Genomic DNA, 115,343 nt, shown 5'->3' on the forward strand with positions numbered 1-115,343 from the left:
ATAACAATTGTCCGAAAGAAGCGGACGTACATGGAAATTATAGCTGATCTGGTCTCCGGGAGCCATGTTTTCTCCACCGGTAGGTTTTTGACAGCCGGAAATACAAAGTAGTAAAATAAAACCGTTGATTATTCTCATTGATTGCTAATATAGTACTTGTATGTAGTAAGAGAGTGAAAATGCCTAAATCTCATCTTGCAAAGGGAAAATCTTGGGGAAAATCAAAACGAATCGGATTCCATAGCTGTACAAATCGACTAATCGCCTGTGTGATCCTTGTAGAAATCCCATACTTCCCTGGCCACATTGCGTCCAAGTTCAAGTCCTTCCAGATTATCGGCCTGGATATGGTACCCTCCTAAAACTCTGGAAAAACCTGCCATTTCTGCAGTTTCAGTAAAAGTTGGGAACTCTAGAACTACGGTATCACCCAAGAAATCCGGTTCGGTCATGGCCCCTGCCACCAGGGTTACTTTTTGACCAAATGTATCGCTGCCTGTCCACAATCGGAGTGCCTCTGCGCAGGCACCACTCACTGCGCTGTGGCCTGAAACATAACTCGGAAATGGGGGACATAAAAAAACCTCCGGGGAATAGGGACGCCATTGGTCGCCGGGTAGACGAGTCATTCCTACTTTTTCGCCACCCCAGCCATCAATCATCCGACCGTCAAAAAGATCATGAACCAATGCAAATGGTCTGGCGTAATCGTAGTGCATTTTAGAATCCCAGGCAGCAATAAAGGCATCCATGGCAACTACCTGGTTGTAAAAATACATTTTCACGTCCTGGTCCAACGTATGGTTGTCCCGCCTGGAAACATCCTGGGCAAATCGAAACCAATGCCCTGCCTGCTGTACAGATTGGGGACCATCCCGCATATATTCCACCAATGCTTTCTGGTAATCCGTCAGATTTGCTTGAACATCTACCACCTCCTGAATTTGTTTTTCCAATTCCTTGGTCCCTAATCCTGGAGGTGGGCCCGGACGAAACTGGTCGGCAGCTTTTAAGCCAATGGGGTGAACCCTATCCCAGAAGGGCGTCAGACATTCGGGGGCAAACCGCCCTCCTTTTCCATCCGAGAAATATTTTGGTTGCCATCTGCCCGGATCCAGGTTTTCATCTGCCGAGTTGGCTGGTTTGTAGCCTGTGTAATTAAAATAAGGTGATTGATCAGAACCAGGCTCTTCCCCATATTGGTTCGATCCGTCCCCTGTTCTGGATCTGATCACATCCTGAGCGGCCAGATTGCCGATACCCTCCGGGGATTGGGGATCCATAGACACATTCATCGGGTCCAGGCTCAAATCCAACATGAACCCGGTAAACAGCAGGCTGTCTGCGGGGAAATATTCCAAAAGTGAACGGTAGGCAGCATAGCTGATGGCAATTTCCTTATTTTCCAAAGTCCTTTCCTTTTCAGGACGCCTGCTAACTCCCTTCATATAAACCGGCTCTGCTTTACCATCGTAAACCGACCAGGCATCAAAAATGGAAACAAAAACCAGGGCTAGATACCGGGAGGTTATGGTAGGCCGCGGCGAAAATCGCTCTGTATCATTCGCAGTAGCTTCCAGCGCAAGATGACCCCATTTGTATGCCAGGTTATCTTTTCCCAGATGCTCATATTCTGCTTTTGCAGCTGGCTTTTCCCCGCAGCTGTAAAGTAAGCCCACCGAAAAAACCAGGATAAAGGATAGTAACTTATTTTTCTTCATAGGAAGTGTAAATGATGTCAATGGCTTGCTCCGGTAATGCTACCGGAAGTTTACAAGTATTGTTTTTACAAACATAGACCAAGGTCTTTCCTGACACGAGTCTATTGTTAAATAACGGAAGTTCGCTTTCCTGTGCGGTGCCCACGATCAGCGTGTTAGGCAGGTGGGTCTGATTCAGTCGTTTAATTAGGTTTTTTGAATTCGAACCAACTACTGCCACCTCCATGTATGGATGAGTCAGGTGCATCAAAAGTTCGTTCCACTTGGCATAGGCCCGCCCGTCTGAACGTATATTGGGAATCATCGAAGCAAGCATCTTTTTTGACCTTTCCAAAAAATCCTTGTTTCCCGTCAAATGGCCTAACTGAAACAAACTCAAGGCCATGGAAGCGTTTGGAGATGGTATAACGCCATCATGGGTAAGGATAAGTTTGGAAATCAACTCTTCGGTCTGGTTAAATCGGAACATTCCGGTCTCTTCATCCGAAAATTCCTCCAAAATAAAGGAATTGAGGAAAATGGCCAGATCCAAATGTTCCGGATTCATGGTAAAACCGTATAACTTTAAAACAGCTTCCAGGAGAAATGCGTAATCTTCCAGAAATCCCGGAACATGGTTTCCGCCTTCCTTAAAGGAGTGAATGAGTTTGCCGTCCCGGAGGCTGTTATTTTGAAGGAAATCAAGAATTTCAAGGGATTTATCCAGGTATTCTTCATTCCCCAGGGCTGCATAGGCATCCAGAAAACCCAACATGAGTAGGGCATTCCAGGAAGTAATAATCTTATCGTCCTTCCCGGGCGGGATTCGTTTTTCCCGGGCCTTTAGCAGCGTGGAATGCCATTTAGCCTTGAGTGACTGGAAATCAGCCATTGAAATCCCCCGGTCTGCTGCAAACAACCTATCCGGTTTATCCCTAAAAAGAATGAAAGCACGCGCTCCCGTCAATTCCTGAGCGGGTAGGGAGTAATACAGGGAAAAAAGCTCGTATTCTTCGGCAAGGATGGCTCTCAAATCACCCTCTTCCCATAGATAATATTTCCCCTCTATTCCCTCCGAATCTGCATCCAATGCCGCATAGTAACCACCTCCCGGATGCTTCATTTCACGTTCTAAAAAATCGGTGATCCCCAGGACCACTTCCCGGTATTGGTTTTCTTTAAAAGCCTTAAATGCAGTGGAATAGACACTCAACATCAGGGCATTGTCGTAAAGCATTTTTTCGAAATGGGGCACCTTCCAATAGGTGTCGGTACTGTACCGGTAAAAACCTCCCCCTATTTGGTCATGAATGCCCCCTTGCAATATTTTTTGAAGGCTGTTTTTAACGTGAACCTCGAGATCCCGATTGTTTGCCAAAACAGAATAGTTCAATAAAAAGTTTAGATTGGTAGGCATCATGAATTTCTCGTCCCCCTTGTCTCCTCCCCAGTCAAGATCCCAGGAGGATTTCCATTTGCTGACACTTTCTTCCAAACTGCCCGCATTGATGGGATCCTCATCGGTTGGCGGAACGATAATATTGGTCTCTTGAATTCCCATTGCCAACATTTCTCCATAATTCCTGGCCTTTTCGGGATCCTCGGTATAAAACGAATTCACATCCTGTAAAACCTGCATCCACTGCTCCCTGGTATGATAGGTGCCTCCATATAACGGATTTCCGTTTGGCAACGTAATCACATTAAGCGGCCAGCCTCCACTTCCCTTGATCAATTGAAGAGCTGTCATGTAAACTTTGTCAATATCGGGACGCTCCTCCCTATCCACTTTAATGGAGATAAAATGCTCATTCATAAAATCAGCTACTTCCTGATCTTCAAAGGTTTCTGCTTCCATTACGTGACACCAATGACAGGACGAGTACCCGATACTGACCAACAGCAGCTTACCCTCTGATCTCGCTTCTTCCAGGATCTTATTACTCCAGGGTTGCCAATTGACCGGATTATTGGCATGCTGCAGCAAATAGGGGCTTGTCTCCTGCATCAAGGCATTGGTTCTTCCGGCAGATACATTCGATTGTTTTACATTGCCACAGCTCGCCAGGCCAACTACTGTTACAAAAAACAGGGAACACTTCACGAGGGATACCTTCATAAACTGGAATTTAATTACAGTCAAAACATACATGAATTTTCATCCGGAGGCTAGGGATTAGCGGGAAAAATAGTCGATAAACCAAAATTTTCCTGGCTTTCGATACGAAGCAACTGGAGAAAATCATTGTTTTTTGCAAACAAAACCCCTGCCTGTCCACCTGCCAATTTCAACTTTTTGGCTGATTTAACCTCCCCGCGAATCATCAGCCCACTTTCATAGGGCATTTGACTTTCAAATCCACCTTCACCATCTCCAAGAAGAATACCGCCATAACTGGCATCATTTCTCGGCGTTTCCACTTCAGACCCGTATAGATTTCCGGCATAAAGCATGTCCAGGTTTCCGTCCTGATTTATATCCATCGACACCAAGGCGTTGATGGAGGATATTTGAGAAAAAGTATCCAGTGGCTTGATCGTAAATGTTCCGTCTCCCTGGTTTTCCAAGTAAAGATGAGCAAAGCTCTTTACTTCAAAATGGGTTGATTTCTCCAAATCTTCTGTGGTATAGATTTCCTCTAAACTGGCCGAAGCATAGGATTTGTAATCTTTGAATTTTGCTTTGATGGCAGGTATCTGCTGGGAAGAGCATTCTCTTCCACGAACCGGCACCCTTACTCCTTTATCCAGATAACTCAACACCAGATCGTCCTTGCTATCGTTGTCATAATCGTACACATACAAGCTGAACGGAGAGGATTGGCTAGCCTGGTATTTGTAATTTTCCCCCAGGTTACCAACAATAAAATCGATATCCCCATCCGAATCAAAATCCTCTCCATGCAGTCCAAACCACCAGCCGTTGGTATCCCCCAAACCTGCAGCTACTGACTTGTTGACGAAGGTTCCATTTTCATTCTTCAGGTAGGTAATTCCCATCCATTCCCCAACAAGGATCAGATCTTCCATGGTATCCCCGTCTACGTCTACCCAACTGGCTTGCGTCACCATGCCCAAATCCAGCAAGTCCGGTGCGACTTCCTCGGTGACATCCTCAAATTTCACTTCATCCCGGGAACTGTTATTTCTCAAAATATAGCTTTTGGGCGCATGCGGGTAATTTCTGGGGGTTACCCTGCCTCCCACAAATAAATCCAAATCCCCATCCTTATCTATATCCGAGGCGACCACTATCGAGCCGCTCTCCCTCATTAACGGCAGTGCCGTATCCGATTTTTCAAACAGCCCGTTCCCTCTATTGATATAAAATTTATCCTGATAGTACACGTCGCCCTTACGAAGTTCATTCCCACCACATACCACGTATAGATCTGCCAACCCGTCACCATTTGCATCAAAAAACAGGGCACTTACATCTTCCTGAAACCTGTCTTTTTCCCACAAATCTTGCTGCATTTCGGTAAAAGTCCCATCGCTGTTTTGCAGGAACATTTTACCGGCGTACCCACTGGAACCTCCCAGATAAAAGTCATCCAATCCATCGTTATTGATGTCACCGACAGCAATTGCCGGTCCGTATTCTGAAATTTTATGCGGAAGTAAAACCTGGTATTGAAAATCATCGAAGGTGTTTTCGGTATGACGGTGATTCAGCGATACGGTGGAAGTAATGTCTGTAAAATAACCAGGGGACACCGCTGGCTCCGGGGTCCCAACCTCCACTGCATCGGCTTCTTTAACCGTGATTCGCTGGTTTACGGCTACGTTGTCCAACAGGTTTTGCTGACCGCCTGGCCAAAGCACCCTTATCTGGTGTATGACCGATCCTTTTCCCAGCCCAAAATGGATGGTAGGATCCACGGAGGATTGGAAACCCCTGGTCAGGGTGAGCTCCTGAAACTGAGTAACCGAATCCGTCTCCAACCAAACCTTTACGCCTAGTCCTAATGGATTTGATGCATTGCCTTTTAACTCTATTTGCAAAAAATTAGCGTCCGCCATCTTGTTGGCGTTGTTTTCGTAGATAGTAGCCCGATCATCCAGGTTATTGATTACTAAATCCAAATCTCCGTCGTTGTCCAGGTCTGCATAAGCTACTCCATTCGAAAAACCGTTAAAATTGATTCCCCAACTTTCCGATACATCTGTGAAGGTTAAATCTCCCTTGTTTTGAAAAGCAAAGTTTTTGATTTTTTCGGAAGGAATCTTCTTGGTCAAATCAAGGGAATTGCCATCCTCGAAATCTTGTACCTCGTCGCTCCTGAAATAATCGCTGTTGTTGATATCCCTTCTAACTCCATTGGTTACATAAATATCCTTAAGTCCGTCGTTATCAAAATCGGCAAACAAGGCCGCCCAACTCCAATCAGTGGAAGATACGCCGGCCATTTTTCCAATGTCTCCATAATGCGGCAAACCAAGGGTATCCATTCCCATATGAAGTTGAAGGGTGTTGATGGAATATTGATGATGCATGTCGTTTTTGACCATGGAATAAAACCGCTCCGGGTCCATGCTATCCATATTTTCCTTTGCCCTGCGGTAGCTTTTTGGCATCATATCCACTTGATAGATATCCAGGTAACCGTCATTATTGAAATCCGCTGCATCCGTTCCCATTCCAAAATAGGAGGTATGATTGGTTAGGTCCAGATTAAAATCCGTGAATGTACCATCCTGATTATTGATATAGAAAAAATCAGGTGTACTAAAATCATTGGAAACATACAAGTCGGGCCAGCCATCCTGGTTGAAATCCCCTACTGAAACTCCCAATGACAATCCGTATTTATTCAAACCAGCCTCTTGGGTCATATCGGTAAACTTTCCATTTCCTTCATTTTTGTATAGCCGGTCACTTCGATGATAGGGTGCCGCATACCTGTACGTCAGGTACTCTACCATGCTGGTACGTGAGGGTACGATGGGATAATTGATCAGGTACAAATCCTGCAGGCCATCCCCGTCATAATCAAAAAAAACTGCTTGTGTACTATTCCCTTCATCTGCAAGGCCGTAAGCTTCTCCCATCTCCGTGAATGTGGGGATTTCACCTTCTCTCGCATCGTTGATATAAAGTAGATTTTTTGTGGTTCCCCATTTGCCGGACACACTGATGTATATATCCAGCCAGCCATCCTGATTGGCATCGCCTACGGTAACTCCCGTCATCCAGCGCTCGTCTCCTGCCACCCCTGCGGACACGGATACATCTTCAAATTGTAGGTTTCCTTTATTGATATAAAGCTTATTGGGAACCATGTTGCCGGTAAAATAAAGATCCTGCAAGCCATCATTATTGAAATCGCCCACAGCCACTCCCCCGCCCATGTAGATATACATGTAGTTAAAATAGTTGATCGAATCATTTTCAGTGAGGTCATTGGAAAAATCGATTCCAGTGGATTCAAGACTGAGCTCGGAAAATAATGAGGACTGATCTGTTTTATCCTGGCATGCTGCCAAAAAAAAGATCAGGCCAACGAAAAGAATGTAATTCGCAAATTTATCCTTGATGCAACGGGTATTTACGCCTGTTTTCATGTTAGAAGGTATTTTTTGTGTCAATCCTTACCTACCTGAATAAGAAGAAATATCCACAGCGGTACCGAATCTTTCCAGTTTCTTTACCCCTGTGGATTAAATTAGCTTTCAACTAAACCCGACTGTCAATCTTCATATCCTGGGTTTTGTTGAATATTATTGTTGCTACGTTGAATTTCTTCCCTTGGAATAGGAAATCTATAGTAGTAGTCGCCCGGCCAGGGGAATCGTGGGTCTGTCTCCTCTACTTCTCCGTAGGTGTAGTGCAAGGTCCCCATTAAATCACCTTCCTCAGCTGTGGACCAATCCATTGTAACACTGCTTAAGCCTCGGATTGGATCCATATCGATATTGCCAGGAGCTGCTTTCCAGCGCAACAGATCCCAAAAACGCATGTCCTCTAAATGTAACTCGATGGCACGTTCGTTTCTGTAGTCGCGTAGTAATGCTTCGCCCGAACTGGTAATGTCCGGCATGTCGACAGAAGGTCTTTTCCGAACCATATTGATGTATTCCCTTGCCAGTTCCTCATTGCCCAGCGCAATTTGAATCTCTGCGTAGTTCAGGTAAAATTCCGCCAACCGCATGAATACTGTCGTTTGGCTATAATCAAAATCGAAGCTTGCTCTGGGCCCTTGAAAGTCCAACAGTTTTCTAAACGTATACCCGGTCTGAACCCTCCAATGAAAGGGAGTCAGTCCTTTCACCCAATAGGTTTTGGAGTCCCTGCCAAAATCAAAAAGGGTCTGATTATTCATGGGATCTACTTTATTGGGATTCTCGTAGGGGGGCTGGTTATCGGGATTTGGATTGGCATCCTCCCAGTATTCATACAACCGTTGGGTGCTTTTGGACCCATCGATGATGTTTACCGGACCCGCCCCAGGGTATAAAATATAGCTGTAATACCTTGGATCCCTGTTTACATTCGGATTTTGCTCATCGTAACCGGAAGAAGGGTTGACAGTCATTCCGTCGGGCAAATAAGGATATTCTCCATTTTCCATTTGAAACATATTAATAAAATGCTGGGTGGGCATGAGGCGCTGACGGGCATCAAATCCACTTGGCCAATAATCATAATTGTAGCCCCAATCTGGAATCCTTGATCCGGCGGTATAGGTTCTGCCGAAAACGATTTCATTCGTTTCCAGCGGTTGGAGAAATAATTCCTCGTGGTTGGAATGCAAGGTAAAACCAGCATCTATCACCGCTTTTGTGGCCACTTCAGCCGCCTGCCATCTGCCCATGTCATTGGTTGGGTTATTAAGTGGACTGGCCATGTAAAGCAACATACGGGCTTTTAAGCCCATTGCGGCTTCTTTACTTACTTTTCCGGCAGCGGGGGTTGTTCCATCCAATAAATTGATTGCCAATTCCGCCTCATTGAGGACAAATTGTGCGCATTCTTCGTAACTGTTTCGCGAAACGTCAAACGACTCATCACTGAGGCTGAAACTTTCAGTAATTAGCGGGACTCCACCGAAGGTTCGGATCAATTCAAAATACATCCAGGCCCGAAGGAAGTGAACCTCACCCTTCATGCCATCCAATACTTCTGCATCAATTGTCGATCCTTCAATTTTTTCAAAGAAAATGTTAGCCCTCCGGATGAAATCATATTCCTCCGCCCAGATATTGGTCAGTTGTGTGATATTATCCGGGGTAATGTTTCCTTCCAGATACTGACGTATTCCCGCAGCGCGGTTGTGGGTATCCGGAGCCGAAACAGCAATATCAGTCATGCCGATGTAGGCACCGGTTCCGGGGCTCCAATGTGGTTTAATACCGTTATACATGTTGTACACATAATTCTGAAGAAAGGTGGGGTCTGTAAATACATTTTCTTCAGATATGGCATCCAGTGGCGTAACCTCAAGTAGGTCGTCGTTGCAGGAGGAAAAAACAACACCAAATAGCAGTAGTGCGATCAGGTTTTTCATCCGGTTATATTTTTTAGTTCTATTTTCCATGACTTTTTTTTTAAAAAGAAAGATTAAGACCAAAACCCAAGGTTCTCATATTTGGATAGGTGCCCCCTTTTCCACTAAGAAACTCAGGGTCACCTGCCCCAAACTCTGCCAGATTATTATAAATCATAAATAGATTCTCTCCTGATAAATACACCCTAAGCCCAGATATTCCAATCCGTTCCATCAGTTCACTGGGTAAATTATATCCTAACTCAGCCGATTTAAAACGAACCCATCTGGCATTGTGGTACCAAAAATCACTGTTTTCAGCAGCAAAACCTACCGGGCGGATTCGAGGTAAGACCGCATCGGTATTTTCCAAATCATAGGTATTGTTGGCCACATAGGCAAGCCCATTCCCGTTGGCTCCCGTATTAAACCCGTTGTCCAGCCTGAATTTGCCTCCATCCTGTCCCTGGAGTAGCATGGTCAAGTCGAAGTTTTTGTAGTCAAGACCTATGGTCATCCCAAATTGCGACCTGGGAAACGCGTTGACATTGTAACGGTACCGGTCATTTCCGTCTATGACCCCGTCACCGTTTAAATCATTAAAAATAAGGCTACCTAATGTGGCATTAGGGTAACTAACATGAGAATCCAAATCATCCTGCGTACGATAAATGCCAATGGCATTATACACTAATTCAGAACCTATTGGCATTCCTTCCAGGTTTTGATAGGGCTCGGCCTGAGGTACCTCATCAAAAAATATAATCTCATTGTCGTTAAAGGAGTAATTGGCACTTACTCTGTAATTAAGCAGCCCGATATGCTCCCTGAATCCCAGCTGAAACTCGATTCCGTGACTTTTCATCTCCCCGATATTCTCATCCGGTAAGATAAGTCCTGTATATCCAGGGATTGATGCCTGCCTTCTCCCCAAAATATTGGTGGTATAGGTCCGGTAGATGTCCGTCTCTAAGGTCAACCTGTCCTGCAAAAATCCAAGTTCCAATCCTATATCCGTTGATTCCGAAACTTCCCAGGTAATGTTTGGATTTGGCGTTGTCAATGCCGCTATACCCCGGACATCGTTTCCATTTACTACCCAACCGGCTCCATATCCAAAACGACCAATATACTGAAAAGGGTCCACCCGGTCATTTCCCAATTTACCCCAGGACGCCCGGATTTTAAAGTTGCTGAATACATTATCCGACATAAATGCCTCTTCGCTCACGACCCATCCTGCGGATAGTCCAGGGAAAAATCCCCAGCGGGTTTCTTTCGGGAAAATTGGAGAGCCATCGTATCGAAAATTAAATCCAAAAAGGTATTTATTACTAAATTCGTAATTTAATCTGCCAAAATAATTTTGCCGGGCATTTTCGCTGGCACCGCCGCTATTGTTCCATTGGCTTCTGTTTTCACTTCCCGCAAAAAGCTGGTCAATTTGTGGGGAATCAAAACCCAGGCGTTGGGCCCAGAAAAAGTTATCGTCATAGGTCATTTGCTCGTAGGCCACAAATCCACTTATGCGGTGGTCTGTGTTGATGACCCTATCGTAGGCAATCTTTGAATTAAGGGTAATCATCGTGCTTTGGGAAAAATCTTCCCGTAATCCGATATCCTCCACTGTTCTGGATGTCCTTTTTACGATGTCTCCCGAAGCATTTCGCTCATAATAATCCCAAACGTAGTCAAAGGATTTGTTGTAATTGAAGGTCTTCACGATCGATGCGAAACCATCCACAGACAGTCCCTCTACAAAGGGGATTTTATAATTATACCTGAAAGTGCCGTTCGCCACATCCATGGTATTCCTTCTGTAACCAGGGCTCAATAGACGAGCGGCGGGATTTAAATGCGACCAACCTTCACCCGGATACCTGTAATCCCCTCCAATGTAGGCCTCCTGTAAGGGGCTGGTAGAAGCAAATGCCCCGATAGCACCAGACCCGCCCTGAGGAGATTGGGTGAATTTTTGACGAATCGATAAATCGATGCCCACTTCCAAATCATCCGTCACCGTTACATCCAGATTTGCACGAACGTTGTATTGTTTGAGCTTTGTGACATCATCCGCCCTCAAAATACCTCCTTGATTTACCATACCCACTGATGTAAAATACCGGACACGTTCCGACCCTCCCCGCATGGTCAGCGATTGCCTGGAAATCGTAGCTGGGGGATCCACCAGAGCATCCCACCAATCTTCTGCCCGTCTGTTGCCATTTCGGAAAGATTCTACCAAATCATCTGGAAATTCAGGTCCCGCTCCTTCAAGCACCCGGTTACGATTGAGAACATCCATGTAATCAAATACATTGGCAGACTTAACCTTCATGGTAGGAGATTGGAATAACTGCGAACTGGAAAAGTTGAACGAAGGTTTTCCTGTTTGTCCCCTTTTGGTAGTAACCAAAATGACTCCTCCTGCAGACTGTGCACCATAAATCGCCGCAGAGGCATCCTTTAAGACAGAAATGGATTCGATGTCGTTGGGATCCAGTCGATTCAAACCATCGGGGTCTGCATTGGCCACTCCATCTATGACAATTAGTGCCGAATTGTTTCTAGTAGTATTGAATCCTCTAACAAGAATCTGTGCATCGTCAAAACCGGGAACCGCACTTCGCTGGTTAACATAAAGTCCTGCAAGCCTCCCGGATAGCGCATTGGATAAGGAAACAGCTGATGATTTCTTCACTTCCTCACCGGAAGTTTGAACCACCGCATTGGTAAGCTCCGATTTCTTTTGTGTGCCATAACCCATAACGATAACCTCATCTAATGCCTGGGCACTTTGCTCAAGGGTAATGTCAATTGTAGTTTGATTTCCCACCTCTACGGTTTTTGATTCAAAACCGATAAAGGAAAAAACCAACGACGAGCCCTCAGGAACCACAATGGAATACTTTCCATCCATATCCGTGGCTGTCCCTGAATTGGAACCGGGCACAAGGACAGTGACGCCTGGTATGGGATCCCCATTTGCATCTACCACCGTACCGGAGACCGTCACCTCCACAAGCACCGTATTTACCGTATTTCTATTTTTGGAAAGTCTGACGCTGATTTTGTCGTCTACCTGCTTGAAAGACAGCCGGTGGGAAGACGAAATTGCTAATAAAACAGTCTCCAGGGTTTGCTCCTTAACATGAATGTTCACCAACTCCGCATCTTCGAGCAGGTGTTTGTCGTAGATAAATGAAAACTCCGTTAACTTATTTATTTCCGAAAATGTCTCTGATAGAGGTGCATTTTCTAAATCTAAACTCAAGACTACTTTCTTAATATCCAGTGACCCCTGAGCATTTGAAGGTGCCGCATAAATTAATGGTAAGAAAAGCATCTGGAATAGGAATCCATAGAGGTAGTATTTTCCTATCATACATAGGGCATGTAATATTTTTTTCATAAATTTGCATGTTTTATTGTGACTAATCCGCAGTAAAGCAAGAGGCTGATAGGAAGCGCCTGATAAACCTTCCTTATCGCCGGGCAAGGTCAATGATTCTTCATTGGCTTTGCTTATTTTAATTGATTGGTTTTCCTCATCCAGTTTATTTAGGGTGTAAAAACTAGCTTAACTTTTTTCTGGTCAATTTTATAATCGAATCCATAGGCATATCCGATAGATTCCAGTACATCACTCAAATAGGTGTCTTTAAATTTTCCTGAAATTTCCAACCCATATTGGGGGCTGTTTTCCAGAGCTATCTCTACTCCATACCAGCGTTCTAGGGTACGAACAAACTCCTCAACCGAAAGATTGTCAAAAAGCAGGATCCCCGATTTCCATGAAAAAGCCTTTTCCGGGTCAAACCGGCCTTTGGTAATTTTTTCTGCTCCCAGGGAAGTTACTTCCTGCCCGGGCTGCAAATAAATGGGCTGATTTTCTTGGGATTCGTTTACAACCTCCACTTTCCCGGTGGCCAGCTGCACCCTGATTTGATTGGGATTGTACGAATTGATATTGAATGATGTACCAAGAGCAGTAGTAGTTATGTTTCCTGAAAACACCTTAAAAGGCAACAAACTATCCGGTGCTACCTCAAAAAATGACTCCCCAACCAAACGAATTTCGCGGTTCGTGTCTCCAAAGTCACTTCTGTATTTTATTTCACTTTCTGCATTGATAATTACCGAACTGCCGTCCGGCAAATGAATCTTTGATTTTTGTCCTTTAGGATTCGACTTGCTAATCCAATAAATAGGGTTTTCAATAATTTCCGGGTCTGCCAGCCGATTTTTCTGCACTACATCTACTGCGAGGAAGGTAAGCCCCAGAACAAAAAGCATAAAGAAAACCTTCTGTACCACCTTCCAATGGTCAAGAGTTACCCGCTTATCGGTAGGCCTGGATACAAGCTGCTTGCTTTGTTCAATGTGTTGGTGAATCTTCGAGAGTACCAGTAATTCGTCCTCCTTTTCCCATTCTTCTCCTATCTCATTCAACTCCTCTAAAATCAATCTGGCCTGATTTATAAGCTGCCCCTTGACTTTATCAGTTGCCATCTCGGTCCAGAAAGCACCATCTTTGAACGAACCCTGACCCAACACCCAATCTACGAAAGACTTGTCTTCCAAAAAATCTTTTATGGTGGTGTAGGTCTTCATGAATTGGGTTTGTTATGTTAATAAGAGGAAATAATTATTGAAATCTCATCACCAAATCGCATAAAATTTTACATGTTTTTAGCAATCAAAAAATTCCGTAGTAATCCATCAGATTAAAATACCGCTAAAATAAAAAATAAAACCAAACCTTTGGTCGAAAAATCGCTGGGAGACAGAACCGCCTTCAAAGATTTAATCCCTTTGAATATCAAATTGTAAATAGAAGGGATCTGCACCCCCATTAATTCCGAGATTTCATCGTATGTTAGTTCCTGAAGGTAGCGCAGGTAAATTGCCTCCTTTTGCCTTAGCGGCAGGGCATCTATCGCTCGACTTAATTTATGGCCCGAATCCAGGCTGATTTGGTTTTCCTCCAGTATTTCCTGAAATGACTGCTCCCAGCTAATCTTTGAGTGGTAGTCGTCAATCGTCTCAAATTTACAGGCGGAATTTACCCGCTTGATTAGCTCCCTTCGAAAAGCTGAAAACAAATAAAATTTTATAGATTTATGAATAGAAAGAATCTTCCTTGACTCCCATATGTGGATATATACATCCTGTAACACGTCCTTGATCATTTCTTTATCCAAGGTAAACCGAAACCCGTATTTGTAAAGGTCTTTGGCAGTGGAGAGGTACACGTAATCAAAGGCTTTTTGGTCACCATTTGCTACCAATTGCCATAGTTCGGCTTCTTTAAGTGTGTGAAATTCCATAGAACATCAGGTTATTGGGTAATCTAAGGGAATTAAGGATGGTTTCTATATACCAAACATACGATATTATGAAAAATAAACCACTTACAAACGAAAAAAATTTTAAACTATCCATTTACCATACCATAATCTATTAAAAATAAAAATACAGTTTTTTTTATATAAACACTTTCTTTATTCTGGAAATAGCTTTCAGGATTTGCCTTTCAACAAATTTATTTTCAATCCCATTTTATTGTATCTAAAACTTCCCAATGCACCGCTTGTCATTCATCCTGAAAAAAAGTCCGAGAAAACCAGTCAGCGGAAACAGCCTTTCTGAAAAAGAAATGGTATAGAGCAAGGCTTTAGCATTTTAAAAATCTAATTCTGCTCGAGGAACCAAAAAAAGGAACCTGTAGTTTTTAACACCTATGCCGACAAACACACCATTCTCCATACTTGATTTAGCCATTATCAAAAAAGACCATGACGCATCCGATGCCTACCGCAGAAGCCTGGACCTTGCCCAGCATGCTGAAAATTGGGGGTATACCCGGTTTTGGCTGGCAGAACACCATAACATGCCCCATGTAGGAAGTGCTGCTCCTACGGTGCTGATGGGATACATTGCCCAAGGAACCCAGCGTATCCGTGTGGGCTCGGGAGGGATCATGCTACCCAACCACAGCCCGCTGATCGTTGCCGAGCAAATTGGCACCCTGGAAACCCTCTATCCCGGTAGAATTGACCTGGGATTGGGCAGGGCACCGGGAACCGACCAACGCACCGCCTCTGTTTTACGCCGGGGAAGGATGGAATCTGTGCAGGAATTTCCACAGGACCTGGAAGAATTGCAGGCCTATTTTTCGGAGGATAACCTGGATGCTCCTGTCCGAGCTTTTCCGGCGGAAGGCCTAAACGTTCCCTTTTATTTGCTGGGATCCAGTATGGACAGTGCCTACCTGGCAGCAGCTCGGGGCTTGCCATACGTATTTGCCAGTCATTTTGCTCCCACTTATTTTCAACAAGCCAGCAGGTACTATCAAAACCATTTTCAAGCGTCAGCAACTTCCCGAAAACCCTACCTGATTGCCTGCATCAATGTGGTGGTGTCCGAAACTGATGAAGAAGCGCAGTTCCTTGCCACTTCTTTCTACCAGATGGCTCTGGGGATAATTCGAGGCCGCTCCTACCCCTTACCAGCTCCTGTTTCGGATATGAATGCCATCTGGGCACCGCATGAGGCTGCTGCCCTTCAAAACATGATGGCCTATACCTTCGTGGGGAGTTATGAATCCGTACGGCAGGGATTAGAAAATTTCCTGGACCAAAATAAGCTGGACGAACTGATGGTCACCACCAATATTTACGATCATGAAAAAAGGCTGGCCTCTTTTGAGCTCACCGCAAAGGCCATTCGATCCATTTCTCTAAAAAAACCTGTCGGCTGAGATTATTCTCAAAAAATCAATTCAACCCTTCATTCTTTGACCACTTTGCCGGCATGGTCGTTCGGGAAGCAAATAAAAGTACTTGTATTATCAGGCCAATGACAATCAGGATTACAAGTTCAAATTGGGAAATAATGCTGCCCAGGTGAAAAATTCGATCTGTTTTTGATTTTAATTTATCCGCTTCTATTAACTGGATTTGGGAAAGGGAATGCAAGTCCATCAACGCAGATTTAATCATCACTTCCTCGCTTTCCAGATCACCCTGTTTGAGCTTTAGATCAATCTCCTCGGTCAGTCCGGTAAAATGCAAAAAATACCTGGCCTCCTCTTCCGTCAGGCGGGTTGCCTGATAAAGCTGATTCAGCGTATCTATTTCTGCCAAAAGCTGCGTGGCAATCCGTTGCTTTTGGGATAAGGAACTAACCGGGTCGTTGATCGCTACTTGCAGGTTATGGAGTTTCTCCGAAAAATCCAGAATGTAGCTCTCCGCTACCAACCGATCTTTATAAATCGCTTCAAATGCCGATTCCAATTCATCAATCTGATGACGGTGATTGATGTTGGTAATCATTACCAGAACAATTACCCCTAATAGCAGCGAAGCGGCTGTAATTTTATGTTTAACACTGTAAGTCCATTTCATTGCATCGTTACCTTTTCCGGATACCAACTACGGTAGTTGACAAAATTTTAGCGTCAAAGCTAATGGGAAAACGATAAAAATGATAGAAAAATAACAAAAAGTTAACCGCATTTTTCACAACCACAGCCGTTTCGGTTTTTAGTGGATTTTTTACTCCAAATGCGAATCCCCCAATAAACCAAAACCCCTGCAAATAAAATTGCAACAATGACTTCCTGTAACATGATTAAATAAATATTTGATAGGTAACCAATGCCCCCAAATAGGCCACAATGGTCATTCCAATCGTTTGAATCAGGGGCCATTTCCAGCTTTTGGTTTCCCGGTAAACCACCGCTACCGTGCTCATGCACTGCATGGCCAAGGCATAAAAAACCATCAACGAAAATCCGGTAGCCCGGTTAAAAACCTTCTCTCCCGTATCCGCATGCACCTGTTTATCCAGTTTCTCCCTTATCGTAAGTTCGTCTTCCACATCCTCCCCTACACTATAAATGGTGGCCACGGTGGCCACGAAGACCTCCCTTGCTGCGAAAGAGGTCAATAAAGCGATCCCTATTTTCCAATCATAGCCTAAGGGCCGAATGGCCGGTTCGATCGCCTTTCCCAGGATTCCAATATAAGAAGCTTCCAACTGTTTGGACGCAAATTCAGAAGCCAGTTCGTGTTTCTGATCCTCGGTGGCTGCTGCAACTGCGCGTTCCTTTTCCACTTCCAATGCTTCCATCTGGCCTGAGGGACCATAACTAGCCAGTACCCATAAAACGATCGAGATGGCCAGAATTACCTTTCCTGCCTCCAGAACGAAAATTTTGGATTTGTTATACATGGTAAGCAACACGGTCTGCCAACGTGGCAGGCGGTAGATGGGCAGATCCGTCATGAGAAAACTCTTCTCCTTTGTCCGCAAAACGTATTTCAATGCCAGGGCACCCAATAGCGTAAATACCGTACCTAGTAAGTACATAAAAAGCAAGGCCAATGCCTGCAGGTTGATCCCCGCCCATGATTGGTCCGGAACGGTCAACCCAATCAAGATAATATATACCGGAAGTCGGGCCGAACAACTCATCCAGGGGGTCACCAAAATGGTAATCAACCGTTCTTTCGTGTTGCTGATGTTTCGGGTAGCCATAATTCCCGGAATGGCACAGGCCATGCCCGAGATCAGGGGAACCACACTCTTTCCATGCAAGCCAAATGGCCGCATCATGCGGTCCATCAAATACACCACACGGGAAAAATAACCCGTGTCCTCTAAAAAAGCTAAAAAACCAAAAAGCAAGGCTATTTGAGGAATGAATATGACCACGCCACCAATACCCGTAATAATGCCTTCGGAAAGCAGGTCTGTCAGCACCCCCGGAGGGAATACCTCCGAAACCCATCCACTTGCTGCGGCAAAGGCTCCATCTATCAGGTCCATGGGCGTTTCTGCCCAGGCAAAAATAGCCTGAAATATAACCAACATGATGGCCAAAAACGTAAGGTAGCCCCAAAGGGGATGCATAAAAACCACATCCAGGGCAGCGTGAAATTTTTTAGGAGTTCCCTTTCCCGAAGACTCTGTACTGGAAAGCAATGCTTTAATCTGGCTCAATCGCTGTTCGGTCTCCCGGGCTTGTTGTTCCATCCCATCAAAACCATGGGTTTTGGCCTTGTCTTTTAACCATTTTTGCTGATCTGATGGCAGCAAGGGATCAAAATCAGCAAAAATCAATTGTTGGAAGGCCTGATAGTCGGTTTCTAATTTGAATTCCCTTTTTACTTCATCCAGTAAGTCGGGGAATCCCATCTTATGAAAAGGTTTACCCACTTCAAAATTCTCCTTTTGAAAGAGATCCCGTACCGCTTCCATGCCCTGATTGTTTCTGGCATCTGTCATTACCAGCGGCACGCCGAGCTGCTGATACAAGGCAAAAGTGTGTATGTTTACCCCTCGCTTTTCAGCCAGGTCTTTCATATTGATTACAAAAGCCAGGGGAATACCCAAATCAATTACCTGCGTACCCAGAAGTAAGCTTCTTTCCAGATTACAGGCATCCAATACCACCAGTGCCGCATCCGGCTTTTCTACTCCCAGCCCATTCAACACTTTGTGTGCAATGATCTCGTCCTCAGACTTGGGATACAAACTGTAGGTGCCCGGCAAATCGATCAGCTCAAAATGCTTTTCGCCCACATGAACCTGCCCCACCATTTTATCCACCGTCATGCCCGGGTAATTACCGATTTTCTGGTTTAACCCGGTTAATTGATTAAAAATACTGGATTTTCCGACATTGGGATTTCCGATGATGGCGATGCTTTTCAGGGCCTTCTTTTCGGCGACTTCCATGCGTTAGGCTTCTTTTATTTGTATCAGGTCTGCTTCTTCTATCCTCAGCGCAATGATGTTGCCATCTATCAAAAAAGCCATGGGACCGTTAAATGGTGCTTTTTTGAATAAGCTGATTTTTTTCCCGGGTAGAATGCCCATTTCCATCATTCTAACCAACAGGGGCGTGACAGAAAGGCTGACAATTTCGTACGTTTGTCTGGGTTTTAGTTTGGCTGCAGTCATGAGGACATGTCTAATTTCCCAATCCTTCCATAGGATTTACAAGCGCAATTTTACTACATTTTTCCCAAAATAGTAAAGAATTAAGCCTTTATTTAGATTGAATAAATAAAATTACCGTCCTTTCCGCGTTCCTGGACCAATTACCGGAAAATAAACCATTTTAAGCTTAGGTAATAATTATCACATGCCAAGACATAAAGTATCCGTAACATTGTGGTAGAATTGGGTGATACAAAATGTTTTATCCAAATTGTGAAACAACGTAAAAATAAAAATAAAAAAACATGTTTTTCGAACTCGTATATGATAAGAGTCTGGCTCAGGCCAGTTATGTAGTAGGATGTCAGGCAGCCGGAGTGGCGGCGGTTATTGATCCGAAAAGAGATGTAGACACCTACCTGGAAATTGCCAAAGCCAATAATTTGAAAATCACGCATATTTTGGAAACGCACATTCACGCAGACTTTCTGTGTGGTTCCAGGGAGCTTGCCGAATTGACAGGTGCCGAAATGTACCTCTCCGATATGGGTGATAAAGATTGGAAATACGAATTCCCCCACAACAAGCTAAAACACGGAGACCATGTCAAATTGGGCAACCTGAATTTTGAAGTGCTGCATACCCCGGGTCATACCCCTGAAAGTATCAGTTTCCTCCTCACAGATAAACCTGCTACCCAGGAACCCGTGATGCTGTTTACCGGTGATTTCGTTTTTGTCGGGGATGTCGGCAGGCCTGATTTATTGGAACAAGCGGCTGGACTGAAAGGAACCCAGGAAATCGGAGCGGCACAGATGTTTGACTCCCTGCAGGAATTCAATAAACTTCAGGATTTCATTCAGGTATGGCCGGGGCACGGCGCCGGTTCGGCTTGCGGTAAATCCCTGGGTGCAGTGCCCTTATCCACCATCGGCTACGAAAAAATTCGCAACTGGGCATTGCAGATGTTGGATGACAAGGCGGCCTTTGGCAAGGAACTGCTGGCGGACCAGCCCGAACCACCGCGGTATTTTGCCATGATGAAAAAGCTCAACAAGGTAGACCGGAAACTGCTGACCGAGGTGCCAGAGGTAAAAAATCTTTCCCAAAAAGCCTTCGAACAGGCTAAAAAAGAGGAACTGAAGATCATCGATACCCGAACGCCGGAGGCATTTTCCAAAGGCTTTCTAAAAGGAGCACTGAATATCCCAAATACCAACACCTTCTCCACCTGGATGGGCTGGTACATGGACTACGAGGAATCCTTTGTTCTGATCGCCAGCGAAAACGAAGTGGAAGACCTGACACGAAAACTGATGCGCATCGGTTTGGATAATATCCTGGGATACATTACCCCCGGTCAACTGTCCGATTTTGAGGGCAAGGCACTTGAAAGGTACCGGGCCATCGATAAAAAAGAGGTCAAAGAACAATTGGACAAAGGAACCGCACAGGTAATTGATGTGCGGGGAGCATCTGAATACAAAAAAGGTCATATTGAAGGGGCAGACAACCTCTTTGTGGGAAAACTGGATAAAAACCTGGATAAGGTCTCCAAAGACAAGCCGGTGATCGTCCATTGCCAGAGTGGCGGCAGGGCGGCCATTGCCTACTCCCTGCTGAGGGCCAATGGCTTCGAAAACGTATCTAACTATGCCGGTGGCTGGGAAGATTGGAGCAAAAAATAACGAAAGCATGCCAATAAAAACGGGACAGCCTGAGACTGTCTCGTTTTTTTATTATTGTGCCTAAACAAAGGTCGATAATGGTAGCAGCATTTGATCTTTCAGTGTCTTCCCGGAGCGCGAAGTACTAATTCAGCCATCAATTACTTTGGCAAAACAGAGAGCTGCAACCAAAACTCTTCCACTTTGAGAATAACTTCCATGAAATCATCCATATCCAAAGGCTTTTGAATATAACTATTACAGTGGTTTTTGTATGCTCTTTCGATGTCATTCTCGTTTGAAGAGGTCGTAAGCATGATGACAGGAATTTTTCTGAGTCCCCTATCCTGTTTAATCTCTTCCAACACCTCATGCCCATTATAAATCGGAATATTGATGTCCAATAAAATTAAATCGGGCCTTTGCGCATCTGTAAACGCTCCTTTTCTATTCAAAAAATCCAGTGCTTCCCGACCATTTCTCGCTACACTAACCTGAGTACCTAATTTGCATTCCTCAAAGGCATCAAGTGTAAGGAGAATATCACCTTCGTTGTCTTCTATGAGTAAAATATGTGCTAACTTCAATTTATTATTGTTCATATCATGCTTATAAATTTTCCGCAATTGTAAAGTAAAAAGTAGAACCGTTGGCTTCTTCCGATTCAACCCAAATCGTCCCCTCATGTAATTCGACAATTTTTTTACAGACAGACAATCCAATACCGTTACTTTCTTTATCCGGATTCAAGGATTTAAACATCTTAAAAATAGTTTCGAATTCTGCAGGGGGGATCCCTACTCCATTATCCGAAATTTCGAATAAGATCCCTTTTGCATCGCTTTTGTTTTTGAGATGAATTATCAGATCTTGATCCCCTCTGTATTTAATGGCATTGCTGATCAAATTACTGATTAACCGTTTAAAGAGTATGGGGTAAACCCGCACATCAGCTACAGAAAAATCGTATATGACTTTTCCATTTATTTTATCCAAATCGGATTGAAAAAGCTGAACCACTTCTTGAAATATCGCTGGTACATGTACGACCTGCCATTTCTCATTGGATACACCAGTCCGTGAATACTCAAGTAAATTATTGATCATCTGATCCATTTCATTTGATGAAGAAACGATCACGTCAAAATATTTCTTCCTTTTCTCCTCTCCTAATGCATCCCCCTTTTTTCTGATGATGCCCAAAAGCCCTTTGATATTCCGTATGGGTGCCTTCAAATCATGTGAGGCAATGTAGGCAAAATCTTCCAAGGATTTGTTTACCTCCTTTAACTTGCGAAACTGTTCTTTAACGATGGCATTCAATTTATGTATCTGATTGATTTGGTCTTGTTGGTCGGTAATATCATTCTGTATGGAGAAAAAGCCAATTAAATCTCCTTCTTTGTCTTTGAGCGGTTCTGCTTTTATATTGACGATGTATTTATATCCTGACTTGCCATAATTGGTAATGTCTACAGTAAAGGGTTTTCTTTCTTTAATAGATTTAGACATCAATTGAATCAACTCAGGGTCAGATTCGGAGCCCTGCAAAAAGCTTCCTGGCTTCTTACCTAAAATTTCATCTTCATGATATCCGCTCATTTTTTCAAAAGCTTCATTGGCAAAACTTATCGCTCCGGAAATATCCGTAATAAGCACTGCACTACTGGTTTGTTCAGCAATCAATGCGTTTTTCGTGAATTCAAACTCATTTAATTTTCTTTGATGAATATCCCTGATGATCAACAAGAATTTTTGTTCCTCTGATTTCTTTTGCAAAATGGGTTTGATACTGGCCTCCAACCACCGGCTGTTGTTTTCAGGTCTTTTAAACTCAAATTCTATCAATCCGGGATCTTGATTCTTGCTTGCACTTGAAAACGCCTTCTGAAAGATGTTCCTATGGTTTTCATCAACTATTTGATCCAATAAATTAATGTGGTAGAGCTTTTCAAGCGAATATCCGGTGATTTTTACTCCTGATGGGCTGCAGTATTGAATGGTTCCTTCCGGAGAAACGATACACACCATGTCACGTAGATTGTTGGAAATCAACTTGAAAATTTCGTCTTGGTTTTCATGTTTAAGTTCCAAGTCTGACAAGGCTTTTTCCGATACATCAATGGCCTTCTTAAGAATATTGGCTTGGGTCAGGTCTACAAATACCAATGTAATTCCCCTCACTTCCTTATTATGGGACTTGAAAGGTGCAATTTTTAGTAGGTATTCTTTACCCTTGATGTCCTCTATGGTAAATTCATAAGAAACCGATTCTGCCACCACCGATTCGACGTGTTCCAGGAAGTTATCTAATTGTATTTTTGCCCTGAACTGACTGATATTTCTACCGATATCATGGGGTACCAAGTCCAAAATCTTTTTAATCGCCGGGGTGAATTTGCGGATGTTCAGATTAGCATCTAAAAATAAAATGGCTAATTCGGTACTGCGAATTAAGTTGTTTAAATCATCATTGGACTGAGAAAGTTCCTGGTTTTTTTGTTCGTATTCCGCATTTACGGTATATAGCTCTTCATTGACCGATTCCAGCTCTTCATTAGAGCTTTGCAGTTCTTCATTGGTGGCTTGCAGTTCCTCATTGCTTGATTCCAGTTCTTCAATGGTAGTTTGCAGTGTCTCCCGATTGATTCTAAGCTCCCTTTCAAGAATGTGAATTTTTTCCTGGGAGACCGTATTGATCGTTACATTCTCTGAATCGGATTGTTCTGTAAGTCTTTTTGCGGAAGACTCAAAGGTGATAAACAGGTAATCCATACCATCAAACAGTTCTTTTTTTCGAACCTTGATGTTCAAAAAAAGATTGGAACCAAAGATAGCTTTCAATTCTTCGGGTATTTTAATATCCGCCAAGGTTACCAATTTACCGGTTTGCAACACTTTATTGGCAACCACCTCCAACGGAACGGAAAGGGACTCGGGTAGCATCCGGAAGATATTGGAACTTATCTCACCCGAAGGAAGGTTCAAAAGCCTGTGGGCATTGCCGGAGCTGTGAAGCAAGTTAAAATGCCCGTCTATGACCAGGGAATCCGGAACATACTCCTGAATAAGCGAATGCTGTATTTCGTTCAAAAGACCTTTTTTATTTGCCTGTAAAATAGGTGGTTTGCTGTCAGCGTCGTTAGCTGGTAAGTGGGCGCTGCTGGCAGGATACCTTTTTTTTATTGAATGCAGTCGTTGGACAAACTTCTTGTTTTCCTTATTAAGGAAAATATTGGACTGTTTATTCAACTCGGAAAATTCATCACGGGCAGTTCCCAAGGTCTCACTTGAACCTAAGAATAACACGCCATTTGATTTAAGCGAGTACTGGAATATGGTAAAAAGCTGCTGTTGAACCGAATCGGTAAGATAGATCAAAAGATTTCTGCAACTAACCAAGTCTATTTTATTGAACGGAGGATCCTGAATCACATTATGTACTGAAAACACGATCATTTCACGAATCTCCTTGGCGATGGCATACCCGTTTTTTTGAGTTACAAAATAGGTGTTTAGGTACTCTGCAGGGATTTCAGCACTGATATTTTTAGAAAAAACCCGATTTGCAGCCATCTTAATAGCTTCTTTATCTAAATCGGTCGCAAAAATATTGACCTCATACTGTAACTTATTTATCCGCAGATGGTCTTTGATCAATAGGGCAATGGAGTACGCTTCTTCCCCGGATGAACAACCCGGAACCCATACCCGTATGGATTTCGAATCGCCATTTTCTTCAATCAATTTGGGAATCACCTGGGTTTTAAGTGCGTTGAAAGCATCCTCGTCTCTAAAAAAGCGCGTGACACCAATTAGCAGTTCTTTGGCCAAGAGTTGCGCCTCATTCTGATTATCTTGCAAGTAGTTGAAATACGCATCCATTTCGGTGCAATCCAGAATACTCATTCTCCTGCTGATTCTTCGGGATACGGTGGTGTACTTATACCCTGTAAAATCAACGTTAATCTGTTCTTCGATGCTTTTTAATATATCAGTAATGACGGAGTTTGCTTTGGACGAATTGCCATGATTTTGAGAAATAGTATCCCGATTTTCAAAAAACCGATCAATCTCCTCATGCATCATCTCTACCCGGCAGACCTTATCCACCACTCCGGTGTAAATGGCATTATTGGGCATTCCGTTAAATTTAGCCTGGTCTGGATCTTGTACCAATACCAACCCTCCTTTTTCTTTGACAAACTTAATTCCTTTGGAACCATCACTTCCCGTACCCGATAGAACAATGGCGCAGGCTTTTTCCTGCATGTTTTCTGCCTGGGAACTAAAGAAATCGCTTATGGGAAAGCTTAACGTCCGATCCTCCTTCTCGCTCAGAAAAAACTTCCCGGCCTTTATCTCAACAAATTTTTTGGGAGGGTTGAGGTAGATGTTCCCTCTTTCTATCGGCATTCCGTGTTGGATTTTTTTTATCGGAAGCTTGGTATGGCGGGAGAGCAACTCATCCATCAAACTTTTATGGTTGGGTGCAAGGTGTTGAATAATCACATAAGCATATTTCGATTTGTTATTCGCGTTTTCAAAGAAAAGCTCTAGTGGTTCAAGTCCCCCGGCAGATGCTCCAAGGGCAATAACCGGAAAGTTAATATTCATATTCCTTTTTATTTTTTGCAATGGTAAAATAGAAGGTTGTGCCTTCTCTGACGGTAGATTTCAGCCAAACCTTTCCTCCCAGAAAGGTCACCGTCTTCTTTACTATCGATAACCCAATACCCGTTCCCTCGTATTGTTCTCTATTATGCAGCCTTTGGAAAATGACAAAAATCTTCTCGAAGAATTTTTCCTCAATTCCTATTCCATTGTCTTTTATGGCAAACTCCCATTCCTTTTCGTTTTCGGAGACCTGTATTTCTATTTGAGGAGGCACATTGTCTTTTGAATATTTCAGGGCATTATCGAGCAACGAGTGAAAAATTTGGGCCAGTGGAGCCTTGTATGTTCTAACGCTGGGCAAATCATAGGATTTGAACGATGCGCTTTTCTCGGCAATAAGTTTCCTTCTCAAATGCCTGTAATCCGAAAGTACTCTATTCAGATTTACTTCTTCCATCTCGTCAATAAGCTTATTCGCTCTGGAATAAAGCAATAAATCGAGAATAATCTGCTTCATCCGTTTGGCACCATCCGTTGCATAATGAATATATTGAAGTGCCTTATCATCCAATTGATCGGCATATTTTCGTCTCAACTGGTCCATAAAACTGGAAATCATCCGCAAAGGTTCTTGCAGATCGTGAGAGGTGATAAAGGCGAATTGCTCCAACTCCTCATTGGAACGCTCCAGTTCTTTCGCATAATTTTTTAAAGATTCATTGATCTGGTTGAGCTCCGTTTGCAGCTTTTTTTGTCGGGTCAGATCCGTCATTGCCCCCACCATTCGTCTCGGCTTTCCATTCTCATCCCGAAGGATCACTCCTCTATCTTTTACATAGATAATATCTTGTTGCTCATTTAGGATTCGGTACTCCATCTCCCAACGTACCACATCCGGGCTATCAAGCGAACGCTGAATACTAGCCTTCAACTCGGGCAGGTCATCTTGATGAAAATGGTCCTGCCAGAACTGGCTACTGTTCATTTCCGTAGCCGTCCTATTTCCAAAAAATTTAGAGATATTCGTTGACCTGACAAACGTATCATTGTCTATATCCCAATCCCAAATAGCATCGTTGGTGGCTTGTGTCGCCAATTCAAACCGCTGATTGGCATTTACTAATCGGATATCCGCTGCTTTCCTCAGGGTGATGTCTTTGAAGTATATGGACAAGCCGTTTTCGGAAGGATATACCGTCACTTCTATCCAAATGTCAAGTGTCGGATAATATTCCTCAAACCTGACGGTTTCGCCGCTATCCATCGCCTGGTGGTATTGCCTATAAAAATCGCTGTCAATGGCATCCGGATATTCTTCCCATAAGTTTTTGCCTACCATGTCTTTTTTCACCCTTCCTAAAATCGATTCCGCCTGCTTGTTCCAGTAGGTTACGGTCCAGGACTCATCTACGGCAAAAAACGCATCACTAATACTTTCCAGGATTTCATTTCTCTCCCTATAGGCTTTTTCAAGCTCTTGGGCGGCCTTCTTGCGTTCATCAATGTTTTTAAAATAGGAGGAGATGCCTCCACTTGAGGGATAGGTCGTGATTTCATACCATGCCCCATTTCCAGGATATTGGTACTCAAAGTTTTCAGATTGGCCGGTTGAAGCTACATGCCTGTACACCTCTTCCAGAAAAGTGCCATTGGCTGGATAGAAAATTTCCCACAAGTTTCTGCCCAACACCTCATCTGCACTTTTCTTTAATAGATTTTCGGCTTCCTTATTAAAATAGGTAAAATTCCAATGAGCATCCACGGCATAAAAGGCATCTGAAATACTATCGAGTATTTCCTTTACCCGTAGTTCATTGGATTTGGCTGCATGGATGTCCTGAAAACTGCCGTATATTTTTGTGCATTTACCATTTATTCGTTCACTTTTGCCAATAGCCCTTATCCATTTTTCTTTGCCTGATTGTGTGGTTATAAGCAATTCAAGGTCAAACTCCTGCCCCGCTTCTATCAATAAATACATGGCCCGTTGAATGCTCTCTTTATCCTCCCCAGCGTAAAATTCAAAACCACCCGTAAGGGATGGATTGTAGCTGTCATCCACTTCCAAAACCTCCCGAGTCATGGGGGACCAATACATACTGTCATCATCCTGATCAACCAGGTTCAATTCCCAACTGCCGATTTTTGCCATGGAACTGGCTTGATTGAGCAAGTCCTCCGTTCTCTTTTCTTCCGTGATGTCCAAAATCATTGAGTTGAAAACAACTGTTCCATCAGCCAGAAATTCTGGAGATCCATGTCCTATATGCGTTCTGATTTCTCCTGTTGGCAAAGGATATTTCCATGTGGCATTCCATCGACTTTTATCCCGAATCGAATCAGCGATACTTCCTTTGACCAAATCCAAATCCCCGCCTGCCTCAATACGGTCCCAAATTATCCGATTATTCGCCATTGCCTCTTCTGGCTCAAATCCCCAGATCGATTTTGACCCCTTGCTGACGTAATTGAGAGCATCCCCTTCATCGGGATAAATCACGTATTGAAAAACAACGCCAGGCACATTGTCAGAGAGGTTTTTTAGTCGGTATTCTATTTCCTTTCGCTCTGTGATATTTTCACAGATTGCAACTGTTTTCACGGGGTTTCCGCCCTCATCTCTGATAAATGCCAGATGAATACGAACCCATACAATGGAGCCGTCCTTTCTGATATAGCGTTTTTCATTTCGGTAATCAATTTCTCCCCGAGCTGCCTTGCTAAACAAATCCCAGTCTCGTTTCCGATCACCAGGGTGGGTGAGCTCTGGAAATTTCATTTGCAGCAATTCCTCATAGCTATACCCTGTAATTTCCTCATAATAAGAATTGATGAATAGAATTTGGCCGTCTGCAGGCGATACTTGGGCAATCCCCAGAGATGCAATTTCAAATATCGTCCTGAATTTGGTTTCACTCTCACGAAGAACCTCTTCAAATGTCTTTCGATCATGGATATCCTGAAAACTTCCATAAACCCGAATACATTTTCCATTTAAAAATTCGGGGTTTCCTAAACACCGCACCCATCGTTCATTGTTTTTTGCTGTGACCAATACAGCTTCAAAATTGAAGGGCGTTCCGTGAGCCATACAATTTGCGGTCCGCTGTTTAACCATGTCCCGAAAATCTTCCCGGTAAAACGTAATGCCTGTCTTCAGGTCAGGAATGAAGCTAAGGGGATCAGTCTCATGCAAAACATGCACCATATCTGTCCAAAAAAGCTTATTATTAACTACATCAATCTCCCAACTACCGATCTTTGCAAGTGAGGATGCCTGTTTATTGAGTTCCCTTAACCGAACTTCCTCAGTAATATTTTTTGCTGAAGCGAAAATCACCCCTTCATGAACGGCAGAATTACAACTCCAGCTTAGCCAAATAATTTGGCCCGCTTTGGTAAGGTATCTGTTTTCGAATTTAAATGTGGTTGCCCCTTCTTCAAGCTGCTTCACTTCATTGGTAGAAATATCCTTATCTTCAGGATGGACAAATTCATCAAAGGAATGAAATAGAATCTCGTCCTCGTTATAACCCAGCAAATCACAACCGGCAGGATTCATTTTCAAGAATCGACCATTAAAATCTGCCATACAGAGAATGTCCGGAATGGCTTGATACAGGTGTTTGAGGTCATCCTCCATTCGCTTCCGGTTGATTTCTGAACCAATAAATTTTTCCAGTCGGCCTAAAACCGGGCGGTACTGCTGCAAATAATCTGGCTCCCGCCGGGTTCCAATAAGCAGTACACCTACCAATTCATCATTAAAGGTTAAGGGTATCCCAAGTATGGCTTGCAAGCCCAGGTGGGAAGCTCCTTTTTTCCTGATGAAATCTATCTGGATCTGTTTTTCATCCCAAAAGAGCTGTTTACCAGTCTCCCAAACTTTTCCCGGCAATCCCTCATTCTTCTGAAATGAAGCTTCGGATGGCTCCAACTCATAAAATTCCCGCTTGTGAGTGCTGTGTCCCAATCGTTTTAATTGGGTTCGCTCCATATTTGGGCACCAGAGTTCTATCAAATCAAACTTACCGAAGACGTATAGATTCTCGCAAAGACGGTTGGCGGCCGGAATCAGTTCTTCCTCCGTATTGAAGCTAAGGCTAATCTGACTGTGCAACTCCTTTTCTGCTTCTTCTTCAATTTTTTCCTTCGCATCTCTGGCTACACAATACATCCGTTTGGATTCATGATCCCAGCGAGCTGACCATAAATTATAAGCGATTCCCCCATGTTTCATCCGAAATCGATTGGAGAAAGTTCTGAATTCCCTCCCTGCCATGATTTCAGCGGCCACCAGATCTGTTTTTTCCAGATCTTCCTCTAAAATCAGCTCTCTGTAGGGCTTACCTATCAGCTCTTCAGGAGGATAGCCCCAATGCTTAGCGGAAGCAGCACTTACAAATACAAAATTTCCCGCCTCATCTATGGTACAGAAAACGTCCAGTGAAGCGTCCATCAACCGGCTTGCGTGATCTTTTTGCCTAATGACCGAGGTGATATCGGTATTACGACAGGCCACCGTCAAAATTTCACCTTCTTCATCACGAATCGGGGAGAAAGAAATTTGGCCGTATTGGATCTCTTTGGTTTCCGGGTTATAAAAGTGCTCTTCGATTTCAAAGTAGGTTCCTGAAAGTGCACGCTGGTAATAGGCCTTCCATTTTTCAATATAGCCCTCCCCAAAACCTTCCACCCAAATGGGCGTGTTTAATGCTTTCTCCACCCCTGTCACTTCCTTCATCAGCTTTTGATAAGCGCTATTGGCGTAGACCAGGTAAAAATCTTTATTTACGGCCCAAATAAGATCTTTGGTTTGGTCAAGTAAAAGGTCGCTATATTGATTTTGTTCCATAGGGTGAATATATCGCTTTTTAAATAGTTAAATTTAGCATCATTTTACTGGAATTGGCTACCCAACTCCAAACATGTCTTAGCTCCATCTATATTTGGGTTCAAAAATCACTAAAAAAGGTATGTACTGCTTATTTTATTAAATAAACGTATTAAGTATATACTCCTGCAGTCTTTGGCACATGAAAAAGTTATACAACATCCACCAAGTAAAACCCAAAAAATCATAACAATATTACCTGGTAAAAAGGAAATCGCATGTCTAATTTAATTCCCATCTAACAGACTATTCGCTTGGGAATCCGTCGGCTAAGAATAAAGGTGACGACTGCCGATACCAACACCTGATGATCGTATCTCCCTTATAGACAGTAGTCTTACGACCCATAGGTAATTAAAATTAGTGGGCTCATCCATTTCAATTTGCCAAAAAAACCATTAAATTAAGTTGAATTTTCTAATTTGAATATGGAAGGAGCGCAGTATTTATTGGTAATCTATGTAATGATTGGTTTGGTCGTTGCCTACCTTATCGTTGAAATTTTCTTGAATCTCAACGACATTGACAATGACACCTCCAATATACTATTACTCGAATGGTCACAGGGCCGTGCCTTCTTTATTCCCTTTGCACTGGGCGCAATTGCCGGCCACTTGTTTCTGGGCACCACCAATGAGGCCTTTAAAATGTCAAATGGGATGTTTCCGGTTTTAATTCTATTTGGCCTCGCGATAGTCATGGCACTGATTGGTTTCAAGGTCTCATTTGAGAAGTCCAGAACCTTCCTGCTGGGGCTTTTACTAGCAGGTGTATTGTATGGTCACTTTTTTTGGTCTATGAATTATTTGGAGACACCATGAAAAAACTAAACCGTTTTCTAAAAAGGCATTTGTCGGAAATCCGAACGGTCAAAATCGTTGTGGCAGCAATGCTGGGATTGATGGTGCTTATTGACCTTGTGCTCGTTACCCTGGAAGGAAAGGATTTTCCCACCTTCAGCTACGTGGTCAAAAATCTCAGGCACCGGTTGATTTGGTTTACCTTCCTCTATGGCGGACTAGTAGCAAAGATTTTTTACAACCGAAAAGTCGGCGAGCAAGAAAAGGAAGTGACCGGTTTGCTTGCTTTTTTTTCCATGGTTTTTCTGCTCTTTGTCATTGGAAGAAATCTGGAAACAGCCCCCAGTTTGTTTTTACAGGTACTGTTGCTGGTATCAGGCGGCATCCTGGCCTACCGGGCCTGGCCCCAGTATGAATAGCAGCTATGCCAAAACTGCAGGCAGGTTTAGGCAAATTTAGCCGGAAAACACGATCATCCACTTATCAAGCACTGCGAAATCCCTTAGACCCATTGCTTCTTTATATGCCTACAGCCACTCGCTGCGATAAAAACAGTATCTCCGATCTAACTGCCAGCTTTTACCAAATAGAATCCCCAAAATATCTCTTATATTTACTCCTGATGGAAGACGAATTGGATCAACTAAATCAGGAACTGGGTGCGCTGGAGCAGGGGCTGTTGGAAGCCAACCAGGATCACCAGCACCAACTGGAACAACTACCGGAAAGGTACTTGCCCGCTGCGCGGAACCTTGTCCAATACCTGTACTTTCGAAGTGAGGACAGGAAATCGCTGCAAGAAAAGTTGCATTTATACGGACTTTCCGCCCTGTCCAATTCCGAAAACCATATCCACCGGCAAATACAGACCATCCGGCAACGCCTGGGGCATCACTATTTGGCAGAAGAACTCAACTCCTGCACTTTCACGGATAGTCAAAACCAATTGACTACCAACAGTCAGGAACTGTTCGGCCCGACTGAAATCCCGGGAATGCCTTCGGTGATGGTCACTTTTGACAGTGCTTTTGCCGAGGACAGGGGTATGATAGAAGACCTTTTGCTTCAGGGCATGAACGTAGCGCGGATAAATTGTGCCCACGATGATGAGTCCGTTTGGAAATCCATGGTGGATCAAATCAGGGAAGCCGAAAAAAAGACGGGAAAAAGCTGCAAAATCCACCTGGACCTGGCGGGGCCGAAAATCCGAACCGTACTACTCGGTAAAGGAAAAAAGAAAGGGAAGGTAAAGGTAGCTGTTGGGGAAACGATCTGGCTTTCCGAATCCATGGACAATTTAAAGGAAGAATTCGTAGTGTTGGATCCCAATGAAAAAGGAATTATTGCCTCGCTGGCACCAGGACATCGGGTTTTCATTGACGATGGGGAAATCAGCGGCAGGGTCACCCAGACCGGAAAAGGAATGGCAGCAGTTACCCTGGATAGGGTTTCTTCCAAAAAGGGGCGCATCAAATCGGGCAAAGGAATAAATTTTCCGGACACCCACCTCAGCATTCCCTCACTAACGGATTTTGACAAACGCTGTCTTCCCTTTATTTGTCGCCACGCCGATATTCTGGGATATTCCTTCGTAAAAACACCTCAGGATATTCAGAATTTGCGCAACGAATTACAGCAAATCAAAGGCCCAATGCCGGACATTGTTTACAAGATCGAAACACCTGATTCGGTAGCAAATTTGCCCGCATTGATTCTGGAAGGCATGAAGTCCCCGCCGTTTGGGGTCATGATCGCCAGGGGTGATTTGGCCGTTGAAATTGGCTTCGAACGCATGGGGGAAATACAGGAAGAAATACTCTGGATTTGCGAATCTGCTCAAGTGCCCGTGGTATGGGCTACCCAGGTACTCGAAAACCTCCACAAGCTGGGAATGCCCACCCGATCCGAAATAACCGATGCAGGTCAGGCTTCACTGGCAGAATGTATCATGATCAATAAGGGAAAGCACACCCTATCCGTCATGAAAACCCTGAAGGAAATCATTCAGCGAACCAGTGTCCGTAGGCATAAAAAAAGGTTTACGCTGGGACATTTGTCTATTGCAAAGAATTTTATCGAATCAGGTTAAAAGGAAGCCGATATCACCGACTGCCTCCAATTATTGACCTTAGGGCTGGAACAGGCCTGCTTACTGCTGCATGTACCTTTCCATCAGCCGAAAGTAGGCTTGCTGCTGTTCCTGTTTCTCTACGCTGTCGGATGGGTCCAAGCCCAATACCTTCGCCCGCACATTTGCCCTCAAACACTTAAAATAGTTAAAAATGGGACCATCCCGCTCGTAATCCAGTACGGGAATCCGATGAAGGTACGTTTTTAAAAACAAGGCGGACCAATCGGATTTGCCGTACCGCTCCAAATCCATGCAAAGAAAAGCCACTTCGTATAACAAGTCAATGGTACGAATCGATTTACTGAATTCGATACAATCAAAAATTACCGGAGGATCCGTCAGAAAAATATTACCGGAGTGCAAGTCTCCATGCAGGTCCCGCACCCAACCCAGGCGAGCTCTTTCCGAAAACCGCTCGCTGTTCGCTTCCAGAAACGCATTGCTCCACCGAACGGCCTTCTCAAGGAATTTCCGTTGGCTGATTGTATACCTAATCGAAGGATCCAAAATATCGCTAAAAAGCTCTTTGGCTTGATTTAGATCAAATGGGCTCTCCTCTGCTGGCTGCTTCCGGTGAAAAACGGCTACCTTCTTTGCCAGCTTTTCAATAAGCACCTCCGATCCTTCTCCGTCCTGCAACATTTTATCCATCCGGTAGGCTTCCGGTACTCGTCTCATGAGTACCGCATAGTCATGAACTGTGCCTCTTTTACCATCCATAACCCAGTTTCCTTCGACCCAGGTAATCGGACAACACCGGACATAGATGGATGAAAAACGGCTATTTAACAAAATTTCTTCTTTGCAAAAATGGCCTCTTGATGCAAGGGCAGAATAGTCCAGAAAAGAAAGCGTGACGGGTTTCTTGATTTTGAAGGCCCATTTATCGGTTAAAATGATCCAGGAAATATGGGTTTCCAGCACGGTACCGTCCATTCGGTGACCCAAATAAAGCCCTTCATTGGCTAATTTGTGAACCTCTTCAGTTTTCATATGCCAGTTTCAGGTAATCTAATGCTTGCTGTATCATTCGGTCAATCTTCCCATCCTCAGACCGGATATCCAGGTATTCGCCTTCCAGTGGGTCAAAGTCCAACTTTAGTTTTTGGTAAACCGAAAAATCCGCATCGCTTTCCTCCCGCTCAATCGCCAGCCGTTTTTCTACCAGGCCTTCTTCGGCCCAAACCCGAATGAAGGCTATCGGACAATTCAGTTTTTTAGCAAGCCCCTGAAATTCCCTTCGGTTCTTTTTACGTTGAAAGGTAGCATCCACTAAAACCGATTTTTTATCATTTAACAACCCTTTTGTTTGGCCTACCAGGGCTGCATATACCTTTTGCCGATCATCACTGCTGTACCGTCCTCTCAACCCCAATTCAATCCGTACCTGATCGCTATTAAGATAGACCATTTCCGACATTTCAGCCAGTCGTTTGGCAAAAAAACTTTTCCCAGATCCCGGCAATCCCATTACCAATACCAACATGTTTTAAATTCAATTAAAGTTGCTTCAACAAGAACCATCATCAGCCTTTCCTGAGCCTTATTCCCGCATCTGTAGCACGGTATTCCAGATTTCAGCATCTACAGGAATCCCTGAGGCAAGGTTTTCCTTCCTCCGTTCATAGGATTTTTCCCCCGGATAGCTTACCTCCATTCCTTTAAAAACGGCCGAAGCCTTTAAATCCTCCAGCACTCCAGCTACTTTGCGCTCCATCTCCAAAGGATCTATTCCCAACTTTTCCAGATGAAAACAGAAAAAGAGTTGAGAGATACCGTATTCCTCCCCTTGCAGGCCTATTTCCCAGGTGGATTTACCTTTGGAAAGTCCGGCAGCCATTAAATCCAACATCATCGAGAGTCCTGCTCCTTTCCATAGGCCTATCGGTAAGGCCAATTGCTCCGCCAACACATGTACCGGATCTTTGGTCAAGTCCCCCTGTTGATCAAACCCCGCATGATGGGGCATGGTCCTATTTTCTTTCTCGAAAATACTCATTTTGCCATAAGAATATTGTGTCATGGCCATGTCCAGCACCACTGCTTCCTTTCCAAAGGGTATGGAAATTACCAACGGATTATTGCCCAACTTGGGTTCACTGCCTCCCCAGGCAGGCATATTCGGTATGGTATTGGTAAAACAAATACCAATACAACCGGCCGCTGCCGCTTGCCAGCCATAATTTCCAGCCCTCATCCAATGGTTGGTACGGTTCATGGCCACACAGCCTATTCCATTTTCGGAAGCCATGTCAATAGCTCTATTCATGGCAAAATGGGCATTGTACATCCCAGGGCCGAGGTTTCCATTCCAGCGCTCCATCACCGGCAAGGAATACTCTTTTTCCGGCATGGCACCCGCCTGCACCTGCCCGTTGCTGACCTGCTCCAAAAAGGAAGGAAATCGGTTTAAGCCATGAGAAGCTACCCCATCCAAACTTGCCCTGGCAAAAAGTGAGGCACAGACAGCGGCTTTTTCAGCATCAAATCCTGATTTTATGAGAATTCCCTCCAGGGTAGATTCCAATTGTTTATAAGGTATGCGAATATTGTTATTCATTTATTTAGTTATTCTGATAAAACGGATTCGAATAAATTTTTATGCTAAATAAGCCAATCGTTATTTCATTTTATTCCAAAAAACAGTATCTTAAATTGTTTTCGATTTTTCCTATGTCAGGTCTGTTTACATACTGTCTTTTCGAAATGAATTTGCTCTTCCCTCCAGAAAGGCATCCTAGAGCCACCATTCTGTATAATATTTTTTATGAAACTCAAATTAATCAAAAAACGGTAATTCATGACCCGAAAGGAATAAATCATAGCGGTTTTTATTACACGATGGATACGTTTACCTCCATTGATGATTTCCAGTTTCGAATAATTACCGGCGACAGCGGGTCATTTTCAAGAAATTTAATAACAAAGACTTAAACAAAATGAGTTTAAAATGAGACCAATTTTCATTCTTCTTAGCTTAATAACATTCTTTCTGCAGGGATTTGAGAATTTTTCACAGGATCTTAATTATGGGAAGTACGAACCATTTGAAGTCAGTTTGAGTACCGTTTCGTTTGAACCTGAAGCTGAAGCTGTGGTTATACAGGAAAAGTGTGTAAACCTTTTTTTTGGAGCGGCATTACACAGTACTGTCCATCGAAGGATAAAAATTTTAAAAGAAAGTGGAAAGAAAAACGGAGACATAACCATCCGGTATTTTAAGGGTGAGGATGAAATTCAAAAAATCAGTAAACTGAAAGCACAAACTGTAAATTTTGGAAATGGAAAAGAAAGCATTTCAAAACTATCAAAAAATGATTTTTTTGAGGTGGATGAGGGAAACGGATGGATGGAGGTGCGTTTCACTTTTTCGAATATTAAAATTGGGTCCATCATAGAATATGAGTATCAATTGATCGACAAAGGAATCCTTTTTTTGGAAGGTTGGGTCTTTCAAAATCAAATCCCTACCATGAAATCAATTTATTCAATTGATATTCCCGAATACCTGGACTACAAATTATTGAGCCAGGGAGTAAATACCGTCTCTTATGATTTCAAAACCAATAGAAAAGGGGTTTACAGGTGGGAAATAAACGAACTCAGATCTATAAAAGAAGAACCCAATATGAATTACGTTGCTGATTATCTGGAAAAAGTAGCTTTTCAACTAGATGGGTACTCGTACAGAAATAACCCTGTATTTGGGGAGAGTTTCAGTGACTACAAGAAAATGTTTGAAACCTGGCAGGATCTGGCCGATTTTTTTATTGATCATAAACCAACCGACACCTTTTTTGATGAAAATTATGAGGATGTACTCGCGATACACTTAGATCCTGAAAACAATGATCCCGTACTGAAAGCCAGGGCTATTTATGACTTTATTTGTAAAAATTTTAGTTTTAATGGAAAATCTGGAATTCTTCCGACGCAACCTTTTTCAGAAACAGCCTTTCAAAAGAAGGGAAATAGAGCTGAAATAAACCTCGCCCTCATCAGGCATTTAAAAGCAAACGGTATCAAAGCACATCCGTTAATGATCAGTAGTAAGGGAAATGGCAGGTCCAGGCTGGTTGCTTTTCCGTTTGCGGACCAATTTAACCAACTGATTGCTGTGGCTGAAATTGGCGAGGAATTTATCTTTATGGATGCTACCAATCCAGACATTCCGATGGGATATTTACCATTGGATTTTCATGTTGGCCAGGGATTTATTCTAATGAAAGAAGACAGCGGTTTAATGGATGTTCACCTTCCCCATAAATCAGGAATGCATCAATTTACAAACATCAGTTTTAAGGACAATAAAAATTTGCTTCGCAAAACATCCCTAAAACTAATCAACTACGATTACTTTGTAAAACCTCCTATCAGCAGGATTGAACCCTCAGATTTAGAAAAAAAACAACCGGATTTTCTATTAGATGATCAGGAAAAAATACTATTCATCAATCATTCTTTAGATCAGAATAGTATTGACAAAGTGACGATTACCCTTCATACCATCAAAGAGATTAAGAATGGCGGAGATGTATATATTATCCCGTTTTTGCTCAACAGATGGAAATCCAATCCCTTTACGGCTACCGCTAGGACTTTTCCAGTAGACTTTAATTACAGCTTCACAGACAGATTATCAGCTAAAATAGAAATGCCTCAAGGGTATATTCTAGACGATTTTCCAGAAGAAATATCGGTTTCCCTTCCTGATGGGTCAATAACCTTTTCTTATATGGTTTCTTTGATTGAGAATATAGTAGCTGTAAACGCCGTTTTATCTGTCAAAAATCATGTCATTGCTGCAAGTGATTATGCGGCTCTAAAATACCTCATTGAAATCATATCCAGTAAATTAACTTCCCCGATAATCATTCAAAAAAACGAAAATTTTTCTCCAAATATGCCCGATACTTCTAGTGCACCGTAACTCCCTGATTGGTTTAATTTAGAAGTTACATGGCTATTAGGTATGCTTTTTCTATTTTTACGGGTACCATGGAACTAAGACAACCAAAACAAATGAAGGCCATCAGTTGTGAGCAACCTGGCTCATTCGTAAATCGAATCATCAACGTGCCTCCTTTAAGAACGGGTGAAGTACAACTAAAAATCAAACAGATTGGAATTTGCGGTACAGATTTACACGCTTATGCTGGTAATCAAGCTTTTTTCTCTTATCCCCGAATTCTGGGTCACGAAATCGCTGCCGCTGTCAGCCAGGCAAATGGAAGTGCCATTTCAGAGGGAGAAAAAGTGGTCGTCATTCCGTACATCCATTGTGGCACCTGCATCGCCTGCCAATCGGGCAAAACCAATTGTTGTGAAACCCTTCAGGTATTGGGAGTACATACGGACGGGGCCATGCAGGAATTCCTGGCCGTGCCGGAAGGGCTTCTTATTCCCACCCCGCAATTGACCTGGACCGAAATGGCCATGGTGGAACCGCTGTCCGTTGCCGCCCATGCCGTCAAAAGGGCTGATGTCAAACAAGGAGATCAGGTGTTGGTAATGGGCTGCGGCCCCATTGGATTGGCTACGATGGTTTTTTCAAAAATTGCCGGCGCTACCGTAACGGCTATGGACCTGAACTTAGAGCGGTTGAATGTTGCCAACTCTAGCTTTTCAGCCGACCATATCTTATCTCCCGTCCAGGAAGGGGACACCCGGTCCCAAAATCCTGTCCATAAAAGCAAGTACCAGGTGGTATTTGATGCCACCGGAAACAAACAAGCCATGGAATCAGGACCTTTTTATACCTGCCATGGAGGCAAATACGTATTGGTAGGACTCTACAAAGATAATTTGTGCTTTCACCATCCGTCCATTCATGCCAAAGAACTGAGTCTCCTATGTAGTCGAAACGCTACCAAAGAGGACTTTCTCAGGGTTATCCAAACCCTGGAGAATAAACAATTCCCAACCGAAGCATACCATACCCACACACTAAATTTTGAAGAAATCCCCAATAAATTCAATGAATTGATGATGCCCTCCAATCAGGTCATCAAAGCGATGGTACAATTATCGTGACAATTACCATTGATAAATGCTTATCGCCAATTGTGGATTGGTCTTTGTGTTTTTCTAAAATTATTCACAAGATTGAAGCAGCAATTAAATCCAGTTTATGCATTCCTTATTGCTTACATTTATTATTTTGGCCTTATCTTGCTTACCTGAAACCGTAAAGAGCCAATCCAGAAGCGATTATAAGGTATTAAAAACCAATAACGCTTATGTCGTCAAAACCGAGGCAAAAGACTACACCCGAATCAATACAGAGGTGTTAAGCCTTGACTGTTCTTCTGCCCTACTAAGTCAGGAATTGAATTTTGAAAAGATTTCCTCTTATTTTGATGAAGATTCAAGAACCATTTTCAGGAATATCAAAGCGCAGGCACGAATATACGTAGATATTCAAGGACAAGTGAAAGATTTGTATTTCATCTGTGAAAGTGATCCTGAAAAGCACGGGGTGGATTTTAGTCAATTGGAAAAAGCGATTCGCAGAAAAATTAGAATTGTGGAGAATGAAAGCTGCCTGCCCAAGTTCGAAGATCAATATATCTCCTGGTACATTCCACTTTATCAATATTAGCAGGTTTCAAAAAGGTAGAGAAATAGGGACGCAAAGGCGGTTTTTTAGCGTTTTTCTTACTCCAGTGAACCTTCATTTGTTTGGAATGGATACCGCTGCCATTTGACCTGCCCCATAGCCGTTTTTTCGTAGGAAGCCACACAGTAGGGTTGCCATTTTTGGTCAAAATAAGGTGATTCCGGAGATAAACGCAGCTTTTCCAGCGGCCGGTCAAAAAAGAATACACGGGTGTTTCCGTATTTGGTATGCGGCATGTAGTCTCCATAGGATTGCATGTCATCCCAATGCTGCTCATCCGAATACACCGCAAAAACCCGGATCACCGGACCGGTATTATTTTCGTTTCGATACCGGGCCAATTCCTGATAGTTACCCTTCAAATCCTGTACACCAGGCTGAGTGAAACTGTCGACCAGCATCAGCAGCACCAAAATCCCTACAAAGCCTGCAATCAGGTAATACCAATAATTTGTTTTCATTTTATAAATAACCAATAGGAAACCCTTAATTTAGCACAAATTAATAACAATGGCATTCGAATACCTAAAAGCCCTTCATATCATTTTCGTAGTTACCTGGTTTGCCGGATTGTTTTATGTGGTCCGGCTTTTTATTTACCAAACAGAAGCGCTGCAACGGCCGCAGGCAGAACGCAGTGTCCTTAAGCCTCAATTGGACCTGATGACCCGGAGGCTTTGGACCATCATCGCCTGGCCGTCAGCTGTACTGACACTGATGCTGGGAGTTGCCGTTTTGCTTTACCGTCCTGGCTACCTTCAACAGCCCTTTATGCATGCCAAACTGGGATTTGTTGTTTTGCTTTATGCTTACCACCTGGGCTGCCACCGTATTTACCTGTCCCTTCAAAAAGACCGGGTGGTTTGGAGCAGTACCCGGCTCCGCTTATGGAACGAACTCGCTACCCTCCTGCTTTTTGCGATTGTATTCCTGATCGTCCTCAAAAACCTGATCAACATGGTTTGGGGTATGGTCGGCTTAATTGTGCTCGGAGTCTTACTGATGCTGGCGACCAAATGGTACAAAAAAGTCCGGGAACGGAACTAATTCCACTTTCCCGCTGTCTTATAGAAAATATGAAAACCATTCTTTTTTCTAAAATCCATCAAGTTGTACTATTGGCCTTCCTGGCCGCCTGCCAGAGCCCTTCCGGCTCGGAGAGACTCCCAATCCTTGGAAACCGCCATGCGGAGGAGCTAACGGTAAACGGCCGAACCCAGACAGATACCGTTTACCATACCATTGCTGATTTTGCTTTTCTGAATCAGGAAGGGGATACGGTTTCAAATGCCGATGTGGCAGGAAAAGTATACGTGGCCGATTTCTTTTTTACGAGTTGCCCTACGATTTGCCCCATTATGAAAAAAGAAATGCTTCGGGTTTACGAGGCATTTAAAGCGGATTCTGACTTCAAAATCCTCAGTCATACCATAGATCCGGAGTACGATACGGTGGCCTTACTTAAAGATTATGCCGCCAGACTGGGAGTAGAAAATGCCGATACCTGGAATTTTCTCACCGGAGATCAGGAAAAGATTTTTGAAATAGGTCAAACTTCCTATTTAACCACGGCCATGTCCGACAAAAACGAACCTGGTGGCTATCTGCACAGCGGTGCCTTCGTCCTCATTGATCAGCAGGGAAGGATCCGCGGGGTGTATGATGGCACCAAAGCCACACAAGTAGATCGTCTGATAAAAGACATCCCCAAGCTTCTTGCCCTACCGGATGAAAGCAGTTGAGCTATTAACCATGCCTATCCTCCTGGCTTTCCTGGCTTGTAGTGCTTCTACGGAGGAAAAAGTTCCTGGAATCCAGGAAATTCAGGATCTGAAAACCAAACAATATGCCATTCAGGGGCAGCAACTTTACTTAACTTATTGCAGTAATTGCCACCAGGAAGATGGAAGCGGACTGAAACGCCTCATTCCTCCCCTCCGCGAATCCGATTATATGCTGGCCGATGTAGCCCGCACCATTCGTATTATCCATCATGGGGCGCAAGGTGAAATGACGGTAAACGGACTGGTGTACAACCAGCCCATGCCCGGAAATCCCCAATTGACCCCCTTGGAAATCGCTCAAATCAGCACTTATATTTATAATGTCTGGGGCCATCAGAAAGGAATCATTTCTTCCAATCAGGTGAAAGAGGCATTATCGGCCGAATCAGATTTGGACGTTCAATAAAGAATCGGAAACCGAAAGTGCCGATTTGATATCGTCTCTTACCTTTTCTACCTTTTTTAATTGCTCTTCCAGATAGGACTTCGTCTCTTCTTCCGTCATCTCCTCGTAGTCACTCTCAAACTGACGCATCCAGACGAACATGCCGTCATATGCTGTCTCGCAGGATTGGGCGGCAGCCTCCAGGGATTGCACATGGCTTTCAGCAGCAGCAGACACCTGCTCCAGGGAATCACCTTGTTCCCTGAGTTTGTTTTGAAGACTTTTTAGCCTACCTATTTCAGGCATTACCTCGTCATGAACTGAAATCACGCGGTCTTTTAACGCCTGATTTTCATTTTTTCCGCCACTACAAGAAAATAGTAGTATAAAAAACACCGCCATTAAAAAAAAAGGTTTTAATTTCATGTCCTATTGTTTCTGGAATTTTAGGGAGTTTATTATCTTTCAGGTAAACTTTATAAAAAACCTTTATAAAGAAATGAAAATTACCCATTTTTTACTAGTAATAAAAAATTCTATTCCAAAAAGATAATAAAAATGAATATGAAGCCATTTTGTTTTGCCAGGGATAAAATCATCGAAAGTAATCAGGCCAGCCTGCATCCGCTGGATATAGGATTGATTCGGGGTTATGCCATATTTGATTTCTTCCGTACAGTGGGCAGGCATCCCCTTTTTCTGGAGGAATACCTCAAACGTTTCACCGATTCGGCCGCTAAGGCAGGGCTTCCCCTGGATTACAACATGCAGGAATTAAAGGAAATCATTTATGCACTGATAGCGAAAAACGAGCATGAGGACGGAGGAGTCCGTATGATTCTTACCGGAGGCCTCTCGGATAATCACTTTTTGCCGGCGCGGGGTCAGGTATTTATTTTTTGTGAAGCACTGCAATTGCCCGGCGAAGAAAAATACCAAAAAGGGGTTAAACTGCTTAGCACTAGTTATGTGCGCCCGCTGCCTGCTATCAAAACAACTAATTACACCCTCCCTTGCTACCTTAGCCTGGACTGGAAAGCACAAGGAGCGGAGGATGTGGTTTATCATTACGAAGGAAGGGTTTCGGAAAGCTCCCGCAGTAATATTTTCATGGTCAAACATGGACTCCTTTACACTCCCCAACGCGATATACTATGGGGAATCACACGGGATAAGGTGGTTCGATTGGCAAAAGATGTCAGCTTTACCGATTTCAGTTTGGAGGATCTCATGGCGGCAGATGAGGTTTTTATCAGTTCTACTACCAAAAGAATTTTACCGGTAACTCAAATCGATCAGGTGCGAATAGGTGACGGCATGCCCGGACCACTCACTAGAAATCTGATGCAATCGTTTTTAGCCCTGGAAACCGAAACTGCAACATCGGCAGCTTCAGGATAATAACACCTTATCAGGGAGAAATTAACTGAGCATCGGTCAGAATGTACATTAATTTTTCCGGATCCTTGGCGTTTAGAACCAGGGTTCCCTTCACTTGAACCTTTTTGGAAGTATACTTAATAGGGTCTTCGAGCATTACTTCCATCACCGTTTCTGGCCCTCCCGAGCCACAAAAAAAGCACTCTGCCAACGGAAGAGAGGAAAGAATGATGTGCTCCGGTTTGAACATCCCTTCAAAAGGAATGATGTATCCATCTGCAGTGACTTCTTTTCCTTCCAGTCCCCTGACTTTTTCATCGAAAACGGGCAGGTAAAGTTCGCCAAATTCATCCTCTCCAATTTCATAAGTAACCTTGGACAGGTCTTTCCATACGCTGTTTTGTTGTGCCAGCGCGGAAAAAGAAAAAAACGTCAATAAAAGAATAAGGTATTTCATAGGTAGTTCAATGTTTACTTGGTTAACTGCGTGGCAATATCGGTTCGATAGGCATTCCATGCTGGTATCAAGGAGGCCATCACTCCTACCACTAAGGCGTACAGGAGTATCCACCATTCCCTGCTAAGAAACACGGAAGCGGTAAGTCCGGACATTACCCCTTGTTCATTAAGCATAACCAAAACGAACAGAAAAAAGTGTCCGATCAGTATGCCAAATAAGGCCCCCAAAAAAGTAAGCATCAAACCCTCCAGAATTATCAGGAAAAACAGTTGCCCTTTAGATGCCCCAATGGCCCGCATAACGGCCAGGTCATATTTCCTTTCTTTCAAGGAATTGTACAAGGCGATAAATATTCCCAGCGCGGCTATGGAGACGATGACCAAAGCCAATCCTCTGATCAGGGAAATGCCCACTCCCAGCAGTTCAAATAGCCGGGAAATTTCAAATGAGGGAGATGCCGCCTGCAAAGACGTTCGGCTGTTGACCATCCTGGGTAACTGAACGGCAGCGATAGGGTTTCTATATTGCACCAATAGAGTGGTGATTTCGCGGGTTTCCTCCTCAGAGGTTTCAGGAAGGCCGGTTGTAGCCACCTCCTGCTCCATTTTATCATGATCGTGTTCTTCATCGTGGGAATACCATACTGATTCAATGCTGGTCAGAATCAACTGATCCACCACGTTACCCCCGGATGCCAAGACTCCCACCACTTTATAGGGATGTTCGTCGTGTTCGTGGCTGGCTGCGGCTATCCCATGAGATCCCACAAAGGTGTCTCCAACCTCCAATTCCAATTTTTCCGCTACCACACTGCCCAACACCACGTCAAAAGGCCGCAGCCAGGCATCGCCACTGGCAAATTCGGTTTCGTACAATTTCAAGTAATCGTGGTTGGTTCCCACAATCCGGTATCCCTGGTAGTTGTCTCCCAATCCCATCGGAATGGTGTTTTTAATTAACCGGTTTGCAGAAAGCTGGTCGGCTTCATCAAGGGGAATATTTCCGGTGGGAAAATCGATGTGATATACCGATGAAAGTACTAATTGCAGGGGACTGCCTTTGGCTCCAACCACCAGGTCAATACCGGCAGCATCCCGGTTCATTTTATTTTCAAACTGATCCTGAATCAGGATCAGGACCGTAATGATAGAAAGTCCCAGGGCCAGTAGAAGGATGTTCAATCCCGTATTCCAGGGCTTTACCATCAGATATTTCCAGCCAAGCTTAAACATGTTCATAAGTCCTTCCGCGTAATGGTTATGCGTTGTTCTATTTGATCTTTAATCCGCTGGTCGTGGGTGACGATAAGCAGGGCGGCATTGAGTTTAGCAGCCTGTTCTTTCAGAAGATTGACTACTATGTTGGCATTCTCATCGTCCAGACTAGCCGTGGGCTCGTCTGCAAGAATAATTTTCGGTTCATTTACCAGGGCCCTGGCGATGGAGACCCGCTGGGCCTCTCCTTCACTTAGCGTGTCAACAGTAGCGCGTTTCTTATCCAAAATATCCAGCTCCTCCAGAAAATGATCTACCCGCGAGGGGGAGGACTTGTTCACAAAAAACCGGGGCAGGGAAATGTTTTCTTCTACGGTAAGGGGAGCTAGAATATGGGGTTTTTGGAAAATAATGCCAATATGTTTGCCTCGAAACGTATCCCGTTCATTTCCCTTCAGCGAATAAAGCGACACCCCGTCAATAAAGACCTGCCCCTGTTGTGGAGCCAGCAAGCCGCCCATGATGTTTAGCAGGGTAGTTTTTCCACTGCCGGATTTTCCAAGCACCAATAAGGCTTCACCGCCTTTAATGGTAAAATCCGGAATTAAGAATGTCTGGTCTTTATGGTAGGCAAATTGAATGGAATCAACCGATATCATTTCTGCTTATTTTTTTGCCGGAATTTCGATTTTAAACTCCGTTCCTTTATTGATTTTGCTAGTAAAGCTGATTTTACCTCCGATTACTTCGATGCATTTTTTTACGATAGAGAGCCCCAGCCCGGATCCTTCCCGGAGGCCCACGTTTTTTGCTCTGAAAAACCGGTCATACAACTGAGACTGTTCGGCATCGGAAATTCCTATTCCCTCATCCTTGATGTACAATTTCAACAAATCATCCTCATGGTTTACCCTAAAGGTAACCGTTCCACCGTCTTTTGAATACTTTACCGCATTCGACAGCAAGTTTTCAAGTATTTGGTAGAGCAGATCCATGTCCGAAGTGATCATTTTTGGCAGTTTCTCAAAATTAGTGATGATCTTCACATCGTTTTCGACACCTGCCTTAACCATGTCTACGACTTCATTTAAGAAAGCGGAGGTATAAATCCGGACTGGTTTGTAATTCATTTTATCCGCATCTGCCTTCCCGAAGAAGAGTACGCTGGTCAATAAACTATTGAGATTCCGAACCGAATTTTCGATTTTGGAGGCATGTTTTACAATTTTCACCTTGAAGGGGTGATCTTTTTCAGCATAAAGTTTTAATAATTGTGCCGAACTAAGAATGGAGGTGAGCGGCGTTTTAAAACCATGGGACACGTTCTGAACGATCCGGGATTTCAATTCGCTCAATTCCCTTTCTTTTTCCAGTGCCTTTTGCAGTTCTTTATTGGCTTCGTTGAGATCAGCGGTCCGTTTTTTTACTTTTTCCTCCAGTTCGTTGTTTAGGTTCTGGAGTTCCTTTTCTTTCTTATCCTTAAATATGGCCAATTCGATCACCATGTTTAACTCCCGGATATTAAAAGGTTTGATTACATAGGCACTGGGATTGGTTACCGCCACCTTTTGCAAGGTTTCGGAATCCGAGCTTGCTGTCAGGTAGACGACCGGAATGTTGTATTTTTCATTGATGATTTCGGTGGTTTTTATCCCGTCCAGTTTACCGGAAAGGTTGATATCCATCATGACAATATCCGCCCGGTTATCTTTCAGGATCTCCAGTGCCATTTCCCCGGAATCAGCCATCCCGATGATCTGATGGTGGTTCTTTTCAAGGGCTTTTTTAAGTAAAAGTGCAGAAACAGTATCGTCTTCCGTAATTAATATTTTTAAGGAAAACATCCGTTCGGAATTAGTAAAATCACTCATTTCCATAAGATAGGTTTAGCTGTCGAGAGGTAAGAAAATTTTAACCAGGGTACCTTTGCCCTTTTCACTTTCTATGTGAATGGTTCCATCCAGGCGTTCGACCAAATGCTTGGAAATGGCCAACCCAATCCCCGATCCCTCAAATTTACGGTTAAAACCTTTACTTTCCTGTTCAAAGGGATAAAACAATTTGGATAGATAGTCTTTACTCATTCCTACGCCTTGATCCTGTACTTGAATGGCGAGCTGCTGATCAATCTTCTCCACCCAAACCTGAATCGCGCCTTTCTCTGAATATTTAACCGAATTACCAACGATGTTATTGACAATAATTTCCAGGTATTTCTTTTCCACATTTCCATAAAATGGCTTGGTTGGAAACTTTGAAGTGACTAAGATACCTTTTTTTATCCCTGTAGATTTATGTTTTACCAAAATTTTTGAAATAAAATCGTTAATATTAGTATTTTCCAAGGTAACATTCACCCGGTCTGATTCAATTTCAGACAGGTCCAGGATATTGGTCATCGTTTGAAGCAGGCGTTCGCCACTTTCTTTGATAATCTCCAGATGCCCAAGCAATTCTTCGTCTTCTGACCTGCATTGTATGAGATGCTCTGCACTACCCAAAATACCATTTAGAGGAGTCCTTATTTCATGACTCATGTTGGAAATAATATTACTTTTTAGTTGACTGACCTCTTCGGCCTTATCTTTTGCGATCTTTAAGCCCTGCTCAAAGGCCTTTTTCCTGGAAATATCCCGGAATACGTTGAGATAAAGGGGTTTGCCCTCAAAATCTTCCTTCATTCGGGAAATTAAAAGCTCGATCTCTTTCCTACCGCTCCGAAAGGGCATTTCAAGTTCCAGGGTTAAGCCCTTACTGTCTATTTTTTGCAAATCCTCCCCTATCTTCTCCCGGACGTTGGGGTAGAATGCGGCATCAGAAAACAGATAAGTGACTCCGTGGATCTGCAGCTCCTTTTCCGAAACCGAAGCCATTTCGCACAGGGTAGGGTTGGTTGCTATGACATTCCCTCCCTGAACGGACAGCATCAGTCCGTCCTGAGAGTTGTTCCAAACATTGCGAAACCGATCTTCCCGGTTGGCAATTTCCAACGTCTTTTCGTTGAGGGAATGGCGCAACATTCCTTGATTTTTGGCCTGCCGGTATATGGTGCTAATTCCGTAGCCCAGCGCAATCAAAAAGGCTATAAGCAATAATATAAACCAAAACTGAAGGTAAACCGGATAGTCTATTTGAAACTCCTTAGAATAAATGGTTTCAGATTCAGGATATCCGGCCAGGTATGCCTTAAGTGCCAATCTGTAATTTCCGGGAGGAAGATTATTGAAATATAATTGATTCGTCCGGGGATTTTCCAATTTTTGCCATTCCGAATGAAATCCCTCCAGCAGGTAACTTACGATCAGATCCGGTGAATTACTAAAACTAACCGCACCAAAAGTACAGGCAATGTTGTTGAGCCGATAGGGGATGTTGGGAAATTCCGTCTCCACCGGGTCCGGGTCCAATACGGAAACATTTTCCAGAAAAACCAAGGGACCTGCAGGAGTTTCCTGATCTTCCTCCGGATAATAAACCGATACGCCGTTTTGGGTCCCTATCAGGATTCTTCCCTTGTCCGCCTGAACCAGTGCTCCCCTTGCCACATCATTGCCGATCAGCCCGGTGTTTTCGGTAAAAACGCGGACTTTATCCGCTTCCTGCACGATCAGTCCTGAATCTGTTCCGAGCCAGATTTTTCCGTTCTCATCTTTCAAAATACTATAAACAGGATGCTCAATGCCCTGACCTAATATCGGCGCAGGTCTTAGTGAGTCATTCTGAAAAGAAAAATAGCCATTTTCTGTCCCAACAAACAAGGTGTCTTTTGTCTCCAGAAAATCATACCCCTGGAGTTTTATCAGATTGGGAAAAATCGTTACTTCATCCTTTGGTGCCGCTCCGCCTGACACCAAAACGATCCATTTACCATTCTTCAAGCGGCCCAGCTTTCTGATAAAGCCAATACTTTCCCCGGAAGGAATTCCAATATCCGTCTCCTGTAGGGAGGGGCCTGCGCCAGGGACGGGTAATTTTGCATGGTAAATACGCCCCTGACCGGCCACCCATAGGTCGTAACCATCCGCCCAAACATAAGAAACCAACTGATCATCCGGCAACGAAAAAAGCTCCATTTCCATGGTCTGGGAATTAAAAAAGCCTAATCCGTTTTCATAGGCTGAGAACCACACATTTCCGCTGGTATCTTTGCTAAAATTCAGAATCCGGTCTCGCCGATACGCGTTACTATCCTTGGAAATCAGGTGTGTTTTAACCGGCTCTGCCCCTCTCCACGCCTGAATACCGTTTTCAAACCCCACCAGGTACTTTTGCCGATCGTACTTAATGGCTGCAGATATATCCGGACTGGGAACGCCGGTACGGCCATCAAAATTCTGAAACCGGGTGCTCGCCAGATTGGCCATTCCACGAAAAGTACCAATCCATATGATGCCTTCCCGATCCACCATGGCTGTATTTATTATTTTGATGCGGAGGTCATCGTATGCCGAAAGCACAAACCTCCGGCGCGTTTCCACGTTCAGCTGGATAAGTTGGGAATTATAAAAAAAGTAAACCTTTTCGTTTCTAACGAAAAGATCAAACCTATCCTTTGGCCCTATCGGTACGCCAGGGGAAATTCGGTATACCGTATCTGATACAGTATAGGGAGTGTTTCCGTTATAGAGATTATTCCGGGTTAAGAAATAATAGGATTGATCCCGCGGCAGGTAAGCCATTTTCACAACAGGATCCGCTTCGGAACCAAATGCCATCCGTGTCTCCGGTCGGAGACGGTTCTTTTCAAAACGGTATACGCCTTTTTTAAAAAGAAATAACGTGTCGGTTTCAGACACGAAATGGGAATAAAAATCACCCAAACCTTCGGTTTTCAGCACCCTGGGATCTTCTCCTGGTTTTTTCTGATGAACGATTTGAGCATCCATAACCATAAAAACCTGCCTGTCTTCTTTCCTCCCAAGCGTAAACAGGTTTATGGAACCAAAAAATGCCGTCGTATCTACCGGATCCAGCAATTTTTCAGGTTTTTTCCACGATTTCGTGGTGTATTGGTACACCGTTGGGCTTCCGCTCTGCTGGTACACCCACACCTGCCCATCCTGGTCTACCCATAACTTCTGCTCGGAATCAAAGGAATGTTGGATACTATCCGGCAGGAATTCTGACACGATTCCGTCAGAAAATTTCACCCCCTGATTAGTGGCTACCCATATAAATCCTTTTTGATCCTGGGCTATGGAATATATTTGATGAGGGATTTCCCCGAAACCTCTTATCTGCTTATTAAACTTGAATGTTTGACCCAAGACCCAATGATGGGATAGCAGCAAGAAAACCAAGGTAAAGAATTTGTTCATAGTTTGTCAAACTGTTGCTAAAAATATAAAAAGTTATTTATAGTCTAAATTAAAATGATATTGTTTGCCAATTCTTTTTGTGATCGCCCTTTATCTTCTATTTTTGTAGCGAAATAATTAAAGCAGACATATGAGTGTATTGGTAAATAAAAATTCTAAAGTCATCGTACAGGGGTTCACTGGCACGGAGGGTTCCTTTCATGCCCAGCAAATGATTGAATACGGAACGAACGTTGTAGGGGGTGTAACGCCCGGCAAAGGGGGAAGTACCCATTTGGGCAAGCCCGTGTTCAATACCGTAGAGGATGCCGTCAAATCCAAAGGAGCGGATACGACGATCATTTTTGTTCCGCCGGCATTTGCAGCGGATGCCATCATGGAAGCAGCGGATGCGGGGATTAAGGTAATCATTACGATTACAGAAGGGATTCCTGTCAAGGATATGATGAAAGCCAAACCCTATGTCAAGAAGAAAGGGGCCATTTTGGTAGGACCTAACTGTCCAGGAGTCATAACTCCGGGAGAAGCAAAAGTTGGCATCATGCCGGGGTTTGTTTTTAAACCCGGAAGAGTAGGGGTGGTATCTAAATCCGGAACCCTGACTTACGAAGCTGCCGATCAGATCACCAAAGCAGGACTTGGTGTTTCTACCGCCATAGGCATTGGGGGAGACCCGATTATTGGTACCTCCACCAAAGAAGCCGTTCAGATGCTGATGGAAGATCCCGAAACAGATGCCATCGTTATGATTGGTGAAATTGGTGGAAATTACGAAGCAGAAGCGGCCAAATGGATCAAGGAAAACGGAAATAAAAAACCAGTTGTGGGCTTTATTGCCGGTCAAACAGCCCCTCCCGGCCGAAGAATGGGTCATGCAGGAGCGATCATCGGTGGAAAAGATGATACGGCCATTGCCAAAATGCGCATCATGAAAGACAACGGCATTTATGTAGCTGAATCTCCCGCTGAAATTGGTGAAGTCATGGCCAAAGCATTGGGCGTTGATGCCTGAATTCCTGGTTCGAACCGTTAGTTACTGATAAAACATATTAAAAGGAAACTCGAATTGAGTTTCCTTTTTTTGGTCCATTTTACATCAATACAAATAGGTCACAAACGCCATCCTAGCTACCAGACAGGATTTCTTTAATTGCAAACGCAATTCCCCCCTTTTTTTTTCAGTTCGATACTCTTTCGCTCAGTTAGTCAAAAAAGTTTCTCATTTTCAAGGGCAGAAATATGCTTGAGTGACCACCTATCAAAATGCAATTGGGATTATTGATAATATTCATTTACTTTTAATTGATTTTTAATCAATATGCCCAAAAAATAACAACGCCCCCGATGAAAGCTATTACCTGGCTTTTTTTGTTTTGTCTGTTGGCCTCAGTAAGCCGCGCCCAGGAAACCCTGGATTACCCTACGGAAATCATTCCTGTTCTCCGGGATAATTGCTATACCTGCCATAATGTGGGCAACCCAAAAGGTGGGGTAAATCTGGAAAAGTACGAAGAGGAAGGAAGAATTGTCAAAGATGGTCAACTTTGGCTCAAAGTGGTGGATCAGGTGAAAACCAAAGAAATGCCTCCTTCCAATAAACCCGCCCTTAATGAAAATGAGTATCACATTTTAGTAGAAGGGATCAACGGCATACTCCTCAAGTCATTGGAAAAGAAAACCCCAGGCAAGGTGGTCATCCGAAGACTCAGCCATACCGAATACCATTACACCATATTGGACTTAATGGGGGTTTCGTACGATGCTGCCGGACGTTTTCCCGCAGATGGCTCCGGTGGAGGCGGTTTTGACAATCAGGGCGGCTCCTTATTTTTCACCCCACTAAAAATGGAGCGATACTACGATGCGGCAGAAGAGATTGTATCCAGGACATTAGAAGATCCGGTAAAATGGGCTAAGCTGGTTCCGGAAGATTATCGGCAAACTATCTGGCAACGATTTATTAATTGGTTGATGCCCAAAATTTCCTCCGATTTCACACCCCTGAATCCGCCTGAAAAAGCGGCCGAACGGGTTATTTTTCCTTTTGCCAGCAAGGCTTTCCGCCGGCTGATAAAGGTGGAGGAAAAGGAAAAATTTCTGGACCTTTTTTCCAGAATATACGAATCCATGCCCGAAAAACCTAACCCGATACGCTTCAATCAATCGGTGGCGGAAGTAGTCAAGGCCATTTTGATTTCCCCCTCTTTTTTGTATAAAATGGAAGAAGAGCCGAATGGGAATGAACCGGTTGCGTTAGGAGATTTCGAACTGGCCAGCCGCCTTTCCTATTTTTTGTGGTCTAGCATGCCGGACGACAGCCTGTTTCAGCTTGCTGTAGCTGGCAAACTTCAGGATCAAAAGGTGTTGGAAGGGCAGGTAAAGCGGTTGTTGGATGATCCCAAGGCCGTTCGATTTTCGGAATCTTTCGTCAGCCAATGGCTGGGGATCACCAAATTAAAAGATCCGAACGCCCCACTGGCAGATCAGGCAAAGTTTCCGGGCTTTACACCTTCCATACGAGACGCCATGTTTCGGGAAACGACGGCTTTTTTTCACCATGTACTCACCGAAAGCAAGAATTTTCTAGACCTTATTAACAGCGACTATTCCTTTCTGAACGAGCCGCTGGCCGATTACTATGGCATTGAAGGGGTGAAGGGAAATGAATTCCAAAAAGTGATGCTGACCAATACCAACCGGGGTGGATTTTTGGGTATGGGAAGTGTACAAGCAGTCACTTCCCTACCGACACGCACCAGTCCGGTTCTGAGGGGAAAATGGGTCCTGGAAGAGATATTGGGAACCTCTCCTCCTCCCCCTCCACCCGATGTGGCCGAACTTCCGGAAGACGAAAGCCTGCATGAAGATCTTGGGTTAAAAGCCCTGCTCGAAAAACACCGCTCAGATCCTGCCTGCCAATCCTGCCACGAAAAGATGGATCCATTGGGGTTGGGCCTGGAAAATTTTGACGCAGATGGAAAATGGCGAGAAAGCTATGGCAATACCCCTATCGATCCTTCGGGGGTTTTAGCTACTGGTGAAGCCTTTGAAGGTCCGGCAGCATTAAAAAAACTGCTGCTCCAGGAAAAAGAAAAGTTTGCGCGTAATTTGTCCAAAAAAGCACTATCCTTTGCCATAGGCCGGGGGATGACTTTTACGGATGAAATGGCCATCCGGGAATTGACTACCACACTAATGGAGCATCAGTTTAATCCGGATCAATTCATCGCCGAATTGGTTTACAGCTATCCTTTTCGGATGAAAATTAAAGATTTTCAAAAAAGGGTAAATGAAATAGAATGAAATGTTTGAAAATAATTGACTTTAAGCGAAGAATATCCATAAATTACTGGTTATGAATAAAAAGTGGCAAATTTCCAGAAGAAAAATGCTCAAAGGAGTGGGTGCCGCCATCGCTCTACCTTTTTTAGAGGCCATGGCTTCACCATTAAGCATGGGAGGCAACTTCAGCAAGGATGGATTCCCTATTCGTTCCGCATTCATGTTTATGCCCAATGGGGTGCATCCTGACAGGTGGACACCGGAGACCATTGGAAGGGATTTCATGCTTTCTCCTACGCTCTCGCCCCTAACCCATTTAAAGGACGATATATTGGTTCTGGGGCAACTTATGAATAAACATTCTATTTTTCAGGGAGCCGATGGTCATTACGCCAAAACAGCCAACCTCTTAACTTGTTTGCCCATACAAAAAACGGCCGGAGACAACATCAATAGTGGAGGAATATCGGTGGATCAGATTCTTGCCAACCATTTTAAAAACGAAACCCTTTTCCCGTCATTAGAATACGGACTCGACCGGATCCAGACTGGAGTGGATATCAATGTAGGGTTTACCCGGTTATATGCCAGTAGCATCTCCTGGAAAAATGCCACCACTCCCCTTTCCAAGGAAATTGATCCTCGCCTGGCCTTTGACAGGTTATTTAAGTCCTTTGTCCCGGGTAATTCCTCCCTGGAAAACCCGCACAAAAGTAGCATTCTGGATGCTGTTTTACAGGACGCCAAATCATTAAAGAATAATTTAGGCCGTTCTGATCAGGATAAACTGGAAGAGTACCTGGAATCCATCCGCTCCATCGAAAAAAGAGTCAATAACCCCATTAACCTGAAGGATTTTGCCGGTAACATCACTCCGGACATTAAGAAAGAACTTGTACGTGTCAACCAGGATATTGACGAGTATGTAGAGGTATATGGAGGCGTAAATATTACCGAAAAAACCCGACTCATGTTTGATATCATGGCGCTTGCCTTTTGGAGTGATGCCAGCCGGGTAGCCACTTTTATGTTTGGAAATTCGGTTAGCAATCGAAATTTTTCCTTTCTTGAGGGGGTGAGTGGTGCGCATCATTCCATCTCGCATCATATGAATCACCCGGAAAAAATGGAACAATATGACCGGATCACGCGCTGGCATGTGGAACAATACGCCTACTTTTTAGACAATTTAAAGGGAATAAAAGAAGGGGACGGAACCCTGCTGGATAACTCCCTGGTAATGTTTGCTTCTGGACTACGGGATGGAAATCGGCATTCTCCCCGGGATTTGCCCATCGTTCTTGGTGGCCACGGGGGAAATAAAATCAAAACTGGCCAAAACTTAATTTATGAAGAAAACACCCCGCTGGCCAATTTGTACACCAGTTGGATGCAAACCGTGGGCCTGGAGCAGGAAACGTTTGCCGACAGCACCGGGCCACTTTCCAATATCATGGCCTGATAATTCATTGCTTCTTATGATCATTTCCGCACCATCAGCAGGAAAACAAGCCCTTGTTTGCAGGACTATTTATGAATAAAACGACCCGGTTTAAATTAATCCAGGAAACCCCACTTTCCTCATGGGTGCTGGTAGGGATCTCCTTTCTAACCTTGATCCTTTATCTGATGCTTCTTCTGGTTCCCATTTCGTTGGATGAAGGAAATCCCTTTTGGGTACTGCTGGGTAGGTTTCACCCGTTGGTCCTTCACTTTCCGATCGTACTGATTTTGTTGGTGACCGCCGGGATTTTGCTTGCACAGCTAAAACCTGGGATTATTCATTCCTCCCTTATTCGAGCCTTGCTGGTTGTGTCAGTGATAGCCGCTATGTTAGCTATAGGTGCCGGGTACGTTTTATACCTTTCTGAAGCCTATTCCGGAGCCTTGGTGAGCAATCATTTTTACGGGGCCTTGATTACCGGATCCTGCCTCTCCATCAGTGCTATATGCTACGAGTTGCGTCCTATTTCCGACAAATTTGTTCGCGCGTTCTTTTTTGGTTTTCTCTTCCTGACCAATGCATCGCTGGCGTATACGAGCCACCTGGGAGGATCTTTGACCCATGGGGAAAGCTATTTATCAGAACCCATTGCGGCAATATTGCCTGCCAAAAAATCCAACAAAGCACCGGAAGACATGCTTCTCTATTCAGATATCGTAGCTACCATCCTGGAAACCCGGTGTGCCAATTGTCATAATGAAAACAAGTCCAAGGGAGATTTATTGCTGACCAGCCACTCCGCTATGCTTAAAGCAGGAAAAAGTGAAAACCCGGCGGTAATACCAGGGGATGCCAATGCCAGTGAATTGATGGTAAGAGTACTGCTGCCGGAGGGACACGACGATCGGATGCCTCCGGAAGGAAAACCCGGGTTGACTGACAGCGAAATAAACGTTTTGCGATTTTGGATCGAAACAGGTGCCTCCGAAGGAATAACCAAAGGAGAAATTCAGGAGAAATCCGTATTGGCAGAACTCGAGCAGATGATGCCCGAAATTCAGCAGGCACAATATAAAATTCTGGAAGAAAAGGAGGCCTTCGAAGAAGCACTAAAAGCATTACAGGGTATGGCTTCGGAAATGCAAGTCGAAATCCTTCCCGATGAGCGAGCCAACGGGAAGTATTTTGGGCTGAAGATGAAATTTCCTCCTGCCCCCATAGGCAGCAGGGAACTTCAGGAATTTGCTGCCTACTTCCCCTATTTCTCCAGGGTTTCGTTAGCTTCCAGCAATATAACGGATGACGACCTTTATTACTTGGGTAAAATGACGAAACTCCGGCGGCTGGTGTTGCAGAAAACAGCCATCAATGGAGATGGTTTGCCTTATTTGAAGGATTTGCCCTTACTGGAAGAGCTCAACCTTTCCTTTACATTGCTGGATGATGGCAGTCTTTTACACTTACTTTCTTTCCAAAGCCTTAAAAAGGTTTACCTCTTTGGCACCTCCCTGAACGATGAGGTTATCGAAGCGGTACAGAAACACCGTCCGGACCTGGAGCTAATTTTGGAAGAAGGTCCTTTTTACTGATGGTCTTTTTTTCGTTTTTTGGGTATTATAACTGATAAATTCAGACATTATGCGCGTATTTCACTTCTTTCTTGCCAGACCTTTCATATCCCTGGCGTATCTGTTAGCTGCCTTTTTCATGATTCAGTGCCAGTCCAAAACGGATACGGATATTACTGTTTCTTCGACCAAAGGTATTGATTTGTTGAAAGCCTATGTTGCCAAAAACCAGAAGGAATTTGACTACGAATTGGTTCATGAAAGCCGAGGGGAAGCGTACACCTACTATGTACTGAAGATGACCTCTCAGAACTGGTTAGGTAAGGAAGCGGTAGAACCAGGTACCTGGTGGCACTGGGTCTCCTTTGTCATTCCGGACGATCTGAAATACGAAACCGCATTAATGATCATCAGTGGAGGCAGCACTGGTAGCGAATTACCCGAATCTCCTGACAAACTGATTTTGGAAGGAGCTTTGGCTACGGGTTCTCCGGTAATTAAAGTACACAACGTTCCTTTTCAGCCAGTGCAATACAAAGGAGACAGTCTGGAGAAAAGAACAGAAGATGGGTTGATAGCCTACGGGTGGCGGGAATTTATGGAACGTGGGGCCAATGACGAGGATGCCATCTGGTTAGCCCGGTTTCCGATGACCGAGGCGGTGGTTTCCGCCATGGATGCAGTAGTGGCCTTTGCCGGTGAAGAACTGGGCATGGAATTGAATGATTACGTGGTGGCGGGAGCATCCAAACGAGGATGGACTACCTGGACCACCGCAGCGGTGGATGACCGGGTAGTGGGTATGATACCCATTGTGATTGACATGCTGAATCTGAAACCTTCCTTTAAACATCACTGGCAAACGTATGGCTTCTGGGCACCTGCGGTGAAGGATTATACCCGTGAAGGTATTTTCAATTGGATGGATAGCCGGGAATTTGATCGTTTGATGGAAATTGTAGAACCGTATCAATTCCTGGGAGAATACGAGGAAATACCTAAATTGTTGATTAACGCCACTGGCGATCAGTTTTTCCTGCCGGATAGCTGGAAATTTTACTGGGATGCGCTTCCCGGGGAAAAGCATTTGGCTTACATTCCCAATGCCGGGCACTCTCTCGATGGTTCTGATGCCGTTCAGGTAATGCTCGGTTTTTATTCCCACATTTTAGCCGATCAAAAACGCCCTGCCTACGATTGGGAGGTGACTAACGAGGCCATAGAGATCCGGACAGACCCGGAAAATCCGCCGGTATCCATCAAATTATGGACGGCCAATAATCCCTCCAAAAGAGATTTCAGAATCGATGAACTGGGACCTGAATGGACGGCAATCACCATTCCACAGGAAGAAGACGGCACCTATCGGATACCCCTGGAAACGCCGGAAAAGGGATGGACCGGCCATTTTGCGGAAATAATATACGCAGGAAACGCCCCGTTAAAATTTACTACCGGCGTAAAAATCCTTCCGGAAACCTACGCTCATGAGGCCTTTACGCCCAAAACACCCAAAGGTACGCCGGTAGCAAACGAACCTTAATTTTCCAGACTGAACGCCAGGTAGTAATCTCCGGAGGAGGTACCCATTTTACCCCCTCCTGCAGCAATTACCACGTATTGTTTGCCATCAACCCCATAGACTGCTGGTGTGGCATATCCACCTGCGGGGAGCTTGTATTTCCAAAGCTCCTCACCCGTATCTTTATCGAAGGCCCGAATGTATTCGTCTTTTGAGGCACCGATGAAAACCAGCCCTCCCGCAGTCACCACAGGTCCTCCGTAATTCTCTGTTCCAGTTTGAGGAATTCCCCTGGCAGTCAACTCTGGATATTCTCCCAAAGGGACTGACCAGGCAATTTGCCCCTTATTGAGGTCAATGGCGTTTAAGGTTCCCCAGGGAGGTTTGACCGCAGGATATCCCTCCTGATCGAAAAATCGGTTATATCCGGTGGTGGTATAGGGAACAGCCGAAAGGTTGGAATCTTCGCCGATCGTATGCGCATCCTGATCCCCTTCTGGTTGCAATAGGTAATTGACCAAGGCTTCCCTGGTTTCCGGCTTGAGGTGCTGAAAAGCGGGCATCCTACCCTTTCCCTTAGCAATAATACCGAGTATTTCATTTTCATTTAAGCGCTGGCCGACTTCCATGAGCGAAGGAAACGTACCGGATGGGTCGCCCTTTTTATCCAAACCATGACACATGCCACAATGCGTAAAATAGGCGGATTTCCCTGGTGAAACCTTACCACCACTCGTGGGAACCATGGTCAATATCCAGGGCATTTCGTTGGCATTCACGTATAGCAAACCTGTCTCCTCATCATATGCGGCACCTCCCCATTCCCCTCCTCCATCAAAACCGGGGAAAATAACGGTTCCCTCACTGCTGGGAGGCATAAAGGTATGGCCAAATTTCAGGCCCTGGATCTTCTCTCGAACATAAGCTTCTGATTCCGGAGAGATATCAGTGACCTCGGCCTCGGTAAAAACCTGCCTGGAAAATGGGGGTGGAACCTGAGGCAAAGGCTGCCTGGGCCATACTTCCTCTCCTTCAAGACTGGAAGGCGGTATTTCGACTTCCTCAATGGGATAAACCGGCTCCCCGGTCTCCCGGTCGAAAATAAAGACCCTTCCCGTTTTGGTAATTTGAGCGACTGCCTGTGTGGTTTTACCTTCCCTTTCTATCGTTACCAGGTTGGGGGGAGCGGGTAAATCCCGATCCCATACATCGTGTCTCACCGTTTGGTAATGCCAGATACGCGCTCCGTTTTCAGCATTTAATGCCAGCAGGGAATTGGCAAAAAGGTTTTCTCCCTTGCGATTACCTCCCCAGAAATCAAATGCCGCAGATCCGGTGGGAATGTAGACAATACCTGTGGCTTCGTCCAGGCTCATCCCTGCCCAGCTATTAGCTCCTCCGGCCGACAAATAAGCATCTTCGGGCCAGGTGTCGTACCCAAACTCCCCCGGTTTGGGAATGGTATGAAATACCCATTCAATCTCTCCGCTAATCACGTCAAATGCGCGTATGTAGCCTGGGGCCGCATCGGAATTTTCGGATACCCGCGTTCCCAGAATCAATTTGTTTTTATAAATAACCCCAGGGGTTGATGAAATCACATAGCGGTCCTGTGCCCAATCTCCCAGCCCTTTGGTCAGCGCTACTTTTCCCCCATCACCAAATTCAGCTATCAGTTGCCCCGTTTTCGGGTCAAGGGCAAATAGATACGGTCCCGCCGAATAAAAAAGCCGGGATTGCTGCTCCGAATTCCAATACATTAAGCCCCTGTTTACACTCCCTCCAATTTCAAAATCGTTGTGGGGATCAAATTCCCAAACGGGCTCACCGGTAGCAGCATTAACCGCAAACGCTTTCAAACTGGGGCTGGTGCCGAAAAGAACCCCATCAATTACCAGGGGGTTGCACTGAATTTGAGTGTTCCCCCTGCCCGACAGGTCTCCTGTACGAAATTCCCAGGCAAGTTTTAAACTACCTATGTTTTCTTTGTTAATCTGGTCCAGAGACGAGTATTGGGCACTTCCCTTATTCCCCAAATAGACGGGCCAATCGGCACCGGCTGCCTCTTTATCGTCAGAAATGGATTGACAGGAACTTATCAGAAACCAACCCATTACCCATAAGGCTGGCTTTCGTAAAATCAAAATATTCATTTAAATTAGATTACTGGTTCCTGACAAATATATCAATTTTGGCCAAAGGTACCTTGTAAAAGTTTTCTGATAAAAAAGAACGATACAACAGATGAAAAAACTACTTTTATGCCGCCATGCCAAATCCTCCTGGGACCACCCCTTACTGGCGGATCACCTACGCCCACTGGCAAAAAGAGGAGAAAGAGATGCTCCCCGCATGGCTAAAAGGATGCATGCAAACCGGGTAATCCCGGAAAAGATCCTTACCTCGACCGCTGTTCGAGCCGTTCAAACTGCCGAAAGGTACCTGGATGTTTTCGTTAAGGAGGGACCAGAATTTGAAAAAACGCCCGATCTTTATCATGCCTCTGCCAGGGCAATCCTGGAAAACATCTGGCAAACTCCCGACCGGATAAAAACCCTCTTTGTATTTGGTCATAACCCTGGATTTACCGATTTGATAAACCACCTGGGGGAGGATTTAGAAAACCTACCTACCGCAGCCGTTTTTGGGTTTTATTTCAAAACTGACCACTGGATGAAAATTCAATCCGGAAATGCTTCCTTCTGGCTATACGATTTCCCGAAAAATAAGGATCCTAAAATTCCCTGACATCTTGCAGTACCGCTGGAAATTCCCGAAAGTGGTCCATCAAATAGATTACTTTTTTGGCAATATCTTCGGGTGAACTGAGGCTCCCCTCAGACTTGAAGGATTGAAATTTATCCAGGTTACTGAAATTCTCCTTTCCGGCCGAGCGAATGGTTTCCTGCATGGGTGTGTCAATGATTCCGGGAGACAAGGCATAAAGGGTAAAGCCCCTTTTCTTTAAATCAGACTCTTCCTGAGCGATTAGCGTCATTTGGTTCAAGGCCGCTTTGGAAGCGCTGTAACCTGACCAGCCGTCCATTACCTTTCCAGCCGCTCCCGAACTTATATTGACAATCAATTTATCTCCCGGATATCGGTCGTACTTATTCATAAACGCATTCATCAACAGCGCAGGTGCGATCACGTTTACCTTATGTATTTGGCTGATAGCCTCCGGATCAATGTATCCGGTATGCGCAATATCCCCAATCCAGCCAGCATTGTTGATTAGGCAAATCTTTTCAAAGGAACCCTCCGGAAATAAAGCCGCTTCCTTTTCCAAGATGGCTTCTGCGTCTGAAAGATCCAGGGTCAAACTATGAAAATTTCCTGCTGAGCTCACAGGAGTTCTGGCAACGCCTATGACCAAATTTTTCTTATCCCGGGCCAACCGTTCAGCCAATGCTTTGCCGAGGCCTTTACTCGTCCCGGTAATGATGTAACAATGAGTAGCTTGCATAAACAATGAGATGTTATAGGTTTCTGAATTATACCAATTCGGAAAGTTTGCTTTGCGATTGACGGTACAATCGTAAACTTAGGGAATGAAACCGGTAAATCAGCATGGCCGCTGTCAAGGTGAGGCCTGTCAAAAGCCCCGTCCAGATACCCAGTTCACTCCATCCCAGATGAAAGGACAGGTAATATCCCAGCGGCAATCCAATTACCCAATAGGCTACCAGGGTGACCAGCGTGGGGACTTTCACATCGGAAAGCCCTCTCAACGCGCCCAACCCTACTACCTGCAGGCCATCTGAAATTTGAAAGAAGGCAGCCACTACCAAAAGGCTAGCGGCCATTTCCACCACTCCCTGCTCCTCAATATACAAAAGAGGCAGGTAATTTCTGAATAGCAGAAAGGTCAATCCAAACAGAAGCATAAAAACCGCAACCATTCCGAAAATGGAAAAGCCGACTTGTCGCAATTTTCCGATATCCCGTCTGCCCAGCTGATTGCCCACGCGAACCATGGCGGCTGCGGACAAGCCCGAAGCCATCATGTAACTAATGGATGCCAGATTAATGGCAATTTGATGGGCAGCCAGGGCATTAACACCAATCCATCCCATCATGATGGCCGCCGTGCTAAAAGCACCTACCTCAAATACGAATTGCAAACCAGTTGGGATGCCAATGCGCAGCATTCTTTTTAAAATAGAAAAACGCAGGTTTTTCAGACTAAAACCCATCAGAAAACGGGCATACCTTTCAGACCGGGTCACATATAGGTAAATGGCCACTGCCATCAGGATGCGGGAAATCAACGTGGCCCAACCGGCACCATTCAATCCTAAGGCAGGAAAGCCCCAGTACCCGTAGATTAACAACCAGTTAAGGCCTACATTGAATAAATTGAAAAAGACCGTAATGTACATGGCCTGTTTGGTCTGAGAGAGGCCTTCTATAAATTGCTTGTAGGTCTGAAAAAACATAAACGGAACCAGTGAAAAAGTTATGATCAACAGGTACGGAATGGCCAAAGTAACCACCTCCTCTGGCTGGCCCAACCACCTCAATCCTGGAGAGAGCCCTAAAATGACCAAAAACAGTACCAGAGAAGAAAAGCCATTGATAACAAACCCATGGCTGAGAAACCGTCCGATTTTTCCTATTTTTCCTTCTCCATCCGCAGCTGCCACCATGGGCGTGACGGCCATGGAAATCCCTATCCCAAACATCAGCATCAGGAAAAAGATACTATTGGCAAGTGAGGCAGCTGCCAGGGGAATAGCACCCAGCCTTCCTACCATGATGTTATCTGCTACACCGACCATAACTTGTCCCAATTGACTTAGCATCACGGGATAGGCCAGGGAAAAGGTCGTACTAAAATCCGCTTTAAATTCCTGCAAACGCATCTGGTAAGTCTAAATCATTTTTAACCGAATTGCCGTCTTTAATATGGCGGAAACACTGATAGCATCGGTGATATCACCCTGCATTACCAGTTGGAGTGCCTCCTTAAAGGGTAACCGGCGAACCTGTAGGTCCTCAGTGGCATCAAACTCCGTTTCCCCTACGGTTAAATGCTCGGCGATAAATACAAACCCTACCTCATCGGTAATGGAATTAGACGTATGGATTTTCATCAGTTCGGTCCATTTACCTGCAGTAAGGCCGGTTTCCTCTTTTAATTCACGCCTGGCACTCTCCAGGATATCTTCTTCCAGTGGTCCTCCTCCCATGGGGATTTCCCAGGAATATTCGTCCAGTGTGTAACGAAATTGCCCTACCAGCCAGGTATGATTATCCTGATCGAGGGGCAGAATCCCAATAGCCCTGTTTTTAAAATGCACCCGTCCGTAAATGCCTTCGGCACCCGTCGGTGCCAGTACCTGATGCTCCTCTACCTGCATCCAGGGATTATCATATACTTCTACCGCCGAAATTTTAGTCCAGGGATTTTTCATAATGAAAAAAAGGGTGACCTTTAGCCACCCTTCGTTTATTTTTGTGTGAAAATAAAAACTTATGCAGGAATTGGCAGTACTTTGCTATCCTTGAATGTAGAAAGAATTACCATGGACTGCATGGAATCTACTTCTTTGATTTCACTCACCTGCTCTAGCATCAGCTTCTGATAGGAATTGATGTCTTTGGAAATGATTTTTAAAATAAAATCTCCTGTACCCGTAATGTGGTGACATTCAATCACCTCCGGGATTTGATCGATTTCCTTCATAAAGGCATCAATATTGCCTTTATTGTGACCTATCAGCCCCACCAGGACGAATGTACTTACTCCCAATCCGATCTTTTCAGGATCCAATTTCGCGTGATAGCTTTTAATTATCCCGGATTGCTCCAACTTTTTTACCCGCTCCAAGGTAGGTGCCGGGGATAAACCTATATCTTTTGAAAGCTGTGCATTCGTGATTTTTGCATTCGCTTGAAGGATCTCTAAAATCTTACGGTCGATTTTGTCAAATTTAACTTTAATGCTATTATCCATATTGTAAAGAATTTACCGAATTATATGTGGTACAAAGGTAATCTAATTTATATTTATTTTAAAGACATTTACGAAAAAAACGTAAGTACGGACGAAATATTGTTAGTAAATTATCGATCTAATTAAAATTATTGCTCTCAGTGTTTTGCAATTTCTAAAAAAAGATAACGTTCCTCTCGAATAGTCATGTTAAGAACGGTTTAGTCACCGTCAAAGTTTATTCTTTTTTAACAAGGCCCTTGCTTCCTTATGCGCAGGATGCTTCCGTTTGGCATGCTGCTTGACGGATTGTAAAAACCCCTTTGCGTCCGAGTTATTGCCCTGCTCTAGGGAGATCTTACCCAATTGCAACAAGGCAAACAAATAATATCCACTTTCCTGAAAATCGAGTTCTTCTCCATAGGCCACAGTTTGCAGGTAATATTTTTTAGCGGTAGCGTACTGTCCCATCCTATCCAAATATTGTGCCGCAAAAAAAGAAGCATACCGGCCACTGTTGGCCTCGTAACCGGTCCAGCCTGCTTCTATGCGTTCCAGGATTTCCAGGGATACTTCCATCGCCTCTTTTGCTCTTCCTACGGCATAGAGCTGTCGGGCAAAAAAACGATGGAAATAGGGGTTGTTGGGATATTTTTCGTGCAAATAGGAAGTAATTTCCAGTGCTTTGAAAGGCTCCTTCTCCTCAGAAGCATACAGGCGGAAAAGGAAATATTGCGCTTCTACCCGGGCATAAAACGAATTCTCAGCCACTTCCTCCAGTTGTTGCAGCCCCAAGTCCTGATCTCCCTTCGGAAACAATAGCATGACCGGTCTTAGCAAGGGATAATTTTCGGGTATCCAAACAGAAAAATAATTAAACAAGGCATCTCCCAAGAGCAATTCAGGATTCAACTCCTCTTCCCCTCTGCTCATCTCAAGGTAATTAAGGGCGTTTTTCCCGGCAAAAGCAGCACTCGTCCAATTCCGTCTTTCGCTGTATAACCTTCCCTGAAAACCGTAAGCCGCTGCCAGGAAAAAGGCTGCCTCCTTGTTATCCGGCTCCTCATCCAATAATGCTTCGGCCTTTTCAATAGTCCGGTCCATGTATTCCAGAAAAAGTGCATCGTGGCTTTTGTTTTCAGTGGCCACCGCAATCTTCCACCACTGACTAAGCCCCATAAGGAAATAGGGCAGCGGATGTTCGGGGTAGGTATACCGCATCACCTGAAAACCACGTTCAGCACGCTCAAAGTCAAAATTATACATGCTGTTGACGGCATCTGTAATCCGGAATTGCAGGCCCCTATCCAGCAACAAGTAAGAACTTTTTGGCTCTCCGATTTGAGTCATTGCTTCCATCTGCGCGCGCACCGGAGTGCCAAACAACAAAGCAGTTGAAAACAAGGCTATGGAAAGGTAGATAGAAGAGTAAGCTTTCAATTTCAGGATAATTTTAACGTATGCGCACAAATATATACACAAGAGGATAAACAAAAGCCCACTTCAATTAATTTCGAATCGGTTGAAATTTTTTTATGCGTGCAAACACAATGCCCCTGAGTCCGGGAAAAAGGAGCCCATTTATAAAGACTATCCGCTCTTTTCAAAAACGTGTAAAAAAATACCTATTTGTTATAATACCAAAAGGTCGGGGTCAAAACAATTGCTGAAAAAACAGACCCATTAGACCAAAACCACATGAAATGCGATCCTGGCCAATGGATCTGTAAACAGCAATAAGATAAAAAAATTAACAGCTTACCTTCTAACCGGCTCCTTGTGGGCACCCTGCTCTGCCAGGGTACTTTTCCAGGCAGTCAATGCCAGGGAATCCGGTATATTGATATCGTCAAAAGTGATTAATTCTCCTCGTTCAACATTCCTTTTCAGTTGAACTTTGCTGAGTAAGCCGATAGGCACATGCTCCGGGCAGTCTTTGATTTTTAAGGCTTCTCCCCGTACTTCCATGCTACCAATACCCTTGTCTATTACCGAACCTGAGGTTAAGTCTTTTTTAGCGATTGCTCCCACGCTAATAGTAGGTGCCACCCCATTGTCCAGCAAGATTTCATCGTGATTGACCAAATTAAGGATGCTATTTGGTATTTCAAAAAAACAAAGGTGCATGGGTTTGTACAACAAGTAGAAAGGCCCCTCACCCATCTTGTAGGTCTTCAATTCAGCGGCCAGGTCCTCCTGATGGGTGGCAGTAATGAATACGCCCGGAGGAGATTCCCTGGAAATAATATAGTCGCTAATAATTTTATTTTCCTTTTGGGCGATTTCTCCCAATGCGAAAGCACCTTTCTCAAAATCGGAGGTTTCGTACCCTACCAATCCCTGCTGGACAATATCCAGTCCTAAACCATTGGCAATCAAGGCCTGCTCAATCTGCAATTTCGTTCCATCGGTAAAGGAAGTAACCGAACTAAGACTGTACCCCTGCTTCTGACCCCAAAACAACATGTCTTCCAGAGAAGGATTCTGGTTTAAAAACCCTTTTATATTTCCGTAGACCAACGGCGCAAAACCCATTTGCACCACTTCTTTGTTCAGAGCTGCCAAACAACCCGGCTGGTCGCCATTTGCCTCCGTAATGACACCTCTTTTGGAAAGCCAGGATCCGGTCACTACCTGCGTGTCTGCATCCATGGTTACCACGGGTAAGCCAAATTGAAACGCTTTGTCAATAACCTCCGTAGAATAAACGGGATCTCCCGTGCTAACGACAATTAGATCGGAAGATTCCAGGAGCTTTTCAGGAACCAAGGTCAAATAATCCTGACTGACCCCAAGGTCATCGATCGCCCCGCTTCTCCTTGTTAAAACTCCGGAAAGCACCATGTCCTCCCTGCGGGCAATCAGTTTCGCCAGCCCTCTGCCGATACCTCCCGTACCGACAATTCCTATTTTTAATTTTTTGCTGTTCTTTTTTTTCATAAAACAAAAATTTTCTGCTGTTTTTTTTATGATGATGTAAAGGTAAATAAAAAAATTTAAAAATCATTTTATTGTATTTAAAATACATAAAAAATATTTTAAAAATAGGCGTTTTTAAAATTGAGTAATCAGCAGACCCTTACATTTCTACTAACTATTCGTCCGGAATTTCCAATCTTTTAAGTACTAAAAACTTGAAAAACGACTACTTAATAAAATTTTATTTGGAATGGAAACGAACGAAATAAAATTAAATATTTTATTTTTTAACCGGAATCGCCATCAATCGAGAGGGCTGCGTACCTACCAAATCTTTAAATTAAGTTAAATCATCCTTTATTACTGATAAATTTTTTATTTTCGCTTTTCAAATACAAACCATTCACATGCCTACATATTCTAAGGTAAATAACCTAACGGGCTGGACCGCCTTCCTGATTGCATTTATCACCTACTTGTTAACCATAGAGGAAACGGCAAGTTTTTGGGATCCGGGTGAATTTATTGCTGTGGCGTATAAGCTACAGGTTCCGCACCCCCCGGGTGCTCCCTTCTTTCTGCTAATTTACCGCATGTTTGGTTTTCTGGCTTTTGGAGAGGGTTTGGATGTGGCCTATTGGATGAATGTGGGAAGTGCGCTATTTTCTGCATTTACCATTTTATTTCTTTTTTGGACGATTACCCTTCTGGGACGAAAGCTGTACGGGATTTCTGCAGAAACCGAACCAGCTAAAGAACAAACAATTGCTTTAATGGGTGCTGGATTGATCGGTGCCCTTGCTTATACCTTTTCAGATAGCTTTTGGTTTTCCGCGGTAGAAGCAGAGGTATATGCGATGTCTTCCTTTTTTACCGCAATTGTCATCTGGGCTTTTCTAAAATGGGACGTAATCAGAGATCCAAGGGCAGAAAACCAGTATATGATCTTCATTGCCTATCTGGTGGGTTTATCCATTGGTGTCCACCTACTAAACCTGGTCACCTTACCTGCCCTGGCACTGGTAGTCTATTTCAAAAAATACAAGAAGCACACCTTAAAGGGAGGTATTATCGCCTTTCTCCTGGGAGGAGTGGCCCTGGTGATCATTAATAATATTATTATTCCCGGACTACCCAGCATTGCGGGGTCCATCGAAATATTTTTTGTAAACAGTCTTGGCCTGCCATTCGGATCCGGGATTATTTTCTTTACGATATTGTTTCTGGGGGGATTGACTTACGCGATTGTATATTCCTATAAGCGAGAAAAGGTAATTTTAAATACTATTTTGATTTCCCTGACTTTTATTCTTATCGGATACGGCTCCTATGCCCTGATCGTTATCAGGGCCAATGCGGATACCGTCATCAACGAAAATGACCCCCGGGACATCATCAGTTTTGTCAGCTACCTCAAAAGGGAACAATACGGTTACAGGCCACTACTTCACGGGCAATATTTCACCGCAGAAGTAATCGATCAGGTCGAGGGAGAACCCGTCTATGCGAAAGGAGATGAAAAATACGAGGTAGTCGATTATCAATTGGAAAATATCTACGAACCGGAGAAAAAAACCATCCTTCCCCGAATTTATTCTACGCAGGAAAGGCACAAACAGCTCTATCGCTCAAAGCTTGGTTTGAGAGAAGGCGAGGACCCTACCTTTTTTGACAATATCTATTTTATGATAGACCACCAGTTGGGCCATATGTACTGGCGGTATTTTATGTGGAATTTCAGTGGCCGGGAGAGTGACTTCAGTGATGCTCCCTATTTGAGTATCTTTTCCAGTTTTCAGACGGATTTTCCCGAATACATACAAAACAACAAGGCGCATAACAACTATTACATGCTTCCCTTATTATTAGGGCTGATCGGCATGTTTTTTCAGGCCAGAATGGATCCCAAATCCTTTTACCTTACCCTAATGCTCTTTCTGATGATGGGGGCGGTACTGGTCCTTTACCTTAATTCCCCTCCGGTAGAACCGCGGGAAAGGGATTATATTTACGTGGGCTCGTTCTATGCATTTGCCATTTGGATGGGTTTTGGGGTACTTGCCATCCGGCAACAGTTACTGAAACTGAAAAAAGGCCTGGCAATGGCCGGCATGTACGCGGCGCTGATCGCCTTGCCCGTACCCATTTTAATGGCCGGAGAAAATTGGAACGATCATGACCGCTCCAACAGGTATTTCTCCGTGGATTCGGCCAGAAATTTCCTGGCTTCTTGTGAACCGAATGCCATTTTATTTACCGGCGGTGATAATGACACCTTTCCGCTGTGGTACGTGCAGGAGGTGGAAGGATTCAGAACAGATGTGCGGGTCATTGTACTAAGTTATTTCGACACCGATTGGTACGTGAAGCAGATGGCCCGGCCAGTTAATGAATCTGCAGCACTGGACTTTACCCTGCAATTTGACAATTACAAAAAAGGTACGAATGACGTGCTCTACATTACCGATCGCCTGGAAAGTTTGCCATTGGTGGACTACCTGAAATTGCTGAAAAATAACAGCGAATTGCTCAAACTTTCAAATAGTCGAGCAAGCAACATCAATACCGTGCCTTCCCGAAATCTGACCCTACCCATTAACCAGAATCGGGTAGATTCACTGGATATCGTTCCGGAACAATTTAGAAACCTGAGGATCCCCCAGTTAAATATTCGTCTTCGCGGCAATTACGTCACCAAAGGCACACTCATGTTGCTGGATCTGATTGCCACGAATAACTGGGAACGACCAATTTACTTTAACAACACCTCCTTGGCCACGATCGGCTTTGACATGAGCCAGCATGTGGTCATGGAAGGACTTACCTATCGGCTTCTACCCATCCAAAAACCAGATAATCAGGAAGAACTGGTAAATACGGAACTGGCCTATGAAAATGTCATGGAGAATTTTGCCTTCCGGGGCATGAATAATCCCGATAACTATTTCGATGATGAGTTCCGACGGTTTACCTCCAATCACCGCAGTGTGTTAAACAGCATCGCCATTGCCTTAATGGATGAAAAGGACTTGCAAAGAGCAGAGGACATTTTGCGATTGAGCCTGGCGAAATTTCCGCACGAGGCCATTCCTTATGATCTGGCCAGCGGACAGTCCGTACCGCTTCTTTTCGAACTAGGCATGGAAGAAGAGGCCCTTCACATTGTAGATGAAATGGCTGAACGCTCAGTAGAAATGCTTGATTTTTATCAGGAAACTGAAAGATCCATGGACCGGGAAGCCTCCATTTCCATGGAAATGCTCCGGTATTTTATACCGCTTCTCCGGGAACAAGGATATGATGAAAAAGCCGACCAACTTCAGGTGGAATTCGAACGGCTCTTTGGAAATGCCGGCAACCGCATGCAACGAAGGTAATGCCAGGCTTTCTTCGACTGCTGCGGATGACAATGAGGTGCGGGGGGCAATAAAGTGCTCTATTTGATAATAAGCATAGAGGGAAGGACAGATAGCCCTTCCCTCTGTAGTATGGAATCAACTCAGCGGATTACCTGCCGAAAGTGATAATACAGGTTCACGTTGTTTAGTAAACTAGGCATCGCTTAGCTTTTCTTTTCCGGCTTTTTATATAGGACATAAAAGAGATCCAACGCCTTTTCCGGATCGTCTACCAATAGGTAATCTTCATGGCTAATCTCTTCCACCGCTTTTCCTTGACTTTGGTGCAATTTGTTTCGGTTAAACCGATTAGCCAGTTCGTATGGAATTTTCAAAAGGCTGGCTGGCAAACGGTATTGAAGGTTAAGGAAGTCCCAACGGGTGATCTTTTCTACGGAGTTTTTATTGGCCTCGTAATACTGCCAAACCTTATCATTTCCTCCAATGCCTTTGGTCTCCACCTTATCGAAAATACCGGCACAGCATTCCTTTAATTGGTCCGGCGTGTATTCGCGGATATGCCAGGGATTTCTGGAAAGGGAAAATCGAATATTGGGAGTTGAAATCAAAGCCCTACCCCCTGGCTTCAACACCCGGTATATTTCTTCCAGGTACCAGCGGTCATTCTCAATGTGTTCAATGACCTGAAAGCTGACTACCGAATCAAAGGAAGCATCCTGCAAACTGGCAAGAGGAGGCAAATGTGCCTGCTCAAAGGTATAATCGGGATATTTCTTTTTTAACCTGTCTAAAATTTCTCCTATCTTGTCAATCCCATGATACGTATCAACCAAGGGTCCCAGGGCCGCCACTCCCCTGCCTTCGCCACATCCGATTTCCAGCAAATGGCCGGAAACGTAGGATTTGGCCACAATGTAGGCTTTGAATAGGCGTTGATGTATGGGATTATCACTTATCAACTTATCGGAAGTAATTTCCGTTGTATAGGTAGCCATTTAAAATTTCTTTATTTTGAACAAAATTAAGGTTAATTTTTAAACCAACTATGGAAATAACAAAGTCATTGCTCATGAGAACTATTATTGCATGTTTGGCCGTATGTTGCTTCTTCACCCTCTCCGCACATGCACAAAACAACCTTCAAAGTATAAACCAAAGCCTTCGGTATTCCAGGTATTCACGGATTTCATTAAAAGTAATCCCCATAAAAACGGCAGAAAGAACCTATACCCTACAAATGGTAGTTGAAAAAATTGAGGAAGACCCCAATTTTGAGGACTACCTGTTTTCGTATGTTATCGTCGGGGGATTCGAACAGGAGATTTCAGATGAACAGATCATCGCCCTGGACAGGGACCTGCTAAAAGCCGATACGGACCGGCATTTCTACTTTGAAGAAACCGTGGAAATACCTGCTTCTCAGGAAGCGGCCTACGTGGTATTCCAGGCACAGGATACCCGGCAAGAGGATCAATACGTCTATCACGCCGACCTTATAAGCCCTTTTGTACCCGAGCAACCTGATTTTGGTGCTTATTTTGGGAATGACATCCCATTTGATCAGAATTTTCTAAATGTAGACGAGTCCTTGTTATTCAGGAAAGAACAGGGTGTCAACTTACATCGGTATTACTATCCTCAAGAATTCCCACTTCCCTTGCCTCCCATGGAAACCAAAGCTCCCGAAGTGCCCAGAGAAACAGAAGTAATGGACGAAGGTAGTTTTTTGGTGAATGTGCCCGTTCCTTTCGATAAGTCCGGATATTACTTCATTCAGGGAGATACCAGTTCGCCGACAGGCCTGCTAATAAAGACGGTTAACAAGACCTTTCCCCGGGTAGCTACCTGGGAAGAAATGATCGAAATGGTCACCTACATATCCACCCGAAAGGAGCACGAGACCTTGCTGGAAGCCGAAAACAAAAAAACAGCACTGGACGAATACTGGATCCGGATGACCCGGGATGAGGAAACTGCCAAAACCTTGATTAAAGAATACTTTAGGCAGGTGGAGTTTGCCAATATCTTATTTACCGATTTTAAGGAAGGCTGGGCCACCGACAGGGGCATGGTATACATCGTCATGGGGCCGCCGCAGGAGGTGTACTTTGATGTGGATAAAGAAAGCTGGGTTTATCAGGCACAGGATTCAAATTCAAAAATAACCTTTACCTTTGCGCGAGTAAAAAATATGTTAACCCCCAATTATTATACATTGAACCGGTCAAGGGCCTATCAGCCAATCTGGTTCAAAACCATTACAGCATGGAGAAACGGAAGGATGGTTTTCTGATCAACCGAGATGAAAACCCTAAAGATTACATTTTTGGAATCAGACCGATACTGGAAGCCTTTCACGCCGGTCAGGAAATTGATAAACTACTGGTAAACAAGGAACTGAAAGGTGACCTTTTAAAGGAAGTAGTGACGCTGGCCAGGGAGAAAAACGTGCCCATCACAAAGGTGCCGGAAACCAAACTCAACCGGATTACCCGAAAAAATCACCAGGGCGTAATCGCCTACATGGGAGCCATTTCCTATGCTTCCTGGGAGAATGTAGTAGATGCCTGTTACAATAAAGGTCAGGCACCCCTGATCCTCCTGTTGGATCGCATCACAGATGTCCGAAATTTTGGTGCCATCGCCCGTACGGCAGAAGTTGCCGGGGTGCATGGTATCATCATCCCCGAAAAAAGCAGTGCTCAGATAAGTTCGGATGCCGTGAAAACCTCTGCCGGCGCGCTGAATTTTCTCCCGGTGAGTCGGGTCAGAAACCTGTACTATACCCTCAAAGACCTGAAAAAATTAGGTTTAAACGTGGTCGGAGTCACTGAAAAAACCCACCGAACGATCTATCAAGCCGATTTTTCGGCACCAACCGCACTGGTTATGGGCTCTGAAGAAGACGGGATATCCGATGAGCTGCTGGGTCTTTGCGATGAATTTGTGAAAATCCCTGTGTTGGGTGAGGTGGCCAGCCTTAACGTGTCCGTTGCGGCGGGGGTGGCCATTTACGAGGCCATTCGGCAACGCAGCTTGCCCGATCCGCAGGTCTAAAATCAGCCTGATAATGGAAACTTCATACCTGTTGTTCCTTTCACTGGCCGGAATAGGGGTTCTTTCCTGGCTGCTATTTAAAGCTGCCGCCAAAAACAAAGCGCTGGAAGAAAGCCTGAAGCTGGTGGAGCGGCAACAGCTGGAACAGGAATTAGAGAAAAAACACCAGGACAATCAGGCCAAGCTACTTCAGGAAAAACTTCAGTTTCAGGAAACCGAAATGGAAAAGATGGGAAAGCGATTCCAGCAGGAATTTGAATTGCTGTCCAACAGGATTCTGGAAGAAAAATCAAAGAAGTTCACCTTTCAAAACCAGGAAAACATTACCCGTATCCTACAACCCCTAAGCAAAGACCTGGAAGCCTTTCGCAAACAGGTGCAGGACACCTACACCCAAGAGGCAAAAGAGCGTTTTTCACTCGAAAACCGGGTTCGGGAGTTAGCCCAACTGAACCAAAAAATCAGCCAGGAAGCCCAAAACCTGACCAATGCCCTGAAAGGAAATTCCAAACTCAGGGGAAATTGGGGCGAGGCCATTCTCGAAACCATTCTGCAAAACTCGGGATTAGAAAAAAACCGGCACTACAGCATACAGGAATTTCTCAGGGATGAGGCGGGCAATCCCCTCCTGGGCATGGACGGCAAAAAAATGCAGCCCGATGTGATCATCCATTATCCGGACGACAAAAAGGTCATCATCGATAGCAAGGTTTCCCTGCTAGCCTACGAGCAGTACTGCAGCGAAGACATGGAAGCAGATCAACAAAGCCTGCTGAACCAACATGTGAAAGCCGTTAAAACGCATATTGATCAACTGGCAGCCAAACAATACGAAGCCTATGCGCAAGCGCTGGATTTCGTAATCATGTTTGTACCACTGGAAGCGGCCTATATGGTTGCCATACAGGCCGATGAGCGCCTTTGGGAATATGCCTACAAAAAGCGGGTTTTGCTTATCAGTAGCAGTAACCTGATCGCAGCACTGAAGCTCATAAAAGACCTTTGGATCCGGGATGACCAAACTAAAAATGCCCTGGAAATCGCTGAAAGAGGAGGTCGAATGTTCGATAAATTTGCCTCCTTTCTAAAAAGCCTGGAAGATATCGGAAGGCACCTGGACCGCTCGCAGGAAAGTTACCATACCGCCCTGAAGCAACTAAAAACCGGCAAAGGAAACCTGGTTTCTCAGGCTGAAAAATTAAAAACCCTGGGCATCAACGCCCGAAACCAACTGCCCGGCAGCCGGCAGGACTAAAAGGGTCCCTCCGGATCTTCCTCCACCAGAGTCACTTCGGCATGAAGGGAGATCAGGTATTTTCTCCCTGTGGACCGCTCCAGGCACAGCACCCTGCTTCTCTTGGTTTCCAACTTTTCAAAAACCCTGTGTTTTAACCCAAAAGTAGTTCCCGGCTTCAGGTCCCCCAGGAGTAGCCCCGGAACCTTACCGGGAAGGGTATCATACTTTTTTAATTCTTTCATCAAAAAGTAATCGGCCCCGGTACTGGCTTTAGGATTTTTCAGATGTAATCGAAGGGGTATTAAAACATCTCTGGGAAAAACGGTAATTTCAAGCATGGGTTCCATCAAAAGCCGAAAAGTCCGCTTCCACTCCGGGCCATGAGGCTTGATTCCCCGACGCTCGAAGTCTCGAAATACACGATGATGGGCAATCTCATGAATCAGGGTAATCAAAAATTGATAGGGATTCAGATCGTGATTGATCGTGATCTTTTGAATCTTTTGGTCCTTTCTATACCGGAAATCTCCCAATTTGGAAGACCTGGACCGGCTAATTACCAGTTCAAATGGATCTTCCTTCCACAACGAAAAGCAATAAGCTACCGATCCTGCGGGCAATTTATTGCCCAGTTTTTGATTCCAATTATCCAGCGTCATATCCCTATTTTCTGCTGGTCAAAATTAGTCCTTTTTAAGGAAGTTATAAAATTAATAAATTACCCCTCACACCTTTCAATTAGGCATCTGAACAAATTATTTGGTCATTCATTTGTTTTGATGACTTTATTTTACAAAATTATTCTGCGATAAGTAGAAAGAAGAATAAACCCAGAATGCCATGAAACCTACCGATACCCGCGATCCGGAGTATTACCACAAAGTGGTGGACTGCCAGTACGCTTGTCCGGCGCACACCCCGGTGCCGGAGTACATTCGTAAAATTGCCGCAGAAAAGTACACCGAAGCCTATATGATCAATTGGGAATCCAATGTATTCCCAGGAATACTGGGCCGAACCTGTGATCGCCCCTGCGAGCCAGCCTGTAGACGGGGCCGGGTGGAAGAAGAACCCGTAGCCATCTGCCGCCTGAAACGAGTAGCTGCCGACCAGAAAGGAGATGTGCAATCCCTCATGCCGCATGCACCTTTTCCGGCCAATGGAAAAAAAATTGCCCTGATCGGAGGAGGGCCTGCTTCCCTGACCGTTGCCCGGGACCTGGCTCCGTTGGGCTATGAAATCCATCTATTTGACGAACAGATTGCCGGTGGAGGCATGATGCGCAGTCAGATCCCTGCATTCCGCTTACCGGAAGAAGTATTAAACGAGGAGGTGGGGTATATTCTAAATTTGGGGATTCACACCCAGTTTATGACCTATGTAGAAAGCCTGAAAGCCGTATTGGATCAAGATTATGATGCCGTTTTTGTGGGTACCGGTGCTCCCAGAGGAAGGGATCTACCGAAATTACCCGGCAGAAAAGAAGGGGATGCATTCATTCACATCGGCATCGAATGGCTTGCCAGCGTGGCTTTTGAGCATGTTGACAAAATAGGCAAAAAAGTAATCGTATTGGGAGGCGGCAATACAGCCATGGATTGCTGTCGTACTTCCAGAAGGCTGGGGGGCGAACACGTGAAAGTGGTCGTAAGAAGCCCGTTTAAAGACATGAAAGCTTCTCCCTGGGAAAAAGAAGATGCCCAACACGAGGACGTAGCCATTCTGGACAACCACGTACCGCTGAGTTTTGAAGTGGAAAACGGAAAACTAACCGGAATGAAATTCCAACGAGTAAAGGCCCATTATGATGATAAGGGTAAACGAAAACTCATACCTACCGGAGAACCGGATGTATTTATCGAAGCGGATGAGGTGTTAATCGCCATCGGCCAGGAAAACAGCTTTCCCTGGATCGAACGGGACATAGGATTGGAATTTGACGAATGGGAAATGCCCGTCGTAGATAAGGTCACCTTTCAGTCAACTCATCCCAAGGTATTTTTTGGAGGAGACGCAGCTTTTGGGCCGGAAAATGTAATCACAGCCGTGGCTCATGGCCATCAGGCAGCAGTATCCATGCACCAGTTTTGCCAGGAAAAAGACCTTCACCAGCGGCCTGCGCCCTACACCAACCTATTCAGCACCAAGATGGGCATTCACGAATGGAGCTACGACAGCCCGGTTACCATAGATCAGCGCTACCTGGTGCCCCAGGCTCAAAAATCCATCACGTTGGTAGATAGGAGAAAAGAGGTGGAATTGGGCTTTGATCCTCCTACCGGCTACAAAGAAGCCCAACGCTGTCTGAACTGCGATGTGCAAACCGATTTCACCGCCGACCGTTGCATTGAGTGCGATGCCTGTATGGATATCTGTCCTACTTCCTGCATTACCTTTACCGGAAATGAAGCGGATGAAGACCGACTCCGGGAAAAGCTCCTTGTCCCCGCCGAGAACAAGTCCCAGGACATTCTGGTCTCCGAAACCTTAAAAACAGGAAGGGTGATGGTAAAGGATGAGGATGTCTGTCTGCATTGCGGTCTTTGCGCCGAAAGGTGTCCCACCTCTGCCTGGGACATGCAGCAATTTTTCTATAGTGTTACCAAAGCAGAAAACGTATGACTATTTCCAGTTCTCTCCCCCGACCGGAAGCGCGGGTTAATGATTTTGTTGCCCGATTTGCCAATGTCAACGGAACGGGATCGGCCAGTGCCAATTTTCTATTTGCAAAAGCCATCTTTCGAATGGGCATCCCCGTCACTCCCAAAAACATCTTCCCTTCCAACATTCAGGGATTACCAACCTGGTATGAAGTACGGGTAAGTGAAAAAGGATACCTGGGACGAAGGGAAGGAATTGACCTGCTGGTGGCCGTAAATGCCCAAAGCATGAAGCAGGACATTGCCAGTGTGCGCGAAGGGGGCTACCTGATGTACGACAGCACCAAAAAACTGGCCCCGGAACTGATCCGAGACGGCATTCATTACCTGGGTGTTCCCATGATGGAACTGGCCAATGAAAACTTTAGCAATCCGAGGCAGCGACAATTATTTAAAAATATTATTTACGTAGGCGCATTGGCAGTTTTACTGCAAATCGAATTTTCGGTATTGGAAACCCTACTGAAAGAACAGTTTGCCGGCAAAGAAAAATTAATTGCGCCCAACCTAAAGGCACTGAAGCTGGGCATGGACTATGCCCGGGAACACTTTGATTACCCCCTGGATTTCTATCTGGAGAGACGGGATTTGATCGGAGATAAAATCATGGTGGACGGAAATACCGCCTGCGGTCTGGGTGCCGTTTATGGCGGTGCCACGGTGATGGCCTGGTATCCCATTACACCTTCCACTTCGGTTGCAGAAGCCTTCGAAAAATATGCTTCCAAGTACCGGGTCGATCCGATAACAGGCAAAAACCAATACGCTGTAGTACAGGCGGAAGATGAACTGGCCGCCATGGGGATGGTAATCGGGGCTAACTGGAATGGAGCGAGGGCACTTACCGCTACCAGCGGACCAGGGGTTTCCCTGATGAATGAATTTATCGGTCTTGCGTATTTTGCCGAGGTGCCTGCCGTACTTATTGACGTGCAACGAGCAGGTCCCAGCACGGGCATGCCCACGCGGACCCAACAATCGGATATCACCCTTGCTGCCAATGCTTCGCACGGGGACAGCAAACATCCCCTGCTCTTCCCCACCACCCCCAAGGAATGTTTCGAGATGACAGCTGAATGCTTTGACCTGGCAGATCGCCTTCAAACCCCGATCATCCTGATGACGGACCTGGACCTGGGTATGAACGACCATATGAGTGAACCCTTTCAATGGGAAAAGGACCGGAAATACGACCGGGGAAAGGTGCTGAATAAAGAAGAGCTGGATGCCATGGGCCGTTATGGCCGATATCTGGACCAGGAAGGAGACGGGATTCCCTACCGCACTTATCCGGGCACCCACCCAACCAAGGGTGCTTTTACCACACGGGGAACCTCCCGGGACGAATATGCCGTCTATACCGAGGACAGTGCGGCCTACAAAAGAAACATGGACCGTTTGCTGGTAAAATGGGAAACCGCCAAATCACTCGTACCGAAACCTCAACTGTATCAGGAAACAAATCAAAGCGATTGGGGCATGTTGTTTTTCGGAACGTCTGCCTTCTCTTCAGAAGAGGCCCGGGATCTGCTGGCCGCCAGGGAAATCCCATTGGATGCCCTGCGCATCAAGGCATTCCCCTTCGGACAAGAAACGGAGGCCTTTGTCCGCTCCCACCAACTGGTATTTGTCATCGAACAAAACCGGGACGGGCAAATGCGCAGTCTGCTCATTCAGGAAATGCAACACGATCCCCATCGGCTGGTATCGATTCTGAATTACGATGGCATGCCCATTACTGCCGATCAGATTGCCCTTAAAATCGCCGATTATTTAAAACAAAACAACGCTGTGCCCCATGACCTATCTGAAACCCTTATTTAGACACCCCCGTTTACCTAAAAACAAACTAGGGTACACACTCAAAGAATACGAGGGCGGCATTTCCACCCTTTGTGCCGGATGCGGACATGATAGCATCAGCGCCACCATCGTGCAGGCCTGTTTCGAATTGGCCATTGAACCCCACCTGGTAGCAAAAATCTCCGGAATCGGGTGCTCTTCCAAAACCCCGGCTTATTTTCTGGGAAATTCCCACGGGTTTAATTCCGTGCATGGAAGAATGCCATCCGTAGCCACCGGAGCCAATATGGCCAATAAGAACATGGTGTACTTCGGCGTATCCGGTGATGGAGACACGGCTTCGATCGGGATGGGACAGTTTGTTCACGCCATCCGTCGAAATCTGAACATGGTATATATCGTGATGAATAACGGCTGCTACGGCCTGACAAAAGGACAAGATTCGGCCACGGCAGACGTGGGATCGGCTAGTAAATCAGGCCACATCAACCCCTTTCAGCCGGTAGATCTCGCCAGCCTGGCGGTGGATTTAGGTGCCACCTTCGTTGCCCAAAGTTTCAGCGGAGACAAACAGCAACTGGTTCCTCTCCTCAAAGCCGCCATCCAACACCAGGGACTCGCCTTTATCAACGTGATGTCGCCCTGTGTCACCTTCAACAATAATCCCGGATCCACCAAATCCTACGATTACGTGAGAGAGCACATGCATGCCACGGGAAAGACGGACTTTGTACCCCAGGAAAAATCCATTCAAGCAAGCTATGCCGAGGGAACAGACACAGCAGTGACGCTTCACGATGGGTCGGTCATGAGCCTCCACAAGCTGGCTCCGGATTGGGACCCCGAAGACCGGCTTTCCACCGTCAATGCCATGCAGCAGGCCCGCGCAAAAAACGAAATCCTCACCGGCTTGTTGTACATTCATACTGGATATGGGGATTTACACCAAATCCTGAACACTTCGGATACGGCATTGAACAGCCTGGACGAAAAAAGCCTTTGCCCGGGTCAAAAAACACTGGATACCATCAACGCAGGCCTACGCTAACCGGTAATTTCTTTCTGAAATAAATGCCAAAATTTCGCAGTCATATGCGGGGAACGATGATTTATTTATAAATTTAAATAATGCTTTTTATAATAAACATAAATAAAAATTAATAAATATTCCGCTTTACTTTTGTGCCGGACCAAAAATAAACGCACATGCAATCAATTAGTGTAGCCCATGGAGACGGTATTGGACCCGAAATCATGGAGGCCACCCTGCAGGTTTTGCAGGCGGCAGGAGCAAAAGTAAAGTGGGAATCGGTAGAAATGGGCGAAAAGGAATACCTGGCTGGAAATAGCAGCGGTATTGGCAAGGCAGCCTGGGAAAGTATCCGCAAAAACAAGGTGCTTCTTAAAGCTCCGATGACTACTCCACAGGGAGGCGGGTACAAAAGCCTGAATGTCACCCTTCGCAAAAGCCTGGGACTTTTTGCCAACGTCAGGCCCTGTAAAAGTTTTCATCCCTTTGTTCCTACCAAACACCCGGAGCTGGACCTGGTGGTAATTCGTGAAAACGAAGAGGATCTCTACGCTGGCATTGAGCATCAGCAGACAGACGAGGTGGTACAATGCCTCAAACTCATCACCCGCCCCGGATGCGAACGAATCATCCGGTATGCCTTCGAATACGCCCGGCACTACCAACGCAAAAAAGTAAGTTGCTTCACCAAGGACAACATTATGAAACTGACCGACGGGTTGTTTCACCGTGTATTCAAAGAAATCGCCCTGGAATATCCAGACATCGAATCCGACAATTGGATCATTGATATCGGAGCTGCCCGGCTCGCCGATACACCGGAAATGTTTGACGTACTGGTCATGCCCAACCTGTATGGCGATGTGGTATCCGACATCACCGCTCAATTATCGGGTTCCGTCGGTCTGGCAGGATCGGCTAATATCGGAGAAAAATGCGCCCTGTTTGAGGCCATACACGGTTCGGCTCCTCCGCTGGCGGGCAAGGATCTGGCAAATCCCTCCGGATTACTGCGTGGAGCCATTCTCATGCTCAATCACATCGGACAGCCGGAAGTAGCCGAAACCATCAAAAATGCCTGGTCCTGTACCCTGGAAGAAGGCATACACACCGAGGAAATCTTCCGTCCCGGGCTAAGCAAACAAAAAGTCGGCACGCGCGACTTTGGCAGGGCGGTGATCGAAAGACTGGGGAAATTGCCCAAACAACTCAAGCCGGTTTCCTATGCCAAAGAGGTACGAATCCAACTTCCTCCCTACCAACGGATGGCGCCCGGTAAAAAAACACTACAGGGGGTAGACCTCTTTATCGATTGGAAGGGTAGCGATCCCGAGGAACTGGCGGCAAAAATACAGGAGCTGCATCCCGCCTACCGACTCACGATGATCACCAACCGGGGTGTAAAGGTATGGCCTGAGGGTTTTGAAGAAACCTTTTGCACAGATCATTGGAGATGCCGTTTTGAACTGATAGCCGAAAATGCCAAATCCGCGATCGGAATAGCCGAACTGTTAATCCATGCCATCCAAAAAGACATAGAAGTAATCAAAACCGAAAACCTCTATGCCTTCGACGGGCAAAAGGCCTATTCCCTGGGACAAGGCCAGTAGCATTTTTCACGCCGTCACCCACCCGGTGACGGCGGTTTTTATTTCAGCCTCGCTAAATGGAGGCTATTGGTTTAGCGTTTTTCCAAAACCATCGGCGGGACAACCGGTTGCGATTCGGAGACTATTTTTTCGGCAAGAATGCCTTTATCGAGTGATTGGAACCAGGATGAAGCCGGGAATTTATAAAACAAAAATCCCAATCATTCAAATTTCCTTTCCGTTAAACGGATTAAACCGTCTGCGTCCCACCTGCATGCCTACGGCCCGGCAAACGGTTTTGTCCCCGTATTTTCCATTGATTCGATCAAGTGCCTGATAAAGGGATATGCGCTCTTGGCTGTCCTCAAACAGATTTATCTGGTAGTTTCCGTGAACGAGGCCGCTGAAGCGAAGTCCTATCAGGCGGATCAACAAACGCCGCTGATACAATTGGTAAAAAAGGGCTTTGACCACCGGAAGCAGGCTGTGGTCTGCGGCGGTATAGGGCACCTGACGCTGCACCGTATGCGTGTCAAAGTCCGAGTAGCGGATCTTGACAGCCACGGTAGACGCGAGTTTTTGCTGCCAGCGCAATTTACCGGTAAGCTGTTCGGTCATGGCCGTAAGTGTGGCTTCCAGCAAACGTAAATCGATGGTATCGGTTTCGAAGGTATTTTCAGACGAAATGGATTTAGCCTCCGAATAGGGCCGGATGGTGGAGCGGTCGATGCCGTTTGCCTTTTCCCAGATGAGCCGCCCATTTTTTCCAAACGCTGATTCCAGCAGTTCTGCTGGCATGGCCTGCAGCGTATGGATTTTTTTTACGCCCATATTGTACAGACTGTGTGAAGTCTGCCGCCCGATCATCGGAATCTTACGCACCGAAAGGGGAGCCAGAAAGGGCTTTTCCTCGCCGTGGAGTACTTGTTTTTCGTTGTTGGGCTTGGCCTCTCCCGTAGCCACCTTGGAGACGGTTTTATTGGCTGAAAGTCCGAGCGAAATGGGCAGACCACTTTCCTGTATGATCCTTTGCCGCAATTCGCTGGCCATTTTAAAGCAACCAAAAAACCGGTCCATGCCGGTGTAGTCCACATAAAACTCGTCGATAGATGCTTTTTCAAAAAGCGGCACGCTTTCACGTATGATGTCAGTGATTTCATGTGACTTTTGACTGTACCTGGCAAAATCCCCCCGAATCAGCAATGCCTCCGGACAAAGTTGCCGGGCGGTACGTATGGGCATGGCCGAGTGGACCCCAAACTTCCTGGCTTCGTAGCTGCAGGAAGCCACCACGCCCCGGTCTCCCGTACCACCGATCAAAATGGGTTTTCCCTCTAGGCGATTGTCATACAACCGCTCCACTGATACAAAAAAACTGTCCAGGTCCAGGTGCACAATATTCCGCTTATTTTCCGCATCCTCCTCCCCTTTCTTTACAAGCATTACAATGTTAATATTATTGACATTTTTATGTTTATAATTTAAACATAATGTTTTAAATTTGTTCATCTCTGGCTTAAATAATTTATCCATGTACCTGCATGCTAATATCAAATTCCTACGCAAAAGAAAAGGGCTGACCCAATCCATCATGGCCGAAGGCTTGGGTATTAGCCGTTCGAAGCTGGCCGGGTATGAGCTGAATGTGAGCCCGCCGCTGGATACGCTGGTTCGCATCTGTGAATACCTGGAGGTATCCGTAGATCTGATGCTGAAAGAAAACCTCGAAAAATACACCGCCCATCGCCTGATGGAAGTGTTGGAAACCAGCCGTTACCTAAAAGGCCGGGAGTTGCGCATCCTGGCGACCACGGTGGATGCCAGCGGTCGGGAACTGATAGAGGTGGTTTCCCAGAAAGCGAAAGCCAGCTATCTGGCCGGTTTTTCGGATCCGGATTTTATAGGAGAGCTGCCCCGGTTTCAACTCCCATTCCTGCCCCAGGATAAAAAATACCGGGTATTTCAGGTAGATGGAGACTCCATGGAGCCCATTCCGGACGGATCCTGGATTGTTTGTGAGTACATGGATGACTGGACCGAGATCCGGGATGGAGCAAAATACGTGGTGGTCACGGCCCAGGACGGCGTTACCTTCAAGCTGGCCTATAACCTATTAAAAGAAAAAAGGCAACTCCTGCTCTGTTCGAGTAACCCCTTGTATAAACCTTTCGAGGTAGCCGCCGATGCCGTTCGGGAAGTATGGAAGTACCGCATGATGATGGTATGATGTCCGATTAGTTGGTATAAACTGAAATTAAACCTACCTTTACGCCATCGAACACCCATCGATAATTAATTTCCGGCAACATTTTCTGCCGAAACCTGTTAAAAATGCTTATCCCTAATTCCGGTGTCATATCGTATATGCATCGATAGACGCATGTATTTTTAGTCTAAAAAGGGCCAGGCAACGATTATCTCATTGGAAAGTACAGCAGCAAGTCGCTGCCTCAGTTAGGGTTAAACCTTGTTTTTGGTTTTAAAGTTGTAGAGGATATGAAAGAAACAGTGGTAATGGCGTCTCCCTTAGGTAATATCCGTCTCATCGCCGAGGAGGGCTTTCTCTTGTCCTCTCATTTTACGGAAGACGAGGTGTCTGAAAAAGCCGATTCCCCCTTTTTTCTGGACATCATGGCCCAACTGGAAGCTTATTTCAAAGGGAAACTTACCGTTTTTGATATCCCCGTGGGAATCGGTGGAACTACATTTCAAAAATTAGTCTGGATGGAAGTTAACAAAGTACCCTTTGGACACACCGTTTCTTACCATGACATTGCCAAATCACTGGCTAAGCCCACTGCTGTTCGTGCGGTAGGAGCTGCCATCGGTGTCAACCCGCTACTGGTAATTATTCCCTGTCATCGGATCATTGCCAGCACCGGGGAGCTTACCGGCTATGCCGGAGGCTTGTGGCGAAAATTGAAATTGCTGCAACTGGAGTCCAAAGACAAGCCCGGCAATCAATTTGATCTGGGTTTTTAGATTTCTGCCGGGCAGTTACTTTATTTTGCTATCCAACTTCCTTATTTTTGATCATGGAAACGGTCAAAATTCTCCCTTTTAGCGATGCTTTAGCACCCTATTTTCTATCCATCAACCGGGAGTGGATCGAACACTATTTTTGTATGGAGCCATTTGATGTGGCGCAGTTGCAATCTCCTCGTGAAACCCTGATCGAGCAGGGCGGGGCAGTGTTATTTGCTCAGTGGAAGGGCGAAATCGTGGGCACGGTTGGACTTAAAAAAACCGGTGACCGGCAGTACGAACTGATCAAAATGGGGGTACTTCCCAAAGCCCGCGGGCAAAAAGTCGGACTGCTGCTGGGACAAGCTGCCCTTGACTGGGCAAAAGAAAAAGGAGCCCAAAAAGTACTGCTTTACAGCAATTCCATCCTTGTACCGGCCATTGCCCTGTACCGAAAGTTAGGTTTCAGGTACATACCCATGGAATCGGGTACCTATCAGCGCTGCGATGTAAAAATGGAGTACTTGTTTTAACTTACGAATGCCAGCCAGATTTCAATTTTTAAGTAGGTTTAACCGGACCAACAGTAGCCACCCGATTCGGATCAGCTACCCGAAAAACGGTTATTGCGAAACGCACAAAAATAGTCTCCTATAAACTTTCTGCTGTTTAACGTGTTAACGTCACATGGATAATCAACTGGATGGCATTGATTCGTATCAATTTATCATTTAATGGTCTGAACGCATCGTAGCACCGCAGGCCATTTTTTCAGTATTCGGCAACTCTGTTAAGCAATAATAAAATTCATGAAAAAATTTAAAAAATCTGAAATAGTACTAATGGTCTTGGTGGTTATTTTGATCGGAGTATCAGAATACTACTTCCTCATTGTCGGAGAACCCCTCAAAGCCATTTTCATAGGGTTGTGGTGCCCGACCATATTGGGTTTTTTGATACTATTTAATATGAAAAGATAAAATGGAAAACACAGACGTAATCATATTGACAATCGTAGTGGTGATCTCCTTTGTGGTTTTTATCGTCACCTCTGTTCGGGAATTCAGTCGCATGGAGGAAGAACCTTATGAATATGAACCGGCCTCTGGTCCTACCCGAGCGGCCTTGTTCAATGCGCTCAGTTCATTACTTGAAGAAGCAGACTACCCTACAAAAAAAAATAAAAAGCGAAAGGGGCCCATCAAGCGCAGCATCTCGGATATGGAAACGGATGGGGTACATTTCGATGAAAGGAAAAAAAAGCCCCGGAAAGAGCGAAAGTCAAAAAAGAGATCTGAAGATAACGATCAGAATAAAAAGTAATTTCTTCCACACGTTTTCAATATCCAATAATTGGATGGCCCCTACCCTTTAATTCCGTTTTATCCCTTAAATGGTTTCCCATTTCGATACCGTTTTTTCCAATTGCCATTTGGAACCGGGTTGAAGGTGCAGGTATTGCGCCGACGACCCAAAAGTCATCTTACTGACTCCTTAAATTTGTCTTCCCATTTGTTTGCACCGATAGCGATATCTTACTAGTTTTGCATCTCCAATTTGCGCACGTGGTGAAACTGGTAGACACGCCATCTTGAGGGGGTGGTGCCTTCGGGTGTGGAAGTTCGAATCTTCTCGTGCGCACCCTACCTTTCCTTTTTCGGGAAAGGTTTTTTTTTGAACAGAAAATTTACGATTTTGACCAGCTAATGACTTCCTCTAAATCGTTTTACCTAAAAAAAGGGCCGGTAGAAGCCCGATTTTCCAGCTTAGGTGCAGAGTGTACCTCTCTTTGTTTTCACGGGCTCGAATACCTTTGGCAAGCCAATCCCTCCATTTGGGGCAGGCATTCCCCGGTACTTTTCCCCATCGTGGGCCGACTTCAGGACGATCGGTATACCTATCGTGGCAAATCCTATTCGCTAACGCAGCATGGTTTTGCCAGAGACCGGGAGTTTTCGCTGCTGGACCAATCTCAGGATAGCCTGCTATTCTCCCTGAAATCGGATGAAAAAAGCCTGCAGGTCTATCCCTTTGCGTTTGAACTACAAATCAGGTACACGCTCAGCGATTCCGGCATGCGGGTAGATTACCGGGTCATTAACCCCTGCGCTGATGAGAAGCTGTGGTACAGCATTGGGGCTCACCCAGGATTTGCTTGTCCACTAGAACCGCAAAAAGAATCTCTGGAAGATTACCAACTGGATTTTGGGCGACAAGACCTCTCTTCCCTTTCCCTGTATGTCCTCGAGAAGGGACTGATCGGTTCCGAGAGAAAATCCCTGCCCCTCGAGAACGGAAAACTGAATCTGGATTGGGAATGTTTTCAAAACGATGCCTTAATTGCAGACGTGGGTCCGGTCACTTCCGTTTCGATACGCAGTCGTAAAACGGGAAAAGGCTACGCCATGGATTTTGAGGAGTTTCGCTGGCTCGGTCTTTGGACCAAACAGCAGGATGCGGGGTTTGTCTGCATAGAACCCTGGAACGGAATTGCAGATAGCCTCACGCACAATGGTAATTTCCAGGAAAAAGTGGGCATTCAATCCCTCCCTCCTGAAGGCGTGCATAAAGTGGGCTTTGAGTTGACCTTATTCCATTAAAAACACGGCGGGATAAAATCCTTTTTTGCATTGCTGCCATTTACCACATAGATTTCTTAATTTTGCAGCATGTTATCCATCAATAATCTATCCTATTACATCGGGGGTCGTCCCCTGTATGAAAATGCTTCCTTACACATCAAGCCCAAAGACAAAATTGGACTGGTAGGCTTAAACGGAACCGGTAAATCCACCCTGCTCAAAATCATCGATGGGGATTTGCAGCCAAGCAGTGGTGAAATACAAAAGGCCAAAGATTGCAGTGTTGGTTTTTTGAACCAGGACTTGCTTTCATTCCAGTCGGATGACAGCATCCTGGATGTGGCCCTGGAAGCTTTTAAGGAAACCCTTTCCCTGCAAGAGGAAATCGACCGGGTATTAAAACAGATGGAAACGGATTATTCGGATCAGATCCTACAAAAGCTGGCGCATTTGCAAGAACGGTTCGAGGCCAACGAAGGCTATACCATCAAAGCCAAGGCAGAAGAAGTACTGGAAGGTATTGGTTTTCAGACGGCAGATCTGAGTCGGCCGCTCAAAACCTTTTCCGGAGGATGGCGAATGCGGGTCATGTTGTCCAAGCTTCTGTTGGAAAAGCCAGCGCTGCTAATGTTGGATGAGCCTACCAATCACCTGGATTTGCCTTCCATTCAATGGGTTGAAAATTACCTAAAGGCCTATGAGGGAGCCGTAATGGTGGTGTCCCACGATCAGACCTTTCTAAACAATTGTACCGAAACTACGGTGGAGGTATCCCAGGGAAACCTGACCAGCTATGCCGGTAATTACGCTTTTTACAAAAAGGAAAAGGTGGCACGGGAGGAAATCCAGCAAAACGCCTACGAGAACCAACAGCAGATGATCAAACAAACGGAACGCTTTATTGAGCGATTCCGTGCCAAGGCTACCAAGTCCAACCAGGTGCAGTCTCGGGTCAAGGCCCTGGACCGGCTGGACCGGGTTTCGGAGGTGGTCCGGGATGAGGTGTCGGTCAATTTTAAATTCAAGTTCTCCCAAAAATCAGGCAGGGATGTGGTCGTGTTGGATGGGGTTTCCAAGTCTTTCGGAGCGCTGCAAATCCTGGACAATGCCCATGCACGCATTGAGCGGGGAGATAAAATTGCCCTGATCGGTGCGAACGGAAAGGGTAAATCCACTGTATTACGGATCATTGACGGTTCCGAACCCATAGCGGGGCGCAGAGAGGAAGGGTACAATGTGATCAAGTCCTTTTTTGCCCAGCACCAGTTGGAAGCCCTTGGAATCAATAATGAAATTCTACAGGAGTTGGCTCAGGCAGGTAGTAAAAAAACAGAAACGGAACTCCGAAATGTATTGGGTTGCTTTTTGTTTACCAATGACGATGTTTTCAAAAAAATCAAGGTGCTTTCAGGAGGGGAAAAATCCCGGGTGGCCCTGGCCAAGACCTTGATCTCTGAAGCTAATTTTTTACTTCTGGATGAGCCTACCAATCACCTGGACATCCAATCGGTCAACATTCTGACCCAGGCCCTGCAGCAATACGAAGGGACTTTTGTCACCGTATCCCACGACCGGCTTTTTATTAAAGAGGTAGCTAATAAGATCTGGTATATAGAAGATCATAAAATCAAGGAGTACCCGGGTACCTATGATGAGTACGTGTACTGGCGTTCCCAACAGGCTCCTAAAGAAGAAAAGCCTACTGCTGCCCCCGTTTCGAAAAAAGAAAGTCGGCCGACCAATGGTAAATCCAACACCGACCGGCAAGAAGCCGGGGAGAAAAAGCAAATCCGGGAAAAAGCCATCGCGCTGGAAAAACTGGAAGAAGATATTACGGTCTTGGAAAATAAAAAATCAGCCCTGGAAAATGAAATGGCAGCTCCAGCCGTTTATGAAAATGAAGAACGGATGCAGGAACTACAGACAGAATACGCAGTGCTTCTGAAACAGGAAGCCAGCCTGAATAAAAAATGGGAAGCTTTGGCAGAACAAATCGAAAACCCAACGGATTGATGGTTTATCTCCAATTCCAAGCGATGAAACATTTTTTTCTACAGCTGCTCCTTTGGCTCGGCCTACTGGTCGCCGGTCCGAGACTGGTAGCACAGGAGGTATACGAAGACCGTGTATTTGATACTAATATTCATACCGTTCAACTATTTCCAGCTTCCGCAGATTTTCAAGCCCAGATGACCGCTCCGGTGATTTCCCTGAGCAGCCCAACGCCTTTGGTACTTCAGTTTGATGACATTGCTTACGAAGCAGACCGGTATTCTGCCAAGCTTATCCATTGCAATGCCGACTGGACCCAATCAGGCTTGAGAGATGCCGATTTTCTCGAGCAGTACAACGAGTACAATGTCAATTCTTATGAATACAGTATTAATACCCGTATTCCGTATATTCATTACACCTTTCAGATCCCAAGAGTAAACCGTAGCGGGAATTACATTATAAAAGTATATCGCGGCAGGGATGAATCCAAAACGATTTTCACCAAACGCTTTATGGTCTACCAAAATCAGGTAAGTATCGGTGCCGAGGTCGTGCCTGCCAGTCGGAATGAAAACCGAAGGACCCGCCAACAGTTGGATGTAACGGTCAATTATGGTAATCGGGAATTGGTAGACCCCAGGAACCAAACGGTCCTGGTCATTCGGCAAAACCAACGTTGGGACAATGCAATTTATGGATTGAAATTCACCCAAATTCGGGAAGATCTGAAACAGTTGCAGTACAATCATTTTGACGGCTCCAATACGTTTTCGGCAGGGAATGAGTTTCGATTTGTAGACCTGCGTTACGTACGGACCAGAGGCAGAAACATCGCCGGCATTACCATGAAAGAAGATGCCGTATTTGCGGAAGCAGGTATGGATCAAAGTAGAAAAGGGCAGGGTTATTTGGAATACCTGGACATCAACGGGCAATTGGGAATTTTTAATGTTGAACGCCAAAACCACGATCTGGAAAGCGAATACGTATTACTCACCTTTAATCTGGAATCGAAAGAACTTCCTGCTCCCCCATACGTGCTGGGGGCATTAAGTCAATGGGGAAATAAACCCGAGTCCAAAATGGTTTACGATGCCGAAGAAGAAAGGTACCAGGCTTCTTTATTTCTAAAGCAGGGTTGGTATGACTACCTCTATGGCATCGCGGATAAAGAAGGTTGGGATACCGAGTCTTTTGAAGGGAATCATTTTCAAACCGAAAACGAATACGAGCTCTTTTTTTATTACCGGGATATGGGATCCCGCTACGATGAACTGATTGGCTATGGGGTCGTAAACCCCAATAAAAGAAGGTTTTGAAAAAGACATAAAAAAACCCAGATCATTTTCCGGGTTTTTCTATTTTTTAATCCTCTAATTCTGAAGAATCGGAACTGTCTTTATCACCTTCGGCTCTTTCGTCATTTCTTCTGGGCTCGTGTGATTGGGATTGCGAACGATAGGGTATAAATCCCTCCCGCTTAAACTTGTACGGCTCGGTTCGTTGACTGGGCATATTATTGGCCAGATCCAACATACCAAAACCTTTGTGGGTAAAAGCACCCAAACCACATTTAAACACAAAATCCTGCACTTCTTCCGCCGCGTACAAGGTAAAGGGAAGGGTATATCCCCTCACTTCGTATTTTACGTCCATGTCATACACCGAATAAATTCTCGCAAATTTTTTCTGCTGTTCCCGCAGTTTATTTACGTAATTCATGTCCGGTACCACTTGAAATTTGTAGAAGGATTCCATCTGCTCCTGGTTAAACCACCCCGATTTCTCCATTCGGGTGAGGGTGGATTCGTAAAGCAGGTCTGAAAATTCATCTGTGTCCGGATTAATAAACCTTTTCCCGGATTCATCATCGAAGGTAGGCATCAACAACACCAAAGGAGAGATACAGACAAATTTGTTGGACGTTTCCAGGGGCGGTTCAATCTCTTTTTCCGTGTATTCAGGAGACAAAATCAGGTTTCCCAACTCAATTTTAGGGGTTTTAAACACCTGCTCCAATAAGTAATCGATAAACGATTCATCAGGAGCGGATACGACCAGAGTGACTAAGCTGGAGTAATAGTGCAGCCCACTTCTACTTACTTTTGTCTGACCTTTCAGGCCAGAAAAGTTGAAGTAATTGTAGTTAAAAAACGCTTCTTGTCCTCCCTTAACGATCAGACCTTTGAGAAATTGAGCCAAAATGTACTGGTGGTGAAAGGGTAAGTAAGCACCTTTGTTCTTTAAAGAAAATATTAATCTTATTCTCACGACATTAAAAATGAAAAGTTAAACAATAATTTATTACATCATTACAACAGAAATAACTAATTTATGGGTAAATAAGTTGCAACAAACATAATAATAAAATTTCAATTTATTTACACATTGAACCTAAAATGCATGATATCCCCGTCACAAACTACATATTCTTTACCTTCAACTGCAATTTTCCCGTTTTCACGGCAAACTGCCTCGGTTTTGTACTGCTTATAATCCCCCAATTTGATCACTTCGGCTTTGATAAACCCTTTTTCAAAATCGGTATGAATCACACCGGCAGCAGCAGGTGCCTTCCATCCATTTTTGATGGTCCAGGCCCGTACTTCCTGAACACCAGCGGTAAAATAGGTTATCAAGTTTAATAGTTTATACGCAGCAGCTATCAATCGGTTTAGCCCACTTTCCTCCAGCCCGTACTCGGCCAAAAACAGGTTCTTTTCTTCCACTTCCTCAAACTCAGCTATCTGGGCCTCCAATGCGGCACATAGTACGATGACTTCCGCATTCTCTTTGCCTACCTCTTCTTTCAGCTTAGTGACGTGATCATTCCCCTCCTGAATACTATTCTCATCCACATTGGCCACGTACAGTACCGGCTTGATCGTCAGTAGGTGAATATCTTGCAGGGCTTCCAGGTCATCCGAATCGGCCTCCACTGCCCGGGCGTTTTTCCCAGCCTTTAGTGCTTCCTTGAATTTAAGCAGGCTTTCCATGGCTTTTTTGGCCTTGGCATCGCCACTCTTTGCTACTTTTTCTATCCGGATGATTTTCTTCTCAACGGATTCCAGATCTTTGAGCTGCAGTTCGGTATCGATGACCTCCTTGTCAAATACAGGGTCTACTGAACCGGCTACATGAACTACATTGGGATCTTCAAAGCACCGGATCACGTGAATGATGGCATCTACTTCGCGGATATTCGCCAAAAATTTGTTTCCAAGTCCTTCTCCTTTACTGGCTCCCTTCACCAAACCGGCAATATCTACAAATTCAATCACGGTCGGTATCACTTTCTGTGGATGGACCAGACCTTCCAAAATTTGTAATCGCTTATCCGGAACGGTTACGACACCCACATTGGGCTCAATGGTGCAAAAAGGGAAATTTGCAGCTTCCGCTTTTGCGCTGGATAAGGCATTGAATAAAGTTGATTTCCCCACGTTGGGCAGGCCAACAATCCCACATTTTAATCCCATGAACGTTATATCTTATCAATTTTAAATATTCTATACTCCCTGTATCCCTTGTAAAACTCCTGGATAGAAACCCTGAAAATGGTATACACGGGTATCGCAAAAATCATCCCCAACACTCCCGCAATTTTTGCACCCACAAAGATAATAACAAATATCTCAAGGGGATGGGCTTTTACGGATTTAGAAAAAATAAATGGCTGTAACACGACGTTGTCGCTTAATTGTACCACGGAAAACACGGCTAATATCTTAAATAAGAAAAAATACACTTCACTGGCAGCACCAAATTCTCCCGTGGAAAACCCCACCAATACCCCAAATATAGCCCCTAACAAGGGCCCTGCGTAGGGAATTAAATTCGCCACCGCGGCAAACACCGCTATGGTCATGGCATATTCCACACCAGCGATGGTCAGCCCGATTGAAGCAATCGAAAATATCACTGAAATCTGAATGAGCAATCCCAACAGGTAATTGGAAAGCAGGTGTTCCACTTTATGAAAAGTAGCTACCGAAAGTTCAAAATACTTATTAGGAATAAAATTCAATAAATTTCTGCGAAGTAAGCCATTTTCCAGCAATAGAAAAAAAGTAATGAACCCCACGGCCAAAATACTTATAAAAAAGGTACTGGTGGTGGATATTACCCGGTTTATAAAGCCCTGAATGTTCACCTCGTTTAGACTACTGATCAGGTTTTCTTTAACCAGTCCTATCAAATAGCCCGGTTCGTTATTGATCAGGTTAAGTTGAATCAATATCGCCTCCAGATTATCGATAGGCCTTTGAATCTGGTCGTAAAGGTAGGTGATGTCCAGATCGGTAAGTAATTCTATCTGCGTCCGAAGAAGCGGTAAAAAAAGCAAGACCAGAAAGAAGGCTACCAAAATCACTGCCAGAAAAGACAGAATGATGGCAACGACTCGGGGTATGTGCCGCCCCATGACATACAGATTATTGATCTTATTGGTCAAAGGGCGCAGCGCAGCAGCCAAAACCAATGAAAACATGAAATACAAGCTGATGTCAGAAAAATACCAACCCAATAAAAAGACAAGCAGCGTGAAAACGGTTGCCGTAAGGATTACTTTGAGCATGGATCAAAAATAACAAAAAAAACGAATCACGGGATGGTATTTGTTGTATTCCAACAAATTGTCCCAAAATTCGCTTATAAAAGCTTTAAATCTGGCTGAAACCGGGGCGACAATTAAACTATTCCCACTTCAGGTCTTCCCCAAATTTATTGTTATCGTTATTGCTTTCAGAGGCCTCCGGCTCCACATCAAACTGGGAAAAATCAAAGTCAGCCATCAAGTCATTTTTCACATGATCCACAGCATCCTGAAGGGCTTCAACGAACTTCGCAAAATCTTCTTTGTATAAGAAAATTTTATGCTTTTCGTAGAAAAAATTATCGTCCTTGATTTTCCGCTTACTCTCCGTGATGGTCAGGTAATAGTCATTGGAGCGGGTAGATTTCACATCAAAAAAATAGGTTCTCTTTCCGGCCTTTACCCTTTTGGTGAAAATTTCATCTCTTTCGTAATCCTTGTTATTTTCCACTATCCAAACATTTTAATTTTTTGTAAAAATCGATTTAGTGCCAAGTTAAATCAATTCAACTATTAAATTCAAGTTATTGTCCGTTTTTTTTTCCAAAAACTGTGATAATCTTCAAATTACCTATTGGAAAAGACAATTTTATGACTACAAAAGACTGTTTTTTCTTGCAATCTCCCTATTCTCCGTGGAGATATTGCTTTTTCGCCAGCAACTCTTCTTCAGACTCCCGGTGGTCGGGATCATCCACACAGCAATCCACCGGACAAACTGCAGCGCACTGCGGTTCTTCATGGAACCCCGTACACTCCGTGCATTTTTGTGTCACGATGTAATAAAACTCGTCGGATACAGGCTCTTGCTTTTCTTCCCCACTGACCACTGTTCCGTCTTCCAACGTCACTTCCTTCAACTCGGTGCCGCCACCCCAGGTCCATTCAATACCTCCTTCATAAATCGCAGTATTCGGGCATTCAGGTTCACAGGCACCACAATTGATGCATTCGTCCGTTATCATTATTGCCATTGTTATTCCATTTTTGTTTGTTCGCAAAACTACTAACCAAAATACAATCTCACAAGCAAAAAGATTCCCCTTTGGCTAATTTTAATTCGCCTACATTAATTGTTATACTAACTACTTCCTTTTCCCTTTGTTTCGCTTTCTTTATCTTTGCCTGATTTCAAAAATTAATCCTACTCGCAATCCGATTCCGATCAGAATACCTATGGATATTAATCAAAGACTGTCCGCCCTTTCCGCTCTTCATGAGTACCTCGATAAGCTGCCAGAAATGGAGTTGGCAGCCTTATTTGATCAGATGCAGAACCAAAACAGCTGGTTTACTCCCGAACAGTCCCGCCATGCCTTGAAGGGGATCATCGCTTACCTCAGACCTGATCACCTCCAGTGGTGGGCAAGCCGGTATACATTTGAAGAAAACGAATCCTTTCTGTCTAAAAATATCGGCCTTATCATGGCTGGCAACATTCCCGGGGTAGGTTTCCATGATCTTTTATGCGTTTTGGTGGCAGGTCACCGCGCCTGCGTGAAACTGAGCACTTCCGACCGGGTAATCATCCCCTGGCTGGGCGATCAGCTCAGCGAAATAGACCCTACCCTGGCAAAAGCCGTTTCGTTTGAAGAACGGCTGGTAGGTATGGATGCCTACATTGCTACAGGTAGTGATAACTCGGCCCGTTATTTTGACTATTATTTTGGCAAATACCCGCATATCATTCGAAAAAACAGGACCTCGGTGGCCATCCTGGACGGGCGGGAGGACCAGCAGGAATGGAACCTGCTTTCGGAAGATATTTTTCGCTATTATGGACTAGGCTGTAGGAATGTTTCCAAGGTGTTTTTTACAGATAAAGAACAGATTCAGTCGTTTATGAAGGGCATGGACCCGGCCAGCCAGGTCATCAACCACCATAAATACCTAAATAATTACGAATACAATAAGTCCAAGTACCTGGTGAATCGAAGTCCTCACCTGGACAATGGCCACCTGCTTCTGGTGGAAAGCGAGGAGTTGGTATCCCCTATCTCGGTAATCTATTACGAATTGTATACCGATAGATCACAATTGCAAGCAACCCTGGGGGCTCAGGACGACAAGATTCAATGTATCGTTTCCAGAGATGGCTGGTGGAAGGGCAGCATCCCCCTGGGGACCGCCCAATCACCCCAACTGGACGACTATGCCGATAAAGTGGATACCCTACAATTTCTGCTGGACTTAAAGTAAGCCTTTCTATTAAAGAAACTAGGAACACCTTTGTGTTTTTAAATCCTTTATAAATAAGCAGATTGAAGGGGCATTTTGGCCGATTAACAGGTGATTTTCGTATCTTTGCCCTTTAATTTAACTTTCAATTTATAAACTTAAGTATAACTTTATCATCCATGGTTTTTGATATAGACATGATCAAGTCGGTCTACGCCGCATACCCAAAACGTATCGCCGCAGCCCGAAAAGCAGTGGGCAAACCGCTCACCCTTACCGAAAAAATCCTTTATGCCCACCTTTCTGAAGGGGAAGCTGCTAAGGCGTATGATCGGGGAGGCTCCTACGTTGATTTCAAACCTGACCGGGTGGCCATGCAGGATGCCACTGCTCAAATGGCATTACTGCAATTCATGCAGGCTGGCAGGTCTCAGGTGGCGGTTCCTTCTACGGTGCACTGTGATCACCTGATACAGGCCGAAATAGGTGCCAATAAAGACCTGGCAAGGGCCAAAGACAAAAACAGGGAAGTGTACGATTTTTTATCTTCGGTGTCTAATAAATACGGATTGGGATTTTGGAAACCTGGTGCAGGTATCATTCACCAGGTAGTGTTGGAAAACTATGCTTTTCCTGGCGGAATGATGATTGGTACCGACTCGCATACCCCCAATGCAGGTGGTTTGGGAATGGTTGCCATCGGCGTAGGCGGAGCGGATGCCTGTGACGTGATGGCAGGACTTCCCTGGGAATTGAAATTTCCCAAACTTATTGGCGTAAAACTTACCGGGAAGCTTTCCGGATGGACCGCCGCAAAAGATGTCATTCTAAAAGTGGCTGGTATCCTGACTGTTAAAGGTGGAACCGGATGCATTGTGGAATATTTCGGAGAAGGAGCCCGTTCTTTATCGGCAACCGGAAAAGGCACTATTTGCAACATGGGTGCTGAAATCGGTGCGACCACCTCCATATTTGGCTATGACGAAAAATCCGAAGCCTACCTGCGAGGAACCGACCGCTCGGAAATAGCCGACCTGGCCAATGGAATTAAAGAACACCTGACCGGTGATGACGAAGTATATGCTTCCCCGGGAGATTATTTCGACGAGATCATCGAAATCAACCTGTCCGAACTCGAACCCCATATCAACGGACCGTTTACCCCTGATTTAGCCTGGCCCCTTTCCAAGTTTGCGGCGGCCGTTAAAGAAAATAACTGGCCTCAGAAACTGGAAGTTGGATTGATCGGCTCCTGCACCAACTCTTCCTACGAAGATATATCCCGCGCAGCTTCCCTGGCCGCTCAGGCAGTGGATAAGAAATTAAATGCCAAGTCCGAATTCACGATTACTCCGGGATCGGAACAAGTGCGGTTTACCGTGGAACGTGATGGCTTTTTGGGCATTTTCGAAAACATGGGCGGTGTGGTGCTGGCCAATGCTTGCGGCCCCTGCATCGGACAGTGGGCCCGACATGGTGCCGAAAAACAGGAAAAAAATTCCATTATCACCTCTTTTAACCGGAATTTTGCGAAAAGAGCCGATGGCAACCCCAATACCCACTCATTTGTGGCCTCCCCTGAGATTGTGACAGCCATGGCCATCGCTGGTGATCTGACCTTTAACCCCATGACCGATACCCTCACTAACGAAGACGGGTCTCAGGTGAAATTAGAAGAGCCGGCAGGTCTGGAATTGCCCACAAAAGGCTTTGCGGTGGAAGATGCCGGCTACCAGGCTCCAGCGGCAGATGGCTCTTCCGTAGAGGTAAAAGTGGCACCGGACTCTGAGCGCCTGCAACTCCTCGAACCCTTTTTGCCCTGGGAAGGTACTGACCTGAAAGGGCTGAAATTACTCATTAAGGCGAAAGGGAAATGTACTACCGACCATATCTCCATGGCGGGTCCATGGCTACGATACAGAGGACATCTGGACAACATTTCCAATAACCTGCTGATCGGCGCAGTCAACTTTTACACCGAAGAAACCAATAAAGTAAAAAACCAGCTGGATGGTAGCTATGGAGAAGTTCCTGCCGTACAACGCCAATACAAACTTCACAACATCGGTTCGGTGGTAGTAGGGGACGAAAACTATGGTGAAGGATCCTCACGTGAACATGCGGCCATGGAACCGCGATTCTTAGGAGTACGGGCCATCCTGGTAAAATCCTTTGCGCGAATCCACGAAACCAACCTGAAAAAACAAGGAATGCTCGCGTTGACGTTCGATAATCCTGCTGATTATGAGCTAGTACAAGAAGACGATTCGATCGATATTGTTGGACTGGATCAATTTTCACCCGGTCAATCTCTGAAGGTAATTCTGAACCACAGCGACGGCAGCAAGGATGAAATCAAGGTAAATCATACCTATAATGAGGGCCAGATAAAGTGGTTTCAGGCAGGATCGGCACTAAACCTGGTAAAGGAAAATGCCATCTAGTAAATAAATCTAAAAAGTAATCACTAAAAAAGCCACGAACCCATTTTCGTGGCTTTTTTTAGTTTCCATTCAGGTATTCTTCAACCAAATCGATCGTGGGGTCCTTTTCGTAGACTTCTTTAAGAAAACGTTCTCCCAACTCCTGATCCCCTTTTTTGTAATAATAAATCCCCTTGTTCCGAAGCGCATGCAGGTTTTGGCTATTTTGTTTCAAACTAAAATTTATATCCTTTAGGCCTTCTTCCAGGTTCCCCAGGTACAGGTGATACAATCCCCTGTTGTTGTAATAAAAAGATTGGTCCTTTTCAATTTTGATGGCTGCCTCCACAGCGGCCAATGCTTTCTCGTACTCACTATTTTCGAAATGAAGTAAGGACTGGAGGTTGTAAACCATACTGTGCTCCGGGTCAAGTTGCTGGGCCTGGGACAAATCCCGTCTAGCCGCTTCCAAAGCTCCCATTTGGTAGTTAACGGTAGCCAGGTTGATATAAAGCTCTACATTTTCAGGGTCCAGTGTCAGGGATCTTTCAAAGGCTTCCCGGGCGGCGGTATAGTTTTTTAAAGCCGATAGGATAAGGCCTTGAACAAAATGCGCCTGACTATCCTGATCATCTTTGCCGATCAAAATTTTGGTGTCTTCCAGTGCTTTGTAATTTTCGCCAAAGTCCAGGTGAGCCATTGCTCGTTGTAACCGGGCTTCCCGGTAACCATCCTCCAGCGAAAGGGCTTTAGAGTAGTCTGCAATGGCCTCCTCATAGCGGGACTGCCGATAGTAGGCCATTCCGCGATTGAAATAGCCTTCTTTAAATTCGGGATCAATATCGATGGCCTCAGAATAATAGGAAATCGCTCCTTTGGCATTTCCTTCTGCCAATTCATTATTCCCTTTCAATAAAAATCTCCCCTTCTTACTCTCGGTAGAATCACATGCAACGAGGGTACAGGTCACCAAAAGCAGGAAATAAGTCCATTTTCCACTCATTTCTTTCTTCTTAATAGCGGTTTAATCTCTTCTTCTCCAAACAAATATGCGTAAGGTTTGGTGCTATCTTTCAGTTCAAAAATCCGTTTTAATATGGCCAGGGTCGGAATAATCAAAATCATACCGATCACTCCCCAGATAGCACCTCCAATTAACAAACCTAAAAAGGTCATCAAAGCATTCAGATTTACATTTCCCCCAACAATTTTCGGCGTTAGAAAATTGCTTTCTATTAACTGGATAACCGTGAATGTAATGACGACCATTAGGGGATAAATCAAGCCATCCATGGTCAAAAACGCGAATATAAAAGGAAGAATAGCACCCAAAAAGGGCCCCAAATACGGGATGATGTTCAGCAGTGCTGCAAATAACCCAAAAAACAAGGCATGTTTTACACCAATTCCATACAATGCTGCCGTGTTAAGTACTGCGAGAATCCCCATGACCTTAACCATTCCAATGATGTAATACTGTACTACCTTTCGCAGGCCTCTAATTTTTGATTTTACGTTTTCTTCCTCTTCCGGATTAAAAAATTTGGTGATAAAATTTGCTAAATGGTCCCGATAAAGCAACATAAAAAATATAAAAACCGGGAGCAAAACCACACCAGAAAGAGAGCCAATCGTAGATAATAAGAAATTAGAAACGGTTTCACTATTGGATTCCAGCAGATCAAATAATTGGGTCTTATCCAAGCCATTTTCTATCCCTAGGTTTGCGCCGAACAATTTGGTTGCCATTTGATCCAGGTCGGCCAAATAGCTATTCAGCCTTCCGGTAACATCTTCAAAGTCCCTGGAAAAACTCCTGACTTGCAGAATGACCAATGCAATCAGTCCAAGAATGACCGCGAGGGAGGTTAAAAGCGATATCAATGCAGCCACGGGGCGGGGCACCCGCTTGGATTCCATCCAATTGCATGCCGGTATCAATAGCATCGCAATGTATCCACCCAGCATAATGGGAATCAGTAAACTTCTTCCCATGATTAATATAAAAACAATGACAATTAGCAGTAGCAAGATAGTCAGGGCCTTTAAATGACCCGGAAGTTTAATCGTTGTCATGAATTTCCCGTTTTGGAACAGTTATTGTAATAAATAAAATACAAATTAGTATATAATTTTTCACTTAAACCAATGATATTATGTCAACTAATCTTAAGCTGAAGGGCAACTGGAACGAATTGAAAGGCAAATTGAAGGCCAAATACGGAGAACTAACCGATGACGACCTGGCTTATGCAGAAGGACAGGAGGATCAACTAGTTGGAAAACTCCAGCAAAAAACAGGAGTTGCCAAAGAGGAACTCAAAGAAATGCTCTTCACGGAAGAAAAAGCCAAGTAAGGCATTCTCTATGAATTGAATAAAGGGTTGCCCCAGAAAATGGGCAACCTTTTTTTTAGCCGCTATTTTTTTCCGAAATAGGATCCAATCTCAAATCCGGTGAAGAAAAATTTACTGCTCCGGGGTTTTTCGCACCAACAGTTCGGTTCTAGCCATTTGCTCCTGAAAGGTCTCTCCACCCTTAATCCCAAAATCCAACGTACGTATGGGGAAAGGAATGGTAATCCCATTTTCATCAAATGCTTTCTTAATATTTTTGACTGCCTGATTTTTGGCAACGATGTAGGCTCTGTTTTCCCGGCTGTATTCCAACCATATGTTGACGGAAAAATCGATGGAACTGTCTCCAAACCCTTTCCAAAAGAGGGATACATCTTCTCCTTCAATTTTTCCAGGCACGTCTTTTACCGCCTCCAAGGCTACTTTTTCCACCAGTTCTAAATCTTCCCCATAGCTGACACCACAATCAATTCGTATTCTTCTCCTTCCTTCCTCTGTGTAATTGGTGAAATTTTCCTGAAAAAGAAAGCGGTTGGGGACATAGACCATAGGTCCGTCAAAGGTTTTTACCTTCGTTACCCGCAAGTTTATGTCCACTACATTTCCCATGATTCCATCATGTGTTTCAATCACGTCTCCTATGGCATACGGTTGCTGAAACGTAATGTAAATACCCGACATAAAATTGGCAGCCGTATCCTGAAATGCAAATCCCAAGGCCAGCCCAATGATTCCCAGTCCTGCCAGGATCGATGTCACGGTGCCCGTCAGGTTTAATATAGCCAATGTCAGCATCAATCCGGCCAAGAAAATGCCCAGAAATATGAGCCGGCTCAAAAACCCGCTGATGGTCTCATCTAAATGCACCTTCACCAGTTGTTTTTTGGAAAAGCCTTCCGCAAACCGGGAAAGAAACAAAAAAAGAATAAAAACGATTAAAGCCAGAATAAGATTGGGCAAATAGCCTACCAAGGCCATTGACCATTGTTCTAATTTTTCCAGAAGTGTTTGTAGAATTTTGGATGTATCCATCGAGTTAGCTGGTTTACGCTATTAATTGTCGTTTAGAACGAAAGGTACAAAAAAAGCGTAAATTTCAGTAAATTGGCCTTTTCACCTTAGGAATAAAAAATCACCGTTACAATTATTGCATCATAAGGACCATTTTTGGGGAAAATGTGTTACATATTCTATTATTGATGCAACTTAAAAAGAAACGATTAATGGCATATCTGATGGCATATCTTAAAAAACCACATTTTGGTATTTTACTGTTTTCTCTAATTGTATTTTCATGCAATGTTGAAGAAAATGGAAATAATGGTCCTGACATTACCCTAAACCAAGATTGCAGTGAATTTTCCTACACGGACACCTTGTTTTTTATTAGCGATACCACTGCTAATCTGATTGAGCCTATTGGCATTTCGGGTTCGGGTAGTTTTTCAGCCCAACCGGAGGGATTGGCGATCGATCCTGAAACCGGTGTTATAGATGTAAACGCAAGTGAAACCGGCTTAAAGTACGAAGTCAGCTTTACCCGGGGAGAAAACCAATGTCAATTTCGACTGACCATCGCCGGTATCAATTACCTGGATGGAATTTTTGTAGTCGACCAGGGAGAGGCCTTTATTCAGCCTGTTTATAATGGAGACCAATCGGCTTTACCTCCTTGCGATGAAGATGAGGATGAAGACGATGACGACGATGAGGATGAGGACGATGAGGATGATGAGGAATGTGAATTTGATGAGGAAGGCCCGGGCGGAGAACGGCTTGCTGATCAGGGTTTGATTGTAGAGGATGCAACCGGAACAATCGACCTGCAGCAGACATTGCAAAACGATTTTTTTGGTCCCCAGCCAGAAAATGGAGTGCAAAAAGATGTAACGCTATATTACCGGCTTAACGATGGGAGCATGCGCGCCCTAAATTCGATCGGATTGAAATTCTTTTACTATGAGACCATGGAAGACGTTCCCCAGACCCTGATTGATGAAATTCAGGCAAAGCAGGACCAAATTTTATCTACCAAATCTGCCAATGACAATTTAAGGCTGAATTTTGATCGGCCGAGTACCAGAAGGCCCCGTCCTCCCTATCTCGTGGTGGTTTCCCGGTTTTCAAGATGAGCGGTGTAGCTTATATCATCAGGAATAGCGTTCATCATCTTGGATTAAATGTGTTCTTTTTGCTATTTATCATGTCGGATTTGGCTATGGGACAGGACGAATCTTGGATAAAGAAGTACGAAACAGCCCTGAATTACTTTAATGCGGAAAATCCGACCTCTCGCACTGATAGTAGTGCGACAGCATTACTTACGGAAATCATCGAAAGCCAACCCAATGATCTTATCCCTGACACCCTTCTCTTGGACGCATATGAAAAATTGGGGGTTTTACACCTGATACAAAATCAACCGGAACAAAGCATCCAACTACTCCAACGCGGGGTTCGTTTTACACAAGAAAGGGCCTTGTCAGATACCCTTTTATTTGCCTCTTACCTGTACCTGGGAGAAAGTTTTTTTTTACAAAATCAGATTGACAGTAGCCTTCATTTTCTGAATCAGGCAGAGAAATCCCTGTTGGATAAAAAGGACAAAGCCGATACGGGTAGGTTATATAATTCGTTGGGAGTCATTTATTACGAATCAGGGAATTTTTCCCAGGCGGTTAATTATTTTTCCAGGGCAAGGTCAACGCTGCTAACCAACTCCGCCTCAGCATCGGTTCCGGAAAACCAATATGCCCTAATGAGCTTACTCAGCAACGAAGCCGCAGCATGGACCAATATGAAAAATTTTGATAAAGCCGCTACCTTATATGCCGAGGCGCGTGATCTAAATGTGGAAACCCGTGAAATAGAAAAAAAACTGGCCTCGCTCTACGTAAAAAAGGAAGAACCCGATACGGCACTTTTTTACCTTCAAAGGGCCTGGAATGATTCTGAAACTGATAATCTATTATATCAAAACGTCCTGGCCGAAATCTATTTACTTAAAGGGAAGCCAACGCACGTGACGCGACTTTTGGACTCCTTGCAAAACAACCAAGGGGCTGCTCCAAAGGAAGCGGAACCTACCTCCTATCATTACAGAGGAGGGAAATCCTACCAATTACTGGGCAAAGCCTGGCTCGAAAAAGGCGAGTACCAAAAGGCTCTGGATGCTTTTCACAAGAGTATTTTGTATTTTGATGAAGGTTTTACCCATCCGGATATCTTTCAAAATCCAACGCCGGGAAGTGTAAATTGGGGGATGACCGATCTATTTGAAACCCTGTTGCTCAAAGCAAAAAGTGCCCGGTTACTGGCGGGTGAAACAAACGATGTTCGCCTTTACGATTTGACTTTCGAGACCTTTCAGGTAGCTTTTGACCTGGTTTTTTACATGAATAATTTGTACGATAATCAGGAAGCGCGACTCTTTCTGGGCGAGGCCATTCGTAGTGGGTATGAATCGGCCGTATTGGCTGCCATCGACCGATACGAGCAGACCAACCAACAGGCCCACTTGATACAGGGTTTTATCTGGGCAGAAGAGAGCAAAGCCAGCGCACTGGAACTTGCAAAAAATGAGACCAGGATAAAAGACAAGGCCGGAATTCCAAAAGAACTTTTACAGGAAGAAAAGGCCCTTACGTTTCAACTGACCCGGGCTAACCGCAGGCTGGTGGATAACGTTGCTCCTGAAAAAACGGAAGCACTGGAAACAGCCGTCCGAGATAAGAAATTGGCCCTTAGCAGGCTGTATGCTTCTTATAATGGATTTGATACTTATTTTAACAAGAAATTGGCGGCAGAAAGAATCGCATTTTCCAGCCTTCAGGCTCTGGTAGATTCCGGTAACCTGGCCATCGTCAGTTATTTTGTTGCTGATGAGAATGTTATTTGCTTCACGTTTAGCCCGGATGGCCTGAAATTCGCTGCCACAGCAAATAAAAATGTTGTCCGGGAGGCCATTAGGGCAACACAAGCAAACTTACTTGAATCCGGAGGAAAAACCCGGAAAGCACTAGAAGAACAGTCCTCAGCAGCCTATGACCTACTAATAGCCGATGCCTATCTGCATTTGAAACCGTATTCAAACTGGGTCATTTTACCGGATCAGTTTTTGGTACATTTGCCCTTTGAAATGTTGATAGATACAAAAGGAAATTATTTAGTAGAAAACCATGCGATTACCTATCAGTATTCCGGAAAATTGCTGCAATTGGATCCGAATCCCGTGAGGAGTACTCGTCAGGCGCTGGGATTCGCTCCATTTACCGTGGCCCCGTTTTCTGAAGACACCACTACCTTTAACCAGCTTCCTTATTCAGAATCAGAAATACAAGTGCTGGAGGGAAGGGTCTTTACTGGAAAATCCGCTACCAAAACGGCTTTTTTGGATCACTCTGAAGACGCATCTCTCATTCACCTGGCTACGCATGCCGTAACGGGCCAGGACAGTACTACCAATGCCTATATTGTGTTTTCCCCCTCCGAGACGGATCATTTGCTGCATGATGAGGAGTTGTACCAATTATCATTATCCAATACTTCATTGGTTTTTTTAAGTGCTTGTGACACGCACACCGGAAACGTGATGAGAAGTGAGGGACTAATAAGTCTTTCCCGAGGCTTTTCCTATGCAGGATGCGCTAATGTGGTCAGTAGCATCTGGAAAGCAAATGATAAGGCCACTGCCTATCTCAGTCGTGATTTCTACCACTGGATCGCTAATGGATATGACTACGCCGAGGCCTTGCATCGAGCAAAATTTAGCCTTATGAACGATCCCGAAATGGCGCAATACCGCCATCCCTATTTTTGGGCTAATTTGGTTTTTATAGGTAACCCAACAAAAAAGTCAACTCCCTTTTTCGGGTTTCCCTTACTTTGGGCTCTATTTGCTTTTTTGACAGGCTTGGCCACTTGGCACCTTTGGACAAAAAAAGGGAAAGCCTGAGCCTTCCCTTTTTAAAATTAAGTAACCCGCTCAATCAATGTCTATCTCAATTTCAGCATCCACCTCGATCCTATTCGTTATCTTTTGGTAAAGCGATTGATTGTTATCCTGATTAATTAACATCAACCCGTCATCATCCAGATCCGCATTTTCCAGTTCGATATCACTGATTCCAGAAAACCAACGCGAAGGGACCAACTCAAATAGGATCAAGGGATTATTTACCCTGTCTACCACAATTCGGGCATCATCTGCCTCAATTTCTACTTCAAAATCAATCTCATCTCCATAATATTCGTAGCGAAATGGAACTTCCTCTCCACTATCGTTGGAGTAGGTACCATTCAACTGTATGGAGGGTTCGTTTCCGAAGTCAATCAAGTCGATTTCCATCTCAATTTCCTCATAGGATCCTTCTGGGATCTGAATAAAGAAATCGGTGTCCGTATCGAACTGGTCAAAAGTAACTTTTTTTACTTCATCAAATTCAACCTCATATTCCCACTCGCTTCCTTCTTCATCGCCATCATCGTCGTCATCGTCGAAGCTACCGGCAGGATTCAAACCTTCCCGGTTAAAATCACCTTCCAGTTCCATTTCTAATTCCTGAATCTGAATAAACCCATCCACAAAGTTCAACCCATGAGCAGAAGTTCGGGAACTGGCGGAAGACCCGGCATCGTTTTGAAGTTTGAACAACATTCCGATAGTACCGTCTCCGGTTCCCGGTACCATGTCCTCATCGGTAGTACAACTTGTAAAGCCAACACCCAACATAAGTAGGGTTGCTGTGGCAGTTAATTTTTGTCTAAGCATCATAAATAATTGTTATTTAGTTTCTCTTTTGTCGAAGTCCGGACAGGATTTGTAACCAATTAGCGAAAGAAAATTAAAAACTATTTCCAGTGCGGTATTGATTTTTTTCTGTCTTAAAGCATATGTTGTAGTCGAATAGACCACTCCTCCGTCCAGGAAAAATTTGAATGGTACTTATGTTGCTCCTCGGACCTCATCTTTTGAACGAGACGGAGGGCTTGTTCGTATGCTCCTTGCTTTAAATATGCCATGGCCATAAAAAAATCAGCCTCGTCCTGGTAATCATCGGTCTGATTATCAGTATTATCCGAGTCAATTTTCTGCAAATACCGCATCGCTTCCTCCGGGTCGTTTAATTCCAGCGCAGCCGTAGCCAGAAGCAAAAGTTCAAAAGCATCAAACTCCTCCAGCGTCTTTTCCGCACTTACCTGAAACATCTGCTTAAATTCCCCATTGATATACAGGGACTCCAATTGACTTTCCTGACTGCCTGCCCCTCTTTCCAGCGCAATCTCGTAGGAAATAAAGTTGTTTTTATATAATTGCTCTCCATCTGCCTGGAATAGCCACAGTACATAGCCCAGCGAACACAGAAATAACAACGAGGCCGCAATTTTAATCCAGAACTGCATGGGACGCACCTTGCCTTCCAGTTTCGGTGTAGAAACAGAAGTGAACGATTTGTTCTCAATTCGATGCTGCAAAAAGTCGTGCTGAATCTCGTTTACAGATGACTTGTACCCCTTAAATTTGATAGCTCTGATCGTAAAACGCATCAGTTCCAACCTTTCCCTTATCGCCTGACTTTTCTCCAACTCTTGCTCCAACAACTGCTTTTCACTGGAATCTAACGTCCCATCCAGGTAATTTAGCAGGAAGCGATCATCGTATTTATTTTCCATATCCCAATGCGTTTTTTACCAAGTCGTTCAAATGTTTATTCCCTTCAATCTGGTTCATCAGTTCCTTCATGCATTTTAATTTGGTATTTCGGGCAATTTGATCGTTGGTATATCCTTCCTGTGCTGCAATTTCTTTCATCGACAGGTTCTCATAATAAAACAAGTGTAATAACTGCCTGCATTTCTTTCCTAACTTCTCAAATAGACTCATTATCAATTGGTAACCTTCCACTTCTTCCAGGGTTTTACTAATGTCCGGTTCTTCCCGTTCCTGCTGTTTGGAATAGAGCTGATCCCGATTCAGGGTGCTTTTTCGCTTTCTGAGCGTCGTCAACCAAATATTACGATTAATACCATATAACACCGAATTGATACTTGAATCTCCACGAAACCGATTGGTTTCTACTAAGTTCAAAAACACCAGCATGGTTTCCTGTATGGTATCTGCAGCATCCGCTTCATTACCACTGTTTTGTAGAATGTAATTTTCCAATACACCATAATATCCTTCGTAAAGTTGGCGTATGGCTTCGTTAATCTGATTGGAGCCGGAAATTGCTTCCAGGATTTCCTTGTCAGTCCAAACCGTACTTTTTCCCATACATGACCATTTGTTAGTAGAACCAAAGGTAACCAATGTAACCAGATTTGAGAAAAAAAATGGGTTGTAGCCGGTTTCAGGTAGGGTGAAGAAACGGAAACCTTTAATCTTTCGATCTTTGCCTATTTAAATCAAGCGTTATTAGTGGATACAAAGAAAAAAGAATTGATCAAATTTTCAATCTTACGACTTTGAAATAATTTTCCTAACTTGATCCAGCTTGGTCAAATCGAACGAATTAAGGGCTGTAACAGAAAATTATTTTATTGGGTTATATCTGGAATGAAGAAATATAGAAAGTTATCTGGGGTAAAAGAGATTGCCAGGTTGGCTGATGTTTCCATAGGTACCGTTGACCGTGTCATCCACAACCGAGCGGGTGTGTCGGCCAAAACCAGATCCAAAATAGAGTCGATCATCAAGCAACTAAATTACCAACCGAATATTTTAGCCAGCAGGCTGGCTTCGGGTAAAGTGTATCGGCTAGCTGTATTGATCCCCAGAGGATCAAAAAGGACCGATTTCTGGGATGCCCCCCTCAATGGAATCAAACGGGCGGAAGAAGAAATCAGGCAATACGGAATTTCTGTAGCCACTTTTTTATTTGACCTGAACGACAAAAGCACCTTTATTGCGTCCACTGAAAGAATAAAACAACAAAATCGCTTTGATGGAGTCCTGATGGCACCATCATTTGTAAAAGAATCCATCAAATTCATTCGGTATTGCCAGGAACAATCGATCCCGTTTGTCTTTATCGATAGCAATATTGAGGTAAATGGGAGCCTTTCCTACATCGGTCCTCCCCTCTTCGAAAGTGGATTTCTCGGTGCCCGTCTATGCACCTTCGGCATGAAAACCACTAAAAAGATCCTATTTATCACCATCTCCAAGGAGAAAAACAGGTATAACTATTCTAAGATAGAGGAAGGGTTTAAAAACTATTTTTTTGAAAATGATGTAGACCACCAGCTTATCAAACTGACGATCACAGATACGGAAAAAGAATCGGTGTTTCGAAACCTCGAAAAGGCTTTTGTCCAACATCCGGATATAGAAGTCATTTTTGTGACCAATTCCAGGGTTTTTTCGGTAGCGCAGTTTCTGGAATCAAAAAAATACACGCAGATTCATCTCGTTGGCTACGATTTTTCGAAAGAAAACCAATATTACCTAAAAAATGGTTTGATAGATTTTCTAATATGCCACAAGCCAGAAGAACAAGGATACAAGGGACTCATGAGTCTTTATCATCACCTCGCCCTTAATTTACCGGTGGACGAAATGTATTTCATGCCTATCGATATCGTCACCAAGGAAAACCAGGATTTTTATCGCTGAATTAATCAGGTATCAAACTAGCTTCTAAACGCGGAACTCCCACCTGACCGGCAAGTCGAATACACTCGTGCAGGATATCAATTTCGATGTTTGAGGCCCAGGTACTGGGTAAGCCATATACCATTTGGGAAGAAGCACCCTCATAGCCTCCTTCTCTAAGAATGGTTGCAGTGGGGATATAAGCCATCACATCATTGGAATACCCCATTACAAATAGTTGTTGCCCAAAAATCTTTTTCAGCTCAACAGCATATCCTACGACGGTTTCACCTCCCAAAGTGATTATGGACTGGTCTCCCAACTTCCATACCTGAATAGGGAAAGGATATGTTTTTATCGTTTCCAAACCTTTGCTTCTCTCTTCCTTCATTCGGCTCGCCCATCGTTTCTGATAACCTGAAGCGGTGGAAATAAAGGTAGTAAGCGTCTCCATGCCAGGGGGGGCTGTTAACGCCAAATCAATTTCGGAATACGCCGTTTGGATTCGTGGCGCTAAGGCTCTCATGGTCTCACTCAACACCCGCTCTACGGCGGCAGCCAAACTTTTCCCGTATTGTTGCGCAAGAAAAACCGTTCTTCGCGGGAGGGGATTTTGGTCCGCCCCTGCGCCTTGAAAAAAGAGGGCCACTGCTCCTGGATAATTTTTCTCCAGTTCAAGCTGAGCAAAACCCGGATAATCCCCTGAAATAGCATAGTCCCCCAACACCGTTGGATGACAGGCATAGCCAAACGCAATGGCCAAAATCTCACCCGCTGCGTTGGCTACCTTGATTACCGGTACGGCGTAATCGTTTGGCCCCCGCAATTCGGTTTGCCGCAGCAGGCTGTTCTCTGCATTATTTCTGCGATTTACCTGAAAGCGGGTGACACCGTTTTCCACGAACAAATGGGCCGGTTGAAGCGAAGCCAAGGCTGCTGCCACCAATTGGAACATGTTAGCGACCAGGTCCTTTGAGTAGCGGCTCACCCGCTGCTTCTGTTCCGGGTCCATGGGATAGATATCGGAGAGGGAATTTTCGAGTACCGGACCGGAGTGGGTATGGGAGCTATTGATAATGATCTGGGATTTTTCAAGTCCATGCCTTTCTTTCAATCCGGATCGGATTTGGTCGGACAGGCCTTTAGGCATGGCCAGAAGGTCCGCCGTAATCAGAACGACTTGCTCTCCGGAAAGATCTTCCAGGGCGAGGGCTTTGATCCAAATGGGGTGTCGCACGCGTTCGGATGGATGGTCCCTTCCGCCGTACCCGGCCAGCCATATTGGGTTTTCGGGTGTGATATCTATCTTGGCTACTCCTGCTTTCCATTGCATGGAATCCTGCTGCAGGGCTACCCCGGCGTACCCGGTAGTAAAACGTAGTAGTAGCGCGATGATAATTGTGAATACACGAAGAATGGATAGTTTCATGGTCTCTTTTTTTAACTGTTTATTTTTTCCTTCGATCGGTGTCGAAACCGGTTCGAATCGCCTTCCCTTTCTTTTTGCTTACCCGGCAACGTCAGCCAATCGTCTCCAACAGGGCAAATGGCGCATTTTGTAGGAAAACAGACCGCTAAAGTCCTTTTGCCCTAAAACCCACTTTTCACGGTTTAAAATAAGCCGGATGGGGATCGTCCTCCATGGGGTTAGGGTTCGATGAGGATGTATTACCGAGTCTGTATTCCGGCCCCTTCTGCCAATTTCAATGCCTCGGCCAATATGCGTTCTTCGATATCAAACGCCCAGGGACTCGTAAAAATGGGCGAACGGCTCCCTTCGTAACCTCCTTCCTGCAACACGGTCCTGGTAGGAATGTAGGCCATGACATCGTTGGAATACCCCATCACAAAGATATCCGGGCCGAATAGGTGTTTCAATTCGATCGCATAGCCGATCAATAATTCCCCCCCAAAGGAGAAAATGGCCTGGTCCCCCAATCTCCAAACCTGAACGGGATACGGATAGGAAGTGATCAGCGACTCTCCTTTGTCTAGTTTGGCGATTAACACCCTGGCGTTTTGCTTCAGGTAATCGGGATATCCGGAGTCCTCTCCCGTAATTTCCACTAACTCCTCCCGGCTCGGCGAAGGCTTGGCAAAGGTCAGGTCAATTTCGGCATAGGCAGTGGCCAATTCACTGTCTAATGGCCTCATTTCTTCGTGAAGTACCCGTTCCACCGCAGCGGCCAATTCCTTTCCGTATTGCCGGGCCAGGGGAACCGTGCGTCGTGGCAAGGGATTCTGGTCCGCACCTGCCCCCTGGAAGAACAGCGCGGTGGTTCCGGGATAGCGCTTTTCCAGTTCCAACTGAGCAAATCCTGCGTAATCGCCGGAAATGAAATAGTCGGAAAGCACCGTCGGGTGGCAGGCATAGCCAAAAACCAGGGCAATCATGTCCCCCTGCTCCGCTGTTATTTTCAGTACCGGTACGGCATAATCATTTGGACCATTCAACGTCTCCTGATTCACCAAACTGGCTTCTTTATTATTTCTCCGATTTACCTGAAAACGCGTCACGCCGTTTTCAGCGTACAGCTGAACCGGTTTCAGGGATTTCATCGTACTGCCGACCAAATCGACAATTTTATCCTCCAGGCCTTTCGCATACCTTTTGATTTTATCCAATTGTACCCCGTCGAGTTGGAATTGATACCTTGCGTAATCGGTTTCAGGTCCGGTATGGGTATGGGAGCTATTCAAAATCACCTGTTCCCTGGACAACCCATATTGATCCATCAGCCGATCGCGTATCCGTTGGGACAGTTCCTGTCGAATACCCACCAGATCGGTGGTGACCAGTACGGCCAGATTTCCGGAGCGATCTTCCAATACCAGGGCCTTGGCCCAAATCGCATGCCGTACTCCTTCCGAGGGGTGGTCCCGCGCAGCATAACCCGCCATCCACATAGATTCCTGCGGAGTAATGGCTACAGTCGACACGGCCGCTTTCCAGCCAGAAGAAGGCTGTTGAGAAAAGGCAGCCTGGTTGATTCCCAAAAAAGGGAGTGTCCAGATAAGGTGGGATAATAGTTGAGTAATTGTTTTCATCATGTCGTAGTATTCGTTTGTCCTTGGGTTTATTGACCAAAAAGGCTCAATGGTTTCTGGTATCGTTTGTCTGCCTGACAAATTGCCGCTAAAACCGGATGGAATGATCTGCCCTCCGCCTCTTCTCCTGTTCTGATGGATAGCAGCTTGTTTCCTTTCTACCAGGCTGGAATCCGAGACTGATACCGTTTGGAAAATGGCTCCCCGATTCGTTTATTTAAACCATACGTATAGCCCACCGTGGCTGCAATGGGCGATTGCCTTCACTCAGCGGTCGGGGCTCTTTTCATAGGCCAGCCATTTTTACTTTCCAATCGCTGAGATGGTCCTGGATGGCACCCGCAAGTAGCCGGGCTAAGGAATTCAGCGAGTCAAGACCCAATAAATCCCCCACTGCCTTCCCTATCAAACGGGCCGGGTACAGTGGGAGCTATTCTTTGGGATGCCTTGTTTTTTTATTCGATCACTTCCAGCGGAGGGACATTGTTGGCAGACCCGGTATACCCCAGGTTCTGATTGATCCTTCCCAAGGTGTTGGAATTGACCATGTCATCATCTATGGGCCACTGAAAATGATACGGCATGATTCTGGGCCGCTGACCCAAAAGGATGATTTCATCTGCCCGGTCGTAGAAGTTATTCAGATTCCTCACGCGATCGTAATACCAGTTGTTCTCATGAAGGGTTTCCAGGCTGTACCCCCCTTCGTTCCTTGCAGCCATAATGTAAGACACCCGGTTCAATTCATTTTGCCGGGGTTCTTCGGCAAACAACTCCCTTGCCCTTTCGTCAAAAATGAAATCGATGGTCACGTCGCTGGCGCCGATTGCGGGAGCATTGGCCCGCTGCCGGACGGTATTGAGGTCTGCTGCAGCACTTGCAGGATCTCCCTTCCAATAATAGGCTTCGGCTCTAATAAGGTAGGTTTCTGCCAACCGATAGATGTACCAATCTCCATTACTTCCCATTGGAACACTGGTTTGATCCGGCGCATTTGGCGAATAGGTTTTGTAAAAAGGAGACGGATACACCCTGGCCCAATATTCGGAGGGAATATCCATATTTTCAGGGTCGAAAGGTTCCATGTATTGGGAGGAAGCGGGATTGTTGTAATACAGTTCCTCTCGGTCAAACCAATTGATATCGGCCCTTCGCAAATCGGGGGTAGTGGTATAGTCGAAACCGGCCTCTTCCCAAATCTCGTAACTGTGCCAATCGCTTAAGGCCACATCCGGGTTGCCCCTTCCCAGCGAATCGTAGAGAGGCCCCCTGTCGATGGTTCCCCGGTTGCCGTCCTTGTCCTTACCGATAGAGGAGTGCCACCAGGAACAATTATACACCCGCATGGTAAACAAGCCAGGCGTTCTGGCGGTCGGAGGTGCTTCCCATCTATCCACAAAAGCCAATATGGTTTCCGTGTTCTGTCCACTATTTTTGTTGGCATGCCGATGAAGGTCCCATATCACGTTTTTGGCAGGATCATCCGCTTCCACCCCGAAACGTTCGGTCATCAGGGCATAGGGTCCGTCGATCACTCTGCTGGCTGCGGCAATGGCCTGATCAAATTCCATATTGGCCAGGTAGATCTTAGACAGTAAGTGGTCCCCGGCACCTTTTGTCGGAATACCTGGTGCAGCGGAAACAGGCAGGTGCTGTACCGCAAATTCCATATCCGATTGGATCTGATCCAGGATGGCCCATCTGCTGTGGCTCTGAAAATCCAATCGCACTCCCCTTACTTCTTCCTTTAAAAAGGGCAAATCGCCATAATTGCCAATTAGCCTGTAATACCAATAAGACCGGTGCCAAAAGGCTTCCGCCAACACTTCGTTTCGATCCTCCTGGTCTGTCCATTCCAGGTCGTCAATTCTCGTAATGGCCACATTGGCATTCTTTACCATTTCAAAAATATCATTGATCTGAGTGACAAATTGTTGGTACCTGTCCGAATTCGGGGTCAGGGCAGTATAATCCATTTGAAGCCAGGGCACTCCTGCTTCAGAGGCTGCCCATTGGTGGGCCATGAAGTTTTTTTGCGCCGTTTGTTCCCGCGTAAGGTCCTTTCGCATGGTCACCAAAAGCGCTTCAAAACCCGCGCGGTCTACGAATACGTTCTCCGTGGTAAAGAACGACAAGGGTTGCGGCTCAAGAAAATCTTCATTACAGGCTGCAGTTACAAAAAACAGCAGCGCAAACAAAAGCAATCCATTTATATATCGTTTCATCTTTTTGGCAATTTTAAAGTGTTAAATTGAAACCAACAGTAACAATTCTAGGCATTGGCGTGAGCCCTGATTCGGGGTCCCAACCGGGCCAACTGGAAAAAGTGTATAGGTTTCTGACGGACCCAAAGACCCTTAAATTCTGCATTTTGTACCTTTGGGACATGGCAGTGGGCAAATTATAAGAAAGTGAAAGGTCCTGAATTCTTACAAAAGAGGAAGATTTATAAGGCATCACCCCGCCACCAAATGGAGAATCGTTCACACTTAACCGTGGATAATCGTTGGTGCGGTTGTCCGGTGTCCAGTAGGGGTAATTGGCGGTACTTCTCCGGTCAAAGGTTGACCACCCGGCTACAGAGGGAGAAAAAGCCCTTAAATGCCCCAGATCTGCCCGGATAAACACCGAAGCAGTGAAATTCCTGAGAAAGGTAATATCGTTCCTGAAACCAATCCGGTGCCTTGGCTGGCTGAATCCAATGAATTTTTTATCCTGTAAAGCCTCGTACACCCCATTTTCATCCACATCCTCTGCTTTGATATCTCCGGGACTAAGGTTAAACTCGGCAGCC

At 44.9% G+C, this 115,343-nt stretch carries 87 protein-coding genes and 1 tRNA gene (1 of these 88 running past the window's edge); 40 read left to right on the forward strand and 48 right to left on the reverse strand.

All coding sequences use genetic code 11. The features are described 5' to 3' along the window. Nucleotides 1-257 precede the first annotated feature (257 nt). From GJQ68_RS10115 to GJQ68_RS10145, 7 genes are all read right to left on the reverse strand, one after another. The gene (locus GJQ68_RS10115; RefSeq protein WP_162417177.1) at nucleotides 258-1,721 is read right to left on the reverse strand and encodes a vanadium-dependent haloperoxidase; all 1,464 of its coding nucleotides are present in this window, start codon (nucleotides 1,719-1,721) and stop codon (nucleotides 258-260) included. Further along, nucleotides 1,708-3,819 carry a thioredoxin domain-containing protein gene (locus GJQ68_RS10120; RefSeq protein ID WP_162417178.1) on the reverse strand — a complete coding sequence of 704 codons (2,112 nt, stop codon included), beginning with the start codon at nucleotides 3,817-3,819 and terminating at the stop codon, nucleotides 1,708-1,710. The genes GJQ68_RS10115 and GJQ68_RS10120 overlap by 14 nt, the downstream gene beginning before the upstream one ends. Nucleotides 3,820-3,869: 50 nt before the next feature. Next, nucleotides 3,870-7,265 (reverse strand): VCBS repeat-containing protein, encoded by a 3,396-nt coding sequence (locus GJQ68_RS10125; RefSeq protein WP_162417179.1) that lies wholly within the window; start codon nucleotides 7,263-7,265, stop codon nucleotides 3,870-3,872. A gap of 125 nt (nucleotides 7,266-7,390) precedes the next feature. Next, nucleotides 7,391-9,238: a RagB/SusD family nutrient uptake outer membrane protein gene (locus GJQ68_RS10130; protein WP_162417180.1), complete on the reverse strand. Its 1,848-nt coding sequence runs from the start codon at nucleotides 9,236-9,238 to the stop codon at nucleotides 7,391-7,393. A 10-nt stretch (nucleotides 9,239-9,248) separates the two neighbouring features. Continuing rightward, nucleotides 9,249-12,599 (reverse strand): SusC/RagA family TonB-linked outer membrane protein, encoded by a 3,351-nt coding sequence (locus GJQ68_RS10135; RefSeq protein WP_162417181.1) that lies wholly within the window; start codon nucleotides 12,597-12,599, stop codon nucleotides 9,249-9,251. Nucleotides 12,600-12,748: 149 nt separating this feature from the next. Beyond that, a complete protein-coding gene (locus GJQ68_RS10140) occupies nucleotides 12,749-13,801 on the reverse strand; it encodes a FecR family protein (RefSeq protein ID WP_162417182.1) in 1,053 nt (350 codons plus the stop codon). A 113-nt stretch (nucleotides 13,802-13,914) separates the two neighbouring features. After that, nucleotides 13,915-14,517: an RNA polymerase sigma factor gene (locus GJQ68_RS10145; RefSeq protein ID WP_162417183.1), complete on the reverse strand. Its 603-nt coding sequence runs from the start codon at nucleotides 14,515-14,517 to the stop codon at nucleotides 13,915-13,917. Between the two features lie 413 nt (nucleotides 14,518-14,930). Here GJQ68_RS10145 and GJQ68_RS10150 point away from each other — a divergent pair, with 413 nt between their 5' ends. Next, nucleotides 14,931-15,950, forward strand: a complete 1,020-nt coding sequence (locus GJQ68_RS10150; protein ID WP_162417184.1) for an LLM class flavin-dependent oxidoreductase — start codon at nucleotides 14,931-14,933, stop codon at nucleotides 15,948-15,950. 16 nt (nucleotides 15,951-15,966) lie between these two features. Here GJQ68_RS10150 and GJQ68_RS10155 read toward each other — a convergent pair whose 3' ends face one another. The 3 genes from GJQ68_RS10155 to GJQ68_RS10165 all read right to left on the reverse strand — a co-directional run bounded on the left by GJQ68_RS10155 (nucleotide 15,967) and on the right by GJQ68_RS10165 (nucleotide 19,159). Next, complete coding sequence (locus tag GJQ68_RS10155) at nucleotides 15,967-16,596, reverse strand: hypothetical protein (protein WP_162417185.1); 630 nt, start codon at nucleotides 16,594-16,596, stop codon at nucleotides 15,967-15,969. A gap of 226 nt (nucleotides 16,597-16,822) precedes the next feature. Beyond that, nucleotides 16,823-18,934, reverse strand: coding sequence for a ferrous iron transport protein B (gene feoB / locus GJQ68_RS10160; RefSeq protein ID WP_162417186.1), 2,112 nt, complete (start codon nucleotides 18,932-18,934; stop codon nucleotides 16,823-16,825). Between the two features lie 3 nt (nucleotides 18,935-18,937). Beyond that, entirely contained in the window at nucleotides 18,938-19,159 is a 222-nt protein-coding gene (locus GJQ68_RS10165) for a FeoA family protein (RefSeq protein WP_162417187.1), read from the reverse strand. Between the two features lie 284 nt (nucleotides 19,160-19,443). Here GJQ68_RS10165 and GJQ68_RS10170 point away from each other — a divergent pair, with 284 nt between their 5' ends. Next, the gene (locus GJQ68_RS10170; protein ID WP_162417188.1) at nucleotides 19,444-20,826 is read left to right on the forward strand and encodes an MBL fold metallo-hydrolase; all 1,383 of its coding nucleotides are present in this window, start codon (nucleotides 19,444-19,446) and stop codon (nucleotides 20,824-20,826) included. 140 nt (nucleotides 20,827-20,966) lie between these two features. Here the strand turns inward: GJQ68_RS10170 and GJQ68_RS10175 are convergent, their stop codons facing one another. Genes GJQ68_RS10175 through GJQ68_RS10185 form a run of 3 tightly spaced genes read right to left on the reverse strand, consistent with a single transcriptional unit; the run spans nucleotide 20,967 to nucleotide 30,277 of the window. After that, nucleotides 20,967-21,407 (reverse strand): response regulator, encoded by a 441-nt coding sequence (locus tag GJQ68_RS10175; protein ID WP_235941289.1) that lies wholly within the window; start codon nucleotides 21,405-21,407, stop codon nucleotides 20,967-20,969. 7 nt (nucleotides 21,408-21,414) lie between these two features. Next, nucleotides 21,415-25,422: a CheR family methyltransferase gene (locus GJQ68_RS10180; RefSeq protein ID WP_162417190.1), complete on the reverse strand. Its 4,008-nt coding sequence runs from the start codon at nucleotides 25,420-25,422 to the stop codon at nucleotides 21,415-21,417. Next, complete coding sequence (locus tag GJQ68_RS10185; RefSeq protein ID WP_162417191.1) at nucleotides 25,412-30,277, reverse strand: PAS domain S-box protein; 4,866 nt, start codon at nucleotides 30,275-30,277, stop codon at nucleotides 25,412-25,414. The genes GJQ68_RS10180 and GJQ68_RS10185 overlap by 11 nt, the downstream gene beginning before the upstream one ends. Nucleotides 30,278-30,744: 467 nt before the next feature. Between GJQ68_RS10185 and GJQ68_RS10190 the strand changes: the two genes are divergently transcribed. The 3 genes from GJQ68_RS10190 to GJQ68_RS10200 all read left to right on the forward strand — a co-directional run bounded on the left by GJQ68_RS10190 (nucleotide 30,745) and on the right by GJQ68_RS10200 (nucleotide 33,205). Beyond that, nucleotides 30,745-31,137 carry a hypothetical protein gene (locus GJQ68_RS10190; RefSeq protein WP_162417192.1) on the forward strand — a complete coding sequence of 131 codons (393 nt, stop codon included), beginning with the start codon at nucleotides 30,745-30,747 and terminating at the stop codon, nucleotides 31,135-31,137. Further along, complete coding sequence (locus GJQ68_RS10195; protein WP_162417193.1) at nucleotides 31,134-31,535, forward strand: hypothetical protein; 402 nt, start codon at nucleotides 31,134-31,136, stop codon at nucleotides 31,533-31,535. Before GJQ68_RS10190 ends, GJQ68_RS10195 begins: the two co-directional genes overlap by 4 nt. Nucleotides 31,536-31,738: 203 nt before the next feature. Further along, complete coding sequence (locus GJQ68_RS10200; RefSeq protein ID WP_162417194.1) at nucleotides 31,739-33,205, forward strand: pyruvate kinase; 1,467 nt, start codon at nucleotides 31,739-31,741, stop codon at nucleotides 33,203-33,205. A gap of 60 nt (nucleotides 33,206-33,265) precedes the next feature. On the opposite strand, the gene GJQ68_RS10205 is transcribed toward GJQ68_RS10200, so the two are convergent. From GJQ68_RS10205 to yiaK, 3 genes are read right to left on the reverse strand one after another with little or no spacing between them, the layout of a single operon-like run. Then, the gene (locus tag GJQ68_RS10205; protein ID WP_162417195.1) at nucleotides 33,266-34,240 is read right to left on the reverse strand and encodes a phosphotransferase; all 975 of its coding nucleotides are present in this window, start codon (nucleotides 34,238-34,240) and stop codon (nucleotides 33,266-33,268) included. Continuing rightward, entirely contained in the window at nucleotides 34,230-34,733 is a 504-nt protein-coding gene (locus tag GJQ68_RS10210) for an AAA family ATPase (RefSeq protein WP_162417196.1), read from the reverse strand. Before GJQ68_RS10210 ends, GJQ68_RS10205 begins: the two co-directional genes overlap by 11 nt. A 57-nt stretch (nucleotides 34,734-34,790) precedes the next feature. Further along, nucleotides 34,791-35,807, reverse strand: a complete 1,017-nt coding sequence (gene yiaK / locus GJQ68_RS10215) for a 3-dehydro-L-gulonate 2-dehydrogenase (protein ID WP_162417197.1) — start codon at nucleotides 35,805-35,807, stop codon at nucleotides 34,791-34,793. Nucleotides 35,808-36,197: 390 nt separating this feature from the next. Between yiaK and GJQ68_RS10220 the strand changes: the two genes are divergently transcribed. From GJQ68_RS10220 to GJQ68_RS10230, 3 genes are all read left to right on the forward strand, one after another. Further along, nucleotides 36,198-38,177, forward strand: a complete 1,980-nt coding sequence (locus GJQ68_RS10220) for a DUF3857 domain-containing protein (RefSeq protein WP_162417198.1) — start codon at nucleotides 36,198-36,200, stop codon at nucleotides 38,175-38,177. Between the two features lie 29 nt (nucleotides 38,178-38,206). Further along, complete coding sequence (locus GJQ68_RS10225) at nucleotides 38,207-39,280, forward strand: zinc-binding alcohol dehydrogenase family protein (protein WP_235941291.1); 1,074 nt, start codon at nucleotides 38,207-38,209, stop codon at nucleotides 39,278-39,280. A 97-nt stretch (nucleotides 39,281-39,377) separates the two neighbouring features. After that, the gene (locus GJQ68_RS10230; RefSeq protein WP_162417199.1) at nucleotides 39,378-39,848 is read left to right on the forward strand and encodes a hypothetical protein; all 471 of its coding nucleotides are present in this window, start codon (nucleotides 39,378-39,380) and stop codon (nucleotides 39,846-39,848) included. Between the two features lie 56 nt (nucleotides 39,849-39,904). Here the strand turns inward: GJQ68_RS10230 and GJQ68_RS10235 are convergent, their stop codons facing one another. Then, nucleotides 39,905-40,327, reverse strand: coding sequence for a hypothetical protein (locus GJQ68_RS10235; RefSeq protein WP_162417200.1), 423 nt, complete (start codon nucleotides 40,325-40,327; stop codon nucleotides 39,905-39,907). 49 nt (nucleotides 40,328-40,376) lie between these two features. On the opposite strand from GJQ68_RS10235, the gene GJQ68_RS10240 reads away from it, so the two are divergent. Genes GJQ68_RS10240 through GJQ68_RS10250 form a run of 3 tightly spaced genes read left to right on the forward strand, consistent with a single transcriptional unit; the run spans nucleotide 40,377 to nucleotide 42,056 of the window. After that, a complete protein-coding gene (locus tag GJQ68_RS10240; protein ID WP_162417201.1) occupies nucleotides 40,377-40,913 on the forward strand; it encodes a CopD family protein in 537 nt (178 codons plus the stop codon). A gap of 29 nt (nucleotides 40,914-40,942) precedes the next feature. Further along, a complete protein-coding gene (locus GJQ68_RS10245) occupies nucleotides 40,943-41,608 on the forward strand; it encodes an SCO family protein (RefSeq protein ID WP_162417202.1) in 666 nt (221 codons plus the stop codon). Nucleotides 41,609-41,618: 10 nt separating this feature from the next. Further along, a complete protein-coding gene (locus tag GJQ68_RS10250; RefSeq protein ID WP_235941300.1) occupies nucleotides 41,619-42,056 on the forward strand; it encodes a c-type cytochrome in 438 nt (145 codons plus the stop codon). Here GJQ68_RS10250 and GJQ68_RS10255 read toward each other — a convergent pair. Further along, entirely contained in the window at nucleotides 42,036-42,461 is a 426-nt protein-coding gene (locus GJQ68_RS10255; RefSeq protein ID WP_162417204.1) for a hypothetical protein, read from the reverse strand. The two genes, GJQ68_RS10250 and GJQ68_RS10255, sit on opposite strands and share 21 nt — an antisense overlap. Before the next feature lie 138 nt (nucleotides 42,462-42,599). Here GJQ68_RS10255 and GJQ68_RS10260 point away from each other — a divergent pair, with 138 nt between their 5' ends. Then, entirely contained in the window at nucleotides 42,600-43,436 is an 837-nt protein-coding gene (locus tag GJQ68_RS10260; protein ID WP_162417205.1) for an aminotransferase class IV, read from the forward strand. Nucleotides 43,437-43,446: 10 nt separating this feature from the next. Here the strand turns inward: GJQ68_RS10260 and GJQ68_RS10265 are convergent, their stop codons facing one another. From GJQ68_RS10265 to GJQ68_RS10285, 5 genes are read right to left on the reverse strand one after another with little or no spacing between them, the layout of a single operon-like run. After that, on the reverse strand, nucleotides 43,447-43,872 hold the full coding sequence (locus GJQ68_RS10265; RefSeq protein ID WP_162417206.1) for a hypothetical protein: 426 nt from the start codon (nucleotides 43,870-43,872) through the stop codon (nucleotides 43,447-43,449). Between the two features lie 14 nt (nucleotides 43,873-43,886). Next, nucleotides 43,887-45,113, reverse strand: coding sequence for an ABC transporter permease (locus GJQ68_RS10270; RefSeq protein ID WP_162417207.1), 1,227 nt, complete (start codon nucleotides 45,111-45,113; stop codon nucleotides 43,887-43,889). Beyond that, entirely contained in the window at nucleotides 45,110-45,748 is a 639-nt protein-coding gene (locus GJQ68_RS10275; RefSeq protein ID WP_162417208.1) for an ABC transporter ATP-binding protein, read from the reverse strand. The genes GJQ68_RS10270 and GJQ68_RS10275 overlap by 4 nt, the downstream gene beginning before the upstream one ends. Before the next feature lie 6 nt (nucleotides 45,749-45,754). Continuing rightward, nucleotides 45,755-46,933, reverse strand: a complete 1,179-nt coding sequence (locus GJQ68_RS10280; protein ID WP_162343155.1) for a hybrid sensor histidine kinase/response regulator — start codon at nucleotides 46,931-46,933, stop codon at nucleotides 45,755-45,757. A 42-nt stretch (nucleotides 46,934-46,975) separates the two neighbouring features. Further along, on the reverse strand, nucleotides 46,976-50,407 hold the full coding sequence (locus GJQ68_RS10285) for a sensor histidine kinase (protein ID WP_162417209.1): 3,432 nt from the start codon (nucleotides 50,405-50,407) through the stop codon (nucleotides 46,976-46,978). A gap of 130 nt (nucleotides 50,408-50,537) precedes the next feature. On the opposite strand from GJQ68_RS10285, the gene sucD reads away from it, so the two are divergent. The 5 genes from sucD to GJQ68_RS10310 all read left to right on the forward strand — a co-directional run bounded on the left by sucD (nucleotide 50,538) and on the right by GJQ68_RS10310 (nucleotide 58,244). Further along, the gene (sucD, locus tag GJQ68_RS10290; protein ID WP_162417210.1) at nucleotides 50,538-51,419 is read left to right on the forward strand and encodes a succinate--CoA ligase subunit alpha; all 882 of its coding nucleotides are present in this window, start codon (nucleotides 50,538-50,540) and stop codon (nucleotides 51,417-51,419) included. 332 nt (nucleotides 51,420-51,751) lie between these two features. Continuing rightward, on the forward strand, nucleotides 51,752-53,710 hold the full coding sequence (locus GJQ68_RS10295) for a DUF1592 domain-containing protein (protein ID WP_162417211.1): 1,959 nt from the start codon (nucleotides 51,752-51,754) through the stop codon (nucleotides 53,708-53,710). 52 nt (nucleotides 53,711-53,762) lie between these two features. Beyond that, nucleotides 53,763-55,151 carry a DUF1552 domain-containing protein gene (locus GJQ68_RS10300; RefSeq protein ID WP_162417212.1) on the forward strand — a complete coding sequence of 463 codons (1,389 nt, stop codon included), beginning with the start codon at nucleotides 53,763-53,765 and terminating at the stop codon, nucleotides 55,149-55,151. Between the two features lie 71 nt (nucleotides 55,152-55,222). Continuing rightward, complete coding sequence (locus tag GJQ68_RS10305) at nucleotides 55,223-56,722, forward strand: c-type cytochrome domain-containing protein (protein ID WP_235941302.1); 1,500 nt, start codon at nucleotides 55,223-55,225, stop codon at nucleotides 56,720-56,722. Between the two features lie 49 nt (nucleotides 56,723-56,771). After that, on the forward strand, nucleotides 56,772-58,244 hold the full coding sequence (locus tag GJQ68_RS10310; protein WP_235941304.1) for a PhoPQ-activated pathogenicity-related family protein: 1,473 nt from the start codon (nucleotides 56,772-56,774) through the stop codon (nucleotides 58,242-58,244). Here GJQ68_RS10310 and GJQ68_RS10315 read toward each other — a convergent pair. Continuing rightward, the gene (locus GJQ68_RS10315; RefSeq protein ID WP_162417213.1) at nucleotides 58,241-60,376 is read right to left on the reverse strand and encodes a pyrroloquinoline quinone-dependent dehydrogenase; all 2,136 of its coding nucleotides are present in this window, start codon (nucleotides 60,374-60,376) and stop codon (nucleotides 58,241-58,243) included. The two genes, GJQ68_RS10310 and GJQ68_RS10315, sit on opposite strands and share 4 nt — an antisense overlap. A 91-nt stretch (nucleotides 60,377-60,467) precedes the next feature. Here GJQ68_RS10315 and GJQ68_RS10320 point away from each other — a divergent pair, with 91 nt between their 5' ends. Then, complete coding sequence (locus GJQ68_RS10320; RefSeq protein ID WP_162417214.1) at nucleotides 60,468-60,971, forward strand: SixA phosphatase family protein; 504 nt, start codon at nucleotides 60,468-60,470, stop codon at nucleotides 60,969-60,971. Here the strand turns inward: GJQ68_RS10320 and GJQ68_RS10325 are convergent. From GJQ68_RS10325 to GJQ68_RS10350, 6 genes are all read right to left on the reverse strand, one after another. Beyond that, nucleotides 60,958-61,689 (reverse strand): SDR family NAD(P)-dependent oxidoreductase, encoded by a 732-nt coding sequence (locus GJQ68_RS10325; protein WP_162417215.1) that lies wholly within the window; start codon nucleotides 61,687-61,689, stop codon nucleotides 60,958-60,960. The two genes, GJQ68_RS10320 and GJQ68_RS10325, sit on opposite strands and share 14 nt — an antisense overlap. Before the next feature lie 28 nt (nucleotides 61,690-61,717). Further along, complete coding sequence (locus tag GJQ68_RS10330; protein WP_162417216.1) at nucleotides 61,718-63,088, reverse strand: MATE family efflux transporter; 1,371 nt, start codon at nucleotides 63,086-63,088, stop codon at nucleotides 61,718-61,720. A gap of 9 nt (nucleotides 63,089-63,097) precedes the next feature. Continuing rightward, nucleotides 63,098-63,640 carry an NUDIX domain-containing protein gene (locus tag GJQ68_RS10335; RefSeq protein WP_162417217.1) on the reverse strand — a complete coding sequence of 181 codons (543 nt, stop codon included), beginning with the start codon at nucleotides 63,638-63,640 and terminating at the stop codon, nucleotides 63,098-63,100. A gap of 59 nt (nucleotides 63,641-63,699) precedes the next feature. Continuing rightward, the gene (locus GJQ68_RS10340) at nucleotides 63,700-64,182 is read right to left on the reverse strand and encodes an Lrp/AsnC family transcriptional regulator (RefSeq protein ID WP_162342989.1); all 483 of its coding nucleotides are present in this window, start codon (nucleotides 64,180-64,182) and stop codon (nucleotides 63,700-63,702) included. A gap of 210 nt (nucleotides 64,183-64,392) precedes the next feature. Continuing rightward, nucleotides 64,393-65,520 (reverse strand): tetratricopeptide repeat protein, encoded by a 1,128-nt coding sequence (locus tag GJQ68_RS10345; protein WP_394351298.1) that lies wholly within the window; start codon nucleotides 65,518-65,520, stop codon nucleotides 64,393-64,395. 399 nt (nucleotides 65,521-65,919) lie between these two features. Beyond that, nucleotides 65,920-67,101 carry an NAD(P)-dependent oxidoreductase gene (locus GJQ68_RS10350; RefSeq protein ID WP_162417218.1) on the reverse strand — a complete coding sequence of 394 codons (1,182 nt, stop codon included), beginning with the start codon at nucleotides 67,099-67,101 and terminating at the stop codon, nucleotides 65,920-65,922. Between the two features lie 386 nt (nucleotides 67,102-67,487). Here GJQ68_RS10350 and GJQ68_RS10355 point away from each other — a divergent pair, with 386 nt between their 5' ends. Then, the gene (locus tag GJQ68_RS10355) at nucleotides 67,488-70,457 is read left to right on the forward strand and encodes a glycosyltransferase family 117 protein (RefSeq protein WP_162417219.1); all 2,970 of its coding nucleotides are present in this window, start codon (nucleotides 67,488-67,490) and stop codon (nucleotides 70,455-70,457) included. 185 nt (nucleotides 70,458-70,642) lie between these two features. Here GJQ68_RS10355 and GJQ68_RS10360 read toward each other — a convergent pair whose 3' ends face one another. Continuing rightward, nucleotides 70,643-71,434: a class I SAM-dependent methyltransferase gene (locus GJQ68_RS10360; RefSeq protein ID WP_162417220.1), complete on the reverse strand. Its 792-nt coding sequence runs from the start codon at nucleotides 71,432-71,434 to the stop codon at nucleotides 70,643-70,645. Between the two features lie 74 nt (nucleotides 71,435-71,508). On the opposite strand from GJQ68_RS10360, the gene GJQ68_RS10365 reads away from it, so the two are divergent. From GJQ68_RS10365 to GJQ68_RS10375, 3 genes are read left to right on the forward strand one after another with little or no spacing between them, the layout of a single operon-like run. Beyond that, a complete protein-coding gene (locus GJQ68_RS10365; RefSeq protein WP_235941327.1) occupies nucleotides 71,509-72,732 on the forward strand; it encodes a GWxTD domain-containing protein in 1,224 nt (407 codons plus the stop codon). Further along, entirely contained in the window at nucleotides 72,705-73,496 is a 792-nt protein-coding gene (rlmB, locus tag GJQ68_RS10370) for a 23S rRNA (guanosine(2251)-2'-O)-methyltransferase RlmB (protein ID WP_162417222.1), read from the forward strand. Before GJQ68_RS10365 ends, rlmB begins: the two co-directional genes overlap by 28 nt. Before the next feature lie 13 nt (nucleotides 73,497-73,509). Then, nucleotides 73,510-74,751, forward strand: coding sequence for a DNA recombination protein RmuC (locus tag GJQ68_RS10375; RefSeq protein WP_162417223.1), 1,242 nt, complete (start codon nucleotides 73,510-73,512; stop codon nucleotides 74,749-74,751). On the opposite strand, the gene GJQ68_RS10380 is transcribed toward GJQ68_RS10375, so the two are convergent. Beyond that, nucleotides 74,748-75,392 (reverse strand): SprT-like domain-containing protein, encoded by a 645-nt coding sequence (locus tag GJQ68_RS10380; protein WP_162417224.1) that lies wholly within the window; start codon nucleotides 75,390-75,392, stop codon nucleotides 74,748-74,750. The two genes, GJQ68_RS10375 and GJQ68_RS10380, sit on opposite strands and share 4 nt — an antisense overlap. Nucleotides 75,393-75,573: 181 nt before the next feature. Here GJQ68_RS10380 and GJQ68_RS10385 point away from each other — a divergent pair, with 181 nt between their 5' ends. The 4 genes from GJQ68_RS10385 (at nucleotide 75,574) to GJQ68_RS10400 (ending at nucleotide 81,836) form a co-directional block, all read left to right on the forward strand. Beyond that, the gene (locus GJQ68_RS10385) at nucleotides 75,574-77,355 is read left to right on the forward strand and encodes an FAD-dependent oxidoreductase (RefSeq protein WP_162417225.1); all 1,782 of its coding nucleotides are present in this window, start codon (nucleotides 75,574-75,576) and stop codon (nucleotides 77,353-77,355) included. Beyond that, nucleotides 77,352-79,217, forward strand: a complete 1,866-nt coding sequence (locus GJQ68_RS10390) for a 2-oxoacid:acceptor oxidoreductase subunit alpha (protein WP_162417226.1) — start codon at nucleotides 77,352-77,354, stop codon at nucleotides 79,215-79,217. Before GJQ68_RS10385 ends, GJQ68_RS10390 begins: the two co-directional genes overlap by 4 nt. Next, the gene (locus GJQ68_RS10395; RefSeq protein ID WP_162417227.1) at nucleotides 79,192-80,244 is read left to right on the forward strand and encodes a 2-oxoacid:ferredoxin oxidoreductase subunit beta; all 1,053 of its coding nucleotides are present in this window, start codon (nucleotides 79,192-79,194) and stop codon (nucleotides 80,242-80,244) included. The genes GJQ68_RS10390 and GJQ68_RS10395 overlap by 26 nt, the downstream gene beginning before the upstream one ends. Nucleotides 80,245-80,402: 158 nt before the next feature. Next, nucleotides 80,403-81,836, forward strand: coding sequence for an NADP-dependent isocitrate dehydrogenase (locus GJQ68_RS10400; RefSeq protein WP_162417228.1), 1,434 nt, complete (start codon nucleotides 80,403-80,405; stop codon nucleotides 81,834-81,836). A 204-nt stretch (nucleotides 81,837-82,040) separates the two neighbouring features. Here GJQ68_RS10400 and dinB read toward each other — a convergent pair whose 3' ends face one another. Continuing rightward, complete coding sequence (dinB, locus tag GJQ68_RS10405) at nucleotides 82,041-83,258, reverse strand: DNA polymerase IV (RefSeq protein WP_162417229.1); 1,218 nt, start codon at nucleotides 83,256-83,258, stop codon at nucleotides 82,041-82,043. A gap of 88 nt (nucleotides 83,259-83,346) precedes the next feature. On the opposite strand from dinB, the gene GJQ68_RS10410 reads away from it, so the two are divergent. The 8 genes from GJQ68_RS10410 (at nucleotide 83,347) to GJQ68_RS10445 (ending at nucleotide 90,675) form a co-directional block, all read left to right on the forward strand. Next, entirely contained in the window at nucleotides 83,347-84,042 is a 696-nt protein-coding gene (locus tag GJQ68_RS10410) for an XRE family transcriptional regulator (RefSeq protein ID WP_162417230.1), read from the forward strand. A gap of 269 nt (nucleotides 84,043-84,311) precedes the next feature. Beyond that, nucleotides 84,312-84,797 carry a methylated-DNA--[protein]-cysteine S-methyltransferase gene (locus tag GJQ68_RS10415; RefSeq protein ID WP_162417231.1) on the forward strand — a complete coding sequence of 162 codons (486 nt, stop codon included), beginning with the start codon at nucleotides 84,312-84,314 and terminating at the stop codon, nucleotides 84,795-84,797. A gap of 53 nt (nucleotides 84,798-84,850) precedes the next feature. Continuing rightward, nucleotides 84,851-85,312 (forward strand): GNAT family N-acetyltransferase, encoded by a 462-nt coding sequence (locus GJQ68_RS10420; protein ID WP_162417232.1) that lies wholly within the window; start codon nucleotides 84,851-84,853, stop codon nucleotides 85,310-85,312. A 448-nt stretch (nucleotides 85,313-85,760) separates the two neighbouring features. Next, on the forward strand, nucleotides 85,761-86,102 hold the full coding sequence (locus tag GJQ68_RS10425) for a hypothetical protein (RefSeq protein WP_162417233.1): 342 nt from the start codon (nucleotides 85,761-85,763) through the stop codon (nucleotides 86,100-86,102). A gap of 236 nt (nucleotides 86,103-86,338) precedes the next feature. Beyond that, a tRNA-Leu gene (locus GJQ68_RS10430) sits at nucleotides 86,339-86,420 on the forward strand. Between the two features lie 65 nt (nucleotides 86,421-86,485). Further along, nucleotides 86,486-87,379, forward strand: a complete 894-nt coding sequence (locus tag GJQ68_RS10435; protein ID WP_162417234.1) for an aldose 1-epimerase family protein — start codon at nucleotides 86,486-86,488, stop codon at nucleotides 87,377-87,379. A gap of 69 nt (nucleotides 87,380-87,448) precedes the next feature. Next, on the forward strand, nucleotides 87,449-89,374 hold the full coding sequence (locus GJQ68_RS10440) for an ABC-F family ATP-binding cassette domain-containing protein (RefSeq protein WP_162417235.1): 1,926 nt from the start codon (nucleotides 87,449-87,451) through the stop codon (nucleotides 89,372-89,374). A gap of 23 nt (nucleotides 89,375-89,397) precedes the next feature. Beyond that, nucleotides 89,398-90,675: a type IX secretion system plug protein gene (locus GJQ68_RS10445; protein WP_162417236.1), complete on the forward strand. Its 1,278-nt coding sequence runs from the start codon at nucleotides 89,398-89,400 to the stop codon at nucleotides 90,673-90,675. A 46-nt stretch (nucleotides 90,676-90,721) separates the two neighbouring features. Here the strand turns inward: GJQ68_RS10445 and cas6 are convergent, their stop codons facing one another. The 5 genes from cas6 to GJQ68_RS10470 all read right to left on the reverse strand — a co-directional run bounded on the left by cas6 (nucleotide 90,722) and on the right by GJQ68_RS10470 (nucleotide 94,924). Further along, complete coding sequence (gene cas6 / locus GJQ68_RS10450; RefSeq protein ID WP_162417237.1) at nucleotides 90,722-91,627, reverse strand: CRISPR-associated endoribonuclease Cas6; 906 nt, start codon at nucleotides 91,625-91,627, stop codon at nucleotides 90,722-90,724. A gap of 110 nt (nucleotides 91,628-91,737) precedes the next feature. Further along, the gene (ychF, locus tag GJQ68_RS10455) at nucleotides 91,738-92,835 is read right to left on the reverse strand and encodes a redox-regulated ATPase YchF (RefSeq protein ID WP_162417238.1); all 1,098 of its coding nucleotides are present in this window, start codon (nucleotides 92,833-92,835) and stop codon (nucleotides 91,738-91,740) included. Nucleotides 92,836-92,840: 5 nt separating this feature from the next. Further along, nucleotides 92,841-93,932 carry an AI-2E family transporter gene (locus GJQ68_RS10460; protein ID WP_162417239.1) on the reverse strand — a complete coding sequence of 364 codons (1,092 nt, stop codon included), beginning with the start codon at nucleotides 93,930-93,932 and terminating at the stop codon, nucleotides 92,841-92,843. 118 nt (nucleotides 93,933-94,050) lie between these two features. After that, complete coding sequence (locus GJQ68_RS10465) at nucleotides 94,051-94,401, reverse strand: DUF3276 family protein (RefSeq protein ID WP_162417240.1); 351 nt, start codon at nucleotides 94,399-94,401, stop codon at nucleotides 94,051-94,053. A 175-nt stretch (nucleotides 94,402-94,576) separates the two neighbouring features. Beyond that, nucleotides 94,577-94,924: a 4Fe-4S binding protein gene (locus GJQ68_RS10470; RefSeq protein ID WP_162343014.1), complete on the reverse strand. Its 348-nt coding sequence runs from the start codon at nucleotides 94,922-94,924 to the stop codon at nucleotides 94,577-94,579. 202 nt (nucleotides 94,925-95,126) lie between these two features. Here GJQ68_RS10470 and GJQ68_RS10475 point away from each other — a divergent pair, with 202 nt between their 5' ends. Both GJQ68_RS10475 and GJQ68_RS10480 read left to right on the forward strand, forming a co-directional pair. Next, nucleotides 95,127-96,149 (forward strand): acyl-CoA reductase, encoded by a 1,023-nt coding sequence (locus GJQ68_RS10475; RefSeq protein WP_162417241.1) that lies wholly within the window; start codon nucleotides 95,127-95,129, stop codon nucleotides 96,147-96,149. A 158-nt stretch (nucleotides 96,150-96,307) separates the two neighbouring features. Continuing rightward, nucleotides 96,308-98,572: an aconitate hydratase gene (locus tag GJQ68_RS10480; RefSeq protein ID WP_162417242.1), complete on the forward strand. Its 2,265-nt coding sequence runs from the start codon at nucleotides 96,308-96,310 to the stop codon at nucleotides 98,570-98,572. A gap of 58 nt (nucleotides 98,573-98,630) precedes the next feature. Here the strand turns inward: GJQ68_RS10480 and GJQ68_RS10485 are convergent, their stop codons facing one another. Together GJQ68_RS10485 and GJQ68_RS10490 are read right to left on the reverse strand one after the other, a co-directional pair. Next, nucleotides 98,631-99,554: a tetratricopeptide repeat protein gene (locus GJQ68_RS10485; RefSeq protein WP_162417243.1), complete on the reverse strand. Its 924-nt coding sequence runs from the start codon at nucleotides 99,552-99,554 to the stop codon at nucleotides 98,631-98,633. Then, nucleotides 99,551-100,627 (reverse strand): AI-2E family transporter, encoded by a 1,077-nt coding sequence (locus tag GJQ68_RS10490; protein ID WP_162417244.1) that lies wholly within the window; start codon nucleotides 100,625-100,627, stop codon nucleotides 99,551-99,553. The genes GJQ68_RS10485 and GJQ68_RS10490 overlap by 4 nt, the downstream gene beginning before the upstream one ends. Nucleotides 100,628-100,707: 80 nt before the next feature. Between GJQ68_RS10490 and GJQ68_RS10495 the strand changes: the two genes are divergently transcribed. Continuing rightward, nucleotides 100,708-100,908 (forward strand): CsbD family protein, encoded by a 201-nt coding sequence (locus GJQ68_RS10495; RefSeq protein WP_162417245.1) that lies wholly within the window; start codon nucleotides 100,708-100,710, stop codon nucleotides 100,906-100,908. Between the two features lie 111 nt (nucleotides 100,909-101,019). On the opposite strand, the gene GJQ68_RS10500 is transcribed toward GJQ68_RS10495, so the two are convergent. Beyond that, nucleotides 101,020-101,940: a mechanosensitive ion channel family protein gene (locus GJQ68_RS10500; RefSeq protein ID WP_162417246.1), complete on the reverse strand. Its 921-nt coding sequence runs from the start codon at nucleotides 101,938-101,940 to the stop codon at nucleotides 101,020-101,022. Between the two features lie 203 nt (nucleotides 101,941-102,143). Here GJQ68_RS10500 and GJQ68_RS10505 point away from each other — a divergent pair, with 203 nt between their 5' ends. After that, nucleotides 102,144-103,040, forward strand: a complete 897-nt coding sequence (locus GJQ68_RS10505) for a hypothetical protein (RefSeq protein ID WP_162417247.1) — start codon at nucleotides 102,144-102,146, stop codon at nucleotides 103,038-103,040. After that, nucleotides 103,037-105,862: a CHAT domain-containing protein gene (locus GJQ68_RS10510; protein WP_162417248.1), complete on the forward strand. Its 2,826-nt coding sequence runs from the start codon at nucleotides 103,037-103,039 to the stop codon at nucleotides 105,860-105,862. Before GJQ68_RS10505 ends, GJQ68_RS10510 begins: the two co-directional genes overlap by 4 nt. A gap of 30 nt (nucleotides 105,863-105,892) precedes the next feature. Here GJQ68_RS10510 and GJQ68_RS10515 read toward each other — a convergent pair whose 3' ends face one another. The 3 genes from GJQ68_RS10515 to GJQ68_RS10525 all read right to left on the reverse strand — a co-directional run bounded on the left by GJQ68_RS10515 (nucleotide 105,893) and on the right by GJQ68_RS10525 (nucleotide 108,181). Then, entirely contained in the window at nucleotides 105,893-106,681 is a 789-nt protein-coding gene (locus tag GJQ68_RS10515; RefSeq protein ID WP_235941336.1) for a hypothetical protein, read from the reverse strand. Nucleotides 106,682-106,791: 110 nt separating this feature from the next. Beyond that, a complete protein-coding gene (locus GJQ68_RS10520; protein WP_162417249.1) occupies nucleotides 106,792-107,580 on the reverse strand; it encodes a tetratricopeptide repeat protein in 789 nt (262 codons plus the stop codon). Beyond that, the gene (locus GJQ68_RS10525) at nucleotides 107,570-108,181 is read right to left on the reverse strand and encodes an RNA polymerase sigma factor (protein WP_162417250.1); all 612 of its coding nucleotides are present in this window, start codon (nucleotides 108,179-108,181) and stop codon (nucleotides 107,570-107,572) included. The genes GJQ68_RS10520 and GJQ68_RS10525 overlap by 11 nt, the downstream gene beginning before the upstream one ends. Before the next feature lie 282 nt (nucleotides 108,182-108,463). On the opposite strand from GJQ68_RS10525, the gene GJQ68_RS10530 reads away from it, so the two are divergent. Beyond that, nucleotides 108,464-109,522 (forward strand): LacI family DNA-binding transcriptional regulator, encoded by a 1,059-nt coding sequence (locus GJQ68_RS10530; RefSeq protein ID WP_162417251.1) that lies wholly within the window; start codon nucleotides 108,464-108,466, stop codon nucleotides 109,520-109,522. A 1-nt stretch (nucleotide 109,523) separates the two neighbouring features. Here the strand turns inward: GJQ68_RS10530 and GJQ68_RS10535 are convergent, their stop codons facing one another. The 4 genes from GJQ68_RS10535 to GJQ68_RS10550 form a co-directional block, all read right to left on the reverse strand. After that, complete coding sequence (locus tag GJQ68_RS10535) at nucleotides 109,524-110,930, reverse strand: neutral/alkaline non-lysosomal ceramidase N-terminal domain-containing protein (RefSeq protein ID WP_162417252.1); 1,407 nt, start codon at nucleotides 110,928-110,930, stop codon at nucleotides 109,524-109,526. Between the two features lie 239 nt (nucleotides 110,931-111,169). Further along, nucleotides 111,170-112,552, reverse strand: a complete 1,383-nt coding sequence (locus GJQ68_RS10540) for a neutral/alkaline non-lysosomal ceramidase N-terminal domain-containing protein (RefSeq protein WP_235941352.1) — start codon at nucleotides 112,550-112,552, stop codon at nucleotides 111,170-111,172. A 452-nt stretch (nucleotides 112,553-113,004) separates the two neighbouring features. Next, entirely contained in the window at nucleotides 113,005-114,774 is a 1,770-nt protein-coding gene (locus tag GJQ68_RS10545) for a RagB/SusD family nutrient uptake outer membrane protein (protein ID WP_162417253.1), read from the reverse strand. Nucleotides 114,775-114,787: 13 nt separating this feature from the next. Continuing rightward, nucleotides 114,788-115,343, reverse strand: the end of a protein-coding gene (locus tag GJQ68_RS10550) for a SusC/RagA family TonB-linked outer membrane protein (RefSeq protein WP_162417254.1). Its footprint extends 2,615 nt past the window's final position; 556 of the gene's 3,171 nt are visible here — the last part of the coding sequence; the start codon falls outside the window, past its right edge; its stop codon occupies nucleotides 114,788-114,790.

This window comes from Cyclobacterium roseum (genome assembly GCF_010119225.1).
GTDB classification, from domain to species: Bacteria; Bacteroidota; Bacteroidia; order Cytophagales; family Cyclobacteriaceae; genus Cyclobacterium; species Cyclobacterium roseum.

Coding starts and splice junctions, on each gene's coding strand:
- GJQ68_RS10310 (WP_235941304.1), top strand. CDS start 56,772: ATGCGCGTATTTCACTTCTTTCTTGCCAGACCTTTCATATCCCTGGCG.
- rlmB (WP_162417222.1), top strand. CDS start 72,705: ATGGAGAAACGGAAGGATGGTTTTCTGATCAACCGAGATGAAAACCCT.
- GJQ68_RS10385 (WP_162417225.1), top strand. CDS start 75,574: ATGAAACCTACCGATACCCGCGATCCGGAGTATTACCACAAAGTGGTG.
- GJQ68_RS10340 (WP_162342989.1), bottom strand. CDS start 64,182: ATGGATAATAGCATTAAAGTTAAATTTGACAAAATCGACCGTAAGATT.
- GJQ68_RS10415 (WP_162417231.1), top strand. CDS start 84,312: ATGAAAGAAACAGTGGTAATGGCGTCTCCCTTAGGTAATATCCGTCTC.
- GJQ68_RS10305 (WP_235941302.1), top strand. CDS start 55,223: ATGAATAAAACGACCCGGTTTAAATTAATCCAGGAAACCCCACTTTCC.
- GJQ68_RS10360 (WP_162417220.1), bottom strand. CDS start 71,434: ATGGCTACCTATACAACGGAAATTACTTCCGATAAGTTGATAAGTGAT.
- GJQ68_RS10230 (WP_162417199.1), top strand. CDS start 39,378: ATGCATTCCTTATTGCTTACATTTATTATTTTGGCCTTATCTTGCTTA.
- GJQ68_RS10545 (WP_162417253.1), bottom strand. CDS start 114,774: ATGAAACGATATATAAATGGATTGCTTTTGTTTGCGCTGCTGTTTTTT.
- GJQ68_RS10130 (WP_162417180.1), bottom strand. CDS start 9,238: ATGGAAAATAGAACTAAAAAATATAACCGGATGAAAAACCTGATCGCA.
- GJQ68_RS10510 (WP_162417248.1), top strand. CDS start 103,037: ATGAGCGGTGTAGCTTATATCATCAGGAATAGCGTTCATCATCTTGGA.
- GJQ68_RS10530 (WP_162417251.1), top strand. CDS start 108,464: ATGAAGAAATATAGAAAGTTATCTGGGGTAAAAGAGATTGCCAGGTTG.
- GJQ68_RS10440 (WP_162417235.1), top strand. CDS start 87,449: ATGTTATCCATCAATAATCTATCCTATTACATCGGGGGTCGTCCCCTG.
- yiaK (WP_162417197.1), bottom strand. CDS start 35,807: ATGAATAACAATATTCGCATACCTTATAAACAATTGGAATCTACCCTG.
- GJQ68_RS10255 (WP_162417204.1), bottom strand. CDS start 42,461: ATGAAATTAAAACCTTTTTTTTTAATGGCGGTGTTTTTTATACTACTA.
- GJQ68_RS10235 (WP_162417200.1), bottom strand. CDS start 40,327: ATGAAAACAAATTATTGGTATTACCTGATTGCAGGCTTTGTAGGGATT.
- GJQ68_RS10535 (WP_162417252.1), bottom strand. CDS start 110,930: ATGAAACTATCCATTCTTCGTGTATTCACAATTATCATCGCGCTACTA.
- GJQ68_RS10295 (WP_162417211.1), top strand. CDS start 51,752: ATGAAAGCTATTACCTGGCTTTTTTTGTTTTGTCTGTTGGCCTCAGTA.
- feoB (WP_162417186.1), bottom strand. CDS start 18,934: ATGGAAGTCGCCGAAAAGAAGGCCCTGAAAAGCATCGCCATCATCGGA.
- GJQ68_RS10380 (WP_162417224.1), bottom strand. CDS start 75,392: ATGACGCTGGATAATTGGAATCAAAAACTGGGCAATAAATTGCCCGCA.
- GJQ68_RS10485 (WP_162417243.1), bottom strand. CDS start 99,554: ATGAGTGGAAAATGGACTTATTTCCTGCTTTTGGTGACCTGTACCCTC.
- GJQ68_RS10495 (WP_162417245.1), top strand. CDS start 100,708: ATGTCAACTAATCTTAAGCTGAAGGGCAACTGGAACGAATTGAAAGGC.
- GJQ68_RS10375 (WP_162417223.1), top strand. CDS start 73,510: ATGGAAACTTCATACCTGTTGTTCCTTTCACTGGCCGGAATAGGGGTT.
- GJQ68_RS10125 (WP_162417179.1), bottom strand. CDS start 7,265: ATGAAAACAGGCGTAAATACCCGTTGCATCAAGGATAAATTTGCGAAT.
- GJQ68_RS10335 (WP_162417217.1), bottom strand. CDS start 63,640: ATGAAAAATCCCTGGACTAAAATTTCGGCGGTAGAAGTATATGATAAT.
- GJQ68_RS10490 (WP_162417244.1), bottom strand. CDS start 100,627: ATGACAACGATTAAACTTCCGGGTCATTTAAAGGCCCTGACTATCTTG.
- GJQ68_RS10115 (WP_162417177.1), bottom strand. CDS start 1,721: ATGAAGAAAAATAAGTTACTATCCTTTATCCTGGTTTTTTCGGTGGGC.
- GJQ68_RS10165 (WP_162417187.1), bottom strand. CDS start 19,159: ATGACTGCAGCCAAACTAAAACCCAGACAAACGTACGAAATTGTCAGC.
- GJQ68_RS10425 (WP_162417233.1), top strand. CDS start 85,761: ATGGAAAACACAGACGTAATCATATTGACAATCGTAGTGGTGATCTCC.
- GJQ68_RS10470 (WP_162343014.1), bottom strand. CDS start 94,924: ATGGCAATAATGATAACGGACGAATGCATCAATTGTGGTGCCTGTGAA.
- GJQ68_RS10480 (WP_162417242.1), top strand. CDS start 96,308: ATGGTTTTTGATATAGACATGATCAAGTCGGTCTACGCCGCATACCCA.
- GJQ68_RS10320 (WP_162417214.1), top strand. CDS start 60,468: ATGAAAAAACTACTTTTATGCCGCCATGCCAAATCCTCCTGGGACCAC.
- GJQ68_RS10250 (WP_235941300.1), top strand. CDS start 41,619: ATGCCTATCCTCCTGGCTTTCCTGGCTTGTAGTGCTTCTACGGAGGAA.
- GJQ68_RS10350 (WP_162417218.1), bottom strand. CDS start 67,101: ATGAAAAAAAAGAACAGCAAAAAATTAAAAATAGGAATTGTCGGTACG.
- GJQ68_RS10390 (WP_162417226.1), top strand. CDS start 77,352: ATGACTATTTCCAGTTCTCTCCCCCGACCGGAAGCGCGGGTTAATGAT.
- GJQ68_RS10135 (WP_162417181.1), bottom strand. CDS start 12,599: ATGAAAAAAATATTACATGCCCTATGTATGATAGGAAAATACTACCTC.
- GJQ68_RS10270 (WP_162417207.1), bottom strand. CDS start 45,113: ATGAACATGTTTAAGCTTGGCTGGAAATATCTGATGGTAAAGCCCTGG.
- sucD (WP_162417210.1), top strand. CDS start 50,538: ATGAGTGTATTGGTAAATAAAAATTCTAAAGTCATCGTACAGGGGTTC.
- GJQ68_RS10145 (WP_162417183.1), bottom strand. CDS start 14,517: ATGGAATTTCACACACTTAAAGAAGCCGAACTATGGCAATTGGTAGCA.
- GJQ68_RS10170 (WP_162417188.1), top strand. CDS start 19,444: ATGTTTTTCGAACTCGTATATGATAAGAGTCTGGCTCAGGCCAGTTAT.
- GJQ68_RS10395 (WP_162417227.1), top strand. CDS start 79,192: ATGACCTATCTGAAACCCTTATTTAGACACCCCCGTTTACCTAAAAAC.
- GJQ68_RS10325 (WP_162417215.1), bottom strand. CDS start 61,689: ATGCAAGCTACTCATTGTTACATCATTACCGGGACGAGTAAAGGCCTC.
- GJQ68_RS10300 (WP_162417212.1), top strand. CDS start 53,763: ATGAATAAAAAGTGGCAAATTTCCAGAAGAAAAATGCTCAAAGGAGTG.
- GJQ68_RS10445 (WP_162417236.1), top strand. CDS start 89,398: ATGAAACATTTTTTTCTACAGCTGCTCCTTTGGCTCGGCCTACTGGTC.
- GJQ68_RS10185 (WP_162417191.1), bottom strand. CDS start 30,277: ATGGAACAAAATCAATATAGCGACCTTTTACTTGACCAAACCAAAGAT.
- GJQ68_RS10460 (WP_162417239.1), bottom strand. CDS start 93,932: ATGCTCAAAGTAATCCTTACGGCAACCGTTTTCACGCTGCTTGTCTTT.
- GJQ68_RS10315 (WP_162417213.1), bottom strand. CDS start 60,376: ATGAATATTTTGATTTTACGAAAGCCAGCCTTATGGGTAATGGGTTGG.
- GJQ68_RS10120 (WP_162417178.1), bottom strand. CDS start 3,819: ATGAAGGTATCCCTCGTGAAGTGTTCCCTGTTTTTTGTAACAGTAGTT.
- GJQ68_RS10180 (WP_162417190.1), bottom strand. CDS start 25,422: ATGAATATTAACTTTCCGGTTATTGCCCTTGGAGCATCTGCCGGGGGA.
- GJQ68_RS10330 (WP_162417216.1), bottom strand. CDS start 63,088: ATGCGTTTGCAGGAATTTAAAGCGGATTTTAGTACGACCTTTTCCCTG.
- GJQ68_RS10410 (WP_162417230.1), top strand. CDS start 83,347: ATGTACCTGCATGCTAATATCAAATTCCTACGCAAAAGAAAAGGGCTG.
- GJQ68_RS10505 (WP_162417247.1), top strand. CDS start 102,144: ATGGCATATCTTAAAAAACCACATTTTGGTATTTTACTGTTTTCTCTA.
- GJQ68_RS10345 (WP_394351298.1), bottom strand. CDS start 65,520: ATGGAAGCAATGACTCAAATCGGAGAGCCAAAAAGTTCTTACTTGTTG.
- GJQ68_RS10400 (WP_162417228.1), top strand. CDS start 80,403: ATGCAATCAATTAGTGTAGCCCATGGAGACGGTATTGGACCCGAAATC.
- GJQ68_RS10500 (WP_162417246.1), bottom strand. CDS start 101,940: ATGGATACATCCAAAATTCTACAAACACTTCTGGAAAAATTAGAACAA.
- GJQ68_RS10275 (WP_162417208.1), bottom strand. CDS start 45,748: ATGATATCGGTTGATTCCATTCAATTTGCCTACCATAAAGACCAGACA.
- GJQ68_RS10435 (WP_162417234.1), top strand. CDS start 86,486: ATGACTTCCTCTAAATCGTTTTACCTAAAAAAAGGGCCGGTAGAAGCC.
- GJQ68_RS10175 (WP_235941289.1), bottom strand. CDS start 21,407: ATGAACAATAATAAATTGAAGTTAGCACATATTTTACTCATAGAAGAC.
- GJQ68_RS10195 (WP_162417193.1), top strand. CDS start 31,134: ATGAAAAAACTAAACCGTTTTCTAAAAAGGCATTTGTCGGAAATCCGA.
- GJQ68_RS10540 (WP_235941352.1), bottom strand. CDS start 112,552: ATGATGAAAACAATTACTCAACTATTATCCCACCTTATCTGGACACTC.
- GJQ68_RS10210 (WP_162417196.1), bottom strand. CDS start 34,733: ATGTTGGTATTGGTAATGGGATTGCCGGGATCTGGGAAAAGTTTTTTT.
- GJQ68_RS10420 (WP_162417232.1), top strand. CDS start 84,851: ATGGAAACGGTCAAAATTCTCCCTTTTAGCGATGCTTTAGCACCCTAT.
- GJQ68_RS10200 (WP_162417194.1), top strand. CDS start 31,739: ATGGAAGACGAATTGGATCAACTAAATCAGGAACTGGGTGCGCTGGAG.
- GJQ68_RS10525 (WP_162417250.1), bottom strand. CDS start 108,181: ATGGGAAAAAGTACGGTTTGGACTGACAAGGAAATCCTGGAAGCAATT.
- GJQ68_RS10515 (WP_235941336.1), bottom strand. CDS start 106,681: ATGATGCTTAGACAAAAATTAACTGCCACAGCAACCCTACTTATGTTG.
- ychF (WP_162417238.1), bottom strand. CDS start 92,835: ATGGGATTAAAATGTGGGATTGTTGGCCTGCCCAACGTGGGGAAATCA.
- GJQ68_RS10240 (WP_162417201.1), top strand. CDS start 40,377: ATGGCATTCGAATACCTAAAAGCCCTTCATATCATTTTCGTAGTTACC.
- GJQ68_RS10475 (WP_162417241.1), top strand. CDS start 95,127: ATGGATATTAATCAAAGACTGTCCGCCCTTTCCGCTCTTCATGAGTAC.
- GJQ68_RS10285 (WP_162417209.1), bottom strand. CDS start 50,407: ATGAACAAATTCTTTACCTTGGTTTTCTTGCTGCTATCCCATCATTGG.
- GJQ68_RS10220 (WP_162417198.1), top strand. CDS start 36,198: ATGAGACCAATTTTCATTCTTCTTAGCTTAATAACATTCTTTCTGCAG.
- GJQ68_RS10155 (WP_162417185.1), bottom strand. CDS start 16,596: ATGAAATGGACTTACAGTGTTAAACATAAAATTACAGCCGCTTCGCTG.
- GJQ68_RS10140 (WP_162417182.1), bottom strand. CDS start 13,801: ATGAAGACCTACACCACCATAAAAGATTTTTTGGAAGACAAGTCTTTC.
- GJQ68_RS10365 (WP_235941327.1), top strand. CDS start 71,509: ATGAGAACTATTATTGCATGTTTGGCCGTATGTTGCTTCTTCACCCTC.
- GJQ68_RS10265 (WP_162417206.1), bottom strand. CDS start 43,872: ATGAAATACCTTATTCTTTTATTGACGTTTTTTTCTTTTTCCGCGCTG.
- GJQ68_RS10520 (WP_162417249.1), bottom strand. CDS start 107,580: ATGGAAAATAAATACGATGATCGCTTCCTGCTAAATTACCTGGATGGG.
- GJQ68_RS10150 (WP_162417184.1), top strand. CDS start 14,931: ATGCCGACAAACACACCATTCTCCATACTTGATTTAGCCATTATCAAA.
- GJQ68_RS10205 (WP_162417195.1), bottom strand. CDS start 34,240: ATGAAAACTGAAGAGGTTCACAAATTAGCCAATGAAGGGCTTTATTTG.
- GJQ68_RS10260 (WP_162417205.1), top strand. CDS start 42,600: ATGAAGCCATTTTGTTTTGCCAGGGATAAAATCATCGAAAGTAATCAG.
- GJQ68_RS10280 (WP_162343155.1), bottom strand. CDS start 46,933: ATGTTTTCCTTAAAAATATTAATTACGGAAGACGATACTGTTTCTGCA.
- GJQ68_RS10355 (WP_162417219.1), top strand. CDS start 67,488: ATGCCTACATATTCTAAGGTAAATAACCTAACGGGCTGGACCGCCTTC.
- GJQ68_RS10225 (WP_235941291.1), top strand. CDS start 38,207: ATGGCTATTAGGTATGCTTTTTCTATTTTTACGGGTACCATGGAACTA.
- GJQ68_RS10245 (WP_162417202.1), top strand. CDS start 40,943: ATGAAAACCATTCTTTTTTCTAAAATCCATCAAGTTGTACTATTGGCC.
- dinB (WP_162417229.1), bottom strand. CDS start 83,258: ATGCTTGTAAAGAAAGGGGAGGAGGATGCGGAAAATAAGCGGAATATT.
- GJQ68_RS10190 (WP_162417192.1), top strand. CDS start 30,745: ATGGAAGGAGCGCAGTATTTATTGGTAATCTATGTAATGATTGGTTTG.